88 protein-coding genes and 6 pseudogenes (1 of these 94 cut by a window edge) are annotated in these 115,343 nt (G+C 71.3%); 35 read left to right on the top strand and 59 right to left on the bottom strand.

All coding sequences use genetic code 11. The features are described from left to right. Window positions 1-86: 86 nt before the first annotated feature. From JGS22_RS17875 to JGS22_RS17845, 7 genes are all read right to left on the bottom strand, one after another. Window positions 87-932, bottom strand: coding sequence for an immunity 49 family protein (locus JGS22_RS17875; RefSeq protein ID WP_236073196.1), 846 nt, complete (start codon window positions 930-932; stop codon window positions 87-89). Next, a complete protein-coding gene (locus tag JGS22_RS17870; RefSeq protein ID WP_216815029.1) occupies window positions 929-1,768 on the bottom strand; it encodes a hypothetical protein in 840 nt (279 codons plus the stop codon). The genes JGS22_RS17875 and JGS22_RS17870 overlap by 4 nt, the downstream gene beginning before the upstream one ends. A 98-nt stretch (window positions 1,769-1,866) precedes the next feature. After that, window positions 1,867-2,712, bottom strand: a complete 846-nt coding sequence (locus JGS22_RS17865; protein ID WP_236073196.1) for an immunity 49 family protein — start codon at window positions 2,710-2,712, stop codon at window positions 1,867-1,869. Continuing rightward, on the bottom strand, window positions 2,709-4,631 hold the full coding sequence (locus tag JGS22_RS17860; protein ID WP_216815028.1) for a toxin glutamine deamidase domain-containing protein: 1,923 nt from the start codon (window positions 4,629-4,631) through the stop codon (window positions 2,709-2,711). Before JGS22_RS17860 ends, JGS22_RS17865 begins: the two co-directional genes overlap by 4 nt. A 214-nt stretch (window positions 4,632-4,845) precedes the next feature. Then, the gene (locus JGS22_RS17855; RefSeq protein WP_216815027.1) at window positions 4,846-6,579 is read right to left on the bottom strand and encodes a WXG100-like domain-containing protein; all 1,734 of its coding nucleotides are present in this window, start codon (window positions 6,577-6,579) and stop codon (window positions 4,846-4,848) included. Between the two features lie 188 nt (window positions 6,580-6,767). Beyond that, window positions 6,768-7,229 (bottom strand): hypothetical protein, encoded by a 462-nt coding sequence (locus JGS22_RS17850; protein ID WP_211041695.1) that lies wholly within the window; start codon window positions 7,227-7,229, stop codon window positions 6,768-6,770. Between the two features lie 154 nt (window positions 7,230-7,383). Beyond that, the gene (locus JGS22_RS17845; RefSeq protein ID WP_211041696.1) at window positions 7,384-8,883 is read right to left on the bottom strand and encodes an amino acid adenylation domain-containing protein; all 1,500 of its coding nucleotides are present in this window, start codon (window positions 8,881-8,883) and stop codon (window positions 7,384-7,386) included. Between the two features lie 125 nt (window positions 8,884-9,008). Here JGS22_RS17845 and JGS22_RS17840 point away from each other — a divergent pair, with 125 nt between their 5' ends. Further along, window positions 9,009-11,633, top strand: coding sequence for an NACHT domain-containing protein (locus JGS22_RS17840; RefSeq protein WP_211041697.1), 2,625 nt, complete (start codon window positions 9,009-9,011; stop codon window positions 11,631-11,633). Window positions 11,634-11,696: 63 nt separating this feature from the next. On the opposite strand, the gene JGS22_RS17835 is transcribed toward JGS22_RS17840, so the two are convergent. Then, window positions 11,697-12,392 carry a PaaX family transcriptional regulator C-terminal domain-containing protein gene (locus tag JGS22_RS17835; protein ID WP_308405730.1) on the bottom strand — a complete coding sequence of 232 codons (696 nt, stop codon included), beginning with the start codon at window positions 12,390-12,392 and terminating at the stop codon, window positions 11,697-11,699. Between the two features lie 488 nt (window positions 12,393-12,880). On the opposite strand from JGS22_RS17835, the gene JGS22_RS17830 reads away from it, so the two are divergent. Next, a complete protein-coding gene (locus JGS22_RS17830) occupies window positions 12,881-14,554 on the top strand; it encodes an acyl-CoA dehydrogenase family protein (RefSeq protein ID WP_211041699.1) in 1,674 nt (557 codons plus the stop codon). Between the two features lie 111 nt (window positions 14,555-14,665). Here the strand turns inward: JGS22_RS17830 and JGS22_RS17825 are convergent, their stop codons facing one another. From JGS22_RS17825 to aztA, 7 genes are all read right to left on the bottom strand, one after another. Next, a complete protein-coding gene (locus tag JGS22_RS17825; protein ID WP_372454275.1) occupies window positions 14,666-14,941 on the bottom strand; it encodes a GNAT family N-acetyltransferase in 276 nt (91 codons plus the stop codon). Beyond that, window positions 14,934-15,338: a hypothetical protein gene (locus tag JGS22_RS17820; protein ID WP_211041700.1), complete on the bottom strand. Its 405-nt coding sequence runs from the start codon at window positions 15,336-15,338 to the stop codon at window positions 14,934-14,936. Before JGS22_RS17820 ends, JGS22_RS17825 begins: the two co-directional genes overlap by 8 nt. Before the next feature lie 341 nt (window positions 15,339-15,679). Next, window positions 15,680-16,591, bottom strand: coding sequence for a LysR family transcriptional regulator (locus tag JGS22_RS17815; protein ID WP_211041701.1), 912 nt, complete (start codon window positions 16,589-16,591; stop codon window positions 15,680-15,682). Window positions 16,592-16,838: 247 nt separating this feature from the next. After that, window positions 16,839-18,047 (bottom strand): glycine C-acetyltransferase, encoded by a 1,209-nt coding sequence (locus tag JGS22_RS17810; protein ID WP_211041702.1) that lies wholly within the window; start codon window positions 18,045-18,047, stop codon window positions 16,839-16,841. Between the two features lie 86 nt (window positions 18,048-18,133). Further along, window positions 18,134-19,162, bottom strand: coding sequence for an L-threonine 3-dehydrogenase (tdh, locus tag JGS22_RS17805; protein WP_211041703.1), 1,029 nt, complete (start codon window positions 19,160-19,162; stop codon window positions 18,134-18,136). Window positions 19,163-19,651: 489 nt separating this feature from the next. Then, on the bottom strand, window positions 19,652-19,861 hold the full coding sequence (locus tag JGS22_RS17800; protein ID WP_211041704.1) for a CsbD family protein: 210 nt from the start codon (window positions 19,859-19,861) through the stop codon (window positions 19,652-19,654). Between the two features lie 249 nt (window positions 19,862-20,110). Next, window positions 20,111-20,863, bottom strand: coding sequence for a zinc ABC transporter ATP-binding protein AztA (gene aztA, locus JGS22_RS17795; RefSeq protein WP_211043516.1), 753 nt, complete (start codon window positions 20,861-20,863; stop codon window positions 20,111-20,113). Window positions 20,864-20,914: 51 nt separating this feature from the next. Between aztA and aztB the strand changes: the two genes are divergently transcribed. The 7 genes and pseudogenes from aztB (at window position 20,915) to JGS22_RS17765 (ending at window position 30,591) form a co-directional block, all read left to right on the top strand. Then, window positions 20,915-21,823, top strand: coding sequence for a zinc ABC transporter permease AztB (gene aztB, locus JGS22_RS17790; protein ID WP_211043518.1), 909 nt, complete (start codon window positions 20,915-20,917; stop codon window positions 21,821-21,823). Then, window positions 21,820-23,076 (top strand): hypothetical protein, encoded by a 1,257-nt coding sequence (locus JGS22_RS17785; protein WP_211043520.1) that lies wholly within the window; start codon window positions 21,820-21,822, stop codon window positions 23,074-23,076. Before aztB ends, JGS22_RS17785 begins: the two co-directional genes overlap by 4 nt. Window positions 23,077-23,201: 125 nt before the next feature. Then, window positions 23,202-24,101, top strand: a pseudogene (aztC, locus tag JGS22_RS17780) (zinc ABC transporter substrate-binding protein AztC); the annotation flags it as partial. A gap of 25 nt (window positions 24,102-24,126) precedes the next feature. Then, window positions 24,127-24,333, top strand: a pseudogene (locus tag JGS22_RS26430) (metal ABC transporter solute-binding protein, Zn/Mn family); the annotation flags it as partial. Window positions 24,334-24,426: 93 nt separating this feature from the next. Continuing rightward, window positions 24,427-25,605, top strand: a complete 1,179-nt coding sequence (gene aztD, locus JGS22_RS17775) for a zinc metallochaperone AztD (protein WP_372454319.1) — start codon at window positions 24,427-24,429, stop codon at window positions 25,603-25,605. 230 nt (window positions 25,606-25,835) lie between these two features. After that, window positions 25,836-28,067: a serine/threonine-protein kinase gene (locus JGS22_RS17770; RefSeq protein WP_211038172.1), complete on the top strand. Its 2,232-nt coding sequence runs from the start codon at window positions 25,836-25,838 to the stop codon at window positions 28,065-28,067. 1 nt (window position 28,068) lies between these two features. After that, the gene (locus JGS22_RS17765; protein WP_211038174.1) at window positions 28,069-30,591 is read left to right on the top strand and encodes a serine/threonine-protein kinase; all 2,523 of its coding nucleotides are present in this window, start codon (window positions 28,069-28,071) and stop codon (window positions 30,589-30,591) included. 91 nt (window positions 30,592-30,682) lie between these two features. Here JGS22_RS17765 and JGS22_RS17760 read toward each other — a convergent pair whose 3' ends face one another. Continuing rightward, window positions 30,683-31,327 carry a restriction endonuclease gene (locus tag JGS22_RS17760; RefSeq protein WP_443742855.1) on the bottom strand — a complete coding sequence of 215 codons (645 nt, stop codon included), beginning with the start codon at window positions 31,325-31,327 and terminating at the stop codon, window positions 30,683-30,685. Between the two features lie 618 nt (window positions 31,328-31,945). Between JGS22_RS17760 and JGS22_RS17755 the strand changes: the two genes are divergently transcribed. Further along, the gene (locus JGS22_RS17755) at window positions 31,946-32,221 is read left to right on the top strand and encodes a hypothetical protein (RefSeq protein WP_211038175.1); all 276 of its coding nucleotides are present in this window, start codon (window positions 31,946-31,948) and stop codon (window positions 32,219-32,221) included. 381 nt (window positions 32,222-32,602) lie between these two features. On the opposite strand, the gene JGS22_RS17750 is transcribed toward JGS22_RS17755, so the two are convergent. The 5 genes from JGS22_RS17750 to glnA all read right to left on the bottom strand — a co-directional run bounded on the left by JGS22_RS17750 (window position 32,603) and on the right by glnA (window position 36,695). Next, window positions 32,603-32,920 (bottom strand): hypothetical protein, encoded by a 318-nt coding sequence (locus JGS22_RS17750; protein ID WP_211038177.1) that lies wholly within the window; start codon window positions 32,918-32,920, stop codon window positions 32,603-32,605. 548 nt (window positions 32,921-33,468) lie between these two features. Next, a complete protein-coding gene (locus tag JGS22_RS17745; RefSeq protein WP_268980968.1) occupies window positions 33,469-34,188 on the bottom strand; it encodes a nucleotidyl transferase AbiEii/AbiGii toxin family protein in 720 nt (239 codons plus the stop codon). A 9-nt stretch (window positions 34,189-34,197) separates the two neighbouring features. Further along, window positions 34,198-34,368, bottom strand: coding sequence for a hypothetical protein (locus tag JGS22_RS26425; protein ID WP_236073193.1), 171 nt, complete (start codon window positions 34,366-34,368; stop codon window positions 34,198-34,200). Further along, window positions 34,368-34,979 (bottom strand): type IV toxin-antitoxin system AbiEi family antitoxin domain-containing protein, encoded by a 612-nt coding sequence (locus JGS22_RS17740; RefSeq protein ID WP_211038179.1) that lies wholly within the window; start codon window positions 34,977-34,979, stop codon window positions 34,368-34,370. Before JGS22_RS17740 ends, JGS22_RS26425 begins: the two co-directional genes overlap by 1 nt. 300 nt (window positions 34,980-35,279) lie before the next feature. Further along, window positions 35,280-36,695 carry a type I glutamate--ammonia ligase gene (gene glnA / locus JGS22_RS17735; protein ID WP_211038182.1) on the bottom strand — a complete coding sequence of 472 codons (1,416 nt, stop codon included), beginning with the start codon at window positions 36,693-36,695 and terminating at the stop codon, window positions 35,280-35,282. A gap of 402 nt (window positions 36,696-37,097) precedes the next feature. Between glnA and JGS22_RS17730 the strand changes: the two genes are divergently transcribed. After that, the gene (locus JGS22_RS17730) at window positions 37,098-37,565 is read left to right on the top strand and encodes an RDD family protein (RefSeq protein WP_211038184.1); all 468 of its coding nucleotides are present in this window, start codon (window positions 37,098-37,100) and stop codon (window positions 37,563-37,565) included. A gap of 277 nt (window positions 37,566-37,842) precedes the next feature. On the opposite strand, the gene JGS22_RS17725 is transcribed toward JGS22_RS17730, so the two are convergent. From JGS22_RS17725 to lipB, 4 genes are all read right to left on the bottom strand, one after another. Further along, window positions 37,843-38,529, bottom strand: coding sequence for a DUF4191 domain-containing protein (locus JGS22_RS17725; RefSeq protein WP_211038186.1), 687 nt, complete (start codon window positions 38,527-38,529; stop codon window positions 37,843-37,845). A gap of 9 nt (window positions 38,530-38,538) precedes the next feature. Then, window positions 38,539-38,739 carry an SCO2195 family GlnR-regulated protein gene (locus tag JGS22_RS17720; protein WP_211038335.1) on the bottom strand — a complete coding sequence of 67 codons (201 nt, stop codon included), beginning with the start codon at window positions 38,737-38,739 and terminating at the stop codon, window positions 38,539-38,541. Between the two features lie 388 nt (window positions 38,740-39,127). Beyond that, complete coding sequence (gene lipA, locus JGS22_RS17715) at window positions 39,128-40,069, bottom strand: lipoyl synthase (RefSeq protein WP_211038188.1); 942 nt, start codon at window positions 40,067-40,069, stop codon at window positions 39,128-39,130. A 474-nt stretch (window positions 40,070-40,543) separates the two neighbouring features. Further along, on the bottom strand, window positions 40,544-41,338 hold the full coding sequence (lipB, locus tag JGS22_RS17710) for a lipoyl(octanoyl) transferase LipB (RefSeq protein WP_211038189.1): 795 nt from the start codon (window positions 41,336-41,338) through the stop codon (window positions 40,544-40,546). Between the two features lie 274 nt (window positions 41,339-41,612). Between lipB and JGS22_RS17705 the strand changes: the two genes are divergently transcribed. Further along, complete coding sequence (locus tag JGS22_RS17705; RefSeq protein ID WP_211038191.1) at window positions 41,613-43,079, top strand: NsdA family TPR-like regulatory protein; 1,467 nt, start codon at window positions 41,613-41,615, stop codon at window positions 43,077-43,079. 353 nt (window positions 43,080-43,432) lie between these two features. On the opposite strand, the gene JGS22_RS17700 is transcribed toward JGS22_RS17705, so the two are convergent. The 4 genes from JGS22_RS17700 to JGS22_RS17685 all read right to left on the bottom strand — a co-directional run bounded on the left by JGS22_RS17700 (window position 43,433) and on the right by JGS22_RS17685 (window position 47,254). After that, on the bottom strand, window positions 43,433-44,308 hold the full coding sequence (locus JGS22_RS17700) for a Gfo/Idh/MocA family protein (RefSeq protein WP_211038193.1): 876 nt from the start codon (window positions 44,306-44,308) through the stop codon (window positions 43,433-43,435). Then, complete coding sequence (locus JGS22_RS17695) at window positions 44,305-44,676, bottom strand: 5-carboxymethyl-2-hydroxymuconate Delta-isomerase (protein ID WP_211038195.1); 372 nt, start codon at window positions 44,674-44,676, stop codon at window positions 44,305-44,307. The genes JGS22_RS17700 and JGS22_RS17695 overlap by 4 nt, the downstream gene beginning before the upstream one ends. 127 nt (window positions 44,677-44,803) lie before the next feature. Beyond that, complete coding sequence (locus JGS22_RS17690) at window positions 44,804-46,432, bottom strand: PepSY-associated TM helix domain-containing protein (protein WP_211038197.1); 1,629 nt, start codon at window positions 46,430-46,432, stop codon at window positions 44,804-44,806. 189 nt (window positions 46,433-46,621) lie between these two features. After that, entirely contained in the window at window positions 46,622-47,254 is a 633-nt protein-coding gene (locus tag JGS22_RS17685; RefSeq protein ID WP_216815026.1) for a hypothetical protein, read from the bottom strand. 354 nt (window positions 47,255-47,608) lie between these two features. Between JGS22_RS17685 and JGS22_RS17680 the strand changes: the two genes are divergently transcribed. From JGS22_RS17680 to JGS22_RS17665, 4 genes are all read left to right on the top strand, one after another. Then, window positions 47,609-48,886, top strand: a complete 1,278-nt coding sequence (locus tag JGS22_RS17680) for a sensor histidine kinase (RefSeq protein ID WP_211038201.1) — start codon at window positions 47,609-47,611, stop codon at window positions 48,884-48,886. A gap of 161 nt (window positions 48,887-49,047) precedes the next feature. Further along, window positions 49,048-49,704, top strand: a complete 657-nt coding sequence (locus JGS22_RS17675) for a LuxR C-terminal-related transcriptional regulator (RefSeq protein WP_211038203.1) — start codon at window positions 49,048-49,050, stop codon at window positions 49,702-49,704. Window positions 49,705-49,914: 210 nt separating this feature from the next. Beyond that, window positions 49,915-51,957, top strand: a complete 2,043-nt coding sequence (locus tag JGS22_RS17670; RefSeq protein WP_236074230.1) for a hypothetical protein — start codon at window positions 49,915-49,917, stop codon at window positions 51,955-51,957. A gap of 268 nt (window positions 51,958-52,225) precedes the next feature. Beyond that, window positions 52,226-52,975 (top strand): TetR/AcrR family transcriptional regulator, encoded by a 750-nt coding sequence (locus JGS22_RS17665; protein ID WP_211038205.1) that lies wholly within the window; start codon window positions 52,226-52,228, stop codon window positions 52,973-52,975. A gap of 98 nt (window positions 52,976-53,073) precedes the next feature. Here the strand turns inward: JGS22_RS17665 and JGS22_RS17660 are convergent, their stop codons facing one another. From JGS22_RS17660 to JGS22_RS17650, 3 genes and pseudogenes are all read right to left on the bottom strand, one after another. Continuing rightward, window positions 53,074-55,131 (bottom strand): hypothetical protein, encoded by a 2,058-nt coding sequence (locus JGS22_RS17660; RefSeq protein WP_211038207.1) that lies wholly within the window; start codon window positions 55,129-55,131, stop codon window positions 53,074-53,076. 234 nt (window positions 55,132-55,365) lie between these two features. After that, window positions 55,366-58,044, bottom strand: a pseudogene (gene pulA / locus JGS22_RS17655) (pullulanase-type alpha-1,6-glucosidase); the annotation flags it as partial. Window positions 58,045-58,342: 298 nt separating this feature from the next. After that, window positions 58,343-59,725 (bottom strand): annotated as a pseudogene (locus JGS22_RS17650) (alpha-amylase); the annotation flags it as partial. Between the two features lie 299 nt (window positions 59,726-60,024). Between JGS22_RS17650 and JGS22_RS17645 the strand changes: the two are divergent. Next, window positions 60,025-60,171 carry a hypothetical protein gene (locus JGS22_RS17645; protein WP_211038211.1) on the top strand — a complete coding sequence of 49 codons (147 nt, stop codon included), beginning with the start codon at window positions 60,025-60,027 and terminating at the stop codon, window positions 60,169-60,171. 96 nt (window positions 60,172-60,267) lie between these two features. Next, a complete protein-coding gene (locus JGS22_RS17640; RefSeq protein WP_211038213.1) occupies window positions 60,268-61,398 on the top strand; it encodes an NADH:flavin oxidoreductase in 1,131 nt (376 codons plus the stop codon). A 249-nt stretch (window positions 61,399-61,647) separates the two neighbouring features. Here JGS22_RS17640 and JGS22_RS17635 read toward each other — a convergent pair whose 3' ends face one another. From JGS22_RS17635 to JGS22_RS17600, 8 genes are all read right to left on the bottom strand, one after another. Next, window positions 61,648-62,706, bottom strand: coding sequence for a LacI family DNA-binding transcriptional regulator (locus JGS22_RS17635; RefSeq protein WP_211038341.1), 1,059 nt, complete (start codon window positions 62,704-62,706; stop codon window positions 61,648-61,650). Next, the gene (locus tag JGS22_RS17630; RefSeq protein WP_211038215.1) at window positions 62,703-64,385 is read right to left on the bottom strand and encodes a glycoside hydrolase family 13 protein; all 1,683 of its coding nucleotides are present in this window, start codon (window positions 64,383-64,385) and stop codon (window positions 62,703-62,705) included. Before JGS22_RS17630 ends, JGS22_RS17635 begins: the two co-directional genes overlap by 4 nt. 114 nt (window positions 64,386-64,499) lie before the next feature. Then, entirely contained in the window at window positions 64,500-65,480 is a 981-nt protein-coding gene (locus tag JGS22_RS17625) for a sugar ABC transporter permease (protein WP_211038217.1), read from the bottom strand. 5 nt (window positions 65,481-65,485) lie between these two features. Next, the gene (locus JGS22_RS17620) at window positions 65,486-66,367 is read right to left on the bottom strand and encodes a carbohydrate ABC transporter permease (RefSeq protein ID WP_236074076.1); all 882 of its coding nucleotides are present in this window, start codon (window positions 66,365-66,367) and stop codon (window positions 65,486-65,488) included. A 205-nt stretch (window positions 66,368-66,572) separates the two neighbouring features. Continuing rightward, entirely contained in the window at window positions 66,573-66,770 is a 198-nt protein-coding gene (locus JGS22_RS17615) for a hypothetical protein (protein ID WP_211038219.1), read from the bottom strand. 52 nt (window positions 66,771-66,822) lie between these two features. Next, a complete protein-coding gene (locus JGS22_RS17610) occupies window positions 66,823-68,091 on the bottom strand; it encodes an extracellular solute-binding protein (protein WP_211038221.1) in 1,269 nt (422 codons plus the stop codon). 284 nt (window positions 68,092-68,375) lie between these two features. After that, window positions 68,376-69,170, bottom strand: coding sequence for a carbon-nitrogen hydrolase family protein (locus JGS22_RS17605; protein ID WP_211038222.1), 795 nt, complete (start codon window positions 69,168-69,170; stop codon window positions 68,376-68,378). Window positions 69,171-69,187: 17 nt separating this feature from the next. Beyond that, on the bottom strand, window positions 69,188-69,952 hold the full coding sequence (locus JGS22_RS17600) for an HpcH/HpaI aldolase family protein (RefSeq protein ID WP_211038224.1): 765 nt from the start codon (window positions 69,950-69,952) through the stop codon (window positions 69,188-69,190). 54 nt (window positions 69,953-70,006) lie between these two features. Between JGS22_RS17600 and JGS22_RS17595 the strand changes: the two genes are divergently transcribed. Beyond that, on the top strand, window positions 70,007-70,687 hold the full coding sequence (locus tag JGS22_RS17595; RefSeq protein WP_211038226.1) for a GntR family transcriptional regulator: 681 nt from the start codon (window positions 70,007-70,009) through the stop codon (window positions 70,685-70,687). Between the two features lie 28 nt (window positions 70,688-70,715). Here the strand turns inward: JGS22_RS17595 and JGS22_RS17590 are convergent, their stop codons facing one another. The 5 genes from JGS22_RS17590 to JGS22_RS17570 form a co-directional block, all read right to left on the bottom strand. Continuing rightward, the gene (locus JGS22_RS17590; RefSeq protein ID WP_211038227.1) at window positions 70,716-72,386 is read right to left on the bottom strand and encodes an ABC transporter ATP-binding protein; all 1,671 of its coding nucleotides are present in this window, start codon (window positions 72,384-72,386) and stop codon (window positions 70,716-70,718) included. Between the two features lie 53 nt (window positions 72,387-72,439). Beyond that, on the bottom strand, window positions 72,440-73,273 hold the full coding sequence (locus JGS22_RS17585; RefSeq protein ID WP_236073192.1) for a creatininase family protein: 834 nt from the start codon (window positions 73,271-73,273) through the stop codon (window positions 72,440-72,442). Between the two features lie 63 nt (window positions 73,274-73,336). Continuing rightward, entirely contained in the window at window positions 73,337-74,230 is an 894-nt protein-coding gene (locus JGS22_RS17580; protein ID WP_211038229.1) for an ABC transporter permease, read from the bottom strand. Between the two features lie 2 nt (window positions 74,231-74,232). Continuing rightward, a complete protein-coding gene (locus JGS22_RS17575) occupies window positions 74,233-75,177 on the bottom strand; it encodes an ABC transporter permease (RefSeq protein WP_211038230.1) in 945 nt (314 codons plus the stop codon). Next, complete coding sequence (locus JGS22_RS17570; protein ID WP_211038231.1) at window positions 75,174-76,766, bottom strand: ABC transporter substrate-binding protein; 1,593 nt, start codon at window positions 76,764-76,766, stop codon at window positions 75,174-75,176. The genes JGS22_RS17575 and JGS22_RS17570 overlap by 4 nt, the downstream gene beginning before the upstream one ends. 242 nt (window positions 76,767-77,008) lie before the next feature. Between JGS22_RS17570 and JGS22_RS17565 the strand changes: the two genes are divergently transcribed. Both JGS22_RS17565 and JGS22_RS17560 read left to right on the top strand, forming a co-directional pair. After that, on the top strand, window positions 77,009-78,040 hold the full coding sequence (locus JGS22_RS17565; protein WP_211038232.1) for a LacI family DNA-binding transcriptional regulator: 1,032 nt from the start codon (window positions 77,009-77,011) through the stop codon (window positions 78,038-78,040). Between the two features lie 167 nt (window positions 78,041-78,207). Beyond that, window positions 78,208-79,317, top strand: a complete 1,110-nt coding sequence (locus tag JGS22_RS17560; RefSeq protein WP_372454318.1) for a phosphatase PAP2 family protein — start codon at window positions 78,208-78,210, stop codon at window positions 79,315-79,317. Between the two features lie 181 nt (window positions 79,318-79,498). On the opposite strand, the gene JGS22_RS17555 is transcribed toward JGS22_RS17560, so the two are convergent. From JGS22_RS17555 to JGS22_RS17545, 3 genes are all read right to left on the bottom strand, one after another. Beyond that, on the bottom strand, window positions 79,499-82,564 hold the full coding sequence (locus JGS22_RS17555; RefSeq protein ID WP_211038233.1) for a bifunctional [glutamine synthetase] adenylyltransferase/[glutamine synthetase]-adenylyl-L-tyrosine phosphorylase: 3,066 nt from the start codon (window positions 82,562-82,564) through the stop codon (window positions 79,499-79,501). After that, a complete protein-coding gene (gene glnA2 / locus JGS22_RS17550) occupies window positions 82,561-83,922 on the bottom strand; it encodes a gamma-glutamylpolyamine synthetase GlnA2 (protein WP_211038345.1) in 1,362 nt (453 codons plus the stop codon). Before glnA2 ends, JGS22_RS17555 begins: the two co-directional genes overlap by 4 nt. A gap of 265 nt (window positions 83,923-84,187) precedes the next feature. After that, on the bottom strand, window positions 84,188-85,411 hold the full coding sequence (locus tag JGS22_RS17545; protein ID WP_236073191.1) for a S8 family peptidase: 1,224 nt from the start codon (window positions 85,409-85,411) through the stop codon (window positions 84,188-84,190). A 363-nt stretch (window positions 85,412-85,774) separates the two neighbouring features. On the opposite strand from JGS22_RS17545, the gene JGS22_RS17540 reads away from it, so the two are divergent. Continuing rightward, window positions 85,775-87,532: an NAD+ synthase gene (locus tag JGS22_RS17540; RefSeq protein WP_211038234.1), complete on the top strand. Its 1,758-nt coding sequence runs from the start codon at window positions 85,775-85,777 to the stop codon at window positions 87,530-87,532. Window positions 87,533-87,754: 222 nt separating this feature from the next. On the opposite strand, the gene JGS22_RS17535 is transcribed toward JGS22_RS17540, so the two are convergent. Further along, the gene (locus tag JGS22_RS17535) at window positions 87,755-89,044 is read right to left on the bottom strand and encodes an aspartate aminotransferase family protein (protein WP_211038235.1); all 1,290 of its coding nucleotides are present in this window, start codon (window positions 89,042-89,044) and stop codon (window positions 87,755-87,757) included. 108 nt (window positions 89,045-89,152) lie between these two features. Here JGS22_RS17535 and JGS22_RS17530 point away from each other — a divergent pair, with 108 nt between their 5' ends. Beyond that, entirely contained in the window at window positions 89,153-90,106 is a 954-nt protein-coding gene (locus JGS22_RS17530; protein ID WP_211038236.1) for a LysR family transcriptional regulator, read from the top strand. 112 nt (window positions 90,107-90,218) lie between these two features. Here the strand turns inward: JGS22_RS17530 and JGS22_RS17525 are convergent, their stop codons facing one another. Both JGS22_RS17525 and JGS22_RS17520 read right to left on the bottom strand, forming a co-directional pair. Further along, a complete protein-coding gene (locus JGS22_RS17525; RefSeq protein ID WP_211038237.1) occupies window positions 90,219-91,433 on the bottom strand; it encodes an MFS transporter in 1,215 nt (404 codons plus the stop codon). A 311-nt stretch (window positions 91,434-91,744) separates the two neighbouring features. Next, on the bottom strand, window positions 91,745-92,770 hold the full coding sequence (locus tag JGS22_RS17520) for an endonuclease/exonuclease/phosphatase family protein (RefSeq protein WP_211038239.1): 1,026 nt from the start codon (window positions 92,768-92,770) through the stop codon (window positions 91,745-91,747). A gap of 445 nt (window positions 92,771-93,215) precedes the next feature. On the opposite strand from JGS22_RS17520, the gene panB reads away from it, so the two are divergent. The 3 genes and pseudogenes from panB to JGS22_RS17505 all read left to right on the top strand — a co-directional run bounded on the left by panB (window position 93,216) and on the right by JGS22_RS17505 (window position 96,455). Next, window positions 93,216-94,079 (top strand): 3-methyl-2-oxobutanoate hydroxymethyltransferase, encoded by an 864-nt coding sequence (gene panB / locus JGS22_RS17515; protein ID WP_211038241.1) that lies wholly within the window; start codon window positions 93,216-93,218, stop codon window positions 94,077-94,079. Window positions 94,080-94,251: 172 nt separating this feature from the next. Next, window positions 94,252-95,262 (top strand): annotated as a pseudogene (locus JGS22_RS17510) (ATP-binding cassette domain-containing protein); the annotation flags it as partial. Window positions 95,263-95,600: 338 nt separating this feature from the next. Continuing rightward, window positions 95,601-96,455 (top strand): ABC transporter permease, encoded by an 855-nt coding sequence (locus tag JGS22_RS17505; RefSeq protein ID WP_211038245.1) that lies wholly within the window; start codon window positions 95,601-95,603, stop codon window positions 96,453-96,455. Window positions 96,456-96,585: 130 nt separating this feature from the next. Here JGS22_RS17505 and JGS22_RS17500 read toward each other — a convergent pair whose 3' ends face one another. Next, window positions 96,586-99,912, bottom strand: a complete 3,327-nt coding sequence (locus tag JGS22_RS17500) for an AfsR/SARP family transcriptional regulator (RefSeq protein ID WP_308405726.1) — start codon at window positions 99,910-99,912, stop codon at window positions 96,586-96,588. A 56-nt stretch (window positions 99,913-99,968) separates the two neighbouring features. On the opposite strand from JGS22_RS17500, the gene JGS22_RS17495 reads away from it, so the two are divergent. Beyond that, a complete protein-coding gene (locus JGS22_RS17495) occupies window positions 99,969-100,748 on the top strand; it encodes a site-2 protease family protein (RefSeq protein WP_211038247.1) in 780 nt (259 codons plus the stop codon). Between the two features lie 62 nt (window positions 100,749-100,810). Here JGS22_RS17495 and JGS22_RS17490 read toward each other — a convergent pair whose 3' ends face one another. The 3 genes from JGS22_RS17490 to JGS22_RS17480 all read right to left on the bottom strand — a co-directional run bounded on the left by JGS22_RS17490 (window position 100,811) and on the right by JGS22_RS17480 (window position 102,237). Then, window positions 100,811-101,038, bottom strand: a complete 228-nt coding sequence (locus JGS22_RS17490; protein WP_211038248.1) for a hypothetical protein — start codon at window positions 101,036-101,038, stop codon at window positions 100,811-100,813. A 106-nt stretch (window positions 101,039-101,144) separates the two neighbouring features. After that, window positions 101,145-101,855, bottom strand: a complete 711-nt coding sequence (gene npdG / locus JGS22_RS17485) for an NADPH-dependent F420 reductase (protein ID WP_211038250.1) — start codon at window positions 101,853-101,855, stop codon at window positions 101,145-101,147. Window positions 101,856-101,952: 97 nt separating this feature from the next. Further along, window positions 101,953-102,237 carry a hypothetical protein gene (locus JGS22_RS17480; RefSeq protein ID WP_211038252.1) on the bottom strand — a complete coding sequence of 95 codons (285 nt, stop codon included), beginning with the start codon at window positions 102,235-102,237 and terminating at the stop codon, window positions 101,953-101,955. Between the two features lie 52 nt (window positions 102,238-102,289). On the opposite strand from JGS22_RS17480, the gene map reads away from it, so the two are divergent. Next, on the top strand, window positions 102,290-103,147 hold the full coding sequence (gene map / locus JGS22_RS17475) for a type I methionyl aminopeptidase (RefSeq protein ID WP_211038254.1): 858 nt from the start codon (window positions 102,290-102,292) through the stop codon (window positions 103,145-103,147). 364 nt (window positions 103,148-103,511) lie between these two features. Further along, on the top strand, window positions 103,512-104,177 hold the full coding sequence (locus JGS22_RS17470; RefSeq protein ID WP_211038256.1) for a biliverdin-producing heme oxygenase: 666 nt from the start codon (window positions 103,512-103,514) through the stop codon (window positions 104,175-104,177). Window positions 104,178-104,235: 58 nt separating this feature from the next. Here the strand turns inward: JGS22_RS17470 and JGS22_RS17465 are convergent, their stop codons facing one another. Then, window positions 104,236-104,904, bottom strand: a complete 669-nt coding sequence (locus JGS22_RS17465; RefSeq protein WP_211038258.1) for a YdcF family protein — start codon at window positions 104,902-104,904, stop codon at window positions 104,236-104,238. Continuing rightward, window positions 104,901-105,065: pseudogene (locus tag JGS22_RS17460) on the bottom strand (UTRA domain-containing protein); the annotation flags it as partial. The pseudogene JGS22_RS17460 and the gene JGS22_RS17465, both read right to left, overlap by 4 nt. Before the next feature lie 115 nt (window positions 105,066-105,180). Here JGS22_RS17460 and JGS22_RS17455 point away from each other — a divergent pair. Beyond that, window positions 105,181-106,275 carry a protein-L-isoaspartate O-methyltransferase family protein gene (locus tag JGS22_RS17455; RefSeq protein ID WP_211038260.1) on the top strand — a complete coding sequence of 365 codons (1,095 nt, stop codon included), beginning with the start codon at window positions 105,181-105,183 and terminating at the stop codon, window positions 106,273-106,275. 318 nt (window positions 106,276-106,593) lie between these two features. Beyond that, the gene (locus tag JGS22_RS17450; protein ID WP_211038262.1) at window positions 106,594-108,111 is read left to right on the top strand and encodes a hypothetical protein; all 1,518 of its coding nucleotides are present in this window, start codon (window positions 106,594-106,596) and stop codon (window positions 108,109-108,111) included. A 172-nt stretch (window positions 108,112-108,283) separates the two neighbouring features. On the opposite strand, the gene JGS22_RS17445 is transcribed toward JGS22_RS17450, so the two are convergent. Beyond that, complete coding sequence (locus JGS22_RS17445; RefSeq protein WP_211038264.1) at window positions 108,284-109,846, bottom strand: HtaA domain-containing protein; 1,563 nt, start codon at window positions 109,844-109,846, stop codon at window positions 108,284-108,286. After that, window positions 109,843-111,273 carry an HtaA domain-containing protein gene (locus JGS22_RS17440; RefSeq protein WP_211038266.1) on the bottom strand — a complete coding sequence of 477 codons (1,431 nt, stop codon included), beginning with the start codon at window positions 111,271-111,273 and terminating at the stop codon, window positions 109,843-109,845. Before JGS22_RS17440 ends, JGS22_RS17445 begins: the two co-directional genes overlap by 4 nt. A 102-nt stretch (window positions 111,274-111,375) precedes the next feature. Between JGS22_RS17440 and JGS22_RS17435 the strand changes: the two genes are divergently transcribed. The 4 genes from JGS22_RS17435 to JGS22_RS17420 all read left to right on the top strand — a co-directional run. Next, on the top strand, window positions 111,376-112,398 hold the full coding sequence (locus JGS22_RS17435) for a heme/hemin ABC transporter substrate-binding protein (protein WP_308405725.1): 1,023 nt from the start codon (window positions 111,376-111,378) through the stop codon (window positions 112,396-112,398). Between the two features lie 227 nt (window positions 112,399-112,625). Next, on the top strand, window positions 112,626-113,687 hold the full coding sequence (locus JGS22_RS17430) for a FecCD family ABC transporter permease (RefSeq protein ID WP_211038350.1): 1,062 nt from the start codon (window positions 112,626-112,628) through the stop codon (window positions 113,685-113,687). Further along, the gene (locus JGS22_RS17425; protein WP_211038269.1) at window positions 113,678-114,529 is read left to right on the top strand and encodes a heme ABC transporter ATP-binding protein; all 852 of its coding nucleotides are present in this window, start codon (window positions 113,678-113,680) and stop codon (window positions 114,527-114,529) included. The genes JGS22_RS17430 and JGS22_RS17425 overlap by 10 nt, the downstream gene beginning before the upstream one ends. A 303-nt stretch (window positions 114,530-114,832) precedes the next feature. Then, window positions 114,833-115,343 carry the 5' portion of an SCO2278 family lipoprotein gene (locus JGS22_RS17420; protein WP_211038271.1) on the top strand. It continues 479 nt past the right edge of the window, so the window shows 511 of its 990 coding nt (coding positions 1-511); the start codon lies at window positions 114,833-114,835; the stop codon falls past the right edge of the window.

Raw genomic sequence — 115,343 nt, 5'->3', positions numbered from 1 at the left:
CCCGACACTTCGATTCGTTCACGCGTTTCAGCTAGTGGGCGGCCCCAACGCACAACTCAACTCGCCACGGCCGTAAACGAGTTCGGTCAGGTGGGGAACTCGTTCAGCCAGGAGCCCTCGAGCAGATGCTTCGGCAAGTAGTGCGACTCCACCTCAACCGGCAAACCCGAATCCCGCGCCATACACGCCACCGCCAACGGCCCAAGCGCTACGTTTCCGTCTCCATCCTTGCACCGATCCTCGGTGCTCCAATACGACTTGTGCCATCTCAGGGAATCCACCAACGCCTCATTGAAACCCTCCACATCACGCTCCAAGAACCTGATGAACAACGGAATCACCGGATACATCAAATGCGACACGGCCTCACGAGCCCCCGGATGGATCTCCTCCGGAGCAGACAACTCCATCGCCCTCATCAACGACCCCGCCACATCACCACGCCGCAACCAATACCCCTGCAACGCATCCACCCACGAATAGATATAAGGATCAAACCCAGAGCTAGCCCGCAACAAATCAACCGGCACCTCACACAACTCATCCAGACGCCCAGCCTCACGGCAAACCATCGCCAACCAAAAGGCCTCCAACCAATTACCGGCATTCGTATAGTGCTGAGGCGGGCTGGGCTCGATCAGTCGCTTCTCGTGTGCAATCATCCGCTCGATCGGCTCGCCGTGCGGCAACACCGAAGCGAACATCGCAGAACCAATCTGCATCCCCACCACGAAAGCATTCCAAGTCTCGAGAACCTCGACCTCCGGATCTCCCGCACAAAAAGAGAAGGCCGTACCTTTAGCCGACATAAACGACAAGGAGAAGTTCCCGCACCCGAAAACGCTGGAAAGGTTATTGAGTTTGTTTCTCCGTCGATTGAGGAAGCTTTCCGGCAGTGAATTAACATCGTGTCGATCAATACGGAAGGTCATGGCATCCCCTTTTCGATGTTGAACTCTGATAGTACGTATCCGGCGTATGCGTTCTGTTTCACTTTGGGTTTTACAGTAACGTACTTCACCGCAATTGGTTCAGCATTGAGTGCACTCTCCAGTGCATCCGCCAGCGCATCCTCCTTCTCCGCTGCTTCACGCGTTTGCTCGTCGTTGCTATTCACCTGTTCCTCGCTGCGCTTCTTCATGTCCTTGAGGATGGTTTCGAAGTATTCGCGGGTGCCTTGGCTGACGCGTTGGCCGGTGTGGCCGTAGCGCTCGCCGAGATCTGCGCTCGGGCCCTTGGCCTCGACCACGATGAACGTGCCGTCGGGGTTCATCCAGACTTGATCGAACCTGCGGTTTCCCTTGACCCCTCCTGCGACCAGCGTAGCTTCAGGGTGCTGCTCTGCCATGGCGTGGGCGGAGGCGGTGAGTTCGCCGAACTCCTCACCAATGTCGGTGACCTTCTTGTTCGCTGCGCTGCGGACAGCTGTGGCCGCCTCCTGCTGCTTCAGGTTCTCCGGTGTCTCGTCGGCTTTGTAGGCATCGTCGGCCCGGTTCTTGTTCGCTTTGGCCTTGTCCAACTGCTCAAGCGCCCTGGCTCGTTCGCGCACCATCTCTTCCAGCTTGGCGCGGTTCTCCGGGCTGAGGCTGTCGATGTCGGTGTATTCCAGCCTCTGGGCGTGGTAGCCGGGCTGGATCGCAGGCGGGACATCGGAGGCTGCGATCCACTCGGGTGGTGGCTGCCCGTTCTTGCTGATCTGCGGGATGAGATCGCCGTTCTCGTCCCGGGAATTGACACGAAGTCGGTAACCGGTCTTTTGCCGTAGCACTTGCCGAAGAAGCCCGACACTTCGATTCGTTCACGCGTTTCAGCTAGTGGGCGGCCCCAACGCACAACTCAACTCGCCACGGCCGTAAACGAGTTCGGTCAGGTGGGGAACTCGTTCAGCCAGGAGCCCTCGAGCAGATGCTTCGGCAAGTAGTGCGACTCCACCTCAACCGGCAAACCCGAATCCCGCGCCATACACGCCACCGCCAACGGCCCAAGCGCTACGTTTCCGTCTCCATCCTTGCACCGATCCTCGGTGCTCCAATACGACTTGTGCCATCTCAGGGAATCCACCAACGCCTCATTGAAACCCTCCACATCACGCTCCAAGAACCTGATGAACAACGGAATCACCGGATACATCAAATGCGACACGGCCTCACGAGCCCCCGGATGGATCTCCTCCGGAGCAGACAACTCCATCGCCCTCATCAACGACCCCGCCACATCACCACGCCGCAACCAATACCCCTGCAACGCATCCACCCACGAATAGATATAAGGATCAAACCCAGAGCTAGCCCGCAACAAATCAACCGGCACCTCACACAACTCATCCAGACGCCCAGCCTCACGGCAAACCATCGCCAACCAAAAGGCCTCCAACCAATTACCGGCATTCGTATAGTGCTGAGGCGGGCTGGGCTCGATCAGTCGCTTCTCGTGTGCAATCATCCGCTCGATCGGCTCGCCGTGCGGCAACACCGAAGCGAACATCGCAGAACCAATCTGCATCCCCACCACGAAAGCATTCCAAGTCTCGAGAACCTCGACCTCCGGATCTCCCGCACAAAAAGAGAAGGCCGTACCTTTAGCCGACATAAACGACAAGGAGAAGTTCCCGCACCCGAAAACGCTGGAAAGGTTATTGAGTTTGTTTCTCCGTCGATTGAGGAAGCTTTCCGGCAGTGAATTAACATCGTGTCGATCAATACGGAAGGTCATGGCATCCCCTTTTCGATGTTGAACTCTGATAGTACGTATCCGGCGTATGCGTTCTGTTTCACTTTGGGTTTTACAGTAACGTACTTCACCGCAATTGGTTCAGCATTGAGTGCACTCTCCAGTGCATCCGCCAGCGCATCCTCCTTCTCCGCTGCTTCACGCGTTTGCTCGTCGTTGCTATTCACCTGTTCCTCGCTGCGCTTCTTCATGTCCTTGAGGATGGTTTCGAAGTATTCGCGGGTGCCTTGGCTGACGCGTTGGCCGGTGTGGCCGTAGCGCTCGCCGAGATCTGCGCTCGGGCCCTTGGCCTCGACCACGATGAACGTGCCGTCGGGGTTCATCCAGACTTGATCGAACCTGCGGTTTCCCTTGACCCCTCCTGCGACCAGCGTAGCTTCAGGGTGCTGCTCTGCCATGGCGTGGGCGGAGGCGGTGAGTTCGCCGAACTCCTCACCAATGTCGGTGACCTTCTTGTTCGCTGCGCTGCGGACAGCTGTGGCCGCCTCCTGCTGCTTCAGGTTCTCCGGTGTCTCGTCGGCTTTGTAGGCATCGTCGGCCCGGTTCTTGTTCGCTTTGGCCTTGTCCAACTGCTCAAGCGCCCTGGCTCGTTCGCGCACCATCTCTTCCAGCTTGGCGCGGTTCTCCGGGCTGAGGCTGTCGATGTCGGTGTATTCCAGCCTCTGGGCGTGGTAGCCGGGCTGGATCGCAGGCGGGACATCGGAGGCTGCGATCCACTCGGGTGGTGGCTGCCCGTTCTTGCTGATCTGCGGGATGAGATCGCCGTTCTCGTCCCGGGAATTGACACGAAGTCGGTAACCGTTGTTTTGCCGGTAGTACTTGTTGTAGAACCCATCGTTCGGGTCGTTCACGCGTTTCAGCTGGCGGTGCACGACGGTCATGCCGGCTTCGTCGCGTTCGCGGTCTCTGCGCTCTTCCTCGGTCTCGGCCCGCTGCCGTTGGGGTCTTGCCGCGGGTTCGGCGGGACCGATGGGATGACGCCCGTAGGTGGGGCCGTTGAGGTCGACAGATTGGGCGAGATAGCGGGCCGCAGTGGCTTCGCGCGACGGAACGGGCGAGTGCGGGGTGACGGGGTGCGGGACGTCCGAAGGTACGGCGTCCTGTCGCCGGGCATCGGGGGTTTCGGGGCCCGGAGTTATTCGGTCCGGGCTTGGACGTTCGGCGGTCGGGGGCTGCTGGGTCGAGGTCGGGCGGTCGGTGCTGGGGTGTGCCGCGCGGTTGTCTCCGGAGTTGGCGTCGGAGGTCTCGCGCTGGGTCGGTGTGGCGTCGCGCGGTTGGCCGTCGGCGCGGTTCGGCGGGGTGTGCTGCTCTCCGCTCTGTTGACCGCGCTGTTCGGGGGCGGGATAGAGGGGGCGCTGGTTGGCGTCGAGGGGAATGTGGAAGACGTCGGTGGCCTGCGCGGTGTGCAGCGGGGAGTCGCTGGCCTCTCCGGACTGGGTGTCGACCCACACGATCCGGCCGTTGTGGTTGACGGCGTTGAACGCATGACCGCCACCGTTGCGCCAGTTGACCTGCACCACTGCTGCCGAGCCGGGGCCCGCACGTCGTAGATCGTCGGCGATGCGCTGGTAGCCGGCTTCGCCGCGTCCCGCGTACTGGTGGGGCGCGCCGGCCCAACGGATCATGTTGGCGTTGGCGTCGCGCTCGGGCGACTGTCGGTCGAGAGTGCCGTCGCGGTTGCTGTCGAGGGTGCGCGGCGCGGAGACCTGCGGGTCGCCGAACCAGGTGGAGAGGAACGAACGGGAGCAGTCCGCGCAGTTGTTGCTGCGACCTGGGACTCCGATCCCGCCGTCGTTCTGAAGCCTCGACCACGCCTGGTACGGGTCGGGGAAGCGCTGGGGCGCACCGTTCGGGTCACGCGGTACGGCGGCGTCCAGACGTTGCTGGTCGCCGGGGTCCACGTGGCCGAGACCTCCCGGGCGGACGTCCAACTGAGCACGTATGGAGTCCAGTTCGCCTCTGGGTAGGCGCTGTGCCGGGCCGTTCGAGTCCTGCTCCGGCCGGTCCTGCTCCGGCCTGTCCTGCTCCGGCCTGTCCTGGCCAGGACAGGCCGGAGCAGGACTCGAACGGCCCGGCACAGCGCCTACCCAGAGGCGAACTGGACTCCATACGTGCTCAGTTGGACGTCCGCCCGGGAGGTCTCGGCCACGTGGACCCCGGCGACGGCCCGCCCCACCGCACCGTACGCCGCCGGATCCGGCGGCGGCGCGACGGTCGGTGCCGTGCTCTGGAGGTCGACGCTCTCGCGGTTCGGGTCCCGGCTCGGTCCGGGGTCAGGTGCGGCCGGGTGCGCGTGCTGTACGGGCGCCGTACGGTCCGGGCTCGCCGGTCCGGCGGCGTACGGTGCGGTGGGGCGGCCGGTCGGCGTGGTCCCGCCCGTGTCGCCGGAGGGCGTACGGGCGTCGCCGGTGGAGGGTTGTGCGGTGGACGGCGACGAGGGGGCCGAAGCGGGCTGTGGCGAGGACGCGTCGGGTGTCCGCTCCGGAGTCGGAAGGTCCGGACGTGCACTGCGCGTGCCCTCGGGGACGCCCGAACTCTCCGTCCGGGTAACGGGGTTGATCTCGCCGGTGTCCGTTCTCGGTGGCGGTGGCGCCTCTCCGCCGGGTACGGGACTCGGTGGCGCGACACCGGTATGGGGTGGCTGCTCGGTGCGGCCGGGCGCCTCGGAGGGCACATCGGGTCGGCTGGGTGGCGGGGTGCGTCGAAGGGGTTGTCGCGGTAGGGCTGGTGGGAGGTGTCGGCGGGGCGGGGGTAGTTCGCGGCGGCGTCGGAGCTGTCGGACCGGGACCCTGGGCGGGCACTGTCGGAGGGCGAAGTACCGTCCGACGCAGGGCTGTTGGGCGCGGAGGCGCCGGGGCTGTTGCCGCCCGTGGAAGGGGCGCCGCTCCGACCGCCCTCGCCACCGCCGTCACGCGTTCCGGTGCCTGTACCGGTGCCGGGGGTGGAGCCGGTGCCCGACGTTGCGCCGGTGCCGGAGTTGCCCGAGCCGGCGTTGCCGGAGCTGTCGCCGCTCGTACCGCCGTCGTCCGAACTTCCCTGCCGCGTACTGCCGTTGTCGGAGCCGCCGTTGTCGCTTCCGCCCGTGCCGTCGTCGCCGCCGGACCGGTCGGCGGCGGATTCGAGGCCGCCTCGGGCGCCGCGGCCCGCGCGGCTGCCCGCGCCGTCGCGCAGACCTTCGCCGAGTGCGGTGCCGGCGTTGTCGACGCCCTCCTTGAAGCCCTCCTTGCCGGCCTGTGCGGTCCGTCCGGCGTCGTAGCCGTCCTGTGCCCCGAACTTCTGGTTGACCGTCTGGGCCACCAGATCCGTGGTCATCTTCTGCAGCGCGGTGACGAACGGCTCCTTCGCCGCCTGCAACACGGCTTGCAGCATGACCTGGGCGGCCTCGGTGAGCAGCCGCCGGACGGTGACGCGGGCGAGCTGGGTCGCTGCGGCGCCAGCGATGCTCGACGCTCCGAAGGTGAACGGCGCGGCAGCGGCTGCGGCGGCCAACTGGACTGCGAGCGCGATGAGTTGGATGATCACCGCGATCTTCAGCATGGTGACGATCATCGCGGCGGCGTCCAGGGTCGCGGCGATCAGCTCGGCTCCGCGCTTGGCGTCGTCGAGGTAGCCGGAGCCGTTGCCGCTGAACTTCTTCCAGGACTCCCCGAAGCCCTCGATGGCGTCGCCGCTGTTCTGGGAGAGGACGTTGCCGGCGGCGTGGACGCCCTGGACCTGGATCTCGTCGACGCTCGCGGCGAAGTTCCGCCAGACCATGGCGCAGGAGCGGAGCTTGTCCTCGTCCCCGGTGGGCCACCGGTAGCCGAGCATCTCCAGGACCCATTCGAGCTTGGGGTCGAGCATCATCATCTGCGGAGTCCTCCGGGGACCTCACGCGGCGGCAGCGCCGCACCGGGCGGCCGTCGGGGCGTACGGGGAGCCGATCGTTCTCAACGGGACGGGACGGGACGGGAGGTGTCGGGCGGGCTCCCGGACGCCCGACACAGTTCCGCGCGGTCAGCGCGCACGGGCCTGCCGGCGGGCCAACGGCTCCTGCTTCAGGCCGGGTTGGCGCGTTTGCGTGCCATGCTTCCGGTCGGCTCGATCATCGCGTTCTCCACGCTCTGACGCACGATGGCCTCGTTGTAGTCCTCGCCGCTCGCGTGGTTCTTCCCCATGCTCTCCAGCGCCTTGCCGATCTCCTGCATCTGCGCCGCGAGATGGCCCATGGACTCGTACATGCCGTCGCGCAGGCCCTCGTAGACGACACCGAACTTCTCGCCGATCTCGTCGTCGCCCCACGGCGGGCGGTTGCTCTTGCCGTCGAGTGTGGTCAGCCCCGTCGTGAACTGCTCGACGAAGGACTTGTCCTCGGGCGGAGCGCCTCCTCCGCCCTCCAGCTCGCTCAACGCGCTCTGGAGCCCCTTGGCGGCATCCTCGAAGCTTCTGCCGATGCGGACGAAGTGCTTCCCCTCGTCCTTCAACACGTCGACGTCGGTCGTGAACCCGTCGGCGGCCATGCCGGTCCCCCTGGTCGCGATGCGATTGTCAGGTTGCTGTCATTCCGAAGAGTAGCCCGTGCCTCTGACAGTGACTCAAGAAAACGCGTTAAGCGCCAAGTTGGCATCGACTCGACACGTGGGGTCGGTTGACGCGGCACGAGCAACGCGAGGTTCAGGCAGCCAACGCCCGTACCGCGGCGGCGTGCTGCGGCAGGCCGTCCTGTGTGAAGGCCGACTCCAGCAGCCGGGCACGGGTACGGGGCGGCACTCCGCCGCCCGCGGTCAGCCGTGGAGCGATCCGCAGATAGGTGCGCGCCGGGGCGTCCAGGGTGTCGGCCGGTACGGCTTCCACGCAGGCGCGCAGCACCACGGGATCCGCGTGGGTGAACAGCCCCGGATCGGTGAGCAGTTGGGGCAGCAGACCGGCGGCGAGCGCATGGGCGGCGATGCGGTCGCGGACGTACGGGAGGGCCCGGGACCAGTCCTGTTCCGGGACGGCCTCCAGCAGCGCCACGGCGATACGTCCCTGTACGGCGGCGGCCTCCTCCTCGACGCCCTCGCGCACCGCGCGGGCGAGGGCCGGGTGGGTCAGACGCACCGATGCCGACGACTCGCCTCCCTGCTCTCGGTCCACCACGGCGGTGAGGAAGGGGTCGAGCACTGTCAGGCAGCGCTCGGCCTCGGCACGCAGATCGCGGCCTGCCGCCGCGCTCGCCAGCGGGAAGATCAGCTGGGCGGGCAGGAGGCCGCCCTCGGCCAGTGCGATCGGGATCAGGACCATGCGCACCGTGGCCGGGTCCACACCCGCCTGCGCGGCATGACGGTTCAGCAACTCATCGAGGCTGTCGGGCAGTTGGGCCGGATCGAGCGGGTTCTCCACCGGGATCGGCAGCTGCGTCAGGGACCGCACTGCGAGCTCCGCGGTCAGCCGGCTGCCGTCGCCCGCACCGATCCGGGAGACCAGTGCCTCGGCGATCGTGCGCCGCAGCGCGGGGTCGGTGGCGTACGGCGGGGCGGGCTCGTCGGTCGGAGCCGTGTCCATCAGGGCGAGCGTCTGGAGCACCAGCCCCTCGGGGTCGGCCCAGCGCGCCTCGGCGAGGTCGATGACGCCCGCCTCACCCGGGGGCAGCGCGGCGACCAGCTCGGCAGCTGCCGAGCGCCCGGCCTCCACCACGATCCGGGTGCGAGGCAGTACGGCCAGCGGGATCAGGACCTCCCGCACCAGACGGGACTCCTCGTCCAGGTGCCGTACCGGCCCGGCACGGTCTGCGTGCGGCACGAAGAGCGGCAACGGATCGTCCAGCGCGGCGAGTTGGGCGAAGACGTCCGCGGTGGGCACGGCCGGCAGCCGGTACGCCTCCGCCAGCTGCTCCCGCACCCGGTGGACCGGCTGCCCCGTCGGGTCCAGGACGAGCGGGGCGGGCAGCTCGGGCGGCACCGTCGCCGGCTCGAGCACGTCCAGCCGGAGCCTGCGGCGGAACTCCGGGTCGCAGAGCATCAGAAAACCGTCCAGCAGACGTGAGCGACCGCTGCCGTCGGCGCCGGTGACCACGACGACCCGGGGCGTGCCGGGCCGGGCCGAGCGCCAGGAGGCGAGCGCGCGGAGCGCGGCGCCGCGACCGCCGAGGTGGGGGTGCGGCTCGTACGCGGTGCCAGGGGCTTCGTTCGTCACGGGGTCGATCGTATGCAAGGGCCATGACAGCGCGCGGTCGAACAGCTTCCGGAGCGGGCGTGCGCGGCGACGCATGGCCGACCAACCGGCCCTGTGGTCGCGCGAGTTGGCCTAGGCTCGGAGACATGGAGCCAGCCGTCGCCGCGCGTCTCGCGGTCACCGCACTGACCCCGCTGCTGCGGAAGCTGTTCGTCTCCGAGGGGACCGGTGCGGGGGTCGTGGACCGGCCGGTGCGGCTGTCCGGCCTGGTCTCCTTCCGGGGTGAGAAGCAGGTGCTCGAGCAGCGGGACCTGCACCGGCTCGTCGGCGAGCTGGTGCGCCGGGCGGCGGCCGGGCGGGGCCCGCGGGAGCAGCCGTCCGCCGAGGTGCGGACCGAACTGGCGAACGCCCTGTTCGTCGCCCTTCGCAGCGTCGGCGACTTGCAGATGGACGATGTGCAGGCCGCCGGTCTCGAACCGGCGCGGTTCGCACGGGAGTTGGCGAGTCCCGGTCCTCTCTCCGGTGAGGCTCAGGCGTACTTCGGCCCGCTTCTGGAGGCCGCGTGCGAGCAGATCCTGCACTTCTTCACCCAGCGCTCCACCTTCGTCGCGCGCACGCTGGTCGAACAGACGCGTGCGCTCGGTGAGTTGGACACCAAGGTGGACCGGCTCCTGACCCGTACGCCTTCCACCGCTGTCGAGGACGCCCGCTTCGAGGAGCGGTACGCGGCCCATGTCAGGCAGCGCCACGGCGAGTTGACCATCTACGGGCTCGACTCCGCGCACACCCGTGAATGGCCGTTGGACGCCGCGTATCTGACGCTGGAGGCGACCGACCGCTGGGACGCTCCGCTGAGGTCGGACGATGTGCTGGCGGACCGGGACCGGGTGCTGCTGCGCGGGGCTGCGGGCTCGGGGAAGACGACGCTGATCCAGTGGCTGGCGGTGGCCGCCGCACGCCAACCCGAGCGCGGTCACGAGGACTTGACGTACCTGGTCGGCCGGGTGCCCTTCGTGCTTCCGCTGCGTCGGGTGCTGCGGGACGACGAGCCGCCGACGCCGGACCGGTTCCTGCACGCGGCGGGCAGCAATCTGGCGGGCGCCCAACCGGCGGGCTGGGCCGACCGGGTGCTGGCCGGCGGCCGTGCTCTGATGTTGATCGACGGCATCGACGAGGTTCCCGCCAACTCCCGCACGGCGACGCGTCGTTGGATACGCGAGCTGGCCCGCGACTATCCGGGGAACCTCTGGCTGGTCACCGCCCGCCCGGCATCCGTGGACGAGGACTGGCTCTCCGCGGACGGATTCGGCGAGCTGTCGCTGGCTCCGATGTCGCGGACGAACGTGCTGGCGTTCGTCAAGCGCTGGCACCACGCCGCGGACGCCGACCGCGAGTTGGCGGACGCACTCATCGGTTCGATCCGCGCCGGCAGCGACCTCGGAGCCCTCGCCGTCAACCCCCTGATGTGCGGGCTGCTCTGTGCCCTGCACCGCGATCGGCGCGGCTTCCTCCCGCACAGCCGCAAGGACCTGTACGAGGCGGCGCTCGCCATGCTGCTGGAACGCCGCGACCTGGAACGAGGCATCCAGCGCGACCAGGACCTCCGACTCTCCCGCGAGGTACAGGTACAGCTCCTCCAGAAACTGGCCCACTGGCTCATCCGCAACGACCGCGCCGAGATGGACCGGGACGACGCGCGCGCCCAACTCGCCCGCGCGCTCGGCCACATGCCCGACCTCGGCACCGATGCGGAGGGCGTTCTGCGCCATCTTCTGAGCCGCAGCGGGCTGCTCCGTGAACCGGCGCCCGAGCGCATCGACTTCGTCCACCGCACCTTCCAGGACTACCTCGGCGCCAAGGCGGCGGTGGAGGAGGTCGACTTCCCGCTGCTGCTGAACAACGCGCACAAGCCGCAGTGGGAGGACGTGCTCCGGATGGCCGTCGCCCTCGCCCGGCCCGCCGAACGGGCCCGCATCCTCAACGGGTTGATCGACGCACTCCCCACCTCCGACGCCCCGGAGGACCGGCGGCGCCGGGTGCACGCGGTGCTGCTGGCGACCAGCTGCCTCGACCAGGCCACCGAGCTGGACCCCGACACACGCCGCAGAGTGCGCGAGCGGGCGACCGCGCTGGTGCCGCCGCGCGACGGCAACTCCGCACGGCGGCTCGCCGAGCTGGCGGGGCCGCTGGTGCTCGGTCTGCTGCCCGGCCCCGAGGCCGTCAGCGACGAACAGGCGCGCCACATCGTCGTCACCGCGGCCCATCTGGGCACCGACGACTGCCTGGCGGTGCTCGCCCGCTACCGCGACCACCCCTCGCTCGCCGTGCGGTCCCAACTCGCCTGGTCCTGGCACCGGTTCGACACCCGCCAGTACGCCGAGGAGATCATCGGACACCTCGATCCGGCCAACCTCTACTTCCCCGCCCACAACGACGCGCACCTGCGTGCGCTCCAGCTGCTCGGCGGGCGTCCCCGCGTACAGGTCACGGCGGCCTACCACCCTGAGCAACTGGCAAAGCGCCTGGACCGGGCGCAGCTCAAGGGTCTCTGGCTGCGCGGCCAGAACACCAACGGCGAGGACTGGGAGTGGCTCAGGGGCTTCCCGCATCTGGAGACGGTCCTGATCGAAGGGGCGCACCACCATCTCCGGCGCTGTCTGCCCGACCACGTCACCGTCACCAGTCCGAGCGAGCGCCGGAAGCAGGAGCGCCTCGCATCGGCCACTCCCGGAACAGCAACTTCCGTGCTGTTCGGCAATTCTGACGTCTGATCAGTTCGACGCCGGGCAGTTGCGCCTCACTCGCCGGCCGGGAGCGAGCCGCCGGTCGGCGAGTCAGTCCAGGGTGTCCTGGGCGGAGACGATGATGTCGGCGACTTCCCGTCGGTAGTCGCGGAAGGCGACGCGCAGCGCCTCGGCGGGCCAGGCCGGCGGCAACAGGACCTCGGGCAGCACGGGGTCGGCGAGCAGGTGCCGCACCGAGGCGGCGGCGAGGGTGAAGCGTTCCGCCGGGCCTTCGGCGGCTGCCAACCGATCGGTGAGCTCTGCGGCGCGCTCGGCCCACTCCTGAAGGTCCCACAGTGAACGCACCAGGTCGGCCGGATCGCCCTGCGGTGTGCCGTCGAAGCGCGCGGCCACCTCGTCCAGGTCCGCCGGCAGGGGACGCCGGAGGTTGGCCGGGCGCAGCCACAGGCCCTCGCGCAGCTCGGCCAGGCGCAGCCCGGCGAGGCGTACCCGCAGCGCGGCGCGGGCGGTGGCGCCGCGCCCGCCGGCCGTGACGGCGACCAGCTCCCACCCTCCGTCCCACTCCCGCACCCGAGGGCTGACGGCTTCGTCCTGGCGGCGTTGACGCTCCAGCAGTCGGGCGCTCAACTCGTAGGTGCGGTCAGTCCGTTGGAGATCGCCTGAGGCGACCATCCGGGTCAGGGCGACGCGCAGCGCGGTGTCGCTGATGCCGAAGAGTTCGGCGATCCGCACCAGGTCGCGCACGGGCAGCGCGGGCGGATGGGAACCGAGCAGCAGGCTGAGCACGACCGATCGGGCGGTGAGCGGACGCAGCCCCAGGGGCGGACGGTCCGACGACCGGCGGTACGGGCCGGCACTCGCCGGCGAACGGTACGGCGGCCGGGGAACGGCATCCGGCGCCGGCCACCCTTCCGGTCCGGTGGCGCCAGTGGGCCCTGGAGGTCCGGTGGGCCCGGGTCCGCCGCTCATGGTGGTCCGACCTTTCTGGCTGCCGTGTGGCAGCCGCAGCCTTCGGGCCTCCGCCGACGGGGTCGCCCCGAGGCGCTGACCGGCGCCCGGAGGGATCCGGCCTCTCGTCCCACGCAGATCACCGAGCAGGCCGCGGATCACGGGGCCCCGGAGCGCCCCGCTCCAGGGCCGGAGGACGCTGGGGCCGGTGCCGGCCAGGGGGGGGAGTTGGCCGGCACCGGCGGGGGTCGGCGTTCGCGGAACCCGACCCACAGCCCGACATTACACTCTTGCCGCATCCGCACGCGCAGCGTAATACTCGATGCATGGCCTCCGCACCGGAAACGCAGCAGCTGGGCAAGCAGTCGTACGCCACCCACGACGTCACCAACCAGCCCCCGCCGCTCACCCCCTACGACGCCTCGGACGACGCGGCGCTGCTGGAGGGCATGGAGCGCGAGGGCGCCGGCTGGGCCGTCGAGGAGGTGCGCCGCCTCGGGGCGCGCGCCGGCGGCGAGGAGGCCCAGCGCTGGGGCGAGCTGGCCAACACCGTCGAGCCGGTGCTGCGCACCCACGACCGGTACGGCAACCGGATCGACGAGGTGGAGTTCCACGACAGCTGGCACCAGCTGACCCGCGTCGCGGTCGAGTCCGGGGCCACGGGCGCGGCCTGGCTGGACGACCGTCCCGGCGCGCACGTCGCCCGTTACGGCGCGCTGCTCACCTGGGGCCACACGGAGGCCGGCCACGGCTGTCCGATGGCGATGACGTACGCGGTGATCCCGGCGCTGCGCCACCAGCCCGACCTCGCCGAGGTCTACACGCCGCTGCTGGCAAGTCGCTTCTACGATCCGGGACTTCGGGTGCCGACCGAGAAGCGCGGACTGCTCGCCGGGATGGGGATGACCGAGAAGCAGGGCGGTTCGGACGTCCGCACCAACACCACGATCGCCGAGCCCACCGCCGAGGAGGGCGTCTACACCCTGCGCGGGCACAAGTGGTTCACCTCGGCGCCGATGTGCGACCTCTTCCTCGTGCTGGCGCAGGCGCCGGGCGGCCTCTCCTGCTTCCTGGTACCGCGCGTGCTGCCGGACGGCAGTCGCAACACCTTCCGCATCCAGCGGCTGAAGGACAAGCTGGGCAATCGCTCGAACGCCTCCTCCGAGCCGGAGTTCGACGGCACCGTCGCCTGGCGGGTCGGGCCCGAGGGCCGCGGCGTGAAGACGATCATCGAGATGGTCAACTGCACCCGGCTGGAGTGTGTCGCCGGTTCCGCCACCCTGATGCGCAAGGCGCTGGTGGAGGCCGGCCACCACGTGCGGCACCGCTCGGCCTTCGGCGCCCGGCTGATCGACCAGCCGCTGATGCGCAACGTACTGGCCGACCTCGCGCTGGAGTCCGAGGCGGCGACGACGCTGACGCTGCGGCTGGCGGGCGCCGCGGACCGGGCGGCGCGCGGCGACGAGGGCGAGCAGGCGTTCCGGCGGCTGGCGACGGCGGTCGGCAAGTACTGGGTGACCAAGCGGACCCCGCCCTTCACCGCCGAGGCGCTGGAGTGCCTGGGCGGCAACGGGTACGTCGAGGAGTCCGGTATGCCGCGCCTCTACCGCGAGGCGCCGCTCAACTCCGTGTGGGAGGGCTCCGGCAACGTCAACGCGCTCGATGTGCTGCGCGCGCTGGGCAAGGAGCCCGCGGCGGTGCAGGCGCTGATGGACGAACTCTCACTCGCCCGGGGCGCGGACGCCCGACTGGACGCGGCCGTCGCCGAACTGTGGTCGGACCTCTCGGACATGGCGGGCGTCCAGATGCGGGCCCGACGGGTGGTGGAGCGGATGGCGCTCGCGCTCCAGGGTTCGCTGCTGGTGCGGCACGCCCCCGCGGCGGTCGCGGACGCGTTCTGCGCGACGAGGCTGGGCGGCGAGGGCGGCCTCGCCTTCGGCACCCTTCCCGGCCACGCGGACCTCGACGGCATCCTCGACCGCGCCCGCATCCCGGGCTGAGTCGACGTCAGAGGCCTTAGGTGCGAAGCGAGTTGACGTACCGGCCGCACAACGGCCTTTGGAGGGTGCCGAGTCAGGGCGGCGCGCTCGGGCCGATAAGGGCCCGTCGCGTCAACTCGCGGGCGCGGGCGCGGCGTAGCACCGCAGGGTCACCAACTGCTCCGGCCCCCAACGCCTGAGTACGGTGCCGAGCAGCTCCCAGCCGTGGCGTTCGTAGAGTGCGCAGGCGGCGGTGTCGGTGGCGACCACATCGAGCAGCGGTTGCAGCCCGAGCTCCCGGGCGCGTGCCACCGCACGCCCCAGAAGCAGCCCGCCCAGGGCGTGCCCTCTTGCCTCCGGCAGGACGAACAGCCTGCTGACGACCGCAAGTTGAGGAACGTCACCCACGGCCGCTCTCCCGCCGGACACTGCCAGGCGGTCGGTACGGCGCTGTGGGTGACGCTCGGCGGGACGGCCCGGGTGACGCTCTGTTCCGTGCTGCGGCTGACTGTCGCCGGGGCCCGCCCAGAGGTCCGCCGTCCGCCGCCGCGAGGTCCGCGTCCGCGACGCCCAATCCGATGTGTCCTACGGTGCGGCCGTCCAGCACCGCCACCCAGGCGCCGTACTCGGAAACCCGGCCGAGCCAACCGGCCGCGTCCTCGGGCCAGTTGACCGGGTAGCCGTCCTGCCGGTGGACCTCGGCCAGGGCCAGGGCGCACTGCGGCAGATCCGCCGGTCGCCGCGTCCGCACCCGAATCCTGGGCGAACCGCCCGCCTCCGCGCCGTCCTCGGTGTCGGTCTCCATACGCGCAAGCCAACCACGGCCCGGCCACCGCACCGCGCGGCCCGTCGCGCCGACCCGTCGACTCCCGACCCCGCCCACGAGACCCGGCCACGGACGTGCCGGTCCCGCCCCCACGAGGACGCACCCCGCGATCCGCAGGACGCTCGGTGCCGGCGGCACGCGGACCCGGCGCGACGAGGACGGCACGGCGGAGGTCCGACACCGATGCCCAGCAGCGATCGAGGCACGGCACCAACGTCCGTATGGCCGCGGGCAGTTCGACCCGGCACGGCGCTGCGGCACGTACCGGCCGGCCCGATCCGCTCGCTCCCCCGACGCGGCTGCGTCGCCGCGCGGGGCGGTCAGTCGCCGAGGGCGTCGGCGGTCTCGCGCAGGGCGGTGAGCACGGGGCGGATCAGCGGATGCGTCTCGCCGCCCCGGCGCACCGCGGCGAAGACCCGGCGGGTGGGTGCGGGGCCCTGCACCGGACGTACGACGAGGTCCTTCAGCTCGATGCCGCGCAACGCGGAACGCGGTACGAGCGCGACACCCGCGCCCGCCCCGGCAAGCGCGACCACAGCCCGGAAGTCGTCCGACTGGTGCGTCAACTGCGGCTTGAAACCGGCCAGTTCACAGGCGAGGAGGGTCACGTCGTGGCAGGGGTTGCCGGGGTAGGGGCTGATCCAGTCGTCGTCGGCCAGCCCCTGGAGGGTGATGTCGGGGCGCTCGGCGAGCGGGTGGGCGGCGGGCAGCACCGCGTCGAACGGCTCGGCGTACAGCGGGAATCGGCTCAGCCGTACGTCCCCCTCCTCCGGAGCGCCGCGGTACTCGACGGCCAGCGCCAGATCGGCGCGACCGTCCAGCACCAGCGGCAGGCTCTCGTCGCCCTCCGCGTCCCGGACCCGCAGCCGGATGCCGGGCCTGCCGGCGGCGAGCCGGGCGTAGACCGGGGCCAGCACCTCGGCGATACCGGTGGCGAACGCGGCCACCGTCACCTCGCCGGAGGCTCCGCCCGCGTACGCGGCGAGCTCGGCCTCGGCCCGCTCCAGCTGGGCCAGCACCTCGTGGGCGTGGCCGAGCAGTATCGAGCCCGCGGCGGTCAGCCGTACGCCGCGACCGGTGCGGTCCAGCAGCGCGTGGCCGGTCTCCTGCTCCAGCGCGGCCAGCTGCTGCGAGACGGCGGAGGGCGTGAGGTAGAGCGCGGCAGCCGCGGCCGTCACCGTCCGGTGGTCAGCCACGGCCCGCAGCACACGCAGTCGCCGGGGGTCGATCACCGGGCCATTGTCGCAGCTCCCGGCCTCTTCCCACCCCGGCCGGAGTCGCCCCCGGAGACCGGCGCCGGGCCACGGCCCGCCTCCCGGCCGACCCGGACGGACGACGGGCACGTCCGATGTGACACCCGAAACCCGGGGTGCCCGACCCCTGGACCGACACCCGACGCCGACGCCCGGGGTGCCGACCCCTCGACCGAATCCGGACGCCGACACCCCGGGCCGGCGCCCCGGGCGTCGGCCTGCCGCGTCAGGCGTCCGCCGCGTCCTGGCGCAGGGCCTCGCGGGCGTCGATGAACGCGGCGACCGCCCGCTGCACATCGGCGGTGGAGTGGGCCGCCGAGAGCTGGACGCGGATGCGCGCCCGGCCGAGCGGGACGACCGGGTAGGAGAAGCCGATCACGTACACCCCGCGCTCCAGCAGGAGTTCGGCCATCCGTCCGGCCTCCGCCGCGTCGCCGATCATCACCGGGGCGATGGCGTGGTCGCCGGGCAGGATGTCGAAACCGGCCTTGGTCATCTCCTCGCGGAAGAGCGCGGTGTTGGCGTTCAGCCGCTGCCGCAGGTCCCCCGCGCCCTCCAGCAGGTCGAGGACCTTCAGCGAGGCGGCGGCGATGACCGGGGCGAGCGAGTTGGAGAAGAGGTACGGGCGCGAGCGCTGGCGCAGCAGGGCGACGATCTCGGCGCGGGCGGCCACGTACCCGCCGGAAGCCCCGCCGAGCGCCTTGCCGAGGGTGCCGGTGATGATGTCGATCCGGTCCATGACGCCGTGCAGCTCGGGGGTGCCGCGTCCGCCTTCGCCGACGAAGCCCACCGCGTGGGAGTCGTCGACCATCACCATGGCGTCGTAGCGGTCGGCCAGATCGCAGATCTCGCGGAGCGGGGCGAGGTAGCCGTCCATGGAGAACACGCCGTCGGTGACGATGAGGCGGCGCCGGGCGTCCTGGGTGTCCTGCAGCTGCTTCTCCAGGTCGGCGAGGTCGCGGTTGGCGTAGCGGTGGCGGCGGGCCTTGGAGAGGCGGATGCCGTCGATGATGCTGGCGTGGTTGAGGGCGTCGGAGATCACCGCGTCCTCAGCGCCGAGCAGGGTCTCGAAGACACCGCCGTTGGCGTCGAAGCAGGAGGAGTAGAGGATCGTGTCCTCCTGGCCGAGGAAGGCCGACAGCCGGGCCTCGAGCTCCTTGTGCACGTCCTGGGTGCCGCAGATGAAGCGCACCGAGGCCATGCCGTAGCCCCAGCGGTCCAGGGCCTGCTTGGCGGCGGCGACGACCTCGGGGTGGTCGGCGAGGCCGAGGTAGTTGTTGGCGCAGAAGTTGAGCACCTCGCCCTTGGTGCCGCCGGCGGTGACGGCGACGGAGGCCGACTGCGGGCTGCCGATGACGCGTTCCGGCTTGTAGAGGCCGGCTTCGGTGATCTCGTCGAGGGTGGTGCGGAGTTCGTCGCGGACGGACGCGTACATGTGTGGTCTCCCGTGGGATGAGGGTGTGGCCTGCGAACGCGGTGCCGGATGCGGGACCTTCGGACCCGGTGCGGTGCCGGATGCGGTCAGTCGGTCCAGTCGAGGATGATCTTCCCGCCGCGGGCGGTGGCCGCCTCGTCGAAGGCGGCGTCGAAGTCCCGGTAGGGGTAGCGGCCGGTGATCACCGGGCTGAGGTCGAGACCGCCCTCCAGGAGGACGGTCATGGCGTACCAGGTCTCGTACATCTCGCGGCCGTAGATGCCCTTGACGGTGATCATCGAGGTGACGATCTTCGCCCAGTCCACCGCGAACTCCTCGGCGGGCAGACCGAGCATCGCGATCCGTCCGCCGTGCGTCATGTTGGCGATCATGTCGCGCATCGCCTCGGGCCGACCGGACATCTCCAGTCCGATGTCGAAGCCCTCGCGCAGCCCCAACTCGCTCTGGGCGTCGGCGATCCCGGCGTCCCGGACGTTCAGCGCGAGCGTGGCGCCGACCTTGCGGGCGAGGGCGAGGCGCTCCTCGCTGACGTCGGTGACCACCACGTTGCGGGCCCCCGCGTGCCGGGCCACCGCGGCGGCCATCACGCCGATCGGCCCCGCGCCGGTGATCAGCACGTCCTCGCCGACCAGCGGGAAGGTGAGCGCGGTGTGGACGGCGTTGCCGAACGGGTCGAAGATGGCGGCGACGTCCAGATCGACCTGGGTGCGGTGCACCCAGACGTTCGACGCGGGCAGGGTCACGTACTCGGCGAACGCGCCGTCGCGTCCCACCCCGAGCCCCAGCGTGCTGCGGCACAGATGACGCCGTCCGGCGAGGCAGTTGCGGCACTTCCCGCAGACCAGATGCCCCTCGCCGCTGACGAGTTGGCCCACTTCCAGGTCCTCGACGTCGTCGCCGAAACCCGCGACCTCGCCGACGAACTCGTGACCGAGCACCAGCGGGGTGTCGACCGCGCGGCGCGCCCAGCCGTCCCAGTCCCGGATGTGCAGATCGGTGCCGCAGATCCCGGTCCGCAGGACCCTGATCAACACCTCGGAGGGGCCGACCTCCGGCTCGGGTACGTCGACGAGCCACAGTCCTGGCTCGGAGTGCTGTTTGACGAGTGCCTTCATGCGGTGCGTGGCTCCAGAGGTACGACGTCGTTGTCGGGGTTGCAGGGCTGCCGGGGTTCAGTCGGGCTGCCGGGACGGTCGGGTGCCGGGCTCCGCACGAACCGGACAGGTGAGGCGTTCGCCGGTCGCGCGGTGCGCACCAAGATGCCTACCGGCCACCGTGAAGTCCATCGAGACTTTCTGAAACGCTCGTACAGCTCGCCTTCACGTTGCAGGTCAGAGGGGTGAAGCGGTACACCGGAGACGCCGCGCGGGTTCACCCGGGAGGACCGTGCGCAGTGGCCGGAAAGCGCCGCCGACGTACGGCACCCACCACGCACCGACGTACGGACTCGCCCCTCGCGCTCGCGTACGGACTCGCACCCCGGGCCGGCGGGCGGTGGCCGCGTGCGGGCCGTCGACCGCGGCCTCCCGCGCGGCGGGTCGGCGCACGACGACGGCGCCGCCGCCCTGCGCGGGCGGCGGCGCCGTGTGAAGCGGCGGGGACGCCTACTTGACGTCGTCCTTGGTGTCCTTGTTGTCCGTGAGGGAGTCCTTCACGCCCGCGGCGCGGTCCTTCACCTCGCCGACGGCTCCCTTGGCGTCGCCCTTGACCTGGTCGGTCTTGCCCTCGGTCTCCGTGCGCTTGTCACCCGTGACCTTGCCGGCCAGTTCCTTGGCCTTGCCCTTGAGCTTGTCGATCGCGCCGTTGTCGGCCATGGTGACCTCCTCGCATTGTCGCGTGCACGCGCCGCGGCCTCCCGGGGGACGCCACCGCGCGCTGCCCACGGGATGTGTACAGCCCCGCGGACTTGCGAACCTGCCCAACTTCGCCCGCCCCTAACGTACGAAGCGGAATCGATTCTCCCGCAACCGCCCGCCGGCCGGCCCGCGTTCGCCCCGCGCCCCGTCCGTCCCCGTCCGTCCCCGCCCGCGCCCGGCGTCGCTCAACGGCCTTCGACCGCACCCTCAACCCCCGTTGTGCGCGGGGAGTTCGGGGACCGCCCACACCTGCTCCACCGCTTCGGCGGTCAGCACCTCCCGGGGTGGGCCCTCGGCGACGAGGCGGCCGTCCGCGAGGAGCAGGCAGTGGTCGGCGTTCATCGCCTCGGGGAAGTCGTGGGTGGCGTGCACGACGGTGGCGCCCTGCTCCCGACTCTCCCGCAGGACCTGCGAGATGCGCTGCCGGGCGGCGGCGTCGAGGCCTGTGGTCGGCTCGTCCAGGAGCAGCAGCGGTGAGCGCTGGGCCAGCCCCTGCGCGACGAGCGCCCGCTGACGCTGGCCGCCGGAGAGCCGGCCGAGCTGACGGTCGGCGAGGTCGGTGATGTCCAGCCGCGCCATGCACTCCTCGACGATCTCCCGGTCGCGACGGGTGAGTCGGCCGAGCAGCGGGCGGTGCGGCCAGCGCCCCATCGTGACGGCGTCGCGGACCGTGAGCGGCAGGGTGTCGCTCACGGCGCTGCGCTGCATGACCAGCGCCGGGCGCTCGGCCGCTCGGTGGGAGATCTCACCGGCAGTGGGCGGGATCACTCCGGCGAGCGCCGCCAGCAGCGTGGACTTCCCCGAACCGTTCGGCCCGACGATCGCGGTGGTCGCCAACTCCGGTATGCGGGCGGTGAGTTGATGGAGCGCGGGACTGCGCCCGTATCCGACGGACAGCTCCCGGAGCTGGACCGCTGCGGCGGGCGTCCCGATGGCGGCGGCCTCTTCGACGACTGACATGACAACCCCTTGATTGTGTTGATAACCGTTTTCATTATAGGTTCCGTGTCCATGGAGTGGTTGTGGAGTCCCTTCGAGGTCGCCTTCGTGCAACGGGCCCTGTGGGCCGGAGTGCTGGTCTCCTGCGTCTGCGCCTTCGCGGGGACGTGGGTGGTGCTGCGCGGGATGGCCTTCCTCGGCGACGCGATGTCGCACGGAATGCTGCCCGGTGTGGCCACCGCGTCCCTGCTCGGCGCGAACCTGCTGCTCGGTGCCGCGATCAGCGCCGCCGTGATGGCACTCGGCGTCACCGCGCTCAGCCGCTCGCCCCGGCTTTCCCAGGACACCAGCATCGGACTGCTCTTCGTGGGGATGCTCTCGCTCGGCGTGATCATCGTCTCGAGATCGCAGTCCTTCGCCGTCGATCTCACCGGCTACCTCTTCGGCGACGTGCTCGCCGTGCGTCAACAGGACCTGGTCCAGCTGACGTTGGCGCTCGCGGTGGCGGCGCTGCTCGCGCTGCTCGGGCATCGGGCATTCGTCGCGCTCGCCTTCGACCCCCGCAAGGCGCGGACGCTCGGGCTTCGCCCCGCGCTCGCCCACGCCGCGCTCATCGCGCTGGTGACGCTTGCGATCGTCGCCTCCTTCCGCGTCGTCGGCGCACTGCTGGTCTTCGGACTGCTGATCGCGCCGCCGGCAGCGGTGCTGCCGTGGGCGCGCCGGATCACCACGATCATGCTGGGCGCCGCGCTCGTCGGCTCGCTCTCGACCTTCCTCGGGCTGCTGCTCTCCTGGCACCTGGGCATCGCCGCCGGCGCCACCGTGGCCGCGGTCGCGGTGCTGCTCTTCCTGCTGTCGACGGCCCTGGCGGCGGTTCGCGAGCGCCGCACCACGCCCGCGTCCGCCCGCACGCCCCGCTCCTCCCCCGGCTCCGCCGACTCCCCGCAGACCGTTTCGAGAACCGAGGTCGAGACCGTATGAATCCCCGAATACCCCGCCGCGCCGCGGTAGTCGGCACGCTGCTGCCGCTGGTGCTGCTCGCCGGTACGGGCTGTGTGCGCAGCGATTCGACCGGCGGTGCCGGGTCGAAGGAGACCGGCGCCGAGGACGCCACCCCGCACGGCTACGTCGAGGGCGCGGAGGAGGCCGCCGAGCACCAGCCCGGGCTGGTCGTGCTGGACCGCGGCACCGGCCGGGTGCGGCTGCTCGACCCCCTCAGCGCGAAGGTCACCGCGCTCGGCCGCGTCGAGGGGGCCGAAACCCTCACCGGCGACGGCCGGTTCGCGCAGGTCGGCACCGCGCGCGAGGCCCATCTCTTCGACAGCGGCGTGTGGATGGTCGACCACGGCGACCACACCCACTACTACCGCGCCGATCCGGCCGCCGTCGGCAGCGTGCCCGGCGGGCGGGTGCACGGCACCTACAGCGACCCCGCCACCACCGCGCTGACCGGACCGGACGGACGGGTCGGCCTGCTGGACCGCGAGAAGCTGGAGGACGGCCGGGCGGTGCGCGTCCGTACGCTCGCCGCCAACGGGTCCGCCGGAGCGGCCGTACCGTACGAACGTCAGCTGCTGGTCCCCGTACGGCAGTCGGGCGCGGACATCGACCGGATCCGGGTCGACGCGCGCAACGGCGACAAGGGCCGGACGCTGAGCGGCGACTGCCCGCAGCTGGAGGGCCAGGCCCTCACCCCGCGCGGCGTCGTGTTCGGCTGCGCGGACGGCGCGCTGCTCGTCGCCCCGGGTGAGGGGAAGGACGGGAAGCTCACCGCCACGAAGATCCCCTACCCGGAGAAGGTCGAAAAGGCCGACCGCGCAAGGGAGTTCCGGCACCGCCCCGGCAGCGCCACCCTCGCAGCCCCGGCGGGCGAGACGGGAGTGTGGACGCTGGACGTCGGCGAGCGCGAGTGGAGCCGTCTGGACACCGGCCGCCCCGTGCTCGCGGTGAACTCCGTCGGGCAGGGCGAGCCGACACTCGTACTCACCGACGACGGTGTACTGCGCGCCCACGACACCGCCACCGGCAAGGAGACCGCGCGCACGAAGCTGCTGTCCGAGGTCCCCGACCCCGGCACCGCCCGGCCTGTGATCGAGGTGGACACCTCCCGCGCCTACGTCAACGACCCGCTCGCCGGCAGGATCCACGAGATCGACTACCAGGACGAGTTGCGGCTCGCCCGGAGTCTGACCGTGCCCGGCGCCCCGACCGACATGGTGGAGACCGGACGATGACCGACCCCCACGCCGCCCTCCCGGCGACGGCCGGTGACGGTGCCGCCTTCCCGCCGTCGACCGGCGACGCTGCCGCCGTCCTCCCGCCGACAGCCGGTCACGCTGCCGCCGGCCGGACGGCCACGGTGCGACGCACCGCGCGCGGACGCGGGCCGGTGCTCGCCCTGCTGCTCTTCGCCCTCGCCGCCCCGGCGCTGCTCGCGGGCTGCGGTACGGGCGCGGACCGCGAGCCCACGATCGTGGTCACCACCAACATCCTCGGCGACCTCACCCGCAACGTCGTCGGCGAGGAGGCGGAGGTGAAGGTGCTGATGAAGCCCGGCGCCGATCCGCACTCCTTCGGCGTATCCGCCCGGCAGGCCGCGGAGTTGGAGCAGGCCGACCTCGTCGTGCACAACGGCCTCGGCCTGGAGGAGAACGTCCAGCGGCACGTGGACGCGGCGAAGGAGGCGGGCGTTCCCGCCCTCGCGGTCGGCGAGGAGGTCGACCCGCTGCCGTACCGCTCGGATGAGAGCAAGGGCGAGCCCGACCCGCACTTCTGGACCGATCCGGTACGGGTCGCCGAGGCCGTGCGGGTGCTGACCGGAAAGATCGTCGAGCAGGTGGACGGCGTCGACCCGAAGCGGGTCAGGGCCAACGGTGCGGCGTACGGCAAGCGGGTCGAGGCGCTCGGGGAGTGGACGGACCGGGAGTTCGCGAAGATCCCGCGCGAGCGGCGCAGCCTGGTCACCAACCACCACGTCTTCGGCTACCTCGCCGAACGCTACGACTTCCGGGTGGTGGGCGCGGTGGTGCCCAGCGGTACGACGCTCGCCTCGCCCAGCGCGTCCGACCTCAAGTCGCTCGCCGACGCGATCGACAGGGCCGGCGTACCCGCCATCTTCGTGGACTCCGGGCAGCCGGACCGGCTGGCCCAAGTCCTGCGGGACGAGGCCGAGTTGGACGTCCGCGTCGTACCGCTGTTCACCGAGTCGCTCACCGCGAGGGGCGGCGGCGCGGCCACCTACCTCCAGATGGCCCGCGCCGCCGCCCCTCGCGGTGAGCGACTCGGTGAACAGCGGTACGACGCTCGCCTCGCCCAGCGCGTCCGACCTCAAGTCGCTCGCCGACGCGATCGACAGGGCCGGCGTACCCGCCATCTTCGTGGACTCCGGGCAGCCGGACCGGCTGGCCCAAGTCCTGCGGGACGAGGCCGAGTTGGACGTCCGCGTCGTACCGCTGTTCACCGAGTCGCTCACCGCGAGGGGCGGCGGCGCGGGCCATCTGGAGGCAGGTGGCCTCGCCGCCGCGGCGCACACGCCCGGCGCCTCCCGCGCCTCCCGCACCACTCGCGCCTCCCGCACCAGTGCGGTGATCGGCACCGCGGTCGTCGCCGCGCTGCTCCTCACCTCCTGCGGCCAGAGCGGTGACAGCGACGGGGACGAGAAGAAGAGCGCCTCCGACTCCGGCGGCAAGAGCGCCGTCAAGGCGACCGAGCCGCTGGTCGCCACCTACGACGGCGGACTGTACGTGCTGGACGGCACATCGCTGAAGATCGTGGAGGACATCCCCCTCAAGGGCTTCAACCGCGTCAACCCGGCGGGCGACGACCGCCACGTGGTGGTCTCCACCTCCAAGGGCTTCCAGCTCCTCGACGCCGGCGGCGCGGAGCTGACCGACGTCACCTTCCCCGGCGCCGAGCCGGGCCACGTGGTACGGCACGCGGGCAGGACCGTCCTGTTCACCGACGGCACCGGCGAGATCCGGATCTTCGACCCGAAGGACCTCGGCGACGGCGAGCCGAAGACCGCGACCCACAAGACCGACTCGCCCCACCACGGCGTCGCCGTCGAGTTGGAGAACGGCGAACTCCTCACCACTGTCGGCGACAAGGACGGCGGCTTCGGCATCAGCGTGCTGGACGAGGACCGCAAGGAGATCGCGCGCAACGAGGACTGCCCCGGTGTGCACGGCGAGGCCACCGCCAAGGGCGAGGCCGTGGTGATCGGCTGCCAGGACGGCGTGCTGCTCTACCGCGACGGCGAGATCAAGAAGATCGACAGCCCCGACGACTACGGCCGCATCGGCAACCAGGCCGGTTCCGACCGGTCCCCCGTCGTCCTCGGCGACTACAAGACCGACGAGGACGCGGAGCTGGAGCGTCCCGAGCAGATTTCCCTGATCAACACCGAGACCGGCAAGCTCGAACTCGTCGACCTCGGCACGAGCTACACCTTCCGCTCGCTGGCCCGCGGCCCGCACGGCGAGGCGCTGGTGCTGGGCACCGACGGCAAGCTGCACACCGTCGACCCGGACTCCGCCGAGGTCACCGGCTCGGTCGACGTCATCGACAAGTGGCGCGAGCCGCTGGACTGGCAGCAGCCTCGTCCCGCCCTCTTCGTCCGCGACCACACCGCCTACGTCTCCGACCCCGCCCAGAAGAAGCTGCACGCCATCGACCTGGAGACCGGCAAGAAGACCGGCACCGCCGAACTGCCCTCGGCGCCCAACGAGATCAGCGGCGTCGACCTGCCCGGCTCCGCCCACTGACCGAAAGCACCCCGCCGAAGGCCGCCCACACCCCGGGCGGCCTTCGCGCGTACGCCCAGGCGTACGCGTCAGGCGTACGGAGCGGGCACACGTGCGCACCGAAGCCCGTGGTGTGGCCCCGCCCCCGGCCGCATCCCGAAGAGCCCTGCGGCGGCGGGAGGTTGGGCGGATACACCCGTGCACGCCTGGCCGCTGGCAGTAATCTGACAGCTTCACGTCTTGGGGGTGCGATGAAGCAGTTGGGGGACGCCGACCCGCGTCGGATCGGCCCGTACACCTTGCTCGGCAGGCTCGGCGCGGGCGGTATGGGCGCCGTCTACCTGGGGCGTTCGGCCGGCGGGCGGACGGTCGCGGTGAAGGTCGTACGGCTCGAACTCGCCGAGGACGGCGCGTTCCGGGACCGTTTCCGGCACGAGGTGGTGGCCGCGCGCAGAGTCTCCGGAGGTTTCACCGCAGCCGTCGTGGACGCGGACGTCGAGGCGGCGGTGCCGTGGATGGCGACCACCTTCGTCCCCGGCGTCGCGCTGGACAAGGCGGTGCGCGAGCGCGGGCCGCTGCCCGAGCGCACCCTGTGGACGCTGACGGCCGGTGTCGCCGAGGCCCTGGTCAGCGTGCACGAGGCCGGGCTGATCCACCGGGACCTCAAGCCGGCCAATGTGCTCCTCGCCCTCGACGGGCCCCACGTCATCGACTTCGGTATCGCCCGGGCTGTCGACGGCACCGCGCTGACCTCGACCGGAGCGGTCATCGGTTCGGCGCCGTACATGTCGCCGGAACAGGCCGTCGGCTCCCCGCTGACCGAGGCGAGCGACGTCTTCTCGCTGGCCTCGACCATCGCCCACGCCGCACGCGGCGACAGCCTCTTCGGCGACGGAGCCGCCGCTGCGGTGCTGTTCCGGATCGTGCACACCGAGCCCGATCTCGCCCGACTGCCCGCCGGGCTGCGGGAGTTGCTCGCCTCGTGCCTGACACAGGACCCCGCCGCACGCCCGAGGCCTCGCGAGATCTGCGACGCCGTCGAACGGGCCGGCGCCCCGCTGACGTCAGCCAGCTGGCTGCCCGACGAGGTGGCGGGCGACGTGGTGGCGCTGCGTTCGGTCATGACCGCGCTGCCCGCCCCCGAGCCCGACGCCGCGACGGACCCGCCGACGGTGCTGCTGGGCCGACCTTCGAAGGAGACCGGTCCGTCGCCCGTCGCCGACCGGCGCGGCCCCTCCCGACGGTTGCTGCTCCTCGGAGCGGCCGGCGGCGCCCTCGCGACTGGCGGACTCGGCGCCTGGTTCGCGCTCGGTGACGACGGCAGCCACGGTTCGGGCAAGTCCGGCGCGGGCAGGGAGATTCGGCGCCCGGCGGCGGACGGCGTTCGGGAGGCGACACTCGCCTGGAAGGTGAAGAGCGCCGAACCCTGCCCGCAGGTGCTGTGCGCGAAGGACCTGGTGCTGGGTGTGTCGCTGCGCCAGGTCCTCGCGCTGGACGGCGACGGCAAGGAGAAGTGGTCGGTCAACCCCGCCGACCCGCAGACCACCTTCGCGCTCTCCGGGACGATGCCGAAGACCGTCGCCGCGCTGGACGGCGACCGGCTCTACGTGGGCGGCATGTCGGTGACGCTCGCAGGCGCCGGCCCCGCCGTCACCGCGGTGGACCTGACCGAGGCCGAGTCGCTGTGGACGACCAAGATCGACCGGGAACACACCTCGGGCGTCCACGCACTCGCCGGGGTGCGGGACGGCAAGGTGTACACGGTGGGCTTCGGCGACGGCCGCAAGGGCGGCTCCGCCTTCTCCGGGGCCCACGTCTGGTGTCTGAACACCGCTGACCGCAAGACCGCCTGGTTCCACGGCGAGAAGGACCACGTCCTGTGGTCGGCACTGCCCTCCGGCAGCGGCACGGTCGTCCTCGCCGGCACGGAGCGGACGGCCGCACTCGACGCGCGGGGCGAGGTCGACTGGAGCGAGAAGGCACGCTCGCACTCGGTCTTCGCCTTCGGACCGCACTTCGTCCACAGCACCACCGACGGCCGGACGACCCTGCGCGACACCGCCGGCAAGAAGCTGTGGAGCACCACCGGCCTGGTCGCCTCCGCCCGCGGCGACGGCATGGCCACCGGCGAGAAGGAGACCGTGCTCTACGTGCTGCGCGCGGACGACGACGGCGGCGCCACTGTGCGCGCACTGGACCGCGACAGCGGCAAAGCGTCCTGGCAGGCGCCGCTGCCCGCCGTGCGCAAGGACGGCAAACTCGGCTCCGCACGCCTTCTGCACTCCGACGGGAACCTCTACAGCATGGACGGCGACGGCGTCGTCTGGGCCTTCGACTCCGCCGACGGAAAGCCCCGTTGGAAGTACTCCGGCTTCCGTGGCACCGATCCGCTCAAACTCGTCTGGCACGCGGCCCACGGCCGACTCGCCCTGTGCGACCCGACCGCGACCACCATCGCCGTACTGCACGCGAACGGAGCCTGACATGGAGCCGCTCACCCCCGACGACCCCACCCGCATCGGTCCGTACACACTCCTCGGCCGGCTGGGCGCCGGAGGCATGGGTTCGGTCCACCTCGGACGCTCCAGCGGCGGCCGTACGGTCGCGGTGAAGCTGATCCGGCCCGAACTCGCCGACGACGAGGGGTTCCGCGCGCGTTTCAGGGCGGAGGTCGCCGCCGCGCGCGCCGTCTCCGGGGCGTTCACCGCACCGGTGGTGGCTGCCGATCCGGACGCGGAGGTGCCGTGGATGGCGACCGCGTTCGTGCCCGGCGTCTCGCTCCACAGGGCGGTGACCGACCACGGGCCGCTGCCGGAGTCGGCGCTGCGTTCGCTGCTTGCCGGGATCGCCGAGGCACTGGTCAACATCCACGCGGCCGGTCTGACCCACCGCGACCTCAAGCCCGCCAACGTGCTCCTGGCGCTCGACGGACCGCACGTCATCGACTTCGGCATCGCCCGCGCCGCCGACGGCACCGCGCTGACGGTCGCCGGCGCGGTGCTCGGCACCCCCTCGTACATGTCGCCCGAGCAGGCGCGCGCCGCTGAAGTCACCGCCGCCTCGGACGTGTTCTCGCTCGGTGCGACGCTGGCCTTCGCCGCACGCGGCCACGGGCTCTTCAGCTCGCCCGGCGAACCGCCCCTGAGGGTGCTGCGCCGCGTGGCGGAAGAGGAACCGGACCTCGCGGCCGTACCGCCGAGCCTGCGACTGACCGTCGCCGCCTGCCTCGCCAAGTCCCCGCAGGACCGGCCGACACCGGATCAACTGGTGGAGTTCGTCCAGCAGTTGGCGGTGCGCATCGACCCGGGCAGCTGGCTGCCGCCGGCGATCGTCACTGCGGTCGAGGAAGCGGCGAACGTGATGACGCCGCGCGGCACCGGCGCGGACGCGTCGGCGGACGCGTCGGGGAGCGCGTCGGGGAGCGCGGCAGGCGGCGCGGGTGCTGGCGGCGCGTACGGAGGCGGCGCGTACGGTGCGGGGCCGGCGGGAGCGCACGGACCGTCCGTACCCGGGGCGGTTCCGCCACACCCGTCGCAGCCACCCACCTCGCCGCCGGAGTCCGGCCGGCCCTCGCCCTCCCGGCGGGCTCTCGTTCTCGGGCTCGCCGCGGGCGCGGTCGCACTCGTCGGCGGCGGTGGCGCCGCAGTGGCGCTGTGGCCGCGCGACGAGGAGCCCAACGGGCCCTCGGGCAAGGGTGGTTCGTCGTCCAAATCCGGTCTGACCGACCCGGGGCGGTCGCTGAGCACCGAGACCGAGGCGAAACCCCGCTGGTCCGTACCGGTCTCCGGCAACCTGACCGAGATCGGCGGCGACGCCGAGACGGTCGTGGTCGGCGCGGGGAAGCAGATCCTCGCGTTCAGCCGGGAGGGTCGCGCACTGTGGGGTCCGAACCCGCTCGCCGCCGAACTCAGCACCGGCGGCATGGGCGGCAACGCGTTCGCGGTCGACGACAAGCACGTCTACGCCCTGGTGACGGCAGCCTCCGACTCGACCTCCGGCCTCCCCTCCCGCGCGCTCAGGGCAGTCCGGCTCGACACCGGCGAGACCGTCTGGACGGCGAAGGGCAAGACCTCCTCGGTCTCCATGGCCTGGGTGCCCGGAGTTCTCGGCGACACCGTCTACGTACGCGGCGACACCGCCCCGAAGATCGAACTCCCCGACGACCTCTCGGACTTGCCCACTGGATTCCCCTCCGGCTTTCCCACCGATCCCTCCGAACTCCCCTCCGGCCTTCCGACCGGTCCCGCCGGAGGCTCCGGCGGCAGATCGACCTTCGTCTGGGCGGTCGACACCCGTACGGGAAAGGTCGGTTGGGAGCGCAGCTTCAAGAACACCATGATGAACCAGACCTCTCTTCGCATCCCGTCCTCCGGTCGACGTCTGCTCTGGCTGGCCAACGCGGACATGCAGGGCACCTCGCCGCGGATGTCCGCACTCGACGCCGCACGCGGGGGCCGGCAGCTGTGGGAGCAGCCGGCGCCCGGCGGCGGTCACATGTCCGGGGCCGGGCCGGAGGTCTTCATGCGCCCCTGGTTCGACGGCCCGCACACCTCCGCCGGCGGCCACTTCCTCTACTTGTCCAACAGGCTCTACGCGGTCGACCCGGAGAACGGCCAGGTCGCCTGGTCCTCACCCGACCGGATCGTCTACTACGCGGTGTGCGCCAACGCCGACGGCAGCACCGTGTTCGCCGCCGGACCCGACCACCAGGGCAAGGTCCTCGTCCACGCCTTCGACGCCAGAACCGGCGACGTACGGTGGGCCGGCCACGTACCCACGCTCACCTCGGGCTCCGTGGCCATCCGCTGCGCCGACGACACCGCGTACCTGTGGACGAGCGGCAAGGTGTGGGCTCTCGACGAGGAGGACGGCAGAGCGCGTTGGCAGTTCGGCTTCCGCACCGGCACGTCCCCCCTTTCGGAGCCGGTCGCCATGTGGGCGGGCGGCGGCCACCTCTACGGCCCGGGCAACGACGGCCTCACCGCCCTGACGGCGAAGGGCAGCTGACCAACTTGGCTCCGATACGGGCCGGTTCGCCAACAGCCGCTGCTGCACGCGCTGTTGAGTGGCCGTCAGTTGCTTGCCGCCGGGACCGCGTTTACCCGCGATAGGTCTCCTTCCACCGTCGGCGGTGACGGCGGTCCCCCTGCCCGGAACCGTTGATCGGCAGCAGCTCCGAGAGCGGGCTGCCGGTGTTCCACTGGCCGAGCAGGTCGCGGTGCACGGCGAGCACCCCGTGGCGCACGGCAAGCGCCATCGCGGGCTTGCTGAAGGTGCAGGTCGCCACGAACACCGCCACATCGGCGCCGTGGTGCAGATAGGCGGTGCCGACGAACTTCTGCATATCGCCGCTGGGCACGTACCGGTGCGGCGCGTAGTGCTTGCACTGCACGACCAGACGCCGCCCGTCCGGCAGCGTCGCGAGTACGTCGGCCCCCAAGTCGCCGGATTTTCCGCTCACTTCGACGTCCCGGCAACCGTCGCGCCGACAGAGCCACGCGACGTAGCGCTCGAACTCCTGCCAGCTCATCGCGTCCACCTCGGACAGCGATCTGCGGCCGGCCTCGCGCACCTCCTCGTCCCTGCGCGCCCGCTCCCCCGCACGCAGCAGCCGATCCGTCCGCCACAACCACCACACCAGCCCGCCGGCGGATCCACCGACCACAGCCGCCAGCAGGTACGGCCACACCAGCGACCAGTTCACCACCAGCACGGCGAGCCCCACCGCCGCCACCAGTGCCACGTTCCGACGGGCCTCACGCCGACGCCTCGCCGCCGACCGCCTCCTGCGCTTCGCAACCAACCAACTCTCCGCTCTCACCGCCCGGTTGCGCACATCCTCACCAGCTTCGAACGGCCGGGAAAGGCCGCAGATCCGGCCGCGCGAGGGACGTTCAAGCCACCCCGGCGGCAGCGTCACCAAACCCGTCGCACAGCGCCGGATCTGAACATCCGCAAGAAGCCGTCGTCCGGCGCCAAGCTCCGCGGCACCCTCAAGAAGGGCAAGTCGATCTGCGGCACACCGTCCAAGGCGGGCAGCCGCTACACCGCCTGCGGCAGGACCGGCTCGAAGTGGGTGTGCTTCGCGCACAAGACCAAGGGAGAGGGCTACGTCGTCGCCACCTGCCTCAAGGGCCGACCGCTCCGGAGCACTCGCGCTCCACCGCGTCGCCGTACCTGCCGCACCAGCGCGGTACGGCGACCACGGACGACGCAGCACCCACCACATCCCCGCCCCGAACCCGCCCGCACACCAACTCGACCCGACCGCCACCGATTTCACCGAAGTCGACTGCGCGGCCCGGCCGCGCCACGGCGTGCCCGCCACGGGGCGACGACCCCCACCGAAGGAGAGACGCAGATGACGTTCAGACGGAAACTCGCCACCGTCCTCACCACCGCGACCCTCCTCACCACCGGCGCCATCGCCTCGGCCGGCACCGCAACAGCCGCCGACACCACGGACCCGCAACCTCCGCCGTCGTGCCACTTCTACGTGGCCATGACGGACACACACATCCGCACGGTCCCCTCGACCACAGGCACAAGCCTCGGCACCCGTAAGAAGGGCACCGACGTCTGCGGATCGAACCCGGCCCCCGGCGACCGGTACACGGCATGCGATCGTGCTTGGTGACCGCGGCTACGACCACGACAAGTACCCCCGTCTCGTCCGAGCCCTCGGCGTGAAGCCGGTGATCGCCCGCCGTGGGACCGGGCACGGCTCGGGACCGGGCGCTCAACGCTGGGTCTGGAGCGCGCGTTCGCCCACCTGCCCTGGTTCCGACGGCTGCGGATCCGCTGGGAGATCCGCGACGACATCCACGAAGCGTTTCTGACCCTCGGCTGCGCTCTCGTCTGTTGGCGGCAGCTCGCCTCCTCACCCGGACACTTGAGGCGGCGCGTCTGATCGCCGCCTCGATCCTGGGTGACGAGCAGCGCGCCGAGGTTGTGACGGAGCTTGCGAAGGCGCTGATCGCCGGGCCTGCTACTCCGAGCCACACCCGCACGTCCGGCATCAACCGGGACTGGACGAGAGCAGCAGCACGAACAGGGCAACGGGCGAGAGCAACATCGTCGACACGTGGGCGAGCAGAGCTTTCGGCATGCGCAACACGGCGAAAGACGCCGCACCCACCACCAGCCAGCCGAAGTACAGCTTCCCGGCAGACTGCCAAGCAGCGGTCTCCTCGGCCCGGGTTGTCGGCTCCGCACCAATGATCCCTATGGACATCAGAAGCAGCACGGCACACACAAGCAGGTCACCGAGAACGACGATCGCAGCCGCGGGCCCGCTCGCCAGCTTGGCCTGGCCCCAGGGTCGTACAGCACTCATAAGGTCCGGAGCATACCCATGCCCACAGCGGGCCCGGCAGTCGAGCACGCTGAGCGCGGTGTCCGGTCGATGTGCCGTGCACGCGGTCGAGCCCTCGGCGAGCACGCACCCAGCTGCGTCGGGCTGTCGCCTCTGACTGCCCTTTCGTTGGCGAGTACCGAGCGATTCGCGCTCGACCTGAGGTCATCCGTCATCTCATTTGGGTTGGGAGGTCCAAAGCGCGCACCACCGACAACCGCGCAGCGAAACGGCCGTGGGCCGTGCACGGCCCGGATCAGAGCGAACAGCCTCTGATCCGCGAGCTTCCTGGATGTCGAAGTACTCCATGAACACGGCCCTGACCTGAGTAGATGAGTACTCGCAGAGAGTCTGGTGCACAACCGGTGCACACGGCGGGGAGGCTAGCGACGGGTGTGGCTGTGCTGGTGCCGGGGCGGTGTCTCCGGAATGCCTTGGTGCACGGCAATCCCACTTCGTTCGCGATTGTTGAGTCCGTGCGAGTACACGGAGTTCCTGAGCGGCAGCGCACTGGCCCCCAGGATCGGGCTTCAGGTCCAAGCCTTCGCTTGCGGCTCCCAGATTCGTTGCGTGGCGGTGCCGGTGAGGAGCGGGTCGGCGAAGTCCGCGACGAGGGCGACCAACTCGGTGAGGTTTTCGGGATGGTTCTCGGCTGAGGGACCCTGGCGACGCAGCCAGGCGGTGTACGGAGCTTGACGACGCGTCGGCAGGTCGGTGATGGCGCTGCTGAGTGGGCGCAGCTGGATGGCTCGGTGTCCGGCGGTCGCGGTGAGGGCATCGATGAGTTCGTTGCCGTCGAGACGGTGCCGGGTGATCAGCTGGTAGAGATCTGCGTAGTCGCGGTCCCGGGTGTTGAGATCTCCGAGAGCGACGGCGGTGGACAGCTTCTCCGCGACGACGGTCGCGATCGGGTAGCCGTAGAGCGGGAAGGGCGTTCCTTCCAGGGCCTGCGGGTAATCGATCAACTTTGGCTCGGGAGTGACCGGATCGCCGAAGCTGACGTCGAGTGGGAGCTTGAGTCGCGCCCGGCTGAGACTCGCGGCCATGGTCAGGCGGAGTCCGTGGTATTCGTCGTCCCCACGGATGGGTACGGTGGACAGGCTTGTGGGGTCGAAGGCGACCCCGTCGTCGGCCTCGGCGGCGGCGATGGCCGCGATGCGGCGGGTGATCTCGGCTTCGCCACCGGAGAACGAACGGCCGAGGATGTCGATGTCGCGGGTCATGCGACGGGCGCCGAACTGGGCGAGCAGCAGGCCACCCTAGAGTACGAAGTGCCGGCCGCCCTCGGGGTGACTGCCCAACCGGAACAGGAAGCGTTCCAGGACGTATTCGAGCATCAACTGGTCGCTTGGTCGTCCGGTGCGGCGGGCGAGGTTGCGCAGGTCGTTGTAGATACGCCCGGCGGTTGTGTCGCGGGTGGGGTTGGGCATCAGGCGAGCACCGCTTCGATGGCTGGGCGGATGGTGGACAGGGCACCGAGTGTCTGAGCGGCTTCCTGAAGGTCGGCGACGCCGCCCTGGCCGTGTCGGCGCAGGTAGCGGTTGAGGGCGCTGAGCGCGAGGGGTCTGCCTGCGGCCCCGCCGAGGCGCATGGCGTCCACCACGGAACGTGCGGGGCTGTAGACGGGGACGGTTTCGCCTGGAGCAGCTTCGAACCGGTCCATCGCGTAGCCGAAGGTATCCGCAGCATATTGAGACGTCCGGGTCGCGGGATAGGCGATCGCCGGGCGGTGTGTGCCCCGTGGTACCGCGATGTGCACCTCGTACGGGATGTCGTCGATCAGTTCGTGCAGCGTCAGTGCGGACTCCCCACATACGATCGCGTGCGGCGCCCGGGTGCAGACTGCGAGGACGTCGACGTGGGCTGTCGGTGCTGCGTCGGCCCGACGGTAGACACCCCGGGAGATCTCCTCGATGTCATCGGCGGAGGCCAAGGTGGCCAGATCCCGTGGAGGAAGCCCAACGGCGCGAGCCTGGCGCGAGGTGAAGGTCGGAGGCAGGCCCGCCAGGCGTTGCATGAGTCGGTCAGTGGGCTTAAGCATGTACCAAATTCTACCCAGGTCGACCTGAGATGGGGAGGATTTGGTACACGCGCCAGGATGCAAGGCGGTAGTCGCCCCCGCTGTAATTACCCTCCGTGATTATCCGTCGGATGCCCCCCACGGTCGGCAGCGGACTGCCCCCTTTTCGTCCCAGTTTGATCTCGGTGCACTGTCCGGGTGCGCACCAGGCGGATCGAGCGGGATCGCGGCACCGATACGAAACCGTCGGTGCAGGTCAGCGAGTCGCTGACCTGCACCGACGACAATAGCTCGAACTGCGTTTTCACAGGTCAGAGGCTTTTAGATGTCGAAGTAGAGCTCGAACTCGTGGGGGTGCGGGCGGAGTTGCATCGGGGCGATCTCGTGGGTGCGCTTGTAGTCGATCCACGTCTCGATGAGGTCGGTGGTGAACACACCGCCGGCGAGCAGGTACTCGTGGTCGGCCTCAAGGGCTTCGAGGACCGCCGGGAGAGAGGTGGGGACCTGGGCGACGTCGGCGTGCTCGTCGGGGGCGAGCTCGTAGAGGTCCTTGTCGATCGGCTCCGCCGGCTCGATCTTGTTCTTGATGCCGTCGAGGCCCGCCATCAGGAGCGCGGCAAAGGCCAGGTACGGGTTGGAGGACGGGTCCGGGGCGCGGAACTCCACGCGCTTGGCCTTGGGGTTGGCGCCGGTGATCGGGATGCGCATCGCGGCGGAGCGGTTGCGCTGGCTGTACACCATGTTGACCGGGGCCTCGAAGCCCGGGACCAGGCGGTGGTACGAGTTGATCGTCGGGTTGGTGAAGGCCAGCAGCGACGGGGCGTGCTTGAGGATGCCGCCGATGTAGTGGCGCGCGGTGTCCGAGAGGCCCGCGTAGCCCGCCTCGTCGTAGAACAGGGGCTCGCCCGCGGTCCACAGGGACTGGTGGACGTGCATGCCCGAGCCGTTGTCACCGAAGATCGGCTTCGGCATGAAGGTGGCGGTCTTGCCGTTGCGCCAGGCGACGTTCTTCACGATGTACTTGAAGAGCATCAGGTCGTCGGCGGCGGCGAGCAGGGTGTTGAACTTGTAGTTGATCTCGGCCTGTCCGGCGGTGCCCACCTCGTGGTGCTGGCGCTCGACCTCCAGACCGGCCTCCTCCAGCTCCAGGGAGATCTCGGCGCGCAGGTCGGCGAAGTGGTCGACGGGCGGGGCGGGGAAGTAGCCGCCCTTGTAGCGGACCTTGTAGCCGCGGTTGCCGCCGTTCTCGATGGCGCCGGTGTTCCAGGCGCCCGCCTCGGAGTCGATGTGGTAGTAGCCGGCGTTGGCCTTGGTCTCGAAGCGCACGTCGTCGAAGACGTAGAACTCCGCTTCGGGGCCGAAGAACGCGGTGTCGGCGATACCGGAGGAGGCGAGGTACGCCTCGGCCTTCTTCGCCACGTTCCGCGGGTCACGGCTGTACTGCTCGCCGGTGATCGGGTCGTGGATGAAGAAGTTGATGTTGAGCGTCTTGTCCTTGCGGAACGGGTCGAGGCGCGCGGTGGAGATGTCGGCGACCAGTGCCATGTCCGACTCGTGGATCGCCTGGAAACCGCGGATCGAGGATCCGTCGAACATCAGGTTCTCGGTCGGGTCGAAGGTCTTGGCCGGCACCGTGAAGTGCTGCATGATGCCGGGCAGGTCGCAGAAACGAACGTCGACGAACTTCACGTCGTTGTCCGCGATGAACGTCTTCAGCTCGTCGGCGTTCTGGAACATCCAAGTCCTCCTAGGCCCGCCGCGCGAGGACGGGGTTTGCAGCTCTTTTCGCAGCGCCAGTGCGGTGGCCTGCGGGCTTGACCCTAGGCATACGGGATTTCTCTCGCATGACCCAGTTGTTTCGCCGGTGTTAACCGACGAGCGGCCCCATTTGCCGCCTTTCGGAGAGCCGGTCGGGCTCCCCGTCGGGGTCCGGTCGGGAGTCTTTCGGAAGGTGGTCGGGAGCCGGTCGGGAGCCGGTCGGCGGCCTTTCGGGGAGCGGTGTCCCGCCCTCGACGGCCGCACGCGGCTCGGACCGGGACGCCCGCCACAAAGCCCTGCGGCGAGTCTCCGACCGGCGGCGGAGCACCGCAAGCCCGGGCGGCGTACGATGCCCCGCGCCCCGCGCGCTACCGTGGTCGGGTGGACAATCGGCAGGTACTTGGATCGTGGCTCTCCGGCCCCCGCGCGGCGGCGGAGCAGATGGGCGTCGAGTTCGGCTACCGGGGCGAGCGCCTCGGTCTGCCCCAGGAGGGGCCGGGCTCGGTCGCCGCTCCCGGCCGCCGCATCGCGGCGATCTTCGTCGACTGGTTCCTCTGTCTGCTGATCGCTTTCGGCCTGCTGAGCGGGGGCGAGGCGCAGTCGACGAGCAACTGGACGCTGGTCGTCTTCGGCGTCATGACGTTCCTCACCGTCGGCACCCTCGGATTCACGCCGGGCAAGCGCGTGTTGGGGCTGCGCGTGATCGCGCTGGACGGCGGCCGGCTCACCGTGCCCCGCGTGTTCGTGCGCACCGTACTGCTGCTCCTGGTGATCCCGCCGCTGGTGTGGGACCGGGACGGCCGCGGCCTGCACGACCGCATCAGCGGCGCTGTCCAGGTACGGATGTAGCGTCCGCGACCGGGAGCAGCGGCGCTGGGCGGCGTACCGACTGTCGCCGCCGCACCGGCGCGGGCGAGCGGGCAGGTGCGTCCCTCCGCAGTCCGGACCACCGGGGCGCGCTGGTGGCTCGAACGTTGAGCAAGGGCTTGCCACGAGGTGGGCCGGTGGGCCCGGCACCCTTGCGGTCCTGGAGGCGGAAGAGCAGCTGTCAGGGTGGGCGGAGACAGAGAAGCGGGGTGGGGACGGTCGAACCGTCGCCACCCCGCTCCGCGTCGTGGGTGATATATCAGCGCGGCGGCGCCTTCGGCATCTTCATTCCCTTGGGCATCGGACCCTTGGGCATCGGCATGTTGCTCATCAGGTCGCCGACGGCGCGCAGCCGGTCGTTGACCTCGGTGACCTGACCGCCGGGCAGGACCCGGGGCTTCTTGACGATCGTCTGCCGCAGCTTGCGCAGCGGCACCTGGCCCTCGTCGTTGCCGACGATGATCGGGTGCACCGGCACGTCGCCGAGCAGCCGCGACATCTTCTTCTTCTCCGCGTTGAGCAGACCGCGGACTCTGTTGGGGTTGCCCTCGGCGACCAGCACCACGCCGGGTTTGCCGACGACGCGGTGGATCACGTCCTGGTTCCGGTTCATCGCCACCGCGGGGGTGACGACCCAGCCTCGGCCGATCCGGTCGAGCACCGCTGCAGCCGCTCCCGGTTGGCCCTCCATCTGCCCGAAGGCCGACTTCTCGGCGCGCCGCCCGAAGACGATCGCCGTAGCGAGGAAGGCCAGCAGGAAGCCCAGGATGCCCAAATAGATCGGGTGACCGATCAAGAAACCGATACCGAGGAGCACACCGAAGGTGACCAGGCCGACACCCAGCAGAATCAGACCGATCCAGCGATCGCTCCGCTTGGTCATCTTGTAGGTGAGGGCGATCTGCTTGAGTCGCCCGGGGTTCTCGGAATTTTCCTTCCTCGCCATGGGAAGAGTTTACGTCGCCACCGAAGCACCTTCAGCCGCGGCCTCGAGCACATGCTCGGTCTCGGTCCGCACACGCGCCCTGCTGCGGTCCTCCAGCACGGCGTTCCAGGCGTTTCGCCGGGCCGTCTGCTGCTCGCCGCGCATCAGAACGGACTCGAGAGCGCGCAGCGCCCCGGCGAAGGACGGACGGACAGGAACGGCAGCCGACATGGCGGTGATCCCCTTCGAGGGCACGGGCGGGAGCGGACGGGCGGTACAGGTACGACGAGTGGTGCGGGCGGCGCGGGGTACGGCGGGCGGCGAGTGGTGCGGGTGCGGTGGGGCCGGCGCTGGGCGGAGCACCAAGACCACGGCGCACACTTTGTGTTGCTAAAGCATCACCCTCTGGTGTTACCACCAGATGTCCTCGCGGTCAAAAGGCTCGAAAGGAACTGAGCCGCGCGTCACACCCGGGACACGGCACACCAAGACTGGTGCCCCGCACGCCACTTCGCGCACGAAGGTCACCCGGGCACCGCACACACCACGCATGCGGCACCCGCACGGTCGTGGTGCGGGTGCCGCATGTGTCGCGGTGCAGTACGAGGGAGCGCGGGGCTCAGGCGGCCTCGGTCGCCTCGCGGCGCTCGCGGGCCTGCTTGTACAGCCGGCCCGCGCGGTAGGAGGAGCGGACGAGCGGACCGGACATGACGCCCGCGTAACCCATCTCCTCGGCCTCCTCCTGGAGCTCGACGAACTCCTGCGGCTTCACCCAGCGCTCGACCGGGTGGTGGCGCGGGCTGGGGCGCAGGTACTGGGTGATGGTGATCAGCTCGCAGCCGGCCTCGTGCAGGTCGCGCAGCGCCTCGCTGACCTCCTCGCGGGTCTCGCCGAGACCCAGGATGAGGTTGGACTTGGTGACCAGGCCGTCCTCGCGCGCCTTGGTGATGACCTCGAGGGACCGCTCGTAGCGGAAGGCGGGGCGGATCCGCTTGAAAATCCGGGGCACCGTCTCGACGTTGTGCGCGAGCACCTCGGGGCGCGAGGAGAAGACTTCGGCCAGCTGCTCGGGCACCGCGTTGAAGTCGGGGATCAGCAGCTCGACGCCGGTGTCGGGCATCCTGGCGTGGATCTGGCGCACCGTCTCCGCGTAGAGCCAGGCTCCGCCGTCCTCCAGGTCGTCCCGCGCCACGCCGGTGATGGTCGCGTACCGCAGCTCCATCTGCTCGACGGACTCGGCGACGCGGCGCGGCTCGTCGCGGTCGAACTCGGCGGGCTTACCGGTGTCGATCTGGCAGAAGTCGCAGCGCCTGGTGCACTGTTCACCACCGATGAGGAAGGTGGCCTCGCGGTCCTCCCAGCACTCGAAGATGTTGGGACAGCCCGCCTCCTGGCACACCGTGTGCAGCCCCTCGCGCTTGACCAGGGACTGGAGTGCGTTGTACTCCGGGCCCATCTTGGCTCGGGTCTTGATCCACTCCGGCTTGCGCTCGATGGGGGTCTGGCTGTTGCGGACCTCCAGGCGGAGCATCTTGCGACCGTCGGGTGCGACAGCGGACACGTCCGGCTCCCTCAAACTTTTGATTCTTCGGCTCAGACCAGAGTACGCCCATGGGTCTGCTGGGCATCACCGGCGTCAACCGGCTTTAACAAGGCCCCTATTCCTCGGGATCCCTCGGGATCCCCCGGGCACACCCCCGAGAACTCACTGCCGCTCCCCCCGATGTCGCCCTTCGGCGGCTCCGCGCGCGGTCTCTCGCGTCCGACATCGGCGGTACGGATTGGTAGGGCTACACCGGGTGCACGCCTTCGGGCCGGTAGGTGCACCCGGTGCGGACCGCGCGATGTGTCGTAGGTCATGCGCCCGGGCATTCCCACGCCGTAGGTCATCTGCCGTACGCCCAGCTGTCCATGTCCACTGGTACGTACGTCGTCTGCCCTGGGTAGGTGTCCTACGCAGGATTCCTCAGGCGCACACGACGCTCCTGCGTCGGCTCGGTTCGCCCCGAGAGGTCGGCGAGCCGGACGGTGCGGGTCAGCCGACCCGGGTCAGTTCGACGGACTCCAGCACGGTACGCAGGTGCCGCTCGACGGTCGGCAGCACCTCGTCGATCGGGACCTCGCGGCCCAGCTCGGCGGAGAGCGAGGTCACTCCGGCGTCCCTGATGCCGCAGGGCACGATCCGGTCGAAACCGGTGTTGTCCGGCGCGCAGTTGAGCGAGAAGCCGTGCATCGTCACACCCTTGGCGACGCGGATGCCGATCGCCGCGAGCTTGCGGTCCTCGCCGCGCTGGCCCGCGTTGGAGGGCGCGTACTCGGGGCCCATCAGCCGCGCGTCGTACTCCTCGTCGGGTGCGGGCGCGCCGCCGATTCCGCCGGCCAGATCCAGTGACAGGCCGCCGCGGGCGGCGCGCTGCTCGACCGGGTCGCCGAGCACCCACACGCCGCTTCGCCCCTCGATCCTGGTTGCCTCCACACCGAAGTCGGCGCAGGTGAGCAGCAGTGCCTCCTCCAGCCGCCGGACGTGGGCGACGACGTCGACCGGCCGCGGCAGCTTCAGGATCGGGTAACCGACGAGCTGGCCCGGCCCGTGCCAGGTGATCTTGCCGCCGCGGTCGACGTCGATGACCGGGGTCCCGTCCAGCGGACGCTCGCTGTCCTCGGTGCGGCGGCCCGCGGTGTAGACGGCCTCGTGCTCCAGCAGCAGGCAGGTGTCGGGGATCTCGTCGTCGATCCGGGCGGCGTGCACCTCGCGCTGGCGCTGCCAGGCGTCCCGGTACTCGACCGCCCCGTCGCCGAAGCCCAGATGGACAAAGCGCAGCTCGCTCACGACGGCTCCTCACCGTGCAGTCACACAGGCGCCGCCCGCGGCCGTCCGGCCCGGCCCCGCCTCCTCGTTCCGTCACTCTACGGCGCGCCGCCGGCCGGGCCGTCAGCACCCGAGAAGGGGCAGCTCACACGTATGGATGAATACCCCCGCATGCGGGAGAGGAGCCACTGCGGGCCCGCTACATTCGCGCCGTTCACGCCGTTTCGCCCCGGACACCTGCTCCCGGGTTTCCCCGGCACGCGACCACGCCGAGAGGCAGGAGACCCAAGCGTTGATGTCGACGGACCGACCCGCGCCACCGCGCACCCCCAACCGGCAGCTCGCCGCGCTCATCTCAGAGGCGGGCTTCTCCCACGCGGGGCTGGCGAGACGGGTCGACCAGCTCGGCCTGGAGCACGGCCTTGACCTGCGCTACGACAAGACCTCCGTCACCCGCTGGCTGCGCGGCCAGCAACCGCGCGGCACGACACCGGCGTTGATCGCCGAGGTGTTCACCCGGCGGCTCGGGCGGCGGCTGACCGCACAGGACCTGGGGCTGGACGCCTGTGCTCCGGTGTACGCGGGCCTGGAGTTCGCCGCGGGCCCGGGCGAGGCGATCGACATCGTCTCCGGGCTATGGCGCAAGGACACCGGCCACCACGCGGAGCTGCGCAAGATCGCCTTCACCTCGGCGGGGCTGGTGGTGCCCAGTCGCGACTGGCTGATCGGGCGTCCGGACGAGCGGGTGGCCAGCGTCCCCTCCCCCGCGGCCGCGCGGGTGCCCACCCAGGGCGGCCGTCCCGGTGCGCCGCCGGCGGCGCGGGCCGAGGCGTACCCGCTCCAGGAACGGGGGCCCGGTGAGCCGGTGACGAGCGGGGACATCGCGGCGCTGCGTTCGGTGGGCGAGATGTTCCGCGCGCTCGATCAGGCGCACGGCGGCGGGCACGCCAGGCCGGCGCTGGTGCGCTATCTGGAGCTCGAGGTCGAGCCGATGCTGCGCGGGGTCTACGGCGAGCAGACCGGTCGCCGACTCTTCGGCGCCGCGGCCGAGTTGACGCGGCTGGTCGGCTGGACCGCATTCGACATCGCGGCGCACGGGCTGGCCCAGCGCTACTTCGTCCAGTCCCTGCGGTTGGCACAGGCCGCGGCCGACCGCGGGTACGGCAGCTATGTGCTGGTGACGATGAGCCGGCAGGCGGTGCATCTGGGGCACGGCCGGGAGGCGGTGCAGCTGGCCCGGGTCGCACAGCAGGGCGTGGGCGGCGCGGCGCCGCACGTCGTGCAGTCGCTGCTGCACTCGGCCGAGGCGCGCGGCCACGCGGCACTGGACGAGCCGCGGGCCGCCGAGGCGTCGCTCGCCAGGGCGGAACAGGCGATGGCGGACAGCAGGCCGAGCGAGGAAGTCCCGCACTGGGCGCTGTACTTCGACGAGTCGCGGATGGCGGCGGACTTCGCGCACGCCTGCCTGGCTCTGCGCCAGTACCGCAGCGCGGTCACGTACGCGGAGAGGTCGCTGCGGCAGAGCATTGGCGACCGCGCACGGAACCGGCTGCTGTGCCAGGTGACGCTGGCCGCAGCTCGGTTGGGCCTGGGCGAGGTGGAGCCGGCCTGCACGCTCGCACTGGAGGCGGCGCGGGCGGCGGTGCACATGCGCTCGGCGCGGGCGATCGAGGCGGTGCGGGAGTTCGAGGCGCTGCTGGAGCCCTACCGCGACGCCCCGCCGGTGCGCGGCTACCGCGACCGGGTCGCCGCTCTCGGCTGAGGCGCTGCCCGCGGAAGAGAAGAAGGGCAGAGAGGGTGCAGGGGCCGACCGGTGCGTGCGGCGTCCGGCCCGGCCCACCGGGCGCGTGAACGGCAGCCGCTCGCAGGGGAGCCGGGCTCCGCCCCGACCGGCCGGGCTCTGTTCGCGACGCCGAGCCGGCGCCAACTCCCCTGCCCCGCAACGGACTCGCCACCCCTTCAGCAGGAGCGGACGCCCCTGCTGAAGGGGTGGCGGGCACTTCCCCGGAAGCCCTGCGCGCAAGGTCGTCGGACTGCGGCCACGGCGTGCCCCGCGCGCGCGGCGGTCCGGCGTGCCGCCGCTCCGCACGGGAGCGGCGACACGCCGAACTCGACTCAGAGCGGCGGGAGTTGGGCGTCCGCCGCTTCGAGCAGCCGGGTGACCCGGACGCCGAAGTCCAGGTCGCAGTCGTGCCGTTCGGGGGCCAGCAGCGCGTCGATCGCCCTGCCGAAGGCGGCCTCGGCGGGCGCCACGCGCTCCGGCATCTGCACGACCCCGGCGCTGCCGCGCAGCTCCGCGCTCACGCCGGCCGCCGCGGGCGGGGCGGAGTGGGTGACGGTGATCGTGCTGGAGGCCCCGGAGGCGTGCCGCAGCACCAGGTGGACGGTGTCACCGGGACCTCTGACGGCTGTCACACCGCTGGGCTCGACCTCGCCGAGCGCGGGCAGCAGCACCGAGAGCGCGTGCGGGCCCACGTCCCAGAGTGCGCCCTTCTCCTGTCGCCAGGGTGAGGCCGCGTACGGCGATTCGGAGCCGCCGAACACCGGTGAGTACCAGTCGGCGCGACCGGCCGACCAGCCGCCGGTGACCCGCTGTTCGGCGATCCAGCGGGCGGTCTCGGGCGAGAAGCGCAGGGTGAAGAAGACCACCGAGCGGACCCCGGCCCGTTCCGCCGCCGCGGCGAGGCGTTCGGCGGCCCCGGTGGTGGTGGCGACCGGCTTGTCCAGCAGGAGGTGGCAGCCGGCCTCGGCCGCGCGGATCCCCAACTCGGCCTGTACGTCGGGCGGGAGCGCGACGGCGACGGCGTCGCACTCTGCCAGCAGGGCGTCGAGGTCGCGATAGGCGGTGGTGTGGTGGGCGGCGGCCAACTCCTGTGCCGCTTCCGGCCTGCGACCCCAGACACCGACCAGTTCGGCCCGCGGGTGCGCGGACAGCGCGACGGCGTGGGTGCGGCTCGCCCAGGGGCCCGTGCCCAGAAGTCCGAACCTCATGCGGACGCCTGGAGCTTGTGGGAGACGTACGTGGCCGGATCGAGCTCGCTCACGTGCGCGGACAGATGGAGCCGCCGTCCGGGCCCGGCCGCCAGCCGCTCCTTGAGCAGGGCGAGTACGCCCGCGGCGAGTTCGGCCTTGGCCTCCCTGGTGCGGCCGGCGTGGATCGCGACGTCGACGTGCACCATGTCGACGTCCTCGTCGCCGTCCGCGATGACGCCGTCCTGGATCGGGCGCAGGACGGTCTTGCAGCCGGCGACCTGTGCGCCGACCGCCTTCTCGGTGATCCGGTGGAGATCGCGGCCGAGGGCCCTGCTGTCGAAAGTGCCGGTCAGTGGTGCGGAGTAGTCGACTGTCAGATGGGGCACGGCGACTCCCTGATGCGGTGGCGGGCTGTCCGCCTCGGGCGGTTCGCGCTCCAGGGTATGGCCCGAGCGACGGTGGTGCGGGGAGCGGTGCCGATCCGATGCTGCTCGGACCGGCACCGCCCGCGTCTCAGGAACGTCCCGCGGAGTCCGGCGCCTCGTCCGGCCTCCCGGATCGACCGGAACCACCGTCGGTGGCGAGCGTTTCGCCGTCCTCGCCCGCGGTTCGGTCGCCGTCCGCGGTTCCGTCGCCGCCCGCGCGGGCGGTGCGGGTGCGTGCGTAGAGCCCGAGTGCGGCGTCCAGCGCCAGGAAGGCCAGCAGGCTGATGCCGAGCAGCGGCATGAACCAGCCCACCAGCGCGGTCACTCCCACCAGTGGCAGCCACCAGGTCACCGGTACCTGGCGCCAGGTACCGCGCGGGTGTGCGCGGCCGAAGGCCAGGCGTGGGCCGTCGGTGGGTCGGCGCTGCCACCACATGCGGTAGCCGAGCACAATCATCGCGACCACCGAGAGGGCGAGCGCGAGGAGCATCAACTGGTTGGGCAGACCGAAGAGTTGACCGTTGTGGAGACTGATGCCCCAGCTGCTGAGCGAGGCCAGCAGCGGGTAGTCGGCGAAGTCGAGGCGGTCGGTGAGCTCGCCGCTGGAGGCGTCGAGTGCGACCTGGTCCATGCGCTGCGGGAGCTGGGTGTCGATCTCCTTGACCAGGTACGCGCCGGGCACTCCGTCCTCGCCGACCACCGGCGGCAGGATCTCCAGCGGGCCGGAGATCCCGTGCTCGTCCTGGGCGATCTCCACGATGCGGTCGACGGCGAGGACCGGGTGCTCGGAACCGTCACCGCCGCCCTCCCCGTGGCCCTCGTCGCCCTCGTGGCCTTCATGACCTTCATGACCTTCATGACCTTCGTGGCCGTCGCCGCCGGAACCGCCGTGCTCCTCGTGGCCCGCGCCCGGATCGGTGGAGATGACCGGAGTGCCGCCGCCGACCTTCTCCCGCAGCTCGCCGATGTTCCCGCCGGCGTAGGCGGACCACGTCAGACCGGTGGCGGAGAGCATGATCACGCCGAGCGCTGCCCAGAGTCCGATCAGGCCGTGCAGCGAACGGGTGCGCCGCAGCCCGGTGGTGCCCTTCAGCCGCCGCTGGGAACGCCGCCTGCCGAGCCACAGCAGGACACCGCCGAGCGCCACCACCCACAGCCAGCTGGCCGCCAACTCGCTGTAGAGGCGGCCGGTTTCACCGAAGTGCAGCATGCGGTGCAGCTCGGACACCCAGGCGCGGTACGGCAGTGCGCCGGAGCTGCCGTAACTGTCCAGCGCGCCGCGCACCTCGGCGGTGTAGGGGTCGACGAAGACAGCGAGCAGCCTGTTCTCGGCGGCGCTCGGGTCGTCCAGCATCACGCGGGTGGTGGCGCCGGGATTGTCACCGGGCCGTACCGCGCTCAACTCCCCTTCCGAATGGGCTCGTTGGGCCGCCGCCACCTGCTCGGAGAGCGGCAGCACCTGGTCGCCGACCGGAACGGTCAGCTCGTCGGAGTACAGGACCTTCTCGACCTGGTACGAGGTGGAGTACAGCGCCCCGGTGAGCGCAGCGACCAGCAGGAAGGGGGCGATGAGCAGCCCGGCGCAGAAGTGCAGCCGCATCACCAGGGGCCGCATCGCCCGCAGGCCGGAGCGGCGGCGGGGAGCGGCGGGTTGCGGTCGGGGAGAGGGCTGCGGGGGGTCGGTCTCGACTTCTCGCGCAGAAGAGGATGAGGACATGTCTGGTGTTCCCTTGTCAGTGGCGAGGTTGGCCATGGGGTCGCCGGGAGTCACGAGCGGGCACGGGGCAGCCGCGCGAGCACGGCTGCGCACCGGGTCGGCGGGTGCGTGGGGTGAACTCCTCGACGGCGTACGGCGGTTGCCGCACGCCCGGCACGGGGCGCGGGACCGGACGGGCCTCTCTCGGGTTCAGACGAGGGCGGCTGCCGGGAGGTCCCGCCGAAGGCGTGGCGGCGCGCGGCCCTGGCGCGAGTGGGCCGGCAGCACGGTCCGCGGCGCGTCCGGCGCGTCGACGGGCCGCGGCCCGGACTCGGCCGCCGGCAGTGGCGCCGGGGCGAGCAGCAGTACGAGCACGGTGTGCGCCCGGTCGCCCAGCAGCCGCAGGAGCGTGAAGAGTGCGGCCTCGCCGCGCCACAGCCACAGGGCGCAGCCGAGCGCGGCCAGGAGGTGCACCGTGGTCATCGCGGGCGAACCGTGCACGACGCCGGACAGCAGGGCGTCGGCCCCTTCCTGCACCGAGCCGTGGTGGCCGCCCGAGTGCCCGGCGCCGGCCGTGCCGGCGTGTGCGCCGAGGTGGCCGTGCCCGGCGTCGGCCGGGGGTGCTGCCGGGTGCGCCGCGGCCGGTGCGGGGCCCAGTCGCGCAAAGAGCAGATGCAGGCCGGCCTGGAGCACGAGCAGCGCGCCGCCGATGGCGTACGGGCCGCGTCGGCGGGCAACGCCCGCCCAGGCGAGCGCTCCCACAGCGACGCAGGCGGCCAGCAGTACCCACGGCGGCACCGCCCGGCCCGAGACCGCGGCGTGACCGGCACCGGCGAGTACCACGCACACGGCTGTGAACAGCGTGGCTCGTACGGCGCGGAGCGGCGCGGCTCTGGTCTGGACTATTCGAGGCAGCACAGTGGCGGAATCATGGCACGGTCACCGACTCGCGTCAGCGGTCGGTACAGGAATTTCCCGGTCCGATTGGATCGCCGCTCCGCGTTTATTCCCCAACAACCGCGCAGGCCAGGGACGTTGAGACGGCCCGGTCGAGGGGTCGCCGACCGAGCGGCTGCCGGGGGTGTACCTGGGTGCACCCCCGCTTCGGGTGGGAGGCCCCGTGTCCGCGGCCCCGCGTACGGCCAGAATCAAGGGGCACACCACAGTGCGCACAAGGACCTTCGGAGAGGCTGAGGCATGGACGGGTCGACGGGGGTGCGGGGCGGGATGCTCGCCGCCGCACGGGGATTCTGGCTGGGGCTCGTCGCGATGACGGCGGGCATCGTTCTGGGCTCGCTGCTGCTCATCTCCCTGGCGCTCGTGCCCGCCGCCGGCATCGGGCTGCTGACCACGCCGTACGCGGTGCTGGCGCTGCGGGCGTACGCGAACAAGCGCCGTGAGCTGAACGCGGCATGGGCCGGGATCCCGGTGGGCAGCGCGTACCACAGGCTGCCGACAGAGCCGGGGCTCTCCGGCCACTTCAAGCGGTTCCTCACCCTGGTCCGGGACCCCTCGACCTGGCGCGATCTGCTGTGGGTCCATGCGGACGGCACCGCGGGCGCGGTTCTGGCGGTCATCCCGCTGGGGATGATCGCGCAGGGGATCTTCGGGGTGCTGCTGCCGTGGCTGTGGGACCCGCTCACCTCGGGCGGCACCGGCGACACCCACTGGTACCTCTTCGTACCGGTCGACTCCTTCCCCACCGCGGTGATCGCCGCCGGGCTGGGCGTGTTGCTGATCGCTGCCGGGCCGCTGCTGGCCCGTCCGCTGATGGGGGTGCACGGCCGTCTCACCCACACGCTCCTCAAGCCGCCGCCCAAGGACGCCCTGACCCGCAGGGTGAGCGAGCTGTACGAGACCCGGCACGATGCGGTGGGCAGCTCGGCCGCCGAACTGCGCCGGATCGAACGCGATCTGCACGACGGTGCGCAGGCCCGCCTGGTGGCCATGGGCATGTCCCTCGGCACCATCGAGGCACTGATCGAGAGCGATCCGGCGACCGCCAAGAAGCTGATCAGCCAGGCTCGGGAGAACTCGGCCGAGGCGCTGACCGAGCTGCGCGACCTGGTGCGCGGTATCCATCCGCCGGTACTCGCCGAACGCGGACTGGGTGACGCGGTACGAGCCCTGGCACTGCGGATGCCGCTCACGGTGGAGACGGACGTCCGGTTGCCCGACCGCTTCGAGGAGCCGGTGGAGTCCGCGGCGTACTTCGCCGTCAGCGAGGTGCTGACCAACGCGGCCAAGCACTCGGGCGCCGACCGGGTCTGGCTGGATGTGCACTACGAGCGGGACGCGCTGCGGATAGCGATCACCGATTCCGGCAGGGGCGGCGCGGATCCGGCGGGCGGCACCGGCATCACCGGCGTGGAGCGGCGGCTCGGCCCGTTCGACGGTGTGCTCGCGGTCAGCAGCCCGCCCGGCGGCCCGACGATGGTCACCATGGAGATCCCCTGCCGACCGGTCAGGCCCTGACCCCCGCCCGGCCGCACCCGCTGCGGCGCGCCCAGTGGCACTCCGGCTCCTGAGCTGGTCGGGCTCCGGCCAACTACGGCGCCCGATGGCCCTGTTGGTAGTTTCGGACGGGCGGCTCCCCCGGCCCGCTCTCCCGCTCCCTCTCGCTCCCCGGAGAAACCGTGCGCGTCGTACTGGCCGAAGACCTCTTTCTCCTGCGCGACGGACTGGTGCGCATGCTGGAGGCGTTCGGCTTCGAGATCGCCGCGGCGGTGGAGAGCGGACCAGAACTGACCGAGGCGCTCGCCGAGCTGCGACCGGACGTGGCCGTGGTGGACGTACGGCTGCCGCCGACCTTCAGCGACGAGGGCCTGCAGTGCGCCCTGCAGGCCCGGCGGGAGCGGCCCGGGCTGCCGGTGCTGGTCCTCTCCCAGCACGTGGAGCAGCTGTACGCCTCGGAGTTGCTCGCCGACGGCAACGGCGGGGTCGGCTATCTGCTCAAGGACCGGGTCTTCGACGCGGAGCAGTTCATCGACGGGGTGCGGCGGGTGGCCGCAGGCGGCACCGCGATGGACCCGCAGGTCATCCAGCAGCTGCTGACGCGACGCGAGCGCGACCGTCCGATGGCCGCACTGACACCGCGCGAGAAGGAGGTCATGGAGCTGATGGCCCAGGGCCGTTCCAACGCGGCCATCGCCGAACGCCTGGTCGTGACGGAGCGGGCCATCGCCAAGCACACGGCGAACATCTTCCAGAAGCTCCAGCTGCCGCCCGCCGAGGACAGCAACCGCCGCGTGCTCGCCGTGCTCGCCTACCTGGACCACGGCAGCAGCAGCTGACACCCGGCCCCGGTTCGCCGCCGCCGGGGTGTACGGGCGCGTTCGGGCGCGTGGCGGGGCAGTTGCGGCGTACGGCGGGCGCGGCGTACGGCGGGTACGGACGCTGTGCGGCGGGTACGGACCCGGTGCGGCGGGCGCGGCGAGCGGCGCCGGCGCGGCAAGTGACCAACTGCGGATTCACTCGTTCTGCTCAATGTGGCCCCTTCAGACGTGACTTCCGACCGCGCGGACCGAGCAGCAGGTACGGCACCGGCCGACGACGAGCAGCAGCCCGGCGGTGCGGCTCCGCCGGACCCGCACGCCCCCCGCGACCAGCCGACTCCTGCGTCGGGTTCCGGCCCGGTGGCCGTCGACGTGGCCGAGTCGGTGATCGTCGAGCACTACGCGCGGCTGGTGCGGCTCGCCCATCTCACGCTCCCGGCCTCGCTGGGGCGCGAACGCAGGGTGTTGACGGCGCACGAGGTGGTGCAGCGCGCGCTGCCCAGGGGCCGGGCCGCCGACGATCCCCGGCTGCCGGCGCAGCGCGGACCCGGCGGCGGAGTCGCGGACGCGGGGTACGCCTACGTGCGGATGCGGGTGGTGCGCCGGGCGCTGGACGCCGAACACCCGTGGCGGATCGGCCCGTTGCGGCTCGGGCGCGGGCCCCGGCTTCGGCTCGGCCTGCCGCGGGCGGCAGGGCTGCGGCTGCTGCCCCGGATGTGCAGCGAGGACGAACTCGCCCTGGATCGCGCCCTTTCCGAGTGCTCGGGCGAGGGCCGGGCGGCATTCGCGCTGCAGGCCCTGGAAGGGCTGAGCGACGACGAGGTGTACGACCTGCTGGAGGCGCTCGGCGTCGGCGATCCGGACGACGCGTTGGACGAGGCGGACGGGGTGCCGCTGCCGGCCGGCAGCCGGGACGTACCGACGGCCGGCTGGGGGTTGGACCCCAGTGTGCTGCGGGCGCGCCCCACGGATCTGCTGCGCCGCCGTCAGCACCGCCGGGCCCTGGTGATCGGTGTCGCAGCGCTCGCCGTGCTCGGCGTGCTGCTCGGGATGCCGGGCGAGGGCTGGGGTCCGAGCGGCGCCGCCGCCCCCGCGTACGCACAGAATCCTGCGGCCCAACAGGCCCTGGACCCCGAGCAGTTGGTGCGAGTGCCGGGGAGCGCGTGGCGCAAGTCGGCCAGGACCGACTTCTCCGTCTGGCCCGCACGCGGCGAACTCCTCGACGACAACCGCCTGTTGAGCCGCGCGCTCGCGGTCTGGGCCCGGCCGGGCCGTCAGGTCGAGGTCACCGCGACACCCGGCACCCAGACCGGCCCGGCGGCCGGCCCCGCACAGCTGCTCTACGCCGGCGAGGCGGAAGGCGCCTCCCTGGTGCTGCTGCACGACGGGCTGCGACTGGTGCGGTACGCGGAGCCGGCGGGCGGCGAACAGGGCCCGGTCGGGCTGGACTTCGCCCGTACCGACGGCGCGGACCCGGCCGGATCCTCGGCGGCGCTGCTCACCCGGAGCGACTCCAACTCCCGCTACCTCACCGCTCCCTGGGTGAGCCGGCTGAGCACGGTGGACCTGCTCAAGCCCGACGACACCGGGAAGGAAGTCGGGCGCGGCAGCGACGGCGTGAGCGATCCGCTGCCGGCACCGCCGCTGGGCACCGGCCGCTGCGAGAGCTGGCCCGCGCTGCGCGCACAGACGAAGAGCGAACGCCCGTACCTGCTCACGGATCTGGGCGAGATCGTCCCGGCCAGGCTCACCTTCGGCACGCCCGGCACCGCGCCGGTCGACGCGCTCTCCGAACCCGCTCGGCGGCTGCTCGCGGGCTCTGCCTGCCAGTTGCCGGTGCTGAGCGGTTCGGGGGTCCGGTCGGTCAACTCCTGGCAGTTCGGCTCCCACCAGCTGCCCGAGAACGCCGGGGCCGCCTCCTGGGTGTGCACCAGGGCGGACACCTGGCGCGGCAGCCAGGGCCAGGCGTACGCGCAGTTCCGGGCCCCGGCCCCGGCCGGCACCCAGGCCGCGGTGGTGGGCCGGGCGAAGGGCGGCGCCGAATGCGGAGCCCGCGATCCGCGGGCGCTGGCGGGAGCGCTGTGGAAGTCGCCCGGCGGCACCTGGTACCTGCTGGCGGTGGGCAGCGAGGGGGTCACCTCGATCACCGCCGAGGGCGGAGTGCAGACGCGCGTGGAGGGGCGGCTGATGATGACACCGGTCGAGCAGGGCGCGAAGGCGAAGCTGCGTGCGACGCTCGCGGACGGCGGGGAGCTGGGGCCGCTGAAGTGAGCACGCCCGGCGCGCGGTTCGCCGTCCCCGCGCGGCGAACCGCCCGGAGCCGCAGCCCGCGCACGCCCCGCACGAGGAGTGCGCACGCCCCGCACGAGGAGTGCGTACGTACGCGTGAGGAGTGCGTACGTACGGGCCGCGCTCCCGGGTGCCGTCCGTGCGCCTCCGATGCATGTGATGCACACTGAACTCCCGTGTGCGGACAGCCTGTTGGTGTCCACACCGTTTCAACTCCGGGTATTCGCCGGGCAGGTTCTAAGGTGGGCGGATGGCAACCGCGCTTCGACGCAGAATGGACACGGAGCAACGCCGACAGCAGCTCATCGCCGTGGCGCTCGAGCTGTTCAGCACCCGCTCCCCCGACGACGTGTCCATCGACGACATCGCCACTGCTGCCGGGATCTCCCGGCCGCTGGTCTACCACTACTTCCCCGGCAAGCACAGCCTGTACGAGGCCGCCGTCCAGGTCGCGGCCGACGAGCTGACCGCGCTCTTCGTCGAACCGGCCGAAGGGCCCCTGACGGCCCGTCTGAACCGTGTGCTCAACCGGTACTTCGACTTCGTCCAGGAACAAGGCCCGAGCTTCTGCGCCCTGCTGCGCGGCGGCAGCGCCGGCGGCGCCACCCCCGGTGCGGCCCGGGAGGGCGCCGCGCTGGAGGGGGTGCGGGAGAAGGCGTACGCACAGATGCGCCTGCACCTGCGGCTGGCCGACCCCGGGCCGAGGCTCAGGCTGCTGCTCACCTCGTGGGTCGGGCTGGTCGAGACGGCGGCGTTCGGCTGGGTCACCGAACGCGCCGTTCCGCGCGAGGAGTTGGTGCCGCGCCTGGTGGACGACCTCGTCGCGCTCGCGGCGGTGACCGCGGCCTACGACGAGCAGACGGCGACGATGCTGCGCGCCCTGGTGGCGGGCGAGGGCCCCGACGGCCCGCTGGCCACCCTGGTGGCGCGGCTGACCGGTGTCGCGGACGGGCCCCTCGTCGGCTCCCCCGGCCGGACGGCTCTCGCGCAGGCCCCCTGATCGGGTCTCCGTACCCGATCAGGGTCGGGCTCCCTGCGGACGGCCCACCCCGCACGTCGGCGGACACCGTGTCCGCTCAGTCCCGGGGAGCGGCTTCGTCAGCCCCGGGGAGCGGCTTCGCAGGGCGCCCCGGAACATACGTCCACGATCCTCCCGGTGCGCAGGAACTCGCCGGTCTGAGCACGGGCGGCCCTGTCGTTGCGGGGATCGCCGTGGGGGTCGGCGCCCTCGCTCGGCGCCGTGTTGGTCAGGGGCTGGTAGGGCGCGCCGCTGTCCCAGACGACCATCGCCGAGCCGGTCGAGGCGGGGTACTCCAACGGCTCGATCGCCCAGTAGGGCTCCTTGTCCGGGTTCCGGCCGGCCGCGACCGTCGGCCGGTGGATCCTCGCTCCGACGGTCCGGGCCTGGACCTCGGCAGCGCTCGGCGAGACCTGGTGGTCGCCGAAGGCGACGTGCATCAGCACCCGGTGCTCGGGGGTGTTGGGCAACGGGTCGTGGGTCAGGTGCTGGGCGTACCCGTTGGTCTCGCCGCGGTCCCAGAGCATCTGGATGAGGGCCAGGTTGACCTGTTGATCGAGCTTGTCCGGGTAGGCGGTGTCCACGATCTGCTCGAAGGGCGCCCAGTTGCTGCTGCGGTTGAGAAGCGTGGAGAAGTTCATGCCGGGGACGCCGAGCGCCGAGCGTTCGACCTCGGTGGAGACGGCGGTCAGCGCGCCTCCGATGATGCCGCCCTGGCTGTTGCCGTAGTAGGCGAGATCCGCGTCGGCGTCGAGCACCGAGGTGCCGGCGTCGTTGCGGAACGCCTCGTCGGAGGCGAATCCGTCCTTGTGCGTGAGCAGCCTGCCGAGCCACAGCCCGTTCAGGATGCCCTGCTGGAGCCGGTCCGGTACGGCCGGGAACTTGCCGAGGTCCTGGAGGGTTTCGGCGACGAACGAGAGGTCGTCGGAGGACATCCCGGCCCATTTGGTGGCGCAGAACGCCAGGTTGTGCTCGGCGGCCATCGCGGTGATGCTCCCGGAGCCGACCTCGCCCTCGGCACCGAGCAGCCCATGGCCGTAGAGCGCGGGCACCGCGGGGTCGGCGAGCGCCTTGCGCGGGATCTCGCACTGGAAGGAGGCGATCTGCTTGTTGCCCTCGGTGCGCCGCGGCAGACCGCGCTCGTCGTACGCGAAGCCCGCGCCGGGCGGTCCGCCGGGGCGGTCGAGGTAACTGGGGATGTTGAAGACTCCGCGCACCGAGCGGGCGATCGGATCGTCCGCCGGGTTCTCGGTCACCTCGCCGACCACGAACTCGGGCGCAGCGTCGCCGAGTTGGTCGAAGGAGTCGTCGCGCAGGTGCAGCATGCGCTCGCTCAGGGAGCGAGTGCTGGCGACGGTGAAGTCCCAGGCGAGGTAGGCGTGTTCGGTCTTCACTCCGGCTTTCGCCAACCCCTCGAAGGCGGGCGCCAGTTGACGAGCTCGCCGGCGAAGCGCCGCTCGCTCGGCGCCCTTCGGCTCACCGGCGCCCTTCGCCTCACCGGGGCCCTTGCCCGCGCGGAGGTCGGCGAAGGCGGTGGGCGGTTCGATCGGCTTGCCGTCGCCGTCCTTGAGGTCGCGCAGCGCGACGGCGTAGTCGTGGCCGGCGATCAGGTTCTTCGCGGGCCGGACGATCAGCGCCTGTCGGTCCGGGCCGACGGCGTTCGCGTCCAACTCGGCCCAGTACGGCCACCGTTCACCGGTGGTGAGGTCCAGCAGCACGATCGGCGCGTCGTTCTCCAGCGAGCTGCCGATGTCGGTGATCGGCGCCGCGCCGGTCCTGTCCAGATCGAGGCCGGGAACGCGGGCGAGCAGCATGGAGCCCGGCGAGAAGCCGTCGCTGCGGTTCCACTCGGTGGGGTCGATCGCCGTGCCCTGGACGTTGCGCGGCATCGACGCCGGGTCGAAGTCCACCCGCCGCCCGGTCTCGGTCGAACTGTCCTTCTTCGTGTGCCAGTTGCTGGGAAACGGCAGCAGGCAGGCGGCCGGGTCGATCGGGTCGCAGCCCTGGGACGGCGTACTTGGCTGGGTGACCGGCTCCGGTGCCGTACGGGCCGAAGCTCCGGGGACGAGCAGCGTCGCCCCCAGCGTCGCCGCAAGTGCCACCGCGCCCATGACCGAACTCGCTCGAGTCGCTCGCATGCGCTCACTTATCCCGCGCGCGGGCGCCCTTGTCTACGCACCGGGGTGACAAGCCGGCCACGAGTGATCGCCGCCGCGGGCGCCGGACACCGAGTCGCAACAGGCCGCCGTACGAACGGAGTTGGCACCCCGAGCGCACAGCGGCCGACCGCTCGAACGGCGGGTACCCGCCGCGAGCCCGCGCCGCGAGAACGCCCGGGTGCGGCGCGGGAACGCGGCGGGTACGGCGCGGGGTCAGCCCCGGCCGTCGAAGACCGCGACCGAGCGGCCCGGCACAGTGAAGGTGCCGCTGCCGGCGTCGAACGAGGCGGACTTGACCTGCTCGTCCGCACCGTCGGCCTGCACCCGGTGCAGCGCGTACGAACCGCCCTGCGCCTGTGTCACGGTCTGCTCGGCCGTCTCGGGGGTCGCGTTGAAGACGACCAGCAGCTCGCCCAGGCGCATGGTCACCACCCCGGGCGTCTCCTCGGTGCCGGACAGCGGGAAGCCCAGCTCGCGCTGGACGTCCGCGGTGCTTGACTGGGAGAAGGCCGGCTCGCTGGTGCGGAGGGTGAGCAGGTCGCGGTAGGCGGCCGAGGCCGCGTCGATCTCCGCGCAGCCCGGCCGCAGTTGCGGCAGGGTCAGCAGCGGCGCGGCGTACGGCCAGTTCTGCTCGTTGTCCCAGGCAGGCGGGAGGCCGCGGCCGAAGCCGTTGCCCGCGGAGCAGTCCCAGTTGATGGTGTTGTACCAGTCACCGGAGTTGTAGGAGTTGCGGTCCAGCGACTTCGAGCGCAGCAGGTCCGTGCCGGCCTGGCTCAGCGCAGGGCCCTGGGAGAGGGCCGCGGTGGCCATGGCCAGCACCTGCATCCTGGCCCGGTCCGCCGCCGAGGTGCCGGTCGGCAGCTTGTAGGCGAGAGCGTCGTAGAGGGACTCGTTGTCGTGGGCGTCGGCGTACGCCAGGGCCTCGCCGGGCGCTCCCGCGTAGCCGGCCGGCGAGCCGTTGTAGTCGACCTCCGAGCCCTTGACCTGCCGACCCGCGGTGTCGGTGAAGGTGTATTCGGCGAGACTGCCGGTGAGCCCCACCTTCAGCAGGTCCTGGTAGTGCAGCAGTCGGGCCCGCTGCTCGTCCCGACTGCCGTTGTCGGCGGTGTCGTTGGGGTCGGTGTAGAGACCGGAGGCGAAGCCCTGGACACCCGGCTCCTCGTCGAACGGGCCACCGCCGCGAACAGCGTCGCGCGCACGGTCGCTGAAGGTCGCGATGCCGGTACCTGCCATATTGGCCTGGGACGCCTGCTCGAAGCGTGCGTCGTCCGCGATCTCGCCGAAGTTCCAGCCCTCGCCGTACAGAAGGATCCGCTTGCCGTCGACGCCGTCCTTCTCCGGGGTCAGCTCGTCCAGGGCTGTACGGACCGCGAGGATGTTCTCCTTCGGGTGGTGGGCCATGAGGTCGAAGCGGAAGCCGTCGATCTTGTACTGCTTCGCCCAGGTGACCACCGAGTCGACGACCAGCCGGCCCATCATGGTGTGCTCGGGCGCGGTGCCGGGGCAGCAGGTGGAGTCGGCGACGGCGCCGTCCTCCATCAACCGCTGGTAGTAGCCGGGCACGATGCGGTCCAGCACCGACTTCTCGTCCTGGCCGGCCGCGTAGCTGTGGTTGTAGACCACGTCCTGGACGACCCGCAGTCCGCTGTCGTTGAGCGCGCGGACCATCCGCCGGTACTCGTGGGTGCGGCCGGGCCCTTCGGGGTCGGTGGCGTAGGAGCCCTCGGGCACGGTGTAGTGCAGCGGGTCGTAGCCCCAGTTGTACGCGTCCTCGTCGCGCACCGCGCCCACGCACTTCTGCTGCTCCGGCGAATCGGCGGGGAACGCGGCGAGGTCGCAGTCGGGCACCGCCTGGTCCTCGGTCCGCTCCGGGGTGGTGGCCAGATCGTAGGTGGGCAGCAGATGGACGTGGGAGGTACCGGCGTCGGCCAGCTTGCGCAGATGGCGGCTGCCGTCGCTGTCCCGCTCGGTGAAGGCGAGATAGCGGCCGGTGTGCTCGGCGGTCGGGTCGGCGACGGAGAAGTCGCGTACGTGCAGCTCCTGGATCTGTGCGTCGCGCGGCTGCGTCGCCGCCGGCTTGGTGTAGGAGTCCCAACCCCGCGGAGCGAGCGCGGGATCGTCGAGGTCGACGACGAGTGCGGACTCGGAGTCCGCGGTGAGCGCGGTGGCGTACGGGTCGGTGACGGTGTTGACGACCATCTCGCCGGTGGTCGGCGCCCAGACCTTCACGCGGTAGCGGTAGGGCTTGCCGAGCCAGTCCCGCTCGCCGGAGGCCCGCCACACGCCGGTGGTGTCGTCCCGCTCCATCGTGCGCCGCTCGCCGTCGAGTTCGAGCTCCACGCTCTGCGCCGTCGGCGCCCACACCGAAAGGCTCGGGGTGCCGTCCTCGGCGAACACCGGACCCAGATCGGCCTGTTGGGCGGCGCTGCCGTAGAGGTCGTCCAGAACTCCCGGGATCTGTACGCCGCTTGCCGCGGTGAGCCCGCCGTCGCCGTCGCGTTGGGTGGCGACGAGCTGGCCGCGGGTCGCGTCGGCGACACGGTCCCGGTCGTCCTCGGCGATCGAGTAAGCGGCGTGCCCCGCGAGGTGCGGGAAAGCGGCGCGCTGCTCGTCGGTGAGTCCGCCACCCACCTTCGCGAGCTTCAACTCGTTCGGTGCGCCGGAGAGTTCACCGTCGACGAGTTCGGCGCCGCCGTCCGGGGCGTAGTACAGCCCGGCGGACGACGCGCCCTCGCCCGACGGCCACACCACGGTGTTCCGGTCGATCCACAGGGCCCGCGACTCCGACAGGTCCAGGGCTGCGGCGGTGGGCGGTTCGGCCTGCGCGGCGGCAGGGCCGAGCGTCGCCAGCAGCCCGGCCGCCAGCACGGCGGCCAGTGCGCGGCGCGCAGTATTGGGGAGCACGGAGGGTTCTCCATTCGCGGGAGCGAGGGACGAGGTTCACGGGGCCACGGACGAGCGGGACGGCAAGTGCCCAGCAGTGCGAGAGGCGAGCAGGGCAAGGGAGAGGGGAGGGAGGCGCACGCGACGGCCCGGGCGTCGAGGGCGACGGGGCGGCGGCTCGACTGCTCGGCGCCCCGTCGCCTCGGTGGCGCGGCGCCGTGGCGGCACCATCGGCGCCGGCGCGTGCGGCGGGTCCGAACCCGATGGCTCGGGCCCGCCGCACCACCACTGCCCGCGACCGCTACCCGCAGTCGGTGGCGTCCGCGTGCAGTGCGAGCGCCGTACCGGCGGACAGCTCCACCTGGACCGAACCGCCGCTCACCGCAACGGGGTTGCCGCTCTGGACATCGCAGTAGTCGCCGTCGGGCAGCGAGGTCGCGACGGACTCGCTGACCTGGCCGCCCCCGTTGTTCACCGCCACGAACCCCTTGTCGCCGCGACTGAAGGCGAGGGCGTCACTGCCGTTGTCCCACCACTGCTCCAGGCCGGCGTCACCGACCGCGTTGCGGAATCCGACCATCGAGGAGATCTCTCGCCACTCGTGCTCGCAGTTCCAGGCTTCCTGGTCGCAGGCAGCGGCTCCGCCGGAGGGCGGGCCGGCGTCCTTGTCGTCGAACCGGTAGCCGGAGTGGACGTCCGGGCTGCCGTAGGGGTGGGCGAGCATGAAGACGTGCGCCAGGGTGTAGGAGGCGTTGTCCTTGTAGTTCAGGGTGTCGCCGACCCGCTCGGTGTCGTGGTTGGCGACGAAGACGGCCGAGTTCCCGCCGTCCATGAAGCCCTCGCCGAAGTTCTGCAGACCGGCGAGGCCGCCGCCCTGGAACGCCGATTTCAGACCGCGCGCGTAGCGGAACTCCTGCACATCGCCGTTCTGCAGGTACTCGCCGGGGTCGACCGCCTCGCCCGCACCGTGGATGGCCTCCTGCTTCCAGTAGGCGTTCGGGTCGTCCAGCTTGGCCTTGATGGCGGCGAGGTCGTCGGTCGGCATGTGCTTGGCGGCGTCGATCCGGAAGCCCTCGACGCCCATGGAGCTGAGGTCGTTGAGGTAGTCGGCGATCCGCTGCTGCACCTGCTCGCTGCCGGTCCGCAGGTCGGAGAGGCCGACGAGCTCGCAGCCCTGCACCTGGCCGCGGTCGCCGTAGTCCTCGATGTCCCGGCGGCACTCGTTGAAGTCGGAGTCGCCCCAACCGGCCTTCGGGTAGCTGTACTTGGTGTACTCGGATCCGCCGGTGCCGGTGCCCTCGCCCGCGCTCATGTGGTTGATGACCGCGTCCGCGACGACCTTGACCCCGGCGCCGTTGCAGGTGTCGACCATGCTCTCGAACTGCGCGCGGTCGCCGAGTCGTCCGGCGATGTCGTAGCTCACGGGCTGGTACTGGGTCCACCACTGCTCGCCGGTGATGTGCTCCTGCGGCGGCGACGTCTGGACATAGCCGTAACCGGCCGGACCCAGGGTGTCGGTGCACGCCTTGGCTATGGCGTCGAACTTCCACGAGAACATCACCGCGGTGACGTCCCGTTCCGAGGGCGGCGCGGCCTGCGACTGCGGTACGGCGAACAGGGCGCCGACGACGCCGGCGCTCAGAGCGGCGCCCACGGCGGTGGCCTTCCTCGCGCGCGAGGACCACGACATCCGGGACGGCCATGTCGGCCTGCGGGTTCTCCGACTCACGATGCCTCCAGCTCGATGGGGGGAGTACTGCTTCGGAAGCTTCCGCGGGCAACGCGTGGCGCCCGCGGGTCTGTTGATGCGGTGGGGGTGCTCGGGACTGCGGATGACGTGGTGAGTGACCGGGGGTACGCACACCTCGTGCCGCTGCGCGACCACAGGCGTACGGGGAGGGTCACCACTCGCCTGCAAGAAATTGTGCAAGTCCCTGGAAACTCTTCCGAAACCCGACCGTAGAAGCCCCGTCAAATACCGTCAAGGCTTTGGACACAGACGAGGCAGCCGTCAACAGCCGTTCCTTCACGGGCTGCTGCAAGGGTTTGCAGGGAGTGCGGCAGCTCCCCGACCGGGCCACCGCCGCCCGGCCCGGCCCCCTGCGGACGGCCGGGCCGGGCACCACCGCGGAATAGCCCGCGGGTCCGGACCGTTGGGACCACCGTCGGCACCGACTCGCCGGGGCCGACCGAGACGGCACACCCCCAACTCCGCAAGGGAGTCACCAAGCCATGTCCACGACCGACGCTGCGTCCGACACCTCGGCGCCCGCCCACGCCCCCGCCTCCGTCCACCTCTCCGATGTGGTCCGCCCGGTGACCGTGGCGGGGCTGGAGCTGTCGAGCCCGTTCGTGATGGCCCCCATGACCCGCAGCTTCTCGCCTGGCGGCGTGCCGACCGAGGAGGTCGCGGCCTACTACCGCCGCCGGGCCGAGCACAGGGTGGGCCTGATCCTCACCGAGGGCGTATTCCCCGACCACCCGAGCGCGGGGGACGCGCCCGCCGTGCCCCGCCTCGCTCCCTGGTCCGCGGACGGCTGGCGGCGGGTGGTCGAGGAGGTGCACGCGGCGGGCGGCAAGATCTTCCCCCAGCTCTGGCACATGGGCGGGAACCAACCGGTCGAGGCCGCAGGCCCGGTCCACACCCCCTCGGGTATCGACGGCCGCGCCCGCCACCGCGGCGAGGCGCTGACGACACCGGAGATCGACGAACTGGTGCAGCGGTACGCCGACTCCGCCCGCCTCGCCCACGAGCTGGGATTCGACGGCGTGGAGGTCCACGCCGCACACGGCTATCTGCTGGACGCCTTCCACTGGGAGGTCACCAACCGGCGGCAGGACGAGTACGGCAAGGACCTGGCCGGCCGCACCCGGCTGACCACCGAGGTCATCGCCGCGGTACGGGCCGCCACCTCCCCCGACTTCCCCATATCGGTGCGGTTCTCGCAGTGGAAGGGCGAGGACTACGGCGCCCGCATCTCGCACTCCCCCGCCGAGCTGGAGGCGCTGCTCACCCCGTTCGTGGAGGCGGGGGCGACGATTCTGCACCCCTCCACCCGCCGCCACTGGGAGCCAGGCTTCGAGGGTTCGGAGCTGAGCCTGGCCGGCTGGACGAAGAAGCTGACCGGGCTGCCCACGATCGTGGTGGGCTCGGTCGGGCTGAACACCCCCTTCCTGGAGCGGGGCGAGGTCGGCACCGCCGATGTCGGGCCGCTGCTGGAGCGCTACGAGGGCGGCGAGTTCGACCTGATAGCGGTCGGCCGGGCGCTGCTGGCCAACCCGGACTGGATCACCAAGACCGCCGCCGGCCGCTTCGACGAGCTGACTCCGTGGACGAAGGACGTGGCCGCAAAGCTCTGGTGACCCCAGCAGTCACCGACCCGGGCGGCCTCCTGCAGCAAGTTCATGAGCTGATCCGCCACCCGCACCATCCACAGCGCGTCGCCCCTCGCCCACGGATCCGCCGCCCCGACCGGGCGGTGACACATCCGGTCGGGCACCGGCGCGACGCGGGGCACGCACCGACCCTCCTCGGTGCGTGCCCCGCACGCACGTCGCGGCGTCGGCGACAGGTACGCCCCGGGCGCACGGGGCCTCGGAAGCGGCGCAGAGCTACCGCGCCGCCGCCGTGGAGGCGCGCACCACCAGTTCGGGCTGGAAGACGAACTCCGCGTGCGGCACCGGCGATCCGCCGATCTCCTCCAGCAGCGTCTGCACCGCGGCGTTGGCCATCGCCCGTACGGGCTGGCGCACGGTGGTGAGCGGCGGGTCGGTGAAGGCGATCAGCTCGGAGTCGTCGTAGCCGACCACCGACAGCTGACGCGGTACGTCGAGCCCCCGCTCCCTTGCGGCACGCACCACCCCGAGCGCCATCAGGTCGCTGCCGCAGACGATGCCCGTGCAGCCCGCGTCCAGGAGCGAGCCGGCAGCCGCGTGGCCGCCCTCGACGGTGAACAGCGTGTGCCGCACCTCCCCCTGGGCACCCGCCTCCTCCAACGCCCGTGCGAACCCCTCGGCCTTGCGGGCGGCGGGCACGAAGCGGCCGGGCCCGACCGCCAGTCCGATGCGCTGGTGCCCCAGGTCGGTCAGGTGCCGTACGGCGATGCGGGCCGCGGCCCGGTCGTCGGGCGAGACGAACGGCGCGGCGACCGCCTCGTTGTACCCGTTGACCAGCACGAACGGTACGCCGCGACCGGCCAGCCGGTCGTAGCGCGCGGGGTCGCTGGAGAGGTCCGCGTGCAGTCCGGAGAGGAAGATGATGCCGGTGACGCCGCGTTCGACGAGCTGGTCGACCAGCTCGGCCTCGGTGGCGCCGCCGGGCATCTGGGTGCCGAGCACCGGGGTGTACCCGTAGCCCGAGAGCGACTGCTCGATGACCTGCGCGAAGGCGGGGAAGATCGGGTTGGTGAGCTCGGGGATGACCAACCCGACCAGTCCCGCGCTGCGTTGGCGCAGTCGCACGGGGCGGTCGTAGCCGAGTACGTCGAGCGCGGCGAGGACCTTCTGCCGGGTGCCGGAGGCGACCCCCGCCTTGCCGTTGAGGACCCGGCTGACCGTCGCCTCGCTCACCGACGCCTGGGCCGCGATGTCGGCGAGGCGGGCGGTGGACACACCGCGCCCGGACACGGCGGGTGCCGGGTCCGGGGCGCGGTCGGTGTCGAGCGAGGTCATACGGTCCACCAGACGACCGTGTCGGCGGGCAGCAGTGCGTCGGCGTCGGCGAAGGGGCCGCTGGCCAGCAGGGTGCGCCGCTCGGCCGGGAGTCCGTCCAGGGTGCTCAACGGCACTGCCGCGCCGGTGGTGTTGGCCGCGCAGAGGAAGGCGCCGCGGCGCAGGGCGAGCACGCCCTCGGGCGCTGCCAGCCACTGGACCGCGTCGCCCGCACCGAGATCGGGGTGGTCGCGGCGGACGGTGAGCGCCGTGCGGTAGAGCTCCAGGGTGGAGTCCGGATCGCCCTGCTGGGCCTCGACGCTCAGCTCGCCCCAGCCCTCGGGCTGCGGCAGCCAGCTGCCGCCCTCGCCGAAGCCGTGCGAGCTGCCCCCGACCGTCCACGGCAGCGGCACCCGGCAGCCGTCGCGCAGACCGTCCTGGCCGTTGTCCTTGAAGAACGAGGGGTCCTGGCGCACCTCGTCGGGCAGGTCGAGGACCTCGGGCAGTCCGAGCTCCTCGCCCTGGTACACGTAGGCCGAACCGGGCAGCGCCAGCATCAGCAGCGACGCGGCGCGGGCCCGGGCCAGCCCGCCGAAGCGGGTGCGGTGGCGCACCACGTCGTGGTTGGAGAGCACCCAGGTCGTGGGCGCCCCGACCGTGCGCATGGAGTCCAGCGACTCGTCGATGGTGGCGCGCAGCGACGCGGCGTCCCAGTCGGTGCCCAGGTAGTGGAAGTTGAACGCCTGGTGCAGTTCGTCGGGGCGCAAGTAGAGGGCGGTGCGGTCGGCGCTGGGAGTCCACGCCTCGGCGACGCCGATGCGCCCGCCGCCGTACTCCTCCAGCACGGTGCGCCAGGAGCGGTAGATCTCGTGGACGCCGTCCTGGTCGAAGAAGGGCAGGACCTGGTTGCCGAGCAGTCTGAGCTGTTCGCCGCGGCCCATGTCGGGCAGGCCCTCGGCCTTGACCAGGCCGTGGGCGACGTCGATGCGGAAGCCGTCCACCCCCATGTCGAGCCAGAAGCGCAGCACCGAGCGGAACTCGTCGTGGACGGCGGGGTGGTCCCAGTTGAAGTCGGGCTGCTCGGGTGCGAAGAGGTGGAGGTACCAGTCGCCGGGCGTGCCGTCGGGGTCGGTGGTGCGGGTCCAGGCGGGACCGCCGAAGATGGACTCCCAGTCGTTGGGCGGGAGTTCGCCGTCGGAGCCCTTGCCGGTGCGGAAGTGGTAGCGGTCCCGCAGCGGGGAGCCGGGCCCCTCGCGCAGCGCCTGCCGGAACCACTGGTGCCGGTCGGAGGAGTGGTTGGGAACGAGGTCGACGATGATCTTCAGGCCGAGGTCGTGGGCGTCGTCGATCAGTGCGTCCGCGTCGGTGAGGTCGCCGAACATCGGGTCGATGGCGCGGTAGTCGGCGACGTCGTACCCGGCGTCGGCCTGCGGCGAGGCGTAGAACGGGCTCAACCAGACGGCGTCGACGCCGAGTTCGGCCAGATGCGGCAACCGCCGGCGGACACCGGCGAGGTCGCCCATGCCGTCGCCGTTGCCGTCGGCGAAGGAGCGCGGATAGACCTGGTAGATGACGGCGTCGCGCCACCAGTCCGGGGCACCGCCCGCGGCAGGAGTCGCGGCGGACGTCGCGGCGGGCTCCGCCGTGGTGGTCGCGGCGTTCGCTGCGGGGGTGGCCGGTGCGGCGAGGTGCTGGGTCATGGCATCCCTGGAGAGTGTGGTGTCGGCAAGGTGCGGCGTTCCGGCTGCCGGTGAGGCGGCGCGGTCAGTTCGGGACTGTTCGGGGCCGGCCGGGTCTGGGCCGGATCGGCCCGCTCACGACTTCACCGCCCCGGCGGTCATTCCGGAGACCAGGTAGCGCTGGGCGAAGCCGAAGACAATCCCCGCGGGTACGGCGATGATCACGGCCGCCGCGGTCATCGAACCCCAGTCGGCGGAGTACTGGTTCACGAACGTCTGGAGTCCGCCCGCGAGCGTGAGGTTCTCCTCGCCGGTCATGAACGCGGTCGCATAGGCGACCTCCGCCCAGGCGGTGACGAAGGTGTAGAAGCCGGTGACCGCGAGACCCGGCTTGGCCAGCGGCATGATCAGCCGCCAGAACGTACCGAACGGGCTGAGGCCGTCGACCCGGCCGGACTCGTCGATCGAGACCGGGATGGTGTCGAAGAAGCCCTTCATCATCCAGGCGCAGAACGGCACCGCGATCGTCAGATACGTGACGATCAGTCCGACCGGCTGGTTGAGCAGGCCGAACTGCGCCATCAGGTTGTACAGCGGCACGATCAGCACCGCCATCGGGAACATCTGCGTGATGAGCAGCGTCCACATCAGCGGGCGCATCCCGGGGAAGCGGAAGCGGCTGAGCGCGTAGCCGGTGGTGGAGGAGATCAGCACGCCGATGACGGTGGTGCCGAGGACGACCAGCAGCGAGTTGCCGAACCAGTCCAGGAAGTGGGTGTCGGCGATGACGTGGCTGTAGTTGTCGAAGGTGAAGTTCCGGACCGGGTCGAGGGTGAAGGCGTCCGAGTTCGGCTTGAACGAGGTCGCCAGCAGCCACAGCGGTGGGAAGACCGCGATGAACGCCGCGAGCAGCAGGCCGCCGTGGAGTCCGAAGGACGCCAGCGGGCTGCGGTGGCGCCGGCTGCCGGACTCCGCGGGGCGGGCGGGCCTCTTCGGCTTCGCGCCCGCGCCGGACGCGGCGCTGTCGGTACCGTCGGCGCTGTCGCTACGGCCGGTGCTGCCGTTGCGCGCCGAGCGGCCGGTGGACGAATCGGTGCTGGTCCGTGGGGTGTTCATGGTACTCACCACACCTCTCCCTGCTTGCGGAGGACACGGCGGTAGACCACGGCGAAGGCCGACAGCAGCAGCAGGATGATGACACCCCAGGCGGCCGAGGTCGCGAAGTCGCGCGGGCTCTCGAGGAAGGCGAGGCGGAACGCGTAGGTCACCAGGATCTCCGAGGAGTCGCCCGGCCCGCCCCTGGTGAGCAGATAGATCACCGGGAACATGTTGAAGGTCCAGATGGTGCTGAGCAGGATCACTGTGGAACTGACCGCGCGGATGCCGGGCATCGTGATGTTGACGAACCGCTGCCACGGGCCCGCGCCGTCCATCTCGGCGGCCTCGTACAGCTCGCCGGGGATGGACTGGAGCGCGCCGAGTGTGGCGACGAGCATGAACGGAACGCCGATCCAGACGTTGACCGCGATCACCGAGACCTTGGCCCAGGTCGGGTCTCCCAGCCAGGCGATGCCCTCGACGCCGCCGCCGTCGAGGACTGCGTTGAACAGGCCGTTGCGCTCGTTGAACAGCAGCCGCCAGGCGAAGACCGAGACGAAGGCCGGGATGCCCCAGGGCAGGATCAGCGCGATCCGGTAGGCCGCACGTCCGCGCACCTTGCGGTTGAGCATGTTGGCCAGCGTCAGGCCGATGGTGAAGGTGAGGCTGACGCAGGCGACGGTCCACAGGACCGTCCACCCCAGCCGGCCCCAGAACATGCTGTCGCCGAGGATGGCCGCGTAGTTGTCGAGGCCGACGAACTCGTAGGTTGCCTCGATGGTGTTGACGCCGATGGTCCGCTCGACGTTCGCCTCGTTGGCGTCGGTGAACGAGAGGAAGAGTCCGCGCGCCAGCGGGTAGCCGACGATCACCGCGATCACGAGCGCCACCGGGGCGATCATCATCCACGCGTACCAGTGCCTGCTCAGCCGGCGGCGCAGTGGCCCGGGGGCGCGACCGCCGCCCTTGCCTGCGGGGGGCGGGCCGCCTGAGCGCTCGTCGGCCTCGTCGGTCTCCGCCGCCGACTGCATGGTCTTCGCCACGTGTCGGGTCGTCCTTCCCATCTCGGGCGCGCGCCGCCGTTGTTCGCGTGCGGTCCGCGCGCACTTCTCACGCCTGCTGCTCTGCGACGCCCTTCACCGGTACGCGCGTCAGCCCCGCGGCCGGTACGGCGTCCTGCGGTACGGCGTCGTGCGGTACGGCGTCGTGCGAAGCGTCACCAGCGGCGCACACGACGTGCGCGCCGCTGGTGACGCGTGTGCGCGTCGCGGTACGTGCGCCCGTGGCCGTCAGGTTCCACGGCCGCACGTACCCGGCTCCGGTCGGTCCGGGGGGAGCGAGCCCCGCCGGACGCCGGGGCCTACTTCCAGTCCTTCAGAATCTTGCGGTAGGCCTTGCCGACGTCCTTGGCCGCGTCGCTCGGCGAGGTGCGGCCGGAGAGGACCTCCTGCTGCGAGACCTTGATGGGCTCGAAGAGCGAGTTGCCCTGGGCGATCCAGGGACGCTGCACCGCCTTCTCGACGGCCGGCTTGAAGAACTCGACCATCTCGTTGTTCTTCACCTCCTCCGTCTCGTACACCGACTTGCGGGTCGGCAGCAGGCTGAGCTCCTTGGTGGTGCGCTCCTGCACCTCGGCCGAGCCCATGTACTTGGCGAACTCGTAGGAGGCGTCCAGGTTCTTGGAGCCGGCGTAGACCGAGAGGTTCCAGCCGCCCTGCGGGGAGCCCTGCGCCTTGTCGCCGGCCGGAACGGCGGCGACACCGAGGTTGTCCTTGTCCTTGAACTCCTTGCCGGCCAGCGAGTCCTCGATCGCCCACGGGCCGTTGACCTGCATGGCCGCGTCGCCGTTCTTGAACGCGGACTGGCCGTTGTCCCAGCCGTCGGAGAGGTCGGTGATGGCCGCCTTCGAGTCGACCAGGGACTTCATCTGCTCGAACGCCCGCACGCCGGGCGCCTGGTCGATGGTGACCTGCTTGGCGTCGGCGTCCACCATGTCGCCGCCCTCGCCGTACAGGTACGGCAGGAACCAGTACGGGTCGTCGCCGCGCAGGTAGAGGGCCGTGGCGCCGGTCTTGTCCTTGATCTTCCCGGCGTCGCGCTTGATGTCGTCCAGCGACTCCGGCACCTCGACACCGGCCTTCTTCAGCAGGCGCTTGTTGTAGAAGAGCGCCAGGGTGTCGGTGACCTGCGGCACTGCGTAGGTCTTGCCGTCGAACTGGGTGCTGCCCCAGGCGGTTTTGAGGAAGTCGTCCTTGCCCTCGACGGCGGGGGTGCCGTCAAGCGGGGCGAGGTAGCCGAGGTTGGCGAAGTCGGCGACCCAGGCTACCTCGGTGCGCATCACGTCGGGTGCGCCGGCGTTGCCGCCCGCGGCGTTCTTGAACTTGTTGTTCGCCTCGCCGAAGTCCACGCTGACGTGCTTGACCTTCACCTTGGGGTGCTTCTTGGTGAAGTCCTCGGCGATCTTCTTGTAGACGCCCTGCTCGGCCTCGTTCGAGGTGTCCCAGAACGTGACGGTCCCCGCGATCTCGCCGGAACCGCCGGACTGGTTGTCGCTGTCGCCGCCCCCGCAAGCCGTTGCCGACAGAGCCAGTGCCGCAACCACCGCGGTGGTCGCTATCCCACGCCGCATGATCAAGTCCTCCCGTGATTCGCCCGATCCGGGGTCGTACGCTGCCGGCTTCCAGCACGCGGCGCTTCGCCCACTTCCCCACGGGCCGCACCTTCGCGGCGCCGGGCTGCGAGGAAATTAACAGGGCCGCAAGCCATCCGAAAGACCTTGCGGCAATTTTCTGCAAGGAATCTTGCTCGTCAGCACGCGGGCGTTCCATGACGCAGACAGAACAGGGGTGTTGCCGCGCCCCCATCAGGCGCGGCAACACCCCTGCACTCACTGCCGTTTCACCGGCTGCCCCGTCAGCCGTACGTCACGGCGAACCTGCGGTTGGCCAGACTGGGGTTGCGGACCCTGACGGTCTCCACCCGCGCGGCCTCAAGCACGCCGGTCGCCACCCCGGGAGACTCGCCGGCGGAAGCCACCGTGTGCCCCATCGGGTCGACGATCAGGCTCTGCCCCGTGCATACGGGCCCGGTCTGCCCGCTGGCCAGCATGTAAGCGGTGTTCTCGATCGCCCGGGCTCGGGCGAGAGTCGTCCAGTGGTCCTCCTTGGCCGGACCGACGACCCAGGCGGCGGGCACGATCAGGGCCTGCGCGCCGGCGTCGACGAGGAACCGCGCCATCTCGGGGAAGCGCAGGTCGTAGCAGGTCATGACGCCGAACGTCAGACCGTCCAGGGTGAGGACCAGCGGAGAGGGCCGGTGCGGCCTGATGCGGTCCGACTCCCGGTAGCCGAAGGCGTCGTACAGGTGCACCTTCCGGTAGACGCCGAGCGAGGCCCCCTCCCGGTCGAAGGCGATCACCGCGTTGTTCGCCCTGCCCTCGCCCTCGGGGTCGGTCTCGGACATCCCGGCGACGACCGCGAGACGGTGCTTCCTGGCGAGGTCAGCGACCGCGGTGGCGAACGGCCCGTCCACAGCCTCGGTGTACGGCGAGATGTCGGCCTTGGTGTCCGGGTTGGCGTACATGCTGTTCTCGGGCAGGACGACGAGGTCGGCCCCCTGCCCCGCGGCCTGCGCCACCAGGTCGGTGACCGCCTCCAGGTTGAGTTTCTTGTCGGTGCCGGCGCTGAACTGGCCAACCGTGGCGCGCATTGTCTTCCTCCGGGTTCTCAGTGTTTGTTCTGCCGGTCGATGCCGGCCAGCTCGTCGATCTGTTCGCGCGCCGCCCTGAAACCGGCCATGAGCGCGCCGTGTTCCATGGTGAGCACGACCTGGTCGGCACCGTTCTCCAGTGCGAATGCCTTCTCGGCAGGCGACCAGGCGGGAAGCACCCACGGTTTGCCCGCAGCACGCGCCGCGGCGGCGATGACAGCCAGATCGGCGAAGTCACCTTCCGAACGGGTGTAGGCGCCGCGCCCGCGGCGCAGGGAGAGATCACTCGGCCCTACGAAGACCCCGTCCACCACCGGGAGTTCAAGGATCTTGTCGATCTCCTCGAAGGCGCCGGAGTCCTCGATCATGGGATAGATCCGCGTCTGCCGGTCCTGGCGAGCAACCCAGTCGTCGTCGAAACCGCCGTACCTCGTCGTCCTGCCACCGGCGAAACTTCGGTCTCCCAGCGGGGGGAACTTCCCGTAGGCACACACCGCCTGTGCGTGGGAGGCGCTCTCCACGTGCGGTACGACCACCGCGTTCGCGCCGAAGTCGAGCGCCTGCTGGATCGGCTCGCGCTCGGGCCCCAGCACCTTGGCCAGCACGTCGAGGTGCAGCCGCCGCAGAAAGGGGATGAAGCGTTCGAGGTCCGCGAGGTCGAACGAGCCGTGCTCGATGTCCAGCACCACGGAGCCGTATCCGCATTCGGCGACGATCTCGGCCGCTGCGAAGCCGGGTTGCGAAAGCCAGGCAGCATACCTGCGATCCTGTTGGACCGTCATGGAACTCCTCTGAGGGACAGGTATACACTGAGTATACGATTCGAAGGGGTGGTAATGATCAAGTCATCCGGGGAGAGCCCGACGCCGACAGCACGTGACCAGGCGTACCAGTGGGCGAAGGAGGCGATTTTGGGTTCGCGGTTCCCGGAGGGCTCCTTCCTTGAGGAGAAGGTGGTCTCCGACGAGGCCGGCGTCTCCCGCACTCCGGTGCGGGAGGCATTCCACCGACTGGCGGCCGAGGGGTACATCCAGCTGCTGCCCAGGCGCGGAGCCCAGGTGCGCAGCGTGACGGCCAGGGAGCTCTTCGAGACGTACGAGATGCGCCAGGTCCTGGAGATCCACGGCTTCAAACTCCTGTGTGACAAACGCGCCGAGCTGCCCCCGGGTCTCCACGAGCACCTCGACCGGATGGAGGACCCGGAGCAGCTGGAGCGGTGCTGGGCCGGCGACCGGGACGCCATCGCCAGGCACGCGACGCTGGACTTCTTCTTCCATTTCTCGTTCGTCAAGGCGAGTGGGAACGGCGTACTGATCGACCTCTTCCGAAGCCTCCAGTCGCGGCACCAGCGGATCGCGGTCAGCGCGGTGTCCCTGCGTCCGCGGCGTCTGAGAGTCATCAACCCGGAGCACCGCACGCTCCTGGACGCGCTGACCGTCCACGACTTCGAGACCGCGTCGACCACACTTCGCCGACACCTGAACCCGGACGAGCAGGTCATCTCGCACCTGCGGTGACGCGCCGTCCGCCTCGGCCGAGCCGGCCTCATACCGCCATCGCCCGCCACGCGCTGCGGCGTTCCGCCTGTTCGTCGGGGTCGGGCACGGGGGCGGCCGCGACCAGCCGCCGGGTGTAGTCGGACCGCGGCCGGGTCAGTACGTCCGTGGCCGGGCCCCGTTCGACCAGCCTGCCGTGCTGAAGTACCGCGACCTCGTGCGCGAGCGACTGCACCACGCCGAGGTCGTGGCTGATGAACAGGCAGGAGAATCCGAGCCGCTCCTGGAGTTCCTGGAGCAGCCGCAGCACGGTGGCCTGGACGGAGACGTCGAGCGCCGATGTGGGCTCGTCCGCGATGAGCAGCTCGGGTTCCAGCGCCAACGCCCGCGCGATGCCGATGCGTTGTCGCTGGCCGCCCGACAGCTCGTGCGGGAACCGGTCGGCCCAACCCGTCGGCAGCTCGACCTGTTCCAGCAGCGTACGCACCCGGCCCCGTACGGCCGATCGGTCCGCCTGACGGTTGATGACCATGGGGGCGGCGATCGAGTCGCCGATGGAGAGCCGGGGGTTGAGCGAGGAGCCCGGGTCCTGGAAGACCATCGAGTACCTCCGGCGGAAAGCCCGGAGCTCCTTGCCCTTGAGATGGGTGACGTCGCGCCCGGAGATCTCCACGGATCCGGCGGTCGCCCGCACGAGACCGACGATGGCCCGTCCGATCGTCGACTTGCCTGAGCCGGACTCGCCCACCAGGCCGAGGATCCGACCCCTGTCCACGGTGAGGTTGACGCCGTGGACGGCCTTGAAGCTCTTGCGCCCCAGACCGCCCGGGTACTCGACGTCCAGGTCCGTGACGCGCAGTACCTCGCCGGCGTGCGTGTCCTCCTGCTCGGTGGGCTCCCCGGCGCGCCCGGGTGCGTTCCTCCTCGGCACGGCGGCGAGCAGCTTCCGGGTGTACGGATGCTGCGGATCGGCGAACAGCCGTCTCACCGGGGCCTGTTCGACCACCTCGCCCTGTCTCATCACGATGACGCGGTCGGCGATGTCAGCCACCACTCCCATGTCGTGCGTGATGATGACGACGGCGAGACCGAGGTCCTTGCGCAGCGACCGCAGCAGTTCGAGGATCTCGGCCTGGACGGTGACGTCGAGCGCTGTCGTCGGCTCATCGGCGATCAGGACCTCCGGCGAGCCCGACACGGCCATCGCGATCATCGCCCGTTGCCGCTGCCCGCCGGAGAGCTGGTGCGGATAGCTGTCGATACGGCGCTCGGGCTCGGGGATGCCCACCTTCCGCAGCAACTCCAGAGCACGGGCCCTGGCCTGGTCCTTCGTCACGCGCTCGTGGCAGCGGATCGCCTCGATGATCTGGCGGCCCACGGTGTACACGGGGTTGAGCGCCGTCATCGGCTCCTGGAAGATCATCGCGATGCGTTTGCCGCGCAGCGCGCGCAGTTCCTCACCACCGAGACCGAGCAGCTCGACCCCGCCGAAGCTGATCGCGCCCCGGGTCCGTGCGTTCTGCCCCAGCAGGCCGAGCACCGACAGCGAGGTGACCGACTTGCCGGAGCCGGACTCGCCCACCAGCGCCACGACCTCTCCTCTGTCGACGGAGAAGCTGACGTCCTTGACGGCGGGCGTCCAGGCGCCGGAGATCTGAAAATCAACCGCGAGCCGGTCGACGGACAGCACCGGCTCCCGGTCGGTCGTATCTGTTGTCATGCCGTCTCCTCACAGAGCTGGGCCGGGCGTGTGCCGTGGCGGACGCGAAGGGATCACCGCTCGCCGGAGGTGTTCTTGTCGTACTCACGGAGGTAGGCCGCGCAGAAACCGAGGACTCTCTCGATCCAGATCTCGCCCGTAGCGGCGTTGCCCAGGCTGACGTCGCCCGTGCACCCGGTGGGGCTGACCTCGGAGAAGTCCCAGAAGACGGTGCCGGGGACCGTGAAGCCGGGAACGGCTGCCTCGGTGTAGCTCGTGGGCGTCCAGCCGCCGGCGGACTCCAGGCCGCCGGCAACGGCCAGCTCTCGCTGCACCTGCTCGGGGAACATCGCGAGCATCGCCGAGTGCTCGGGCTCCGCGCCGTGACCGTAGGCGGCGCCGGGGTCCTCGTACACGTCGCGCATCAGCGCGTAGCCCAGCTGCCACGGGTAGAGGTGCCCGATGAGGACACCGAGGTCGCGCCGGGCGTCGAGACTGGCTCCGGTCACCGGCCCGACGTTGCCGCCGTTGTTGTCGACGATGACGATGCGGCTGAAGCCTGACTGCACGAGCGCCTCGATGATCTCGTACGTCACGTTGCGCAGCGTCGCCTGGCTGAGCGAAAGGTTGCCCGGGTAGCCGCGGAACGTGCCCGAGTGGCCGTAGTTGAGCGCCGGCGCGACGTAGTACCCGTTCTCGCGTGCGAGACGGTCGGCGACCCATTCGGCGACGATCGAGTCCTCGTGGACCGGCAGGTGGGGTCCGTGCTGCTCGATGGCTCCGATGGGCAGCAGGACGACCGGGTCCTGAGCCGCAAGCGCCTTGACCTGGGTCCAGGAGAGCTCTCCGATTCGGTGCGTGGAGGGCATGGGTACGGTGGGGCCGGTCGAGTCGGTCGAGTCGGTCATTTCGGTCCTTTCGCGGCGGACGACCGGTGAGGCCCCGGGCGCCGGCGGCTTGGTGTCGGTTGATCAGGAAGTGCGGCCGCGACGCCGGGGGTCGAGCAGGTCGCGCATGCCGTCCCCGAAGACGTTCAGGGCGAGGACAACGAGGACGATGAGGATCGAGGGGTAGATGAGCAGCGTGGGCTGGACTTCCAGGAAGTCCCGGCCGGAGCCGACCATCGTTCCCAGCGACGGGAGTGGCGGTTGGGCGCCGAGGCCGAGGAAGCTCAGACCGGCTTCCATCTGGATCGCGAAGCTCACCGAGAGGCTGAGCTGCACGATGATCGGTGCCGCCACGTTGGGCAGGATGGTGCGCAGCAGGAGGGACGTCGGCCTGGCGCCCATGACCTGGGCGGCTTCGACGTACTCCAGATTGCGGATCGTCAGCACCTGGCTGTAGACGATCCTGGTGAATCTCGGGATGTAGAGCACCCCGATGACGAGGACGACGTTGACCAGCTTCGGCCCCAGCACGGCGACCACGGCAATCGCCAGCACGATGGGCGGAAAGCTGAGCAGGACGTCGATGCCGCGCATGATGAGCGTGGAGGCCACCCGGCCCGCATAGCCGGCCACCAGGCCGAGGGTGACGCCGACGACACCGGCGACCAGCACGGCCGAGAGCGCGACCGACAGTGAGGTGCGCAGGCCGATGAGCAGGCGCGACAGGACGTCACGGCCGTAGTCGTCGACTCCCAGGGCGCCGCCGGATGTCAACGGCTTGTCCACGATGTCGCGGTAGTCGTGCGGGGTGATCAGCGGAGCGAGCAGCGCGACTGCTGCGACGAACAGGAGGAACCCGCCCGCGATGGCGGTACGGCGGTTGGTCACCACCCGTCGTGCGAAGCTGCGCCAGCCCTTTCGCTCGCGCGAGGGCGTCTCGGGCGGCAGCTGAACCGGGAGTTGCTCTGCAGTCGACATGGTCAGCTCTCCTCCGTCCTTGGGTCGAGGAACCGCACAACCAGATCGCCGATCAGGTTGACGAGGATCACGATGGTGGCGACGGAGAGCACCACGGCCTGAATGACCGGGTAGTCACGTTGCCCGACTGCGTCCATCAGCAGCGAACTCACGCCGGGCCAGCCGAAGATGGTCTCCACGAGCACCGTGCTGCCGATGAGCGTGGTCAGTTCGACGGTCGCCGTGGACACGACCGGCACCATCGCCGTACGCAGCGCGTGCCGGTTGACCACCTTCGACTCGACGAGGCCCTTGGACCGGGCCGTCCGCACGTAATCGGCGGTCAACGTCTCAAGCATCGCGGACCTGGTCATGCGGGTGATCACGGCGCACGAGGCAGCGGTGAGCGTCACCACGGGCAGGACGAGAGTCTGCAGATGCGTCAGCGGATCCTCGAGGGGCGAGGTGAACCTCTGGGGCGGCAGGATCGGGTAGAGGATCGCGAAGACCATCAGGAGCAGCGCACCGACGACGAACACCGGCAGCGAGATTCCGAGGATCGACCCGGCGACCAGTGCGTGGTCGGCCGGCCTGTCCGCACGGGTGGCCGCGATTCGCCCGAGGAGGACACCGATCAGCAGCGCCAGGGCCAGCGAGACCAGTACGAGTTCGAGGGAGTTGCCGAGCCGGGACGGGAGATCCTGCATGACCTCACGCCCGCTGACGAGGGAGGTGCCGAGGTCGCCTTGGAAGAGCCGCCCCCAGAACCCGAAGAACTGGCTCGCGAAGGAGTCGTTGAGGTGCATCGCCTCACGGGTCTGGGCGACCTGCTCCTCGGTCGCCGTCTCGCCGAGCGCGGCTCTCGCCGGATCGCCGGGGATCAGCCGGACCAGGAAGAACACGATGCTGCCCACGATCAGGAGCTGGGCCACCGCTTGCCCGAGTCGCTGAAGGAGGAAGCGCGTCATGACCGCTCCATCCAGGTGCGTCGGAGGGCGACCCCGGTCCAGGCGCCCTTGGGCGGATGCTCAAAGCCCCTGACCCGGTCGGAATGTGCTTCGCCCTGTTCCCGGCGCACGGTGTACGTCATCGGCAGCAGATCGAGCGCCCGCGTCTCCACGTCCAGGTACATCTCGTCACGCAGGCCCGGGTCCGTGGTTCTGCGTGCTGAGGCGAGAAGTTCGTCGATGCGCTCGTCCTTGAAGTCGAGATTCCTGGTGAAGGTTCCGGCGCTGCCGATGAAGTCCTTCAGTGCGGCCGGGTCCCCGAAGGTGGGTGCCGTGCCCCAGGAGTGGACGGGGAACTTCCTGGCCTCGACGCTGGCCCTGAAGGTCAGCCACTCCTGCTGGTTGAGGTTGACGCGGAGCCCTGCCGCACGGAGCCCGGGGAGCATGGACTGGGCGGGCCGTGCGATGACGGAGTACGAGCTGGTCGTCACCACCGGCAGTGCCAGTCCCTCCTGCCCCGCGCGTTTCAGCAGATATCTGGCCTGCTCCGGGTCGTAGCGCAGGGTCCGGTCGAGCTTGCGCGGGTAGCGGGCGAACGCACTGGGCATCAGCGAGCCGTCGATGGGCTTGCCGTGCCCGAGCATGGCGGTCTCAAGAACGGAGGGCCGGTTGATGGACAGCGCGATCGCCTTGCGGACGCGTACGTCGTCGAAGGGGGGTTGGGTGGTCACGAATCCGACGAAGCCGAAGCCGAAGCTGCTGTCGGAGACGAACCGCAGTCGCGGGTTCTCGGTTATCACGTCGACGTGGGTCGCGGGGACGTAGTCGATCATGTCGACTGTCGCGGTGCGCAGAGCCGTCACCCGGGCGTAGTCGTCGGCCATGGGCTGGAAGACGATGGCGTTGAGGTACGGAAGCTCTGGCTCGAAGTAGTCGTCGAACCGTACGAAGGTGGTGCTGACTCCGGGGATGCGCTCGACGAACCGGAAGGGGCCCGTACCCATCACCTGGGTCTTGGTGTCGGCGCCCGACTCGATCCACTTCTTCGAGACGATGTTGGACGACGGCGCAGCGAGCGCGAAGGGCAGCGTGACGTCGGGCTGCTTCAGCCGGAAGACGACCGTACGCCGGTCCGCGGCCTCGACCGTCTCCACCATGTCGAGCAGTGGCCCGGAGGTCGCCACCGTCTTCTCGTCCAGTATCCGCCGGAACGAGAAGACGACGTCCTCAGCGGTGAGCAACGAGCCGTCGTGGAACGAGACTTCGGGGCGCAGCGTGACTTTGTAGGTGGTCCGATCCGACCAACCGTGGTCGGCGGCCAGGTCGGCGACGATCTCGCCGTCGCCGTCGTACTGGAGCAGCCCGTTGTAGGACATCTGACGCAGGTAGTCCGAGGCACTACCGGTGCTCACGTGCGGATCGAGGTTGGCCGGATCGGTCGACAGTCCGAAATAGAGGACGCCGCCACGACGGGGTTCACCGCGCGCACCGGGCGCCACGGACTCCAAGGACTGAGGCAGGGACACCGGGCCGCCGCAGGCCGCCAGGGTGGACGTTCCGAGCGCGGCGGTCGCGCCGGCGAGGAATCTCCGCCTGTTCATCATCGTCATGCCATCTCCGCCTCTCAGGGCTTGACGCTGACTCGTTTCGCCGATCAGAACCGGCCATGTATGGCGCATGTATACATGGCGTCCACGTGACGGTCAACGCTCTCGGCGTGCGCGAGTCCACTCGACCGGAGAGAAACGTCGTCCGCTGCTCGACCCGCCGCACGCCTCGGCCCCTCGCCCCCTCGGTCACGGGCACCAACTCGCTGTGGGCAGCGGGCGATACGGCCGGTACAGTCCGGGATGTGACCGCACGACTAGCTGACATCGCAGCCCAGGCGGGGGTCAGCGAGGCGACGGTCAGCCGGGTGCTCAACGGCAAGCCCGGCGTCGCCGCGGCCACCCGGGACTCCGTACTCACCGCGCTCGACCTCCTGGGGTACGAGCGCCCGCCGCGGCTGCGGCAGCGCAGCGCCGGGCTGGTCGGCCTGATCACGCCCGAGCTGGAGAACCCGATCTTCCCGGCGTTCGCCCAGGTGATCTCGCAGGCGCTGACCCGCCAGGGCTACACCCCGGTGCTCGCCACCCAGACCCCCGGCGGTTCCACCGAGGACGAGCTGACGGAGATGCTGGTGGACCGCGGCGTCGCGGGCATCATCTACGTCTCCGGCCTGCACGCCGACACCACGGCCGGCACCCAGCGCTACGAGAGGCTGCGCGCCCAGGGAGTGCCGTTCGTCCTCATCAACGGCTTCTCCCCCGCGGTGCGCGCACCCTTCGTCTCGCCGGACGACCGCGCGGCGATGCACCTGGCCGTCGGCCACCTCGTCTCCCTCGGGCACGAGCGGATCGGGCTCGCTCTCGGTCCGGCACGCTTCGTCCCGGTCCAGCGCAAGCGCGAGGGGTACCTGGCCGCCCTGGACGAGCATCTCGGCCTGACCGGCGACGGCGCCGAGGAGTTGGTCGAGCACTCTCTGTACACCCTGGAGGGCGGCCAGGTCGCCGCGGGCGCGCTGCTCGCCCGCGGTGCGACCGCGGTGGTGTGCGCGAGCGACATGATGGCGCTGGGCGTCGTGCGCGCGGCGCGCCAAGCCGGCCTGGACGTACCGCGCGAGCTGTCGGTCGTCGGCTTCGACGACTCCCCGCTGATCGCGTTCACCGACCCGCCGTTGACCACCGTTCGACAGCCGGTCACCGCCATGGGGCAGGCGGCGGTGCGCGCACTGCTGGAGGACGTGGGCGGTACCCCGACGCCGCACACCGAGTTCGTCTTCCATCCCGAGCTTGTCGTACGCGGTTCAACTGCCTCTGCGCGGACCGCTCATCGACGCCTCTGACACCGTTCCGCAGCCTCTGCCGGAGGTCGGGGAACCAATAGCACCTTCGGAGGAGAGCGGGCGAGGAAGACCCACCTGGGGGATGATCGGAGGAACGGGCCGGTCTGGCAGACTGATCCGTCATGGGGGCACCGACCACGAGACCTGGGGATGAAGAACGGGTGGCCATTGCGATGCCGGACGCCGAACAACAGGCGTCACAGTCGGGGGGAGTTCCGAGTGCGCTCGGGCGGAGGGTGCGCCGCGCGCTGCAGGACCGCTCGCCGCGTCGGCCGCGCATCTGGTTCGAGATCGCGCTGATCGGCGTCAGTTACTGGGTCTACTCGCTCATCCGCAACGCGGTGCCGGAGCACGAGGCGACCGCGCAGAACCACGCCCGCTGGATCTGGGACGCCCAGGACGCCATGGGCCTGGCCTTCGAGCGCACGGTCAACCACGCGTTCAACGACGTCACTTGGCTGATCGTCGGCATGAACTACTACTACGCCACGCTGCACTTCGTGGTGACCATAGCCGTGCTGGTGTGGATCTACCGCCGCCAGCCGGGACGCTACGCCGCCGTGCGCACCACGCTCTTCGCGACCACCGCGGTGGCCCTGGTCGGCTACTACTTCTACCCGCTGGCGCCGCCCCGTCTGATGGACGGCATGGACTTCGTCGACACCGTCGTCGTCCACGGCACCTGGGGCTCGATGGCCTCCGGCGACATGGCGAACGTCTCGAACCAGTACGCGGCGATGCCCTCGATGCACATCGGCTGGTCTGCGTGGTGCGGGGTGATCATCCTGCTGCTGGCCAAGCGCCGCTGGGTCAAGGTGCTCGGTGTGCTTTACCCCGCGGTGACGCTGGTCGTGATCGTCGCCACCGCCAACCACTTCTGGCTGGACGCGGTCGGCGGTCTGCTCTGCCTCGGCTTCGGTTTCGGTCTCGCCCGCTGGTGGTTCCGTGCCCACCCCCAGCAGCTGCCCGCGACGTTCGCGGAGCGCGAGGGGCCCGGAACGCGGCGGGATGCGTCCGAGGGCCCAGCGGCGGTGCCGCAGACCACAGCCGCGACGCCCCCCGCCCCGGCGGACGTCGCGGCGCCCCGGGAGCCCGCGCCGAAGGAGCCCGCACCGGCGGCGGTCACCGTACCGGCGCCCGGGCGCGCACAGCGCGAGCACGGCGAGCGGGCGGGGCGCCCGGAACGCACCGAGCACACCGAGCGCGGTGCCCGTATGCCGGTGGGCGCCTCGGCGGTGGGTGCGCAGCACGCCGAGGGCGAGCCCGAGAAGTCGTAGGCGGAGAAGTCACAGCCCGAGAAGTCGTAGGCGGAGAAGTCGCAGGCCGATCTGCCGCAGAAGCCGCAGCAGAAGTCGCAGCCGGTCGGTCGTACCGCAGGCCGCGGACAGGCGTGGCGTGGTGCGGAGTGGGGCGGTGCGGGAGACCCCGCACCGCCCCACTCCGTACCCGTCCTCCGCCTCAGTCCTCGTAGAAGAGCCGGTCGACCACCGCACGCGCCCGGCGCGTGGTGCGGCGGTAGTCCTCCAGCACCTCGCCGCTGGCCCCGATCTCCGCCTGCCCTGCGGAGGAGGACGGCTCGTAGCCGAGGTAGCGGCCGACCGCTGCCAGCTCCCGCGCCTCGGACGGGAAGGTGTCGCCGGGACGGCCCCGCACCAGCATCACGGCGTTGCGGACCCGGGTGGCCAGCAGCCAGGCCGCGTCCAGCACCTCCGCGTCCTCCCCGTCGATCAGCCCGGCCTCCAGAGCCGCGGCGAGCGCCGGCCGGGTGCTGGTGGTGCGCAGCTGCGGAATGCAGGAGCCGTGGCGCAGCTGGAGCAGCTGGACGGTCCACTCGACGTCCGAGAGTCCCCCGCGCCCGAGCTTGACGTGGGTGGTGGGGTCCGCGCCGCGGGGCAGCCGTTCGCCCTCCATCCGCGCCTTCAGACGGCGGATCTCGCGCACGGCGTCCTCGCCCGGCCCGTCCTCGGGGTAGCGGAGCGGGTCGATGAGCTCGATGAACCGTGCGCCCAGTTCCTCGTCTCCGGCCACCGGCCGGGCCCGCAGCAGTGCCTGGCTCTCCCAGACCGCCGACCAGCGCCGGTAGTACGCCCGGTAGGAGCTCAGGGTGCGCACCAGCGGGCCGGACTTGCCCTCCGGCCGCAGGTCGGTGTCGATCAGCAGCGGCGGATCCGTACTCGGGAGCTGGAGCAGCCGCTGGAGCTCGGTCGCCACGGCGAACGCCGCCTTGTTGGCCTCGCCCTCGTCGACGCCTTCCCGGGGCTCGTGGACGAAGAGGACGTCCGCGTCCGAGCCGTAGCCCATCTCGCGACCGCCGAAGCGGCCCATGCCGATCACCGCGAAGCGGGTGGGCAGTTCGTCGCCCCAGCGGGCCCTGGTGGCGGCGCGCAGCGTGCCGGCGATCGCCGCGGCGTTGACGTCGGAGATGGCCTCGCCGACGCGGTCGACGGAGGGCGCGGGGTCCTCGTGCGCGGGCAGGCCCTCGGTGCCGTACGCGCCGATGAGGTCGGCCGCCGCGGTGCGGAAGAGCTCGCGGCGGCGTACGCCCCGGGCCGCGTCCACGGCGGCCTCGGCGCTCTCTGCCCGGCGGACGGCGGCCAGCACCTCCTGGGTGAGCGCCCGGCTGCCCCTGGGCGCGAGGCCCTCCGGCCCGCCGAGCAGGGCGACCGCCTCGGGGGCGCGCAGCAGCAGGTCGGGTGCGAGGCGGCCGGCCGAGAGGACTCGGGCCAGGTTCTCGGCGGCGGCGCCCTCGTCGCGCAGCAGCCGCAGGTACCAGGGTGTCTTGCCCAGGGCGTCGGAGACCTTGCGGAAGTTCAGCAAGCCGGCGTCGGGGTCCGCCGAGTCGGCGAACCAGCCGAGCAGTACCGGCAACAGGGTGCGTTGGATGGCGGCCTTGCGGCTGACGCCGGACGCCAGCGCCTCCAGGTGCCGCAGGGCGGAGGAGGGGTCGGCGTAGCCCAGCGCCTCCATCCGCAGGCGGGCCGCGTCCAGGCTGAGTCCGGTTTCGCCGGGGGCGAGTTGGGCCACGGCGTCCAGCAGCGGGCGGTAGAAGAGCTTCTCGTGGAGGCGGCGCACCACGGAGGCGTGGCGCTTCCACGCCCGGGTCAGCTCGGTGACGGGTTCGGCGCGGAATCCGACGCCGCGTCCGAGCCTGCGCAGATCGGCCTCGTCCTCGGGCACGAGGTGGGTGCGGCGCAGCTTGTGGAGCTGGATGCGGTGTTCCATGGTGCGCAGGAAGCGGTAGGAGGCGTCCAGCGCGGCGGCGTCCTGGCGTCCGACGTACCCGCCGGTGGCGAGGGCGTCGACGGCGACCAGGGTGGTGGAGCTGCGCAGGGTGGTGTCGCCCCTGCCGTGCACCAACTGCAGCAGCTGTACGGCGAATTCGACGTCCCGCAGCCCGCCGGGGCCGAGCTTGAGCTGGCGTTCGCGCTGGCCCGCCGGGATCTCGGCGATGACGCGGCGGCGCATCTGCTGGACGTCGGGTACGAAGTTCTCCCGCTCCGAGACCTGCCAGACCATCGGTTCCAGCGCCTGGCAGTAAGCCGCGCCGAGTGCCGCGTCCCCCGCCACCGGACGGGCTTTGAGCAGCGCCTGGAACTCCCAGGTCTTGGCCCAGCGCTGGTAGTACGCGAGGTGGCTGGAGAGGGTGCGCACGAGCGGCCCGTTGCGGCCCTCGGGGCGGAGGTTGGCGTCCACCGGCCAGATGGTGCCCTCGGCGGTGGGGTCGGAGCAGATCCGCATCAGATGGGCGGCGAGCCGGGTCGCGGCCTGTACGGCCGGCGCCTCCTCGGTGTCGCCGACCGCCTCGGCGACGAAGATGACGTCCACGTCGGAGACGTAGTTCAGCTCCCGCCCGCCGGCCTTGCCCATGGCGATGACGGCGAGCCGGCAGGCGGCGGCGTCCTCGGGTGCGTCGGCCTCGGCCAGGGCCAGTGCGCGGCGCAGGGTGGCGGTGGCGAGGTCGGTGAGCTCGGCGGCGTTCTGCACGAAGTCGGCGGTGCCGCAGACGTCCCGGGCGGCGATGGTGAGCATGGCGCGCCGGTAGCCGACGCGCAGGGCGTCGGGGTCCCTTACGTCGGCGAGGGCGGCTTCGAAGTCGGCGACCCCGGGGTTGAGGTCGGCGGACTCGTAGACGGCGAGCGACTGCCAGTCCCCGGCGTGGGTGGCGAGGTGGTCGCCGAGTGCCTCGGAAGCGCCGAGGACGCCCAGGAGCCGGTCCCGCAGCGGTTTGGCGGATCCCACGGTGCGCAGCAGGGTGCGGCGGGCCGTCTCGTCGGGTTGGGCCTCGACCAGCCGGATCAGGCCGAGCAGGGCGAGGTCGGGGTCGGCGGTGGCGCCGAGCGCGTCCAACAGGACGGCGTCGGTGCCCAGTTCGCCGAGTTCCTCGGCGGCCAGCAGCCGGCTCGCGGTGGCGGGATCGTTGAAGCCGTACCGCAGCAGCCGGGTGGAGGCGCTGCGGCGGCGTCCGCCGGAGTCGCCGCCGCTCTCGCCGCGGTACGGACCGGGTCGGCTCGGCTCGTTCGTCACAGCGCGGGCAGCGACTTGCGCAGTTCGAAGGCGGTGACCTCGGAGCGGTACTCCTCCCACTCCTGGCGCTTGTTGCGCAGGAAGAAGTCGAAGACGTGCTCGCCGAGGGTCTCGGCGACCAGTTCGCTGCGTTCCATCAGGTCGATGGCCTCGCCGAGGTTCTGCGGCAGCGGGGAGATGCCCATGGCGCGGCGTTCGGCGTCGGTGAGCGCCCAGACGTCGTCCTCGGCGCCGGGCGGCAGCTCGTACTCCTCCTCGACCCCCTTGAGTCCGGCGGCGAGCAGCACGGCGTAGGCGAGGTAGGGGTTGGCGCCGGAGTCCAGCGAGCGCACCTCGACGCGGGTGGAGCCGATCTTGCCGGGCTTGTACATGGGGACGCGGATGAGCGCGGAGCGGTTGTTGTGGCCCCAGCAGATGTAGGAGGGCGCTTCGCCGCCGGCGCCGGCGGTGCGCTGGGTGCCGCCCCAGATGCGCTTGTAGGAGTTGACCCACTGGTTGGTGACGGCGGCGATCTCGCCGGCGTGGCGCAGCAGTCCGGCGATGAACGAGCGTCCGACCTTGGAGAGTTGGTATTCGGCGCCCGACTCGTGGAAGGCGTTGCGGTCGCCCTCGAAGAGCGAGAGGTGGGTGTGCATGCCCGAACCGGGGTGCTCGGAGAAGGGCTTGGGCATGAAGGTCGCGTGTACGCCCTGTTCGAGGGCGACCTGCTTCATGACCAGGCGGAAGGTCATGATGTTGTCGGCGGTGGCCAGCGCGTCGGCGTACCGCAGGTCGATCTCCTGCTGCCCGGGGGCGCCCTCGTGGTGGCTGAACTCCACCGAGATGCCCATGGATTCGAGCATGGTGATGGCCTGGCGGCGGAAGTCCATGCCGACGTTCTGCGGGGTGTGGTCGAAGTAGCCGGAGGAGTCGGCGGGCGTGGGGCGGCTGCCGTCGACGGGCTTGTCCTTGAGCAGGAAGAACTCGATCTCGGGGTGGGTGTAGAAGGTGAATCCGAGGTCGGAGGTCTTGGAGAGCATCCGCTTGAGGACGAAGCGGGGGTCGGCGTAGGAGGGGGAGCCGTCGGGCATCAGGATGTCGCAGAACATCCGCGCGGTGCCCGGTGCCTCCGCGCGCCAGGGCAGGATCTGGAAGGTGCTGGGCGCGGGCTTGGCGATCATGTCGGACTCGTAGACGCGGGCGAAGCCCTCGATGGCGGAGCCGTCGAAGCCGATGCCCTCGTCGAACGCCTGCTCCAGCTCTGCGGGGGCGATGGCGACGGACTTCAGAAAGCCGAGTACGTCGGTGAACCACAGTCGGACGAACCGGATGTCCCGCTCCTCCAGCGTCCGCAGTACGAATTCCTGCTGCTTGTCCATTGTCGCCATTCACCCATCGTCGCTGGTCAGACCTGCTACGAGCGGCTGCCGGGGGCTGGGCCGCGCACCTGAGCATCCCACCACACGGTTTCCGGCGCATTGCGTACGCCCCACGGGCTGTCGGGTGTTGCGCGCGCGGCGGCCGGTACGGGTCGCGGCAGAACGCCGTCCGGCCCACGCGAGGCTCGCGTGGGCCGAACTGCGGTGCTGGGGTGCGCAGTTGGTCGCTGCGCGGATCGGGCGTGCGGCGCCCGTCCTTGAGCCGTTACTGCACGACGTGCAGCAGCAGGTTCGGCGAACCGCTGCCCGGGTTGCCGACGGCACCCTCGGTGGCGGCACCCTCCAGTGCGGCCGAGACGTCCGCCGGGGCGGCGTCCGGGTTGTCCGCGAGGTAGAGCGCGGCGACGCCGGCGACGTGCGGCGAGGCCATGGAGGTGCCGGAGATGGTGTTGGTGGCGGTGTCACCGGTGTGCCAGGCGGCGGTGATGCCCGAGCCCGGGGCGAAGATGTTCACCGCGGAGCCGTAGTTGGAGTAGGTGGCGCGGCTGTCGTTCTGCTCGGTGGCTCCGACGGTGATCGCGGTGTCGACGCGGGCCGGCGAGAAGTTGGCGGCGTCGGCGGAGGAGTTGCCCGCCGCGACCGCGTAGGAGATGCCGGCAGCGATGGAGTTCTCCACGGCCTGGTCGAGCGCCGCGTCCGCGCCGCCGCCGAGCGACATGTTGGCGACGGAGGGGCCGTCGGCGTTCTGGGTCACCCAGTCCACGCCGGCGACGACACCGGCGGTGGTGCCGGAACCGTTGTCGTCCAGTACGCGGACGCCGACGATGTCGGCTTCCTTGGCGACGCCGTACGCGGAGCCCGCGGCGGTGGAGGCGACGTGGGTGCCGTGGCCGTTGCCGTCACTGGCGTCGTTGTCGTCGTCCACGGCGTCGTAGCCGTGGACGGCGCGACCGCCGAAGTCCTGGTGGCTGATGTGCACACCGGTGTCGATGACGTACACGGTGGAGCCGGCGCCCGCGCTGTCGGGGTAGGTGTAGCTGTCGTCCAGCGGCAGGTCGGCCTGGTCGATGCGGTCCAGGCCCCAGGACGGCGGGTTGTCCTGGGTGGCGTCGATGCTGACCTTCTGGTTGGCGAAGACCTGGTCGACGGCGGGGTCGGCCGCGAGCTTCCTGGCGTCCGAGGCGTCGAGCTCGGCGGCGTAGCCGTTGAGCGCCGCCTTGTAGGTCTGGGTGACCTTGCCGTCGTACTTGCCCATCAGGGACTTGCCGTCGGCCGAACCGGCCTTCATCTGGCCCTGCTTGAGCGTCACGATGTAGCTGCCGTCGATCGCGTCGGCGGAGCTCGCTCCGACGACGGCGCCCTCGGGGGCCGACGAGGCGGCGTTGGCGGGGAGGGCGACGGCGAGGCCGATCGCTCCGGCCGCTACCGCTGCGGCGATGGTGAGGGAAGCGCGGCGTCTGTTGCCCTTGTGCATACGCGAACCTGCCATGGAGAAGAAGCCTCCTGATGTGGGGGTGGCGCTGTGGGGGGTGCGTTCAGCGTGCTGTTCGCTGTCCGGGTGGCACGCACCGTGCCGCCCGGACGTGATCCACCTCACCCGATTGACGCGGGCAGAACAAGAGACTCCCGGGTGGGGATTCCATGGAACTTGCGACGAGAACGTCACCGTTCCTCCACACGCAGACATGCTTGCGGCACAGCTGGTTCGGGCAGTGTTCGCACTTTCCGCGAGGCCGGATACGGCACCCGGAACGGCTCCCGTCTGCGACGCGAACCCGCCACCGGCGCCGCGTCGCGGAGATCACGCCGCCGGTGCGACCCATAACGTCAGAGTGACGGTTAGCCTGTCTCTGTGCCTCAACTACGCCTGGCCCTGAACCAGATCGACTCCACCGTCGGCGACCTCGACGCGAACCGCGCCTCCGTGCTGCGCCGCACCCGGCAGGCGGTGGCCGACGGCGCGCATCTGGTGGCCTTCCCGGAGATGACCCTCACCGGCTACCCGGTGGAGGACCTCGCGCTGCGTCCGTCCTTCGTCGAGGCCTCCCGCGCCGCGGTACGGGAGTTGGCCGCCGAGCTGGCCGCCGAGGGCCTGGGCGAGGTGCCGGTGGTCGTCGGCCACCTGGACCGCGCCGAGGAGGAGCGGCCCCGCTACGGCCGCCCCGCCGGCGCCCCGCGCAACGCCGCCTCCGTGCTGCACCGGGGCGAGATCCGACTCACCTTCGCCAAGCACCACCTGCCCAACTACGGCGTCTTCGACGAGTTCCGCTACTTCGTCCCCGGGGACACCCTGCCGGTGATCCGGGTGCACGGCGTCGATGTGGCGCTGGCCATCTGCGAGGACCTGTGGCAGGACGGCGGCCGGGTGCCGGCCGCCAGGGAGGCGGGAGCCGGGCTGCTGCTGTCCGTCAACGCCTCGCCGTACGAGCGCGACAAGGACGACACCCGGCTGGAGCTGGTCCGAAGGCGCGCCCGCGAGGCCGGCTGCACCACCGCCTATCTCGCGATGACCGGCGGGCAGGACGAGCTGGTCTTCGACGGCGACTCCATCGTGGTGGACGCCGAGGGCGAAGTACTCGCCCGTGCACCGCAGTTCGCCGAGCACTGCGTACTGCTGGACCTGGAGCTGCCGGCCGCGGCACCGGAGCCGCCGAGCGGTGTCGTCGCCGACGGGCTGCGGATCGACCACCGCACCCTGAGCGCCGAACCGCTGCCCCGCTACGAGGTCGAGCACACCGGCGGCCTCGCTCCCCCGCTCAGCGATCTGGACGAGATCTACACCGCACTCGTCACCGGCCTGCGCGCCTACGTCACCAAGAACGGCTTCCGCTCGGTGCTGATCGGCCTCTCCGGCGGTATCGACTCCGCGCTGGTCGCCGCCATCGCCGTGGACGCGCTCGGCCCCGAGCAGGTGTACGGCGTCTCGATGCCCTCCCGCTACTCCTCGGGCCACTCCCGCGACGACGCCGCCGACCTGGCCGAACGCACCGGTCTGCGGCTGCGCACCACCGGCATCGAGCCGATGTTCGCCGCGTACATGGAGGCGCTGGGACTGACCGGGCTGGCAGAGGAGAACCTCCAGTCCCGGCTGCGCGGCACGCTGCTGATGGCGCTGTCCAACCAGGAGGGCCACATCGTCCTCGCCCCCGGCAACAAGTCCGAGCTGGCCTGCGGCTACTCGACGCTCTACGGCGACTCGGTCGGGGCGTACGGGCCGATCAAGGACGTCTACAAGACCACGGTCTTCGCTCTGGCCCGCCGTCGCAACGAGGCGGCGCTCGAACGCGGCGAGACCCCGCCGATCCCGGAGAACTCCATCGCCAAACCGCCCAGCGCCGAGCTGCGGCCGGACCAGGTCGACACCGACTCGCTGCCCGACTACGAGGTGCTCGACCGCATCCTGGAGCTGTACGTCGACCGCGACCGCGGCGCCGAGGAGATCGCGGCGCAGGGCTTCGACCCCGAGCTGGTCACGCGCGTACTGCGGCTGACCGACACGGCGGAGTACAAGCGCAGGCAGTACCCGCCGGGGACGAAGATCTCGGCCAAGGGCTTCGGCAAGGACCGCAGGCTGCCGCTGACCAACCGCTGGCGCGAGTCGGCCGGTTGACCTCCACCGGGCGACCGCCGTCGGTGGGGCCGGGTCCCCTCGCGGAGACCCGGCAGTACCGACGGCGGCGTACGCGCCCGCTCAGCCGGGGCGCGCGGCTGAGGCGTGCACGTCTGCGACGGCCGGTCGGCGGGGCCCGAACCGGCTGCCGGACTCCGGGCCCGTCTCCTCGCCCCCGGTACCCGGCTCGCGGTACCCGGCTCGCGGGTCCCCGCTGCCGGGTCAGGCCACGTCGCCGAGCGCCCGGTCGAGCACGTCGACGCCGCGCTCCAGCTCCTCCTCGGTCGCGGTCAGCGGCGGCGCGATCCTGAACACCCCGCCCATGCCCGGCAGTTGGACGATGTTCATGTGCAGTCCCAGCTCGTAGCAGCGCTGGGTCACCGCCGCGCCGAGCCGGTCGGTCGCGCCCTCGCCCTCGGCGACCAGCTCGACACCGAGCAGCAGCCCCCGCCCGCGTACGTCGCCGACGACCTCGTGGCGCTCCATCAGCCGCTCCAGCCCCGCGCGCAGTCCGGCGCCGGACTTCCGTGCGCGAGCCTCCAGACCCTCCTCGGTCAGCACATCGAGCACGGTGTTGCCGACGGCGGCCGGCAGCGGGTCGGCGACATGGGTGGTGAAGAAGAGGAAACCGCGGTCGTGGGCCTGCTGCTCGATCTCGGCGGTCGTCACCACGGCGGCCAGCGGCAGGCCCGCTCCGAGGGTCTTGGAGACCGTGAGGATGTCGGGCACGACGCCGTCGTGCTCGAAGGCGTACCAGTCGCCCGTGCGGCACAGTCCGGTCTGTGCCTCGTCGAGGATCAGCAGCATCCCGCGCTCGCGGCACTTGGCGGCCAGCGCCGCGAGGTAGCCGGGCGGCAGCTCGACGACACCGCCGGAGCTGAGGATCGGCTCCACCAGGCAGGCGGCGAGGCTGCCGACGGACTGGGCGTCGATCAGGTCGAAGCCCAGATCGAGCTGGCGCCGCCAGTCCAACTCGCCGTCGGCGTCCAGCAGGTCCGGGTGGAAGCGGTCGGGCACGGGCAGGGCGAAGTTGCCGGGCGTGGCCGGACCGTAGCCCTTGCGCCCGGCGCTGTAGGTGGCGTTGGCGGCGGCCTGCGTCATGCCGTGCCAGCTGCGCGCGAAGGAGACGATCTCGTGCTTGCCGGTGACGAGCTTGGCCATCCGCACGGCGGCCTCGTTGGACTCGGCACCCGTGGTGAGCAGCAGCACCTTCTCCAGCGGGTCCGGCAGCGACTCGGCGAGGCGGCGGGAGAGTTCGACCACGGGCGGGCTGAGCATTCCGCTGTGCAGATGGTCGAGTTCGGTGATCTGGCGCTGCACGGTCTGCACGATGCGCGGGTGGGAGTGGCCGAGGATCGCGCTCATCTGGCCGGAGGTGAAGTCGAGCAGCTCCCGGCCGGTCTCGGTGACGATCGTGGTGCCCGAGGCGCGCACCACGAGCTCCGGGGAGAAGTCGGCCCGGCCGCTGTAGCGGACGAGGTGGCGGGCGGCGTCTGCTGCGTGAGGAGGCATGCCCCGACGATAGGAAGGCTCGCCCGCACACGTCCATCGCACAGTTTCGACGAGACTGTTCGGCTCAGCCGTACGGACCGCCGGCCGCAGGGGCCGTACGATGCCGGGGTGCTGAACTCCGGACGCTTGCGCCTGCTCAGCCTGCTGGAGACGCTGGGCACCGTGCGCGCCGTGGCCGAGGCCACTCACCTGAGCCCCTCCACCGTCTCCCAGCAGCTGGCGGTGCTGGAGCGGGAGACCGGTTCCACCCTGCTGGAACGGGTGGGCAGACGGGTGCGGCTGACCACTGCGGGGCTGCTGCTGGCCCGTCGCGGCAGGGGCATCCTGGACGACATGGCCGAGCTGGAGGCCGAGCTGCGCGCCATCGACGAGGAGCCGGTGGGCACCGTGCGGCTGGGGCTCTTCCAGAGCGCCGTCTACCCGCTCGCCGTTCCCGCGGTACGGCGGTTGGCCGTCACGCATCCCCGACTCCGCGTCGAACTGCAGGAGTTGGAGCCGCACGAAAGCGCGCAGGCGCTGCGTTCCCAGGAGGCGGACGTCGTGGTGACGACCGCCGACTACGGCGACCTCTCCTGGCAGACGGACCTGGAGGTGACGCCGCTGGGCGCCGACCCGGTGGTGCTGGTGCTCCCCCGCGACCACTCGCTGACCTCCCGCACGTCGGTGGGCCTGGCGAGCTGCGCACAGGAGCGGTGGGCGTGCGACCGGCCGCGCTCGTACATGGCCGAACTGACCCTGCGGCTGTGCCGGGAGGCGGGTTTCGAGCCACGGGTGGTGTGCCGCTTCAACAACTATCTGCTCCAGCTCAAGCACGTGGAGTCCGACGGCTCGGTGACGCTGCTGCCCTCACTGGCCGTGACGCCCGAGCACGCGGTCGTCACCCGCGCACTCAGCCCGCCCTCGCACCGCAACGTCTCACTCGCCGTACGCCGCACCACCACCCAGCGCGCAGCGGTGACTGCGGTGGTGGCGGCACTGCGCGACCACCCCGACATCCCGGCGCTGAGCAGCCCGGAGGTCGGCCGCCCGGGCCCGGCGACCACCCCGACCTCCGGGCCCTGAGGGGCGCCGAGCCGCGACCGGCTGGCGGCGACCGGCTGACGGCGACCGGCTGACGGCTGGCGGCTGGCGGCTGGCGGCTGGCGGCTGAACACGGCCACCCACCGGCCGGCGGTTACCGGCTGGCGTGGGCCGCGGCCTTCCGCCGGATCGGACTGCGGCCGACGATCCGCGAGACGCGGGGGCGTCCGCCCCGGTCCAGGGCGCCCGCGACCAGGGCGATGACCAGTCCCACCAGGGCCAGTCCGGCGCCCACCAGGGTCGGCGAGGTCCAGCCCCACCCCGCGGAGATCGCCGCGCCACCGAGCCAGGCGCCCGCCGCGTTGGCCAGGTTGAAGGCCGAGTGGTTGGAGGCGGAGGCGAGCGTGGGTGCGGCGTGGGCGCTGTTCATCACCAGCATCTGGAGCGGGGTGGTGGTCATGAATCCCACGGCACCGATGACCGTGACGGTCACCAGGGCCGCCCAGGTGTGGTGGGCGGTGTAGTGGAAGAGCACCAGCACGACGCTGAGAGCGGCCAGCGATCCGTAGAGGGTCGGGCGCAGCGCGCGGTCGGTGAGCGGTCCCGCGACGAACGCGCCGAAGGTCATACCGATACCGAAGAGGGCGAGGACCCAGGTGACGGAGGAGTCGGCGAGGCCGGTCACCTCGGTGACGGTCTTGGCCAGATAGCTGTAGACCGCGAACACCCCGGCGAAGCCGAACACCGCGGTGAGCAGGCCGAGTACGACCTGGCGGTTGGCCAGCGCCCGCAGCTCGCTGCCGAGTCCGTTGCCGCGTTCCAGCGGGAGGCGCGGCACCAGCGCCCACAGCGCGGCCATGGCGAGCAGCCCGATCGCGGTGACCACCAGGAACGTGGCCCGCCAGCCGAGTTGGTGGCCGAGCGCCGTACCGGCGGGGACGCCGAAGATGTTGGCGACGGTCAGTCCGAGGAACATCGTCGCCACCGCGCGGGCCCGCCGCTCCGGGGCGACGAGCTGGGCGGCGACCACCGCGCCGACGCCGAAGAACGCTCCGTGCGGCAGTCCCGCGAGCACCCTGCCGGCGAGCAGGGTGCCGTACCCCGGCGCGAGCGCGGAGGCGAGGTTGCCGACGGCGAACAGCGCCATCAGCCAGATCAGCATGCGGCGCCGCGGGACGCGTACCCCGGCGGCGGTGAGCAGTGGTGCTCCGATGACGACACCGATGGCGTAGGCGGAGACGAGATGGCCGGCAGTGGGCACCGAGGTGCCGAGGTCCTCGGCGACCGCGGGCAGCAGGCCCATCATCACGAACTCGGTGGTCCCGATGCCGAAGGCGGCGACCGCCAGGGCGAGCAGGGCCAGAGGCATGGCTGTTCCTTCGGGTTCTCGGAGGGAGGCGGGCGAGATTATGTTCTCTCGCGGAACAAATACTCTCACGTGCCTGTTCCCCGCCGCGCACGCCAAGGGCCACAAGCGGCGAGGATCACACCGGCAGGGATCGCGGGGGCCCGGAACCCGGGCGGGCGCGGCAACTCACAAGCCCCGCACCTCCGCACGGCCGCCGAGGACAGCAAGCGCGCAGGCCGGCGCGGGGCAGGCGGGAGAGGGCGGGGCGGAGGAGGACGCACAGGGTGGAGCGGGCGGCCGGACGCGCAGGGCGGGCCGTTGCGACCGGCCGGCTACAGCTCCACGGAGGCGGCGACCGGCAGGTGGTCGCTGCCCGTCCTCGGCAGTGTCCAGGAGGAGACCGGTTCCAGCCCCTTGACCATGATCTGGTCGATCCGCGCCATCGGGAACGCCGCGGGCCAGCTGAAGCCGAAGCCCGCCCCCGAGGCCCCCTGGGTGGAACGCATCAAAGAGGTCACCGGGGCCAGGGCGCGGTCGTTCATGGTGCCGTTCAGATCACCGAGCAGTACGACGCGTTCCAACCGCTCGGCGGCGATGGCCCGGCCCAGCTCCTCGGCCGCGTCGTCGCGCTGACCGGCGGTGAAGCCCGCCTTGAACTCCACGCGCACGGACGGAAGATGGGCCACGTAGACCGCGATGTCACCGTGCGGGGTGGCCACCGTGGCGCGCATCGCCCGGGTCCAGCCGATCTTGATGTCGACCTCCCGGACGTCGCTCAGCGGGTGCTTGCTCCACAGGCCGATGGTGCCGCGCACCGCGTGGTGCGGGTAGTCGGCCGCCAGAGACTCCGTGTAGGCGGAGGAGGCCTTGGCCGACGGCAGCTCCTCCAGGGCCAGCACGTCCGCGCCGGAGGACGCCAACTGCTCGGCCGTGCCCACCGGATCGGAGTTGTCCGCGTCCACGTTGTGGGTGACGACGGTCAGTCCGCGCTCGCCGCCGTCACCGCCGGTCTTGTCGGTGACCAGGCCGCCGAAGAAGTTGAGCCAGATCAGGAGCGGCACGAGCAGCGCCACCAGCGCGGTCGCCGAACGCCGCAGCAGAGCACAGCCCAGCAGCAGCACGATGCCGATACCGCACCAGGGAAGGAAGGTCTCCAGCAGGCTGCCCAGACTGCCGATCGCGTTGGGCACCTTGGAGTGCAGTGCGACGAGAAGCCCCAACAGCAGGGCGAGAGCGGCGAGAATCCTGCCGCGGCGCCACACACCGGCCCGCCAGCCGAGCCGCGAAGCACCCCTGCCGCCCACCTCGGGCTGGTCGGTACCGACCGAACCCACCCCCGTGGTGTCCACCCCTGCCATGCGCTGTCCTCACTTACCCGGGTACTGCCGGCGGCCGACCGGGCGAATGCGGGGGGGCGACCGGGCGAACCCGGGGCCCGGCGACTATCTCGCGAAGAGTACGCCACAGTCGGCTTGTCCAGAAAACGTGCGCGCCCCGCCTCGCGGCGGACCGTTCCCCGCTCATGACGAGTACGGGGCACACGAAGGTTCCGGCTGCGGCCAACTGATCCACGACGGTTCCGCGGGCACGCGCTTCACGCCAAAATCTCAGTGACCCTCTGTCATCAACGCAGCGTGCCGGGGCCCCCATGGCGAACCCTCGGTGACCGCGCGCCGGCCTGCACCCGTCGGCGGGGGGCGTGTGGCGCAGCCCCTTCCACACTGTTCCCACCGATGTCACCATGGCAGGAGATCCGGGGACGCCGTTGGGGCGCCTCGAGACGAGAACACAGGAGCCAGTGCAATGACGCATGCCCAGGCGGCTGCCGACAGCAGCAAGGCGCTCTACGGAGGAGTCCACACCGCGCGCAAGCGCAGGGTCACCGCGCGTGACCTGATCCTCGCCAAGGAACGTGGCGAGAAGTGGCCGATGCTCACGGCCTACGACGCGATGACCGCGAACGTCTTCGACGAGGCCGGTATCCCCGTGCTCCTCGTCGGCGACTCGGCGGGCAACTGCCAGCTCGGGTACGAGACGACCGTCCCCGTGACGCTCGACCAGATGACCATGCTCTCCGCCTCGGTGGTGCGCGGCACCAGCCGGGCGCTGGTCGTCGCGGACCTGCCGTTCGGCTCCTACCAGGAGGGCCCGACACAGGCGCTGCGCAGCGCCACCCGACTCGTCAAGGAGGCCGGGGTCGGCGCGGTCAAGCTGGAGGGCGGCGAACGCTCGCTGGCACAGACCGAGTTGATCGTCTCGGCCGGCATCCCGGCCATGGCCCACCTCGGGCTCACCCCGCAGTCCGTGAACACCATGGGCTACCGGGTGCAGGGCCGCGCCGAGGAGGACGCCCACCGGCTGCTGCACGACGCCAAGTCGGCCCAGGAGGCGGGCGCCTGCGCGGTCGTGCTGGAGCTGGTGCCGGCCGAGTTGGCCGCGGAGGTGACACGTTCGCTGTCCATCCCCACCATCGGTATCGGCGCGGGTCCGGGGACCGACGCCCAGGTACTGGTGTGGGCGGACATGGCCGGTATGACGGACGGCAGGCTGCCGCGCTTCGTCAAGCAGTACGCACAACTGCGGGAGCAGCTCGGGGACGCCGCCAAGGCGTTCGCCGAGGACGTGTCCGGCGGTGCGTTCCCGGCCGAGGAACACACCTTCCACTGATGCGGCACGGCGCGACGCAGCCCACGCCCGGCGGGTCCACCGGTCCACCGGTTGCGCCGATTCGCCCCATCGGCGCACACACCGGTTGATCCCGCTCAGCGCGACAGCCCTCCCCTGCACTCCGGGGGAGGGCTGTCGGTCGTTTGTCGGTGGCCGCTGCGAGGATGCCCCCATGGTGGGCAACAGCGGTACCGGCACAGTGGGCCTCACGGCTCCGCCCCAGGGCGGCGGTGCGATCGAAGTACGCGGCCTGGTCAAGCACTTCGGGCCGACCCGGGCGGTGGACGGCGTCGACCTCACCGTGGCCGAGGCGAGCGTGCACGGCGTCCTCGGGCCGAACGGCGCGGGCAAGACCACCCTGGTGCGCTGCCTGTCCAGCCTGCTGGTCCCGGACGGCGGCACCGCCCACGTGGCCGGCTACGACGTCGTTCGCCATCCCCGCCAGCTGCGCCGGGTGATCGGCCTCACCGGCCAGTACGCCTCGGTCGACGAGAAGCTCTCCGGCTGGGAGAACCTCTACATGATCGGCCGGCTGCTGGATCTCAGCCGCAAGGACGCCCGCCGCAGGGCGTACGCGATGCTGGAGCGCTTCTCGCTGACCGAGGCGGCCAAGCGCCCGGCCGCGCAGTACTCCGGCGGTATGCGTCGGCGGCTGGACCTCGCGGCCTCCATGATCGGACGGCCCCAGGTCCTCTACCTGGACGAGCCGACGACCGGCCTGGACCCCCGCACCCGCATCGAGGTGTGGGAGGAGGTCAAGCGGATGACCAGCGAGGGCACCACGGTGCTGCTGACCACGCAGTACATGGAGGAGGCCGAGCAGCTCGCCAGCGATCTGACGGTCATCGACCGCGGTCTGGTGATCGCCGAGGGCAGGGTCGCCGAGCTCAAGGCGAAGGTGGGCGGGCGCACCCTGCGCATCGAGCCGCTGGTGAAGGACGAGATCCACCACGTCCTCGGCGCCCTGGCGCAGTCCGGGATCGTCGGTGCGGCCGATGCCACGCTGGATCTGGACGAGGGTGTCGTCCAGGTGCCGATCGTCGGGGACGACCAGCTCACGCAGGTGATCGGCCTGGTGGGCCACTACGGCTTCCGGCTGTCCAACATCAGCACCCAACTGCCCAGTCTGGACGAGGTGTTCCTGGCGCTCACCGGGCGCAAGACCTCGCCGCGGCAGGAGGACGCTCCCGGCGCCGCACCGCCCCCGCCGCACCACCCGGGACCGGGCCCGGCCCACCACCCCGCACCTCAGTACGGCCAAGGCGGGCCGCACGGGCAGTACGGCCAAGGCGGGCAGCCCGGCCAAGGCGGGACCTACGGTCAGGCCCCCGGCCAACACGGCCAACACGGCGGGCAGTACGGGCAGTCCGGCCACCACGGCGGACAGTACGGCGCGCAAGGCGGCCAACACGACGGGCAGGCCGCCCAGTTCGGCGGGGCGCCCGGCGGGCCGGCGTCGTACGACCACGGCGGGCGCGGTGGCGGCCAGGGCCCGCAGGACTCACTCCAGGGAATCGGCATATGAGCGCGGTGTACACGGTGGAGCCCGCGGAGGACCACCCGGCGCAGCAGCGGAAGAGCGGCGGAGCCCGCCCAGGCGAGGGCCGGATAGGCCTGCGGGCCAACCTGCGGCACATCGGCGCCCTCGTCCGGCGCAACGTCATGCACTTCAGGGCCGACCCGGAGTCGATGTTCGACGCCGTGCTGATGCCCATCATCTTCACCCTGCTCTTCGTCTACGTCTTCGGCGGCGCCATGACGGGCGGCGAGGGCAACTACGTCAACTACCTGCTGCCCGGCCTGATGGCGATGGGCGGGATGACGCTCGCGATGTCGGTGGGCACCGGCATCAACGAGGACTTCAAGAAGGGGGTGATGGACCGCTTCCGCACCATGCCGATCGCCCGTTCCTCGGTACTGATCGCCAAGGTCGTGGTGGAGATCGGGCGGATGGTGGTCTCCTCCTTCATCCTGCTGGTCGTCGGCTTCATCCTGGGCTTCGAGCTCCAGACGGGCCCGCTCCAACTCCTGGGTGCGGTCGGCCTCTCGCTCTACTTCGGTGCCTCGCTGACCTGGATCTTCATGCTGCTCGGCCTGTCGCTGAAGACCCCGCAGGCGGTGCAGGGACTGGGCGTGCTGGTGATCATGCCGTTGCAGTTCGCCTCCTCGATCTTCGCCAGCCCGGCCACCATGCCCGGCTGGCTGAAGACCTTCACCGACCTGAACCCCATCTCCCAACTGGCCGACGCGGCACGGGGTTTGATGAACGGCGAGGGCGAGGTCGCGGGGCCGGTGATGATGACCCTGTTCTGGGGCGCCGCGATCACCGCGATCACCATGCCGCTGGCTGTCCGCAAGTTCCGCAGCAAGACCTGACACCCGCCCGCGCACTCGCGGGCCCGGCCGGGGCGGGTGCGACCACGTGCCGGCACGCACCCGCACCGCCCGTACGGCGACCGCAACCGCCGTGCGGCACGCGGCGGTTGCCGGCAGTTGCCGGGCCCGCTCAGATCAGGGTGATCGCCTCGCTCAGGCTCAGCTCGGCGCCGCCGCCGTAGGCCTCCTCGTACTCCGCCCCGGGCAGCGCCGACCTGGCCGCGCGCTCGGCGCGGGCGCGGCACTCCTGGTGCAGCAGGCTGAGCCGGGGCGTGTGCGCGCCGTGCCGCGCGTCGAACGCGCCGAGCAGCCGGGCGGCGTCCAGCGGCCGGTCGAGCGCGGCGGCGGCCTCGGAACCGTGCAGCAGGGTGACCCCGGCCAGCTCGGACGCGAGCAGCCGGCCGACCGGGTGCCGGACCCGCTCGGCCGCCAACAGCAGCCGGGTGCGGGCCTGTTCGGGCCGTCCGTCCAACAGCTCCAGCCAGCCGTACAGCGCGTCCACCATGCCGTGCACCAGCCGCTGCTGCTCGCGTCGACCGACGAACTCGGCGAGCAGCGCGTCCAGATGGCCGCGGCACTCGCCGGTCCGCCCGGTCCGGCCGAGCAGGGTGGCCAGATAGATCCTGGTCAGCGTCAGGGTGTCGCTGCCCAGCCGGTCGCCCTCCGCCAGTGTTCGGCGCAGCAGCCGCTCCCCCTCCGCAGCCCGGCCGTCCTCCACCAGCAGATTGCCCAGCCGGGCCCGGAACAGCTGCTCCTGTGCGAGGTCGCCCAGCCCGCCCGCGATCCGTACGCCCTCGCGCAAGTCCTCTATGGCGCCGGTCAGTTCGCCGTCGGCCTCCCGGATCTCCGAGCGCCCGGAGAGGGCTTCGGCGATCCCCCAGCCGTCGCAGAGTCGGCCGAAGAGCTCCAGGCTCTCGTCCGCGTCGGCGACCGCCCGGGCGCGCAGTTCGGGCGTACCGCCGCCGCGAAGCCGTGAGCGCAGCCGCAGCGCGGAGGCCAGCTCCCAGTCGTCGCCCAGCCTCCGGCAGCCGGCGACGGTCAGGTCCAGATCGTCGCGCAGCGCCTCGACATCGCCGGCCAGGAGTCTGGCGTAGTACCAGAGCGAGCTGACGCTGTGGCACACCTGCGGTTGGTCGGGCCGGTAGCTGCCGATGACCGCCCGCACCAGCCGCACCTGGCGCTCGTCGTCGAGTTCGGCCTGATCGGCCACCGCCAGCCCCAGCATGCGCACCTGCCGCCTCGCCTCGTACAGCAGCTCACCGTCCAACGGCGGCGGCACATCGGTGCAGCGCGTCGCTACGTCCGGGGCCGGCCGGCCGGCGGCGAACGGGTCCGGCCCCAGAGCCGCGGTGGCGGCACACCACTGCCGGGCGTCGCCGCGGTGGTTGCGCAGCTGCCAGAACCACCCCATGCTCAGCGTCAGGCTCAGCGCCTCCTGCTCGTCCCCGGCGTCCACCGCCCGGTGCAGCGCGGCGCGGATGTTGTCGTGCTCGCGCTCCAGCCGGTCCAGCTCCCGCAGCTGCTCGGGTCCGCGCAGCAACCGGCGGGCGGTGCGGGCGAGTTCGCGGTAACAGACCAGATGGCGGCGCTCGACCGCGATCCGCTCGGCCGCCTCGTCGAGCCGTTCGGCGGCGTACTCGGCGACGGTCTCCAGCAGCCGGTACCGCATCCCGCCGTCCGGGGTCACCACCGGCACCAGCAGCGACTTGTCGACCAGCGAGCCGAGGACGACGGCGACGTCCCGGGTGTCCACCCCGGCGCCCCGGCAGACGACCTCGGCCTGCTCCAGCGCGACGCCGCCGGAGAAGACCGAGAGCCGCCGCAGCACCTCGCGCTCCGCGGTGTCCAGCAGCTCCCAGGACCAGTCGACGACCGCCCGCAGCGTCTGCTGCCGGGGCAGGGCGGTCCTGCTGCCGCCGTTGAGCAGCCGGAACCGGTCGTCCAGCCGGTCGGCGAGCTGCCGGGGGGTCAGCGACCGCAGCCGGGCCGCGGCCAGCTCGATCGCCAGCGGCAGCCCGTCCAGCCTGCGGCAGATCTCGGCGACCGCCTCGGGGTCCTGCGCCGCGCGGAACCCCGTACGGCCCGCCGCGCCGCGTTCCTCCAACAGCCTCTCGGCGGTCTGCTGCGGCAGCGGGTCGACCACCAGCACCGACTCCCCCGCGACCCCCAGCGGCTCCCTGCTGGTGGCCAGCACCGTGACCGCGGGGCACTGCACCAGCAGCGTCTCGGCGAGCTGCGCGGCGGCGTCGACGACGTGCTCGCAGTTGTCCAGGAGCAGCAGCATCCGCCGTCCGACGCAGAGTTCGGCCAGTTCCGCGAGCGGGTCCGGAGGGGCGCTGTCGGTGACGGTGCGCAGTCCGTGCGCGGCCGTCGCCCTGCTGGCGGTGTCCCGTCCGCCCAGCGCGGTCAGCACCGTCTCGGGCACGGTCGCCGCCTCGCGCACCGGCGCCAGCTCGGCCAGCCACACCCCGTCCGGCCACTGCGCGGCCAGCGCGTCGGCCGCCTCCAGCGACAGCCGGGTCTTGCCCGCGCCGCCGGGGCCGAGCAGCGTCACCAGCCGGAAGGCGCCCAACTCGGTTCGGATAGCGGCGAGTTCCTCCTCGCGGCCGACGAAGGAGGTCAGCCGGGTGGGAAGGTTCCCGGGCGGTGGGACGGGCCCGACGGGCGACACCGGGGGCGGCGCGCCGGCGCCGTCCCGGTCGGCGGCGGGCAGCGTCTGGGGCACGGCCTGGGTGAGCAACTGGGCGTGCAGGGCGCGCAGTTCGGGCCCCGGGTCGGCGCCGAGCAGCTCGGCCAGCTCGGTGCGCACCGCCTCGTACGTCGCCAGTGCCTCGGCCGGGCGGCCGGCGTCCCGCAGGGCGCGCAGCCGCAGCGCCTGAAGCGGCTCGTCCAGCGGGTGTTCGGCGCAGAGCACCGCGAGGTCGGCAAGTGTGGCAGCAGCCTCGCCGAGCGCGACGCGTGCCTCCGCGCGGGTGCGTGCGGCCTCCAGCCGGCCGGCCTCCGCCCGTACCGCCGCGGCTCCCCCGGCGTCCGGGAGATCCGCGTAGGGCGAGCCCTGCCAGAGGCCCAGCGCCTCGTCCAGCAGCTCCACCGCGCCCGCCGCGTCACCGGCGAGAAGCGCCCGGGAACCGGCGTCCGCCAGCTGCTCGAAGCGGCCGGCGTCCACCTGCGCGGGCTCGGCGACCAGCCGGTACCCGCCGCCCGTGGAGGCGATCGCGGCGTGGTCCAGCGCCCGCCGCAGCCGCCCGACCAGCGCCTGCAACGCGCCCTGCGCGTCGACCGGCGGATCGCTGTCCGCCCAGACCGCGGCGATCAGCGCGTCCGCCCGTACGTCCTGACCGGGGGTCAGCGCCAGTGCGGTCAGCAGGGCACGCAGCCGCGCGCCGCCGATCGGCACCGCGCTGCCGTCGTCGCGGTGCACGCGGGTCGTTCCGAGGATCTGATAGCGGTAGCCCACGGGCCCATTCTCCCCTCGATCAACGGCGCAGGTCAGTGCAGCTACGTTGGTGGCTCATGGAAGCCACCCGGGCGCACCACCGGACAACCGCCCCGTCAGCCGTCCCGGTGGCGCTCGCCGGCACCTCGGGGGCGGCCGTGTGGTGGGATCTGCCGCCGCTGACAGGGCTGTGGGTCTTCGTCTTCGTCCTGTCGGCCTGGCTCCTCTCGCTCTCCCTGCGCGAGTACGCGCGCACCAGGGCCGCGCTGCACGGCGGCGGTCCCTCCGCCGCGCTCGGTTCCGCGGCCCTCGCCCCGACGCACGGTGCGCATCCCCTGCTGAACGTGCTGCTGCCGGTGCTCTTCCTGGTCATGAGCGGTATAGGGCTGCCCGGCGGAGCGGCCCCGGCCGGGCGCCACCGGGTGCCCGGCCGGGCGCGGCGCAGCCTCGTCGCCCTGGCGGGCCCCGCGACCCACGCACTGCTCGCGCCGGCCCTCGCCGTACCGTTCCGGCTGGGTGCGATGGACCAGGCGCCGCTCGCCTTCCGCTTCGCCCTGGCCTTCGTGGTGATGCTCCAGGTCACGGCCGCACTGCTCAGTCTGTTGCCGGTCCCGGGTCTGGACGGCTACGGGGTGCTGGAGCCGTGGCTGCCCTGCGGCCTGCGCCGCCGGCTGGAGCCGCCGGCGCCGTACGGGCTGCTGCTGGTCTTCGCCTGCCTGTGGATACCCGCGGTCGACGGGGCGTTCTGGGACTGCGTCTACCCCTCGCTGGAGTGGCTGGGGGTGCGACAGGACGACATCTACTACGGGCTGGAGATCTTCCGCTTCTGGCAGGAGGAGCCCGTCGTGCGCTTCTGAACCGCCGCGCGCGGGGCGGCGATCGGCGGCCGGGCGCGAGGGGCGTACCGCCGCGCGGGGCGTCAGGCGCGGGGGCCGCCGGCACAGCCGGACTGCGACTGCCGGGCGGCGGCCTCCGCCCGCTGCCGGTCGATCTGCGCCTTGCGCCAGTAGAACCACGTCATGTTGGACGAGACACCGAACATCAGCACCCAGACGATGCCCAGCCAGCTGCCCTGGACGAACGAGACCACGGCCGCGGCCAGCGCGAGGACGCAGACCATCAGGGAGTAGAGGGCGATACGGGGCATGGGGCGACCTTCGGGGTGCGGCGGGCGGCGGAACGCCACCATTGTCCCCCATGCCCCCTCGACGTCCTCGACTGGCTCGGAACGCGACGAACGCGACCCGTACGACTCAGATGTCGGTCAGCCGGACGCCCGCGTGCGCCTTGTAGCGGCGGTTGACCGAGATCAGGTTGGCCACCAGCGACTCGACCTGGTGCGCGTTGCGCAGCCGCCCGCCGAAGACGCCCCGCATCCCGGGGATGCGCGAGGCGAGCGCCTGGACGAGCTCGCAGTCGGCCCGCACCTCGCCGAGCACCAGGACGTCGGTCTCGATCTTCTCGATGTCCGGGTCCAGGAGCAGCACGGCCGACAGATGGTGGAAGGCGGCCGTCACGCGGGAGTCGGGGAGAAGCGCGGCGGCCTGCTCGGCGGCGCTGCCCTCCTCGGGCTTGAGCGCGTAGGCGCCCTTCTTGTCGAAGCCGAGCGGGTTGACGCAGTCGACGACGAGCTTGCCGGACAGCTCCTCGCGCACCGCCTCCAGCGTCGCGGCGTGCCCGTCCCAGGGGACGGCGACGATCACGACGTCGCTGCGTCGGGCGCATTCGGCGTTGTCGGCGCCCTCGACGCCGTTGCCGAGTTCCTCGGCCGCGGTACGGGCGCGGTCGGCGGCGCGGGAGCCGATGATCACCTTCTGGCCCGCCTCGGCGAGTCGGCGGGCCAGCCCCCGGCCCTGGTCGCCGGTGCCGCCGAGGACGCCGACGACGAGCGAGGAGACGTCCGGCAGATCCCAGGGGTCCTTGGGTGCGGGCTTGGCGGATCCGGTGCTTTCGGAGGTTGTCATACCGAGATCCTGCCAGCCTGCGGCGACTTTTCGGGCACTGTTCGGACAGAACCTCCAGGTCCGCGGCGGGCCGCGTTCCGGGCGACGGCGCTCGTCCTCAGCGCCCGCCCCCTCCTGGCGCTTCACCCGAACCGCCGCCCGGGCTCTCACCGGGCTCCCCGCTCCCCGGCTCCGGCTCCGGCTCCTGCCAGCGCGGGTCGTTGCTCCACTTCACGTTCCGCTCGTGCGCGATCTGCACCGCCTGCGCGGCCTCTTCGCGGGACTCGTACGGTCCGAGGCGGTCCTTGGCGGGGCACTCCGGGCCCTCCTCCACCTTCCGGTGTTTGAGGCAGTAGTACCACTCGCCCGGTTTGCCGGTCGTCTTGCGTTGGAAGAGTGCCATGGCTTCATGCTGCCCCGAAGGACCGGTTCACACCACGGTTAGACTCTCGGCCATGTCTGGCCAGTCAACTCTCGTCCCCGGCAAGGTCTCCCCGCAGCGAGGCGTACCCGCGTCGATCACGCGCCCCGAGTACGTCGGCAAGGAGACTCCGACCCCGTACACCGGTCCGGAGGTGCAGGACGCCGAGACCGTCGAACGGATGCGGACGGCCGGGCGTCTCGCCGCACAGGCGCTGGTCGAGACGTCGAAGCACATCGCGCCCGGTGTGACCACGGACAAACTCGACGAGGTCGCCCACGAGTTCCTCTGCGACAACGGCGCCTACCCCTCGACGCTCGGCTACCGGGGTTTCCCCAAATCGCTGTGCACCTCGGTCAACGAGGTGATCTGCCACGGCATCCCGGACTCCACGGTGATGCGCGACGGCGACATCGTGAACCTGGACATCACCGCGTACCTCGGCGGCGTCCACGGCGACAACAACGCGACCTACCTCTGCGGCGAGGTCGACGAGGAGTCCCGGCTGCTGGTCGAGCGGACCGAGGAGTCGTTGCGCCGGGCGATCAAGGCGGTCCGCCCCGGCCGTCAGATCAACATCATCGGCCGGGTCATCGAGTCCTACGCCAAGCGGTTCGGCTACGGCGTCGTACGGGAGTTCACCGGGCACGGCATCAACAGCTCGTTCCACTCCGGGCTGATCGTCCCCCACTACGACGATCCCCGGGCGACCACCGTGATCCAGCCGGGCATGACCTTCACCATCGAGCCGATGCTGACGCTCGGCACACACGAGTGGGACATGTGGGAGGACGGCTGGACCGTCGTCACCAAGGACCGCCGGCGCACGGCGCAGTTCGAGCACACCCTGGTGGTCACGGAGTCGGGGGCCGAGGTCCTGACCCTGCCCTGACCAGTCCCGACTGCGCTTCCTGCGACTTCGCGCCCCGGCCGGCGAGTTCCCGGCCGGGGCGCGGTGCGTCCGAGGGCCGGCGGTGAGCGGGCCCCGACGGCGAGGAGCCCGGTGCCGTGCGGGGCTCCCCGTAGGGGGGCTCCCCGTTTGGGCCCCGTTGGGGGTGCCCGTTCGCCGATGGCTCCGGGCTCCGCACGGGCCGCAGCGGGCCCGTTTGTGCCTGCAGGGGCGGGGATACGCTCAAGTTACCGACAGAGCGTCGGAAAGGGATTGACTTAGGTAAGCCTAAGTAGCATTATCTGCGGTGGCGGTGGCGGAATACCGCCGCCCCTTCCCTTTCGCCCTGGTTCACCGGAGGCCCACCTTGGCCGCGTCCGACTCCACCCCGTTCTCCACGCTGATCCGTACGGCCTCGCAGAAGCAGCACACCGAGGCCGAGAACTCGTCCTTCATGAGCGATCTCCTGGGCGGCAGGCTCGGCGTCGACGCGTACACCCGCTACACCGAGCAACTCTGGTTCGTCTACCGCGCGTTGGAGGAGCCCGCGAGCCGGCTCCTGGACGATCCGGTGGCCGGACCGTTCATCCGCTCCGACCTGTTCCGGGTCGCCGCGCTGGAACGCGACCTGTGCCACCTCCACGGCGGCACCGACTGGGCAGCCGACCTGCAGCCACTGCCCGCCACCGAGGCGTACGCCGCCCGCATCAGCGAGGTCGCACAGGAGTGGCCCGGCGGGTACCTCGCCCACCACTACACCCGCTACCTCGGCGACCTCTCCGGCGGCCAGATCATCCGCGGCACCGCCGAGAAGACCTGGGGCTTCGAGCGCAAGGGCGACGGCGTGCGCTTCTACGTCTTCGAATCGGTCGGCAACCCCGCCGCGTTCAAGCGCGAGTATCGCGAACTGCTCGACGCCGTACCGGCGGACGATCTGGAGAAGCAGCGGATCATCGACGAGGTGAACCGCACCTTCGACCACAACACCGCGGTCTTCCGGGACCTCGGCCGCCACTTCCGCCTCAGCGCCTGACGGCTCGCGGTCTCCGTGGCTCCCACCGATCGACGGGGGCGACGGAGACCGCCGCGTTTCACCCCTGCGCCGCCGAAGCTCCCACCAGACGACTGGTGAAGCCTGCCGCACACAGGCGTCGGAAGGCCGCGTCCACCTCGACCGGGACCTTCTGGGCGATCATGAAGCCCTGCTCGGGGTAGACCACGAGCCGCTGCAGGGCGCCGACCAGCATGTCCACGACCTTCTTCGCGTCACCGATCGCGGCGACGTACTCTTCGAAGCCCAACTCGTCGGAGGCACAGAGGACTTCGACGTCGGGCCACAGTCTGCGCGCGGTGGCGTACGCCCTGCGCTCCTCGTACGGCTTGCTCACCAGCACGACCGACGTCACCGCCACGCCCTCCCGCGCCAGCAGCACACGGGAGACGGTGATGTTCTCGCCGGTGTTGGTCGCGTTCGGCTCCACCAGCACGTGCGAGGCCGGGACGCCGAGCGCGACAGCGCGCTCGCGGTAGTGCACCGCCTCGCCGCGGGGCATCGAGACGCGCGTGGTCGGGCTGTTGGCGCCGGTGAAGAGCAACCGCGGCACCACACCGTCGAGATACAGGCGCGCTGCCACGTCGGCAACGCCGAGATCGTGGCTGCCCAACCCCACCGCCACCGAGGCCGACTCCACCCGGTGCCCCATCCGGTGGTACTCCCAGACCAGCAGCGCGTCCGCGCGCTCGGCCGCCGTCAATCTCATGTCGCCCCGCCCTCCCCGGCGCCGGAGTCCGGCAGCCTGAACTCGTACTGCCAGACGAACCGCGAGGCGGCGTGCACTCCGACCGCGTACTCGACGACCGTACCGTCCGCCGTGCGCGTGGTACGGCGCAGCTCCACCACCGGCTCACCTGCCGGCAGCCTCGCCGCCGGCCGTGCCCGAACGGGTTGAGTGGGAGTTACCACTCGTGTCGGGCAGCCGCAGAAGTAGGGGGCGTTGGTGGATCACCGTGGGATCTGTGCGGGGGAGCTCGCGGCCATGGGCGCGTTCAGGTCCCCTTGGCTGCGACCGGCTTTCGAGGCGGTCGACCGGGAAGTGTTCGCTCCCCGGAGGTTCTGGGCCCAGGAGCGGGGCGCAGACGGGCTGCACCCAGTGGTCGACCGCGAGGCTGACGTCGACCTGTGGCGCCGGCATGTGTGGGACACCCACCGTTCGCTGATCACGCAGATGGACAACGGCCGCACCCCTGGGCGCGGCCCGGCCCGCGGCGACTTCACCTCCTCCCTCTCCGCGCCGAACATCGTGTTCGAGAAGCTCAACCTGCTGGAGGTCGAGCAGGGGAACCGCGTACTGCACCTCGGCACCGCCTCGGGCTACGACACCGCGCTGCTGTGCGAGGGGGCCGGTGCCGGGAACGTCACCAGTGTGGAGGTCGACCCCGCGCTCGCCGCGTGGGGTCGCGCCAATCTCCGCAGCGCCGGATACGGAGCCGAGTCGGTGTGCGGCGACGGGCTCCTGGGTCACCCGGGCTCGGCGCCGTTCGACCGCATTCTCACCAGCGCAGCGGTGCGGGAGATCCCACACTCCTGGCTGGCGCAGGCCGCGGAGGGCTGCGTCGTCGTCGCGCCGTTCAACACCCGTTACGCGGCGGGCGGGTTGCTGAGGCTGAGAGTCACCTCCGGCGTCGGCCACGGGCGTTTCGAGGGGACCGCCCGGTACATGTGGGCCCGGGGCCACCGGCCGGTGAACACGGTCGCTCCTCTCGGCGAGCCGCGCAGATCGGCCTCCGTCATCACCCCCGCCGAGGTCGTGGACCGGGACCACGCACAGGACTTCGCCCTCGGTCTGCACGTGCCCGACATCGCCTTCGACCGGCGCGGGGAGGGTGAGCAGCGCCAGGCGCAGTTCTGGGACGACGCGGGTACGTCGGTGGCGCTGGTCGACCACGGCAGGTGGTGGAGTCCCGGCGCGGTGCGGGCGTGGGGTCCGAGGGACCTGTGGGCGGAGGTGGTGGCCGCGTACACGCGGTGGCGGACCGGAGGGAGGCCGCACTTCACCCGGTACGGCGTCACCGTCGACACGAGTGGCCGCCATTTCTGGCTCGACGAGCCGGGACGGGGGCTTGGGGATTGACTGTCTGCCGGTCAACTGGCGCTGTGCGCAGCGGAGTTCGTGGGCTCGGAGCGGTGCGGGTGTACGTCGGACGCGCACCTGTCGCCGCGGTCTCCGGTGTTGGTGACCAGGATCACTGATCGGTTCGCCGCACTTTGACGCCGTATTGGCCTGTGCTCGCGGCCGGAGACGCTCCGCGCCCTGTCCGCCCGCGTCTACCGTGATGGTTGGTCACACGCTGTGGCTGCGGGGGCAGTTGTGACGGGCTCGGGAGAGCACGTGCCCGCCGAGCACCGTGCGGCCGGTCGGGCGTGGGCGGATCGGTGCGGGAGCGAGCGGATGAGACAGATGTACGGCCGGTCGACGGCGCCGGGAGTCGGGACGGGCGGGCCGACGGGTTCGGGTGCGCCTGCAGGGGCGGCAGCCGACGGTGCGCTGGTGCGCGCGACGGTGGTTCTTGCGGCCGGTGAGCGGTTGGTGGCGTCGGCGGAGGTCGGGCCCGGGACGGGGCTGGAGCGCCCGAGGTGGTGGCGCCGGCCGAAGGTGCTGCGCGGGCAGCGGATGCCGGGCGACCGCTGGGAGGGCGTCAAGGACGGGATGTGGACGGTCCTTCATGCGCCAGGCTGGCCCCTGCGACGCATGAGCGACTTCTTCGACAGGCTCTTCGACGGCCTGTTCGGCAGGATCTTCGGGTCGGGTTCTTCCTCGGGCGAGTCGGGGCCGGAGCCGCTCGGCGGCGGACAGGGCAGCCTCGCCCACGTGTTGGCTGTCGCGCTGTACCCGCGGGGGACCACGACCGACGTGGTTCCGGTGCTCCAACTGACCGACCGGCGGCTGCTGTTGACCTATGTGCAGCGGAGCCGGCGAGGCAGTCCGCACGGCATGGCGGAAGCCGGCCCGTCGGTGCCGACGGCGCAGATCGCCTGGGTGCGGCTGCACCACACCAGCGAGACCAGCGGAGTCTACGACCTGGGGTTCGCGGACGCTTCCTGGGTGCGCATGCGCTTCGAGGAGCCGGTGCCTGCGCTGGTGTCCGCGCTTCCTTCGGCCCACCCGGTGCCCGTGCCTGCTCCTGCGGTCGCTTCCCCTCCCCCGCACGCACACGCGCCCGCACACGCATCCGCGCCCGCCGGCGGGGCCGCACCCCGGCCGGGGACGACGGCGTCCGCCGCCGCGGGTCCGCAGGGCCCCTCGCCGTCCGAGCCGGTGGAGTGGTGGAGCGGGTACACCGGCAGGGAGCGAGAGGTCGTGGAGCGGGCGGCGCTGGTGCTGCCGGCCGACGAACGGCTGGTGGCGTCGCATCATCTCGGCCCCGGGTACCGCCTTCGTCGGCCCCGCAGAGGACGCAGGCCGCTCGCGTTCGACGGATTGCGAATGCCCGGAGACCGTTGGCGGGGGTTCTGGCGGGCGCTGGGCCGGTGTCTGTCGGTCGGCCTGCTTCTGTGGGGCCTGCTCGGGTACCCCTTCTCGCTTCTCCTGGAGTACCTCTCGGAGCGCCATCCGCGCGGCAGGGGCCGTGCGCTGGGCGGCGGTTGGGACAGTCAGGCGGGTCGGTTCGCGGCAGCGCTCTTCCCGCGCGCACCCACCACCGGGGTCACCCACGTCGTGCAGCTCAGCGATCGGCATCTGCGGGTGGCGTACGTGCAGTGCGCCCGTGCGCATCCGTCGATGCTCGGAGCGGTGGACTCGGGCTTCGTCGTGGACCGGACAGAGGTGGTGTGGTTGCGCCCCCGTCCGGACATCAGCCGCCAGTCCTGTGAGTTCGGCTTCCGTGACGGGTCGTGGGCGCGTGTCTCGCTGGCCGCGCCGAGCCGGCGCGACTTCCTGGACCGCTTTCCCGAGGGTCCGCCGCGCTGAGCCGCCGCGGTTCGGGCCCAACTCCCGGCGGACAGTGGCCGAGTGACACCTGCCGGCGATCGGGCGCGTCCGTCCCCCGGGGAGCGCTGGGGCGTGCGGGGCCGGGGGTGCGGACACGTCCGTGCCCGCCGGTGGAGGGTCCGGCGGGCACGGCGTACGGAGGGCTGGACCGTCAGCTCTCCATGGAGCGGCGGCGGGTGGCGTACACCGCTGCCGCACCGATCGTGGCCAGGACGGCGGCGCCGCCCAGGAGGGGAACGGTGGGAGCGCTCGCACCAGTGCTCGCGAGGGCCTCGGACCCGCCCACGGTACCGGCCGTGCCCGAGGAGCCGCCCACCGAGGCGGGGTCAACTCCGCCTGTGGAACCGCCACTTGAGCCGCCGGTCGAGCCGTCGCCGTCCGGCAGGTCGGCGTCGTCGGAGAGCGAGACGGCCGCGGTCACCGGGTCGAGGGCCTCGCCCTCCTCGTAGAAGCCGCCGAACGCCTGCGCGCCCTGCTTGGTGAGAGTCGCCGGCACGTCCTGGAGGGTGATGACGTCGCCCTCGGGCGTGAGCGAGTCCGCGGCGACGGTCAGCTTGGCCAGTGCCAGGCCCTTGTGCTCGGTGACCTTGCCGGACTCGCGGTCCTTGGAGGAGACGTCGGCGATCAGCGAGCTGCCGCCGGCCTTCGCGTCGATCCTGAACGCGGAGAACTTCAGCTCCAGGGCGTAGCCGTCGCCCTCGGCGTGCGCGAGGAAGTCGACTCCGCCGTCGAACGCGGCGTCCAGCGCCGGGGTTTCGACGTTGTACTCGCCGTTGCCGCCCGGGAAGCGGTAGCCGTCGCCGTTCTCCTTGGCGCCGTCCTTCAGCTCGACCTTGCCCTTGCCGATCGGGCCGACCACGTACTTGCGGAAGGACTGCTTGACGCCCCAGTCGAGGTTGCCGTCGACGACGGTGCCGGCCTCGGCGGGGGCGTCGGAGCCGCCACCGGTCGGCCCGCCGGAGGCGGTCGACCCGCCGCCGGACGTGCTGCCGCCGGTGCCGCCCGCACTGCCGCCGGAACCGCCCGTACCGCCGTCGCCGCCCGTACCGCCGGAACCGCCCGTACCGCCCGTGCCGCCCGTGCCGCCGCCGGTGGCTGCGGACTTGACGGTGAGGCTGGCGGAGTCGAGTTCGGCGCCCTCCTCGTACATGCCGTTGAACGCCTCCGCGCCATCGGCAGTGAGAGTCACCGGGATGTCGTCGAACGTCATCTCGCCGCCGTCGCCCCTGCCCGGAGCGACCTCGGCGAGGTCGAGGTCGGCGAGGTCGACGTCCTCGGTGGTGTCACCGTTGAGGGTGACGTCCGCGGTGATCTTCCCGGACTCGCGGTCCTCGGTGACCAGCTCGATGTCGGCGAGCTTGATGTCGAAGCCGTGGATCTTGGAGACGAAGTTGACGCCGCCCTCGAAGGAGGTGTCGACCGCATGGGTGCCGGTGTCGTAGGTCCCGGTGCCACCGGAGAAGGTGAACACGCCGTTTTCATCGGCCTGTTCGGCGCCCTCGTCGACGGTGATCTCGCCCATGGCGATCCCGGTGACGTACTTGCGGAACGACTCCTTGACGCCCCATTCCAGGGTGCCGTCGGTCAGTTCGATCGACGCGGCGGGCTTCGGCGCGCGCTCGGCGGCCAGCGCGGGGTAGGCGAACGCGGCGGTGGCCATGAGCGCCGTGGAAGTGGCGGCGGCCAGCGCCACACTGCGTGAGATCGCGGTCATCTTTGGTTCTGCTCCTCGGAGTTGACGGATGTGGCGGCCGTACGACGGCGTCGTACGAACCAGGTTGCGCCGGCCGCGACCGCGAGGAGCGCGGCGGCCAGGGTGAGCGCCAGTACGGGCGTACCGGATTCGCCGGAATCGGTGGCGGCGGACACCGGGGCGTCCGTGGCGTCCTTCCCGTCCGACTGCGCGCTCTTGGCGGGGGGTTCGGTGGTGGCCTCGCTGCCGAGGTCGGGCAGGGCCGGCAGTTTCGCGTTCTTGTCCAGGGCGACCGCGAGAGTCAGCGGGTCCATCTCGGTGCCCGCCTTGTACAGGGAGCCGAAAAGCTTCGCACCGTCCTCGGTGAGTTCGGTGTCGGCCTCCTCCACCAGCAGCAGGCCCTTCTTCGGCTTCAGCGGCGCTTCGAAGGTGGCGATGGCGGTGCCGTCGGACCGCAGAGTGCCCTTGTCCTCCTTCACCGAGGCGGAGAGCTTCTCCAGGGTCAGATCGAGGTCCTTGCCGGTGAAGCGCACGCTGCCGCCGAAGTCGGCGCTCAACTCGCCCTTCTCGGCGTCGAAACGGCCCTTCTCGCCCGGAAAGCGGTAGAGCGCGCCTCCGTCCCGGGCGCCGCCGGACAGCTTCCAGCGGCCCTCGGCGATGGGCCCGCCGACGTACTCGCGGAAGGTGCGGCGCACACCCCAGTCGAGGGCGGCGTCGGCGACGGCGCCTGCCTTCTGCGTGGCCTTCCCCGGCTTCTCGGACTCCTCTGGCTTGTCCGGCCCTCCCGGCCCGTCCCCGTCCGAGGACTCCTTGGCGGGCTTGACGTCGACGGAGAGGCTGACCGGGTCGAGCGGGGTGCCGGCCTCGTAGTAGCCGGCGAAGGACTTGGCGCCGTCGGCGGTGAGAGTGGCGGGCACGCCGTTCAGCGCGATCCTGCTGCCGCCGCCCCGCATGTCGACGCCGCCGAGGTTCAGCGAGGCCATCGGCACCTGTCGACGGTCGCTGATCTGCCCGCTGCCCCTGGCCTTGCTGCGGATGTCCGCGTGCAGGGTGCCGGTACGGCCGCTGATGCGGACGGTCGGATTGCTGACGGTCAGGTCCAGTTCGTTCTCGCCGTCGGCCTTGGCGTGGCCGGTGAACCGTACGCCGCCGCCGAAAGCGGAGCTCAGCGAGCCGGCGCCCGGATCGTAGGCACCGGAGGCGGAGTGGAAGCGGAAGAGCTTCTCGCCGACGGTCCCGGCGCCCCCGGACAGGCTCCAACTCCCCATGGCGATGGGGCCGGTGACGTAGTTCTGGAAGGAGCTCTTGATGCCCCAGTCCAGTCGGCCGCCCTGAACCGTGCGGTCGGCGGCGGCGGCTGTCGGTGCGGGCGGCACGAACAGGAGCGCGCCGAGCAGCGCGGCGAGCAGTGCGGTGATGTGGAGACGCGGGGTTCTGCCCGTGGGCATGCGAAGTCCTTCCGAACGGACCCGGGAGGGAGAGGTAAAGTAAGGCTAACCTAAGCTATCGGCGACCGCGTCGGAACCCCCGAGTATGGAAGGCAGTGCACCGTGCATCCACCTAAACGCCAACTTGGGGCCGTATCAGCCCTGTTGGCCCTTGTGCTCGTGGTCTCCGGCTGCGGGGGCTCCTCGACCGACGGAGACGGGAGCGGCGGCGATGGCGCGAAGAAGTCCGGTGCCACCGCGATAGCCGACCGGGTGGAACCGCTCGCGGGCCCCGCACCGAAACCCGAGCTGCCGGTGACCGCCGAGTCCGCGGACGGCCGCGAGGTGACGGTGAAGAGCGTGGAGCGGGTCATTCCGCTCACCGGTTCGCTCTCCGAGCTGGTCCACTCGCTCGGACTGGGGGAACGCGTCGTGGCCCGCGATGTCACCGCGACGTTCGAGGAGGCCGAGAAGCTGCCCGTGGTTACCCGCGCGCACGACGTGTCGGCCGAGAGTGTGCTGTCCCTCAAGCCCACGCTGGTGCTCGCCGAGAGCACGACGGGCCCGTCCGAGGCGATCGGCCAGATACGCGACGCCGGAGTCCCCCTGCTGGTCATTCCGCCCGCGCTCGCCCTCTCCGACGTGGCCGAGCGGATCGACGCGGTGGCCGGCGCGCTCGGCGTGCCCGAGGCCGGCCGGAAGCTGAAGGAGCGCACCGAGAAGCGGATATCCGCCGCGCGCAAGGAAATCCCGGACGCGAATAAGCCGAAGGTGGCCTTCCTCTATCTGCGCGGCGCCGCCTCGGTCTATCTGCTGGGCGGGGCGAAGTCCGGCGCCAGTTCACTGATCGAGGCCGCGGGCGGGGTGGACGCGGGCAAGGAGTCGGGTCTGGAGAAGGACTTCACAGCGATCACCAGCGAAGCGCTCGCCAAGGCCGCGCCGGACGTGATCCTGGTGATGTCCAAGGGGTTGGACTCGGTGGACGGCGTGGAGGGGCTGCTGAAGATCCCGGGCATCGCCGAGACCCCGGCCGGCCTCGACCGGCGCATCGCCTCGGTCGACGACGGAGTGCTCCTGAACTACGGACCGCGCACCGACAAGGTGATCCGCTCCCTGGTCGAGCAGTTCCACGGAGGCGGACAGTGACCCCCACCGCCCACGACGCGTCACCCGGCGCGGGCGGCGCCGGCGCCGCGGACGGTACGAGCGGTACCGGCGCCGCGGACGACACCGCGGGCCCCGGCGGCACAGACTCCGCAAGCACCACAGACACCGGCGGGCGTACGGTCGCGCTGGTCAAGCCGCCGCCACCCGGCGGGAGTTCGCCGCCACCGGCAGCATCCGCCACGCCCTCCACACCGGCCGCCCCCGGAGTGCCGCGTTCGGCCGGCGCCTCCCGCCGGCTGCCGCGCGCCCGTGCCTCGCTGCTGACGCTGGGGCTCGCGGCGGGCGTCGTGGTGGCCGCGCTGCTGGCAGCCGGGATCGGCGCGTACGACATCCCGATCGGCGACGTGGTCGGCTCGCTGCTGCACCGGGTGGGGCTCGGCGGGGCGCCGCTGGACCGGGTCGGCGAAAGCGTGCTGTGGAACGTACGGCTGCCGCGCGTGGTGCTGGCGATGCTGGTCGGCGCCTCGCTGGGCTGCGCGGGCTCCCTGATGCAGGGCGTGTTCGGCAACCCGTTGGCCGAGCCGGGTGTCATCGGTGTCTCGGCCGGCGCCGCCGTGGGTGCGGTGGCCTCGATCGCCTTTGGCCTGACGTTCCTGGGCAACTGGACGCTGATCGTCTGCGCCTTCGTCACCGGGCTGATCACGGTGCTGGTGGTCTACCTGCTCTCCCGGGCCGGCGGACGGACCGAGGTCGTCACGCTGATCCTCACCGGTGTCGCGGTCAACGCCTTCGCCATGGCGCTGATCGGTCTGGCCATCTTCTTCGCCGACAACGCGCAGATCACCCAGATCACCTTCTGGCAGCTGGGCTCCCTCTCGCAGGCCACCTGGCCCAAGGTGCTCGCGGTGCTGCCGTGCGCGTTGGCCGGTCTGCTGCTGGCGCCGCTGTACGCGCGGAAGTTGGACCTGCTCTCGCTCGGCGAGCGGCAGGCGCGCCATCTGGGCGTGGACGTGGAGCGGCTGCGGATCGTGCTGGTTCTCGTGGTGGCGCTGCTGACGGCCGCGGCGGTCGCGGTCTCGGGCATCGTCGCGTTCGTCGGTCTGCTGGTGCCCCATCTGCTGCGCATGGCGGCCGGGCCGGGCCACCGCTTTCTGGTGCCGGGCAGCGCGCTGGCCGGAGCGCTGGTGCTGCTGGTCGCCGACCTCGCCGCCCGCACTCTCGCGCAGCCGGCCGAACTGCCGCTGGGCGTGCTGACCGCCCTGGTCGGCAGCCCGTTCTTCTTCTGGCTGCTGCGCAGAACCCGTCGCAAACAAGGAGGTTGGGCGTGATCAGGGACCTGCTCGCACCACTGCGCTCGCTGCGCCGGCCGCCGTTGCCGCCCACTGCGGCGCCGCCCGGCACCACCGTCGCCGGTGTGCGGGGGCTGCGGGTGCGCCTGGGCGGACGCGCGGTGCTGGACGGCGCCGACCTGGCCGTCACCAGCGGCCGGGTACTGGCGCTGGTCGGCCCCAACGGCGCCGGCAAGTCGACGCTGCTCGCCGCGCTCGCGGCCGACCTCGTTCCGGAGGCGGGCGGTGTGGAGATCGACGGCAGGCCCTCCTCGCACTGGAGTTCCGCCGAACTCGCCCTGCGCCGGGCGGTGTTGCCCCAGTCCGCGGCGCTCGCCTTCCCGTTCACCGTCGGCGAGGTGGTCGCCATGGGCCGGGCCCCGTGGGCCGGTACGCCGTGGGAGGACGAGGACGAGGAGGCCGTCGCCGAGGCGATGGCGCTCACCGAGGTGACCGAGTTCGCCGGGCGTCCCTTCTCCGCGCTCTCGGGCGGCGAACGGGCCCGGGTCGCGCTGGCCAGGGCGCTCGCCCAGCGCACCTCGCTGCTGCTGCTCGACGAGCCCACCGCGGCGCTGGACCTGCGCCACCAGGAGCTGGTGCTGCGGCTGTGCCGCCGGCGGGCCGCGGACGGCGCGGCGGTCGTGGTCGTGCTGCACGACCTCGGGCTGGCCGCGGCGTACGCGGACCGCGCGGCGGTCGTCGCCGACGGCCGGATCGCCGCCGACGGTCCGCCACAGGAGGTCTTCACCCCCGGCTTGCTCTCGCAGGTGTACGGACAGCCGGTCGAGGTCGTCGCCCATCCGCGCACCGGCGCCCGGCTGGTGCTCCCGGTACGCGGCTGACCGGATTCCGCCGCACCAGTCCGCACCGCCCGCACCCGGGCAGGCGGGTCCGCACCCGGGCAGCCGGGCCCGTACGGGAGCGTACGGACACCCGTACGCTCCGGCGCGCGGGCCGGTGCGGGCCCCGCGCGGGCGCCTCCGTCGCCCTCGCGCCCACGCCCGCCGCACGGGCGGGAGGTGCCTCCCGTCGTACGGCGGCGCGGGCGGTGCCAGGTAGGATTCGGTGCCGCGGACAGGGAGTCGCGACGGTTTGGGGAAGCACTCGGAGGCCGCGGTTTTCCGGGACTTGGGGAGGGCACGGGCATGAAGACGCGAGTGCTGGCGGCAGCCGTGAGCACCGTGGTGCTGACCGGGACGCTGTCGGGCTGTATGACGGTGCACGGTCAGAACGCGGTGGTGCCCGCGACCACCGAGGCCGAGGCGCAGAAGGTCCTCGACAAGTACGTCGCCGCCGCCAACAAGGCGTTCACCCAGCACGACCTCAAGCTCAACGCCACGGTCGAGCGCGGCGCCCTCGGTGAGGGGAGCCAGGCCTACATCCGTACGCTCAGGGCGCTCGATCCGGAGCGGAAGCAGACCCCGCAGCCGGTGAAGGTCAAGGACTCCAAGTTCCACATCCCGCAGCAGGCGGGCTGGCCCAAGTTCTTCGTCGTGGACACCGCCAGCAATGTGGAGCAGAGCGCCGGGTCCGGCGAGAACAGGCTGCTGTTGGCGTTCACGCGGCAGAGCGCGGACGAGCGCTGGAAGGCCTCCTACCAGGCGGTGGTGGCAGCCGGGGACGTCCCGGAGTTCGCGGAGGACGAGGACGGCCACG

The organism is Streptomyces tardus (assembly GCF_018101125.2).
In the GTDB taxonomy this organism is placed as follows: domain Bacteria; phylum Actinomycetota; class Actinomycetes; order Streptomycetales; family Streptomycetaceae; genus Streptomyces; species Streptomyces tardus.
This window is presented reverse-complemented; position numbering and strand designations above follow the sequence as displayed.

Excerpts from the sequence above, each read along its gene's own strand:
- JGS22_RS17595 (WP_211038226.1), top strand. The coding sequence starts at position 70,007 with ATGATCAAGTCATCCGGGGAGAGCCCGACGCCGACAGCACGTGACCAG.
- JGS22_RS17495 (WP_211038247.1), top strand. The coding sequence starts at position 99,969 with ATGGAAGCCACCCGGGCGCACCACCGGACAACCGCCCCGTCAGCCGTC.
- JGS22_RS17855 (WP_216815027.1), bottom strand. The coding sequence starts at position 6,579 with ATGATGATGCTCGACCCCAAGCTCGAATGGGTCCTGGAGATGCTCGGC.
- JGS22_RS17705 (WP_211038191.1), top strand. The coding sequence starts at position 41,613 with ATGTCGACGGACCGACCCGCGCCACCGCGCACCCCCAACCGGCAGCTC.
- JGS22_RS17875 (WP_236073196.1), bottom strand. The coding sequence starts at position 932 with ATGACCTTCCGTATTGATCGACACGATGTTAATTCACTGCCGGAAAGC.
- tdh (WP_211041703.1), bottom strand. The coding sequence starts at position 19,162 with ATGAAGGCACTCGTCAAACAGCACTCCGAGCCAGGACTGTGGCTCGTC.
- JGS22_RS17465 (WP_211038258.1), bottom strand. The coding sequence starts at position 104,904 with ATGAGATTGACGGCGGCCGAGCGCGCGGACGCGCTGCTGGTCTGGGAG.
- JGS22_RS17610 (WP_211038221.1), bottom strand. The coding sequence starts at position 68,091 with ATGCGGCGTGGGATAGCGACCACCGCGGTGGTTGCGGCACTGGCTCTG.
- JGS22_RS17455 (WP_211038260.1), top strand. The coding sequence starts at position 105,181 with ATGGGCGCGTTCAGGTCCCCTTGGCTGCGACCGGCTTTCGAGGCGGTC.
- JGS22_RS17725 (WP_211038186.1), bottom strand. The coding sequence starts at position 38,529 with ATGGCGAGGAAGGAAAATTCCGAGAACCCCGGGCGACTCAAGCAGATC.
- JGS22_RS17570 (WP_211038231.1), bottom strand. The coding sequence starts at position 76,766 with ATGACGATGATGAACAGGCGGAGATTCCTCGCCGGCGCGACCGCCGCG.
- JGS22_RS17445 (WP_211038264.1), bottom strand. The coding sequence starts at position 109,846 with ATGACCGCGATCTCACGCAGTGTGGCGCTGGCCGCCGCCACTTCCACG.
- JGS22_RS17840 (WP_211041697.1), top strand. The coding sequence starts at position 9,009 with ATGGAGCCAGCCGTCGCCGCGCGTCTCGCGGTCACCGCACTGACCCCG.
- JGS22_RS17605 (WP_211038222.1), bottom strand. The coding sequence starts at position 69,170 with ATGCGCGCCACGGTTGGCCAGTTCAGCGCCGGCACCGACAAGAAACTC.
- JGS22_RS17545 (WP_236073191.1), bottom strand. The coding sequence starts at position 85,411 with ATGGCAGGTTCGCGTATGCACAAGGGCAACAGACGCCGCGCTTCCCTC.
- JGS22_RS17660 (WP_211038207.1), bottom strand. The coding sequence starts at position 55,131 with ATGCGAGCGACTCGAGCGAGTTCGGTCATGGGCGCGGTGGCACTTGCG.
- JGS22_RS17505 (WP_211038245.1), top strand. The coding sequence starts at position 95,601 with ATGAGCGCGGTGTACACGGTGGAGCCCGCGGAGGACCACCCGGCGCAG.
- aztA (WP_211043516.1), bottom strand. The coding sequence starts at position 20,863 with ATGTCAGTCGTCGAAGAGGCCGCCGCCATCGGGACGCCCGCCGCAGCG.
- JGS22_RS17600 (WP_211038224.1), bottom strand. The coding sequence starts at position 69,952 with ATGACGGTCCAACAGGATCGCAGGTATGCTGCCTGGCTTTCGCAACCC.
- JGS22_RS17690 (WP_211038197.1), bottom strand. The coding sequence starts at position 46,432 with ATGTCCTCATCCTCTTCTGCGCGAGAAGTCGAGACCGACCCCCCGCAG.
- JGS22_RS17580 (WP_211038229.1), bottom strand. The coding sequence starts at position 74,230 with ATGTCGACTGCAGAGCAACTCCCGGTTCAGCTGCCGCCCGAGACGCCC.
- JGS22_RS17450 (WP_211038262.1), top strand. The coding sequence starts at position 106,594 with ATGAGACAGATGTACGGCCGGTCGACGGCGCCGGGAGTCGGGACGGGC.
- JGS22_RS17535 (WP_211038235.1), bottom strand. The coding sequence starts at position 89,044 with ATGCCTCCTCACGCAGCAGACGCCGCCCGCCACCTCGTCCGCTACAGC.
- JGS22_RS17740 (WP_211038179.1), bottom strand. The coding sequence starts at position 34,979 with ATGCTTAAGCCCACTGACCGACTCATGCAACGCCTGGCGGGCCTGCCT.
- JGS22_RS17520 (WP_211038239.1), bottom strand. The coding sequence starts at position 92,770 with ATGGCAGGGGTGGACACCACGGGGGTGGGTTCGGTCGGTACCGACCAG.
- npdG (WP_211038250.1), bottom strand. The coding sequence starts at position 101,855 with ATGACAACCTCCGAAAGCACCGGATCCGCCAAGCCCGCACCCAAGGAC.
- JGS22_RS17490 (WP_211038248.1), bottom strand. The coding sequence starts at position 101,038 with ATGCCCCGTATCGCCCTCTACTCCCTGATGGTCTGCGTCCTCGCGCTG.
- map (WP_211038254.1), top strand. The coding sequence starts at position 102,290 with ATGTCTGGCCAGTCAACTCTCGTCCCCGGCAAGGTCTCCCCGCAGCGA.
- JGS22_RS17630 (WP_211038215.1), bottom strand. The coding sequence starts at position 64,385 with ATGACCCAGCACCTCGCCGCACCGGCCACCCCCGCAGCGAACGCCGCG.
- glnA2 (WP_211038345.1), bottom strand. The coding sequence starts at position 83,922 with ATGGACAAGCAGCAGGAATTCGTACTGCGGACGCTGGAGGAGCGGGAC.
- JGS22_RS17830 (WP_211041699.1), top strand. The coding sequence starts at position 12,881 with ATGGCCTCCGCACCGGAAACGCAGCAGCTGGGCAAGCAGTCGTACGCC.
- JGS22_RS17575 (WP_211038230.1), bottom strand. The coding sequence starts at position 75,177 with ATGACGCGCTTCCTCCTTCAGCGACTCGGGCAAGCGGTGGCCCAGCTC.
- JGS22_RS17700 (WP_211038193.1), bottom strand. The coding sequence starts at position 44,308 with ATGAGGTTCGGACTTCTGGGCACGGGCCCCTGGGCGAGCCGCACCCAC.
- JGS22_RS17525 (WP_211038237.1), bottom strand. The coding sequence starts at position 91,433 with ATGCCTCTGGCCCTGCTCGCCCTGGCGGTCGCCGCCTTCGGCATCGGG.
- JGS22_RS17590 (WP_211038227.1), bottom strand. The coding sequence starts at position 72,386 with ATGACAACAGATACGACCGACCGGGAGCCGGTGCTGTCCGTCGACCGG.
- JGS22_RS17480 (WP_211038252.1), bottom strand. The coding sequence starts at position 102,237 with ATGGCACTCTTCCAACGCAAGACGACCGGCAAACCGGGCGAGTGGTAC.
- JGS22_RS17820 (WP_211041700.1), bottom strand. The coding sequence starts at position 15,338 with ATGGAGACCGACACCGAGGACGGCGCGGAGGCGGGCGGTTCGCCCAGG.
- JGS22_RS17850 (WP_211041695.1), bottom strand. The coding sequence starts at position 7,229 with ATGGCCGCCGACGGGTTCACGACCGACGTCGACGTGTTGAAGGACGAG.
- JGS22_RS17765 (WP_211038174.1), top strand. The coding sequence starts at position 28,069 with ATGGAGCCGCTCACCCCCGACGACCCCACCCGCATCGGTCCGTACACA.
- panB (WP_211038241.1), top strand. The coding sequence starts at position 93,216 with ATGACGCATGCCCAGGCGGCTGCCGACAGCAGCAAGGCGCTCTACGGA.
- glnA (WP_211038182.1), bottom strand. The coding sequence starts at position 36,695 with ATGTTCCAGAACGCCGACGAGCTGAAGACGTTCATCGCGGACAACGAC.
- JGS22_RS17440 (WP_211038266.1), bottom strand. The coding sequence starts at position 111,273 with ATGCCCACGGGCAGAACCCCGCGTCTCCACATCACCGCACTGCTCGCC.
- aztB (WP_211043518.1), top strand. The coding sequence starts at position 20,915 with ATGGAGTGGTTGTGGAGTCCCTTCGAGGTCGCCTTCGTGCAACGGGCC.
- JGS22_RS17810 (WP_211041702.1), bottom strand. The coding sequence starts at position 18,047 with ATGTACGCGTCCGTCCGCGACGAACTCCGCACCACCCTCGACGAGATC.
- JGS22_RS17750 (WP_211038177.1), bottom strand. The coding sequence starts at position 32,920 with ATGAGTGCTGTACGACCCTGGGGCCAGGCCAAGCTGGCGAGCGGGCCC.
- JGS22_RS17625 (WP_211038217.1), bottom strand. The coding sequence starts at position 65,480 with ATGAACACCCCACGGACCAGCACCGATTCGTCCACCGGCCGCTCGGCG.
- JGS22_RS17770 (WP_211038172.1), top strand. The coding sequence starts at position 25,836 with ATGAAGCAGTTGGGGGACGCCGACCCGCGTCGGATCGGCCCGTACACC.
- JGS22_RS17680 (WP_211038201.1), top strand. The coding sequence starts at position 47,609 with ATGGACGGGTCGACGGGGGTGCGGGGCGGGATGCTCGCCGCCGCACGG.
- JGS22_RS17785 (WP_211043520.1), top strand. The coding sequence starts at position 21,820 with ATGAATCCCCGAATACCCCGCCGCGCCGCGGTAGTCGGCACGCTGCTG.
- JGS22_RS17640 (WP_211038213.1), top strand. The coding sequence starts at position 60,268 with ATGTCCACGACCGACGCTGCGTCCGACACCTCGGCGCCCGCCCACGCC.
- JGS22_RS26425 (WP_236073193.1), bottom strand. The coding sequence starts at position 34,368 with ATGCCCAACCCCACCCGCGACACAACCGCCGGGCGTATCTACAACGAC.
- JGS22_RS17720 (WP_211038335.1), bottom strand. The coding sequence starts at position 38,739 with ATGTCGGCTGCCGTTCCTGTCCGTCCGTCCTTCGCCGGGGCGCTGCGC.
- JGS22_RS17620 (WP_236074076.1), bottom strand. The coding sequence starts at position 66,367 with ATGATGATCGCCCCGGTGGCGCTCGTGATCGCGGTGATCGTCGGCTAC.
- JGS22_RS17665 (WP_211038205.1), top strand. The coding sequence starts at position 52,226 with ATGGCAACCGCGCTTCGACGCAGAATGGACACGGAGCAACGCCGACAG.
- JGS22_RS17800 (WP_211041704.1), bottom strand. The coding sequence starts at position 19,861 with ATGGCCGACAACGGCGCGATCGACAAGCTCAAGGGCAAGGCCAAGGAA.
- JGS22_RS17585 (WP_236073192.1), bottom strand. The coding sequence starts at position 73,273 with ATGACCGACTCGACCGACTCGACCGGCCCCACCGTACCCATGCCCTCC.
- JGS22_RS17865 (WP_236073196.1), bottom strand. The coding sequence starts at position 2,712 with ATGACCTTCCGTATTGATCGACACGATGTTAATTCACTGCCGGAAAGC.
- JGS22_RS17635 (WP_211038341.1), bottom strand. The coding sequence starts at position 62,706 with ATGACCTCGCTCGACACCGACCGCGCCCCGGACCCGGCACCCGCCGTG.
- JGS22_RS17755 (WP_211038175.1), top strand. The coding sequence starts at position 31,946 with ATGACGTTCAGACGGAAACTCGCCACCGTCCTCACCACCGCGACCCTC.